The sequence below is a fragment of the Mesorhizobium sp. M0870 genome (genome assembly GCF_040319775.1).
In the GTDB taxonomy this organism is placed as follows: Bacteria; Pseudomonadota; Alphaproteobacteria; order Rhizobiales; family Rhizobiaceae; genus Mesorhizobium.
This window is the reverse complement of sequence record NZ_JAMYOI010000023.1, coordinates 1-112,275: the sequence shown is the minus strand read 5'-3', so window position 1 is coordinate 112,275 and position 112,275 is coordinate 1. Positions and strand designations below refer to the sequence as shown.

The 112,275-nt window shown below is 62.6% G+C and carries 115 protein-coding genes, 1 pseudogene and 1 riboswitch (1 of these 117 only partly in view); of the genes and pseudogenes, 91 read left to right on the top strand and 25 right to left on the bottom strand.

The window, feature by feature from the left end; genetic code table 11:
* The 6 genes from NKH97_RS24530 to NKH97_RS24505 all read left to right on the top strand — a co-directional run.
* A protein-coding gene (locus tag NKH97_RS24530) for a portal protein (protein ID WP_352798943.1) crosses the window boundary here: on the top strand, positions 1-1,045 show its 3' portion. 725 nt of this gene lie to the left of the window's left edge; the window shows 1,045 of its 1,770 coding nt (coding positions 726-1,770); its start codon lies beyond the left edge, outside the window; the stop codon is at positions 1,043-1,045.
* On the top strand, positions 1,042-1,365 hold the full coding sequence (locus tag NKH97_RS24525; protein ID WP_352441229.1) for a Bbp19 family protein: 324 nt from the start codon (positions 1,042-1,044) through the stop codon (positions 1,363-1,365). The genes NKH97_RS24530 and NKH97_RS24525 overlap by 4 nt, the downstream gene beginning before the upstream one ends.
* A gap of 253 nt (positions 1,366-1,618) precedes the next feature.
* Positions 1,619-3,358 carry a hypothetical protein gene (locus tag NKH97_RS24520; RefSeq protein ID WP_352441228.1) on the top strand — a complete coding sequence of 580 codons (1,740 nt, stop codon included), beginning with the start codon at positions 1,619-1,621 and terminating at the stop codon, positions 3,356-3,358.
* A 12-nt stretch (positions 3,359-3,370) separates the two neighbouring features.
* Complete coding sequence (locus tag NKH97_RS24515; protein WP_352441227.1) at positions 3,371-3,643, top strand: hypothetical protein; 273 nt, start codon at positions 3,371-3,373, stop codon at positions 3,641-3,643.
* Positions 3,640-4,071, top strand: coding sequence for a hypothetical protein (locus NKH97_RS24510; protein ID WP_352441226.1), 432 nt, complete (start codon positions 3,640-3,642; stop codon positions 4,069-4,071). The genes NKH97_RS24515 and NKH97_RS24510 overlap by 4 nt, the downstream gene beginning before the upstream one ends.
* Positions 4,072-4,152: 81 nt before the next feature.
* Positions 4,153-4,614, top strand: a complete 462-nt coding sequence (locus NKH97_RS24505) for a hypothetical protein (RefSeq protein WP_352441225.1) — start codon at positions 4,153-4,155, stop codon at positions 4,612-4,614.
* A 201-nt stretch (positions 4,615-4,815) separates the two neighbouring features.
* On the opposite strand, the gene NKH97_RS24500 is transcribed toward NKH97_RS24505, so the two are convergent.
* Positions 4,816-5,130, bottom strand: coding sequence for a YMGG-like glycine zipper-containing protein (locus NKH97_RS24500; RefSeq protein WP_027040217.1), 315 nt, complete (start codon positions 5,128-5,130; stop codon positions 4,816-4,818).
* Positions 5,131-5,387: 257 nt separating this feature from the next.
* On the opposite strand from NKH97_RS24500, the gene NKH97_RS24495 reads away from it, so the two are divergent.
* From NKH97_RS24495 to NKH97_RS24400, 20 genes are all read left to right on the top strand, one after another.
* Positions 5,388-5,957 carry a hypothetical protein gene (locus tag NKH97_RS24495; RefSeq protein WP_352441224.1) on the top strand — a complete coding sequence of 190 codons (570 nt, stop codon included), beginning with the start codon at positions 5,388-5,390 and terminating at the stop codon, positions 5,955-5,957.
* 205 nt (positions 5,958-6,162) lie between these two features.
* Positions 6,163-7,074 carry a hypothetical protein gene (locus tag NKH97_RS24490; protein WP_352441223.1) on the top strand — a complete coding sequence of 304 codons (912 nt, stop codon included), beginning with the start codon at positions 6,163-6,165 and terminating at the stop codon, positions 7,072-7,074.
* Positions 7,075-7,255: 181 nt separating this feature from the next.
* A complete protein-coding gene (locus tag NKH97_RS24485) occupies positions 7,256-8,245 on the top strand; it encodes a Coat protein (protein ID WP_352554723.1) in 990 nt (329 codons plus the stop codon).
* 279 nt (positions 8,246-8,524) lie between these two features.
* Positions 8,525-9,640, top strand: a complete 1,116-nt coding sequence (locus NKH97_RS24480) for a hypothetical protein (protein WP_023814098.1) — start codon at positions 8,525-8,527, stop codon at positions 9,638-9,640.
* Positions 9,637-10,572, top strand: a complete 936-nt coding sequence (locus NKH97_RS24475) for a hypothetical protein (protein ID WP_023814097.1) — start codon at positions 9,637-9,639, stop codon at positions 10,570-10,572. Before NKH97_RS24480 ends, NKH97_RS24475 begins: the two co-directional genes overlap by 4 nt.
* Positions 10,533-11,024: a hypothetical protein gene (locus NKH97_RS24470; RefSeq protein WP_155930625.1), complete on the top strand. Its 492-nt coding sequence runs from the start codon at positions 10,533-10,535 to the stop codon at positions 11,022-11,024. The genes NKH97_RS24475 and NKH97_RS24470 overlap by 40 nt, the downstream gene beginning before the upstream one ends.
* A complete protein-coding gene (locus tag NKH97_RS24465) occupies positions 11,024-11,449 on the top strand; it encodes a hypothetical protein (protein WP_023814095.1) in 426 nt (141 codons plus the stop codon). Before NKH97_RS24470 ends, NKH97_RS24465 begins: the two co-directional genes overlap by 1 nt.
* Positions 11,450-11,552: 103 nt before the next feature.
* Entirely contained in the window at positions 11,553-11,879 is a 327-nt protein-coding gene (locus tag NKH97_RS24460) for a hypothetical protein (protein ID WP_023814094.1), read from the top strand.
* 472 nt (positions 11,880-12,351) lie between these two features.
* Positions 12,352-12,777 carry a hypothetical protein gene (locus tag NKH97_RS24455; RefSeq protein WP_023814092.1) on the top strand — a complete coding sequence of 142 codons (426 nt, stop codon included), beginning with the start codon at positions 12,352-12,354 and terminating at the stop codon, positions 12,775-12,777.
* Positions 12,778-12,874: 97 nt separating this feature from the next.
* Complete coding sequence (locus NKH97_RS24450; RefSeq protein ID WP_128304615.1) at positions 12,875-13,210, top strand: DUF6973 domain-containing protein; 336 nt, start codon at positions 12,875-12,877, stop codon at positions 13,208-13,210.
* Positions 13,207-13,602 (top strand): hypothetical protein, encoded by a 396-nt coding sequence (locus NKH97_RS24445; protein ID WP_352630436.1) that lies wholly within the window; start codon positions 13,207-13,209, stop codon positions 13,600-13,602. The genes NKH97_RS24450 and NKH97_RS24445 overlap by 4 nt, the downstream gene beginning before the upstream one ends.
* Before the next feature lie 274 nt (positions 13,603-13,876).
* Complete coding sequence (locus NKH97_RS24440) at positions 13,877-14,473, top strand: phage connector family protein (protein WP_023814089.1); 597 nt, start codon at positions 13,877-13,879, stop codon at positions 14,471-14,473.
* Positions 14,473-16,956 (top strand): phage tail protein, encoded by a 2,484-nt coding sequence (locus NKH97_RS24435; protein WP_352630439.1) that lies wholly within the window; start codon positions 14,473-14,475, stop codon positions 16,954-16,956. The genes NKH97_RS24440 and NKH97_RS24435 overlap by 1 nt, the downstream gene beginning before the upstream one ends.
* Before the next feature lie 243 nt (positions 16,957-17,199).
* Positions 17,200-17,868 carry a hypothetical protein gene (locus tag NKH97_RS24430; protein WP_031213875.1) on the top strand — a complete coding sequence of 223 codons (669 nt, stop codon included), beginning with the start codon at positions 17,200-17,202 and terminating at the stop codon, positions 17,866-17,868.
* 4 nt (positions 17,869-17,872) lie between these two features.
* Positions 17,873-18,376 (top strand): hypothetical protein, encoded by a 504-nt coding sequence (locus NKH97_RS24425; protein ID WP_031213873.1) that lies wholly within the window; start codon positions 17,873-17,875, stop codon positions 18,374-18,376.
* Positions 18,376-20,862: an HNH endonuclease gene (locus NKH97_RS24420; RefSeq protein ID WP_352612652.1), complete on the top strand. Its 2,487-nt coding sequence runs from the start codon at positions 18,376-18,378 to the stop codon at positions 20,860-20,862. The genes NKH97_RS24425 and NKH97_RS24420 overlap by 1 nt, the downstream gene beginning before the upstream one ends.
* Positions 20,850-21,143, top strand: coding sequence for a hypothetical protein (locus NKH97_RS24415; protein ID WP_023814084.1), 294 nt, complete (start codon positions 20,850-20,852; stop codon positions 21,141-21,143). Before NKH97_RS24420 ends, NKH97_RS24415 begins: the two co-directional genes overlap by 13 nt.
* Positions 21,144-21,151: 8 nt before the next feature.
* Positions 21,152-21,466: a hypothetical protein gene (locus NKH97_RS24410; protein ID WP_352612650.1), complete on the top strand. Its 315-nt coding sequence runs from the start codon at positions 21,152-21,154 to the stop codon at positions 21,464-21,466.
* A gap of 431 nt (positions 21,467-21,897) precedes the next feature.
* Positions 21,898-24,246: a glycoside hydrolase family protein gene (locus NKH97_RS24405; protein WP_352798938.1), complete on the top strand. Its 2,349-nt coding sequence runs from the start codon at positions 21,898-21,900 to the stop codon at positions 24,244-24,246.
* Between the two features lie 142 nt (positions 24,247-24,388).
* Complete coding sequence (locus tag NKH97_RS24400; protein ID WP_352441213.1) at positions 24,389-27,190, top strand: hypothetical protein; 2,802 nt, start codon at positions 24,389-24,391, stop codon at positions 27,188-27,190.
* 4 nt (positions 27,191-27,194) lie between these two features.
* Here the strand turns inward: NKH97_RS24400 and NKH97_RS24395 are convergent, their stop codons facing one another.
* Complete coding sequence (locus NKH97_RS24395; protein ID WP_352441212.1) at positions 27,195-27,359, bottom strand: hypothetical protein; 165 nt, start codon at positions 27,357-27,359, stop codon at positions 27,195-27,197.
* 157 nt (positions 27,360-27,516) lie between these two features.
* Here NKH97_RS24395 and NKH97_RS24390 point away from each other — a divergent pair, with 157 nt between their 5' ends.
* The 7 genes from NKH97_RS24390 (at position 27,517) to NKH97_RS24360 (ending at position 31,410) form a co-directional block, all read left to right on the top strand.
* Complete coding sequence (locus NKH97_RS24390) at positions 27,517-28,554, top strand: EpsG family protein (protein WP_352441211.1); 1,038 nt, start codon at positions 27,517-27,519, stop codon at positions 28,552-28,554.
* A 530-nt stretch (positions 28,555-29,084) separates the two neighbouring features.
* The gene (locus NKH97_RS24385) at positions 29,085-29,795 is read left to right on the top strand and encodes a glycoside hydrolase family 108 protein (RefSeq protein WP_023814077.1); all 711 of its coding nucleotides are present in this window, start codon (positions 29,085-29,087) and stop codon (positions 29,793-29,795) included.
* The gene (locus tag NKH97_RS24380) at positions 29,792-30,010 is read left to right on the top strand and encodes a hypothetical protein (protein WP_352441210.1); all 219 of its coding nucleotides are present in this window, start codon (positions 29,792-29,794) and stop codon (positions 30,008-30,010) included. The genes NKH97_RS24385 and NKH97_RS24380 overlap by 4 nt, the downstream gene beginning before the upstream one ends.
* 1 nt (position 30,011) lies before the next feature.
* Entirely contained in the window at positions 30,012-30,245 is a 234-nt protein-coding gene (locus NKH97_RS24375) for a hypothetical protein (RefSeq protein ID WP_023814075.1), read from the top strand.
* On the top strand, positions 30,230-30,415 hold the full coding sequence (locus tag NKH97_RS24370) for a hypothetical protein (RefSeq protein WP_032909564.1): 186 nt from the start codon (positions 30,230-30,232) through the stop codon (positions 30,413-30,415). Before NKH97_RS24375 ends, NKH97_RS24370 begins: the two co-directional genes overlap by 16 nt.
* Entirely contained in the window at positions 30,415-30,738 is a 324-nt protein-coding gene (locus tag NKH97_RS24365; protein ID WP_013530789.1) for a hypothetical protein, read from the top strand. The genes NKH97_RS24370 and NKH97_RS24365 overlap by 1 nt, the downstream gene beginning before the upstream one ends.
* A 432-nt stretch (positions 30,739-31,170) precedes the next feature.
* Positions 31,171-31,410: a hypothetical protein gene (locus tag NKH97_RS24360; protein WP_352441209.1), complete on the top strand. Its 240-nt coding sequence runs from the start codon at positions 31,171-31,173 to the stop codon at positions 31,408-31,410.
* A gap of 86 nt (positions 31,411-31,496) precedes the next feature.
* On the opposite strand, the gene NKH97_RS24355 is transcribed toward NKH97_RS24360, so the two are convergent.
* Positions 31,497-32,204: a hypothetical protein gene (locus tag NKH97_RS24355; RefSeq protein WP_023814072.1), complete on the bottom strand. Its 708-nt coding sequence runs from the start codon at positions 32,202-32,204 to the stop codon at positions 31,497-31,499.
* Positions 32,205-32,243: 39 nt separating this feature from the next.
* A complete protein-coding gene (locus NKH97_RS24350) occupies positions 32,244-32,414 on the bottom strand; it encodes a hypothetical protein (RefSeq protein ID WP_164762750.1) in 171 nt (56 codons plus the stop codon).
* 89 nt (positions 32,415-32,503) lie between these two features.
* Here NKH97_RS24350 and NKH97_RS24345 point away from each other — a divergent pair, with 89 nt between their 5' ends.
* From NKH97_RS24345 to NKH97_RS24330, 4 genes are all read left to right on the top strand, one after another.
* Positions 32,504-34,048, top strand: a complete 1,545-nt coding sequence (locus tag NKH97_RS24345) for a glycosyltransferase family 39 protein (RefSeq protein ID WP_352441207.1) — start codon at positions 32,504-32,506, stop codon at positions 34,046-34,048.
* Between the two features lie 132 nt (positions 34,049-34,180).
* Positions 34,181-34,699, top strand: coding sequence for a peptide-methionine (S)-S-oxide reductase MsrA (gene msrA, locus NKH97_RS24340; protein WP_023814070.1), 519 nt, complete (start codon positions 34,181-34,183; stop codon positions 34,697-34,699).
* A gap of 25 nt (positions 34,700-34,724) precedes the next feature.
* On the top strand, positions 34,725-34,958 hold the full coding sequence (locus NKH97_RS24335) for a hypothetical protein (RefSeq protein WP_155930624.1): 234 nt from the start codon (positions 34,725-34,727) through the stop codon (positions 34,956-34,958).
* 130 nt (positions 34,959-35,088) lie between these two features.
* Positions 35,089-36,120: a formyltransferase family protein gene (locus NKH97_RS24330; protein WP_352441206.1), complete on the top strand. Its 1,032-nt coding sequence runs from the start codon at positions 35,089-35,091 to the stop codon at positions 36,118-36,120.
* 44 nt (positions 36,121-36,164) lie between these two features.
* Here the strand turns inward: NKH97_RS24330 and NKH97_RS24325 are convergent, their stop codons facing one another.
* The gene (locus NKH97_RS24325; protein ID WP_023814068.1) at positions 36,165-36,485 is read right to left on the bottom strand and encodes a RodZ family helix-turn-helix domain-containing protein; all 321 of its coding nucleotides are present in this window, start codon (positions 36,483-36,485) and stop codon (positions 36,165-36,167) included.
* A 195-nt stretch (positions 36,486-36,680) separates the two neighbouring features.
* A riboswitch (TPP riboswitch) is annotated at positions 36,681-36,794 on the top strand.
* On the opposite strand from NKH97_RS24325, the gene NKH97_RS24320 reads away from it, so the two are divergent.
* The 7 genes from NKH97_RS24320 (at position 36,785) to NKH97_RS24290 (ending at position 42,287) form a co-directional block, all read left to right on the top strand.
* A complete protein-coding gene (locus tag NKH97_RS24320) occupies positions 36,785-37,393 on the top strand; it encodes a YkoF family thiamine/hydroxymethylpyrimidine-binding protein (RefSeq protein ID WP_352798935.1) in 609 nt (202 codons plus the stop codon). It overlaps the preceding riboswitch by 10 nt.
* Before the next feature lie 95 nt (positions 37,394-37,488).
* On the top strand, positions 37,489-38,250 hold the full coding sequence (locus NKH97_RS24315; protein ID WP_023814066.1) for an ABC transporter permease: 762 nt from the start codon (positions 37,489-37,491) through the stop codon (positions 38,248-38,250).
* The gene (locus NKH97_RS24310) at positions 38,247-39,014 is read left to right on the top strand and encodes an ABC transporter ATP-binding protein (RefSeq protein ID WP_023814065.1); all 768 of its coding nucleotides are present in this window, start codon (positions 38,247-38,249) and stop codon (positions 39,012-39,014) included. The genes NKH97_RS24315 and NKH97_RS24310 overlap by 4 nt, the downstream gene beginning before the upstream one ends.
* A complete protein-coding gene (locus tag NKH97_RS24305) occupies positions 39,007-40,026 on the top strand; it encodes an ABC transporter substrate-binding protein (protein WP_352441204.1) in 1,020 nt (339 codons plus the stop codon). Before NKH97_RS24310 ends, NKH97_RS24305 begins: the two co-directional genes overlap by 8 nt.
* Before the next feature lie 176 nt (positions 40,027-40,202).
* Entirely contained in the window at positions 40,203-40,898 is a 696-nt protein-coding gene (locus tag NKH97_RS24300; RefSeq protein WP_352441203.1) for a methyltransferase family protein, read from the top strand.
* 376 nt (positions 40,899-41,274) lie between these two features.
* Complete coding sequence (locus tag NKH97_RS24295) at positions 41,275-41,880, top strand: hypothetical protein (protein WP_031213861.1); 606 nt, start codon at positions 41,275-41,277, stop codon at positions 41,878-41,880.
* Positions 41,881-42,131: 251 nt separating this feature from the next.
* Positions 42,132-42,287, top strand: coding sequence for a DUF3309 family protein (locus NKH97_RS24290; protein WP_023814061.1), 156 nt, complete (start codon positions 42,132-42,134; stop codon positions 42,285-42,287).
* Between the two features lie 282 nt (positions 42,288-42,569).
* On the opposite strand, the gene NKH97_RS24285 is transcribed toward NKH97_RS24290, so the two are convergent.
* Positions 42,570-42,827 (bottom strand): hypothetical protein, encoded by a 258-nt coding sequence (locus NKH97_RS24285; RefSeq protein WP_023814060.1) that lies wholly within the window; start codon positions 42,825-42,827, stop codon positions 42,570-42,572.
* A gap of 60 nt (positions 42,828-42,887) precedes the next feature.
* On the opposite strand from NKH97_RS24285, the gene NKH97_RS24280 reads away from it, so the two are divergent.
* The 10 genes from NKH97_RS24280 (at position 42,888) to NKH97_RS24235 (ending at position 51,980) form a co-directional block, all read left to right on the top strand.
* Positions 42,888-43,181 carry a DUF982 domain-containing protein gene (locus NKH97_RS24280; RefSeq protein ID WP_245482812.1) on the top strand — a complete coding sequence of 98 codons (294 nt, stop codon included), beginning with the start codon at positions 42,888-42,890 and terminating at the stop codon, positions 43,179-43,181.
* A 217-nt stretch (positions 43,182-43,398) separates the two neighbouring features.
* On the top strand, positions 43,399-44,124 hold the full coding sequence (locus NKH97_RS24275; protein WP_023814058.1) for a GntR family transcriptional regulator: 726 nt from the start codon (positions 43,399-43,401) through the stop codon (positions 44,122-44,124).
* Between the two features lie 3 nt (positions 44,125-44,127).
* Positions 44,128-45,168 (top strand): ADP-ribosylglycohydrolase family protein, encoded by a 1,041-nt coding sequence (locus tag NKH97_RS24270; RefSeq protein ID WP_023814057.1) that lies wholly within the window; start codon positions 44,128-44,130, stop codon positions 45,166-45,168.
* Entirely contained in the window at positions 45,165-46,136 is a 972-nt protein-coding gene (locus tag NKH97_RS24265; protein ID WP_352798932.1) for a PfkB family carbohydrate kinase, read from the top strand. Before NKH97_RS24270 ends, NKH97_RS24265 begins: the two co-directional genes overlap by 4 nt.
* Before the next feature lie 57 nt (positions 46,137-46,193).
* Entirely contained in the window at positions 46,194-47,255 is a 1,062-nt protein-coding gene (locus tag NKH97_RS24260) for an ABC transporter substrate-binding protein (protein ID WP_128304631.1), read from the top strand.
* 65 nt (positions 47,256-47,320) lie between these two features.
* Positions 47,321-48,184, top strand: a complete 864-nt coding sequence (locus tag NKH97_RS24255) for an ABC transporter permease (protein ID WP_127317861.1) — start codon at positions 47,321-47,323, stop codon at positions 48,182-48,184.
* A complete protein-coding gene (locus NKH97_RS24250) occupies positions 48,184-48,972 on the top strand; it encodes an ABC transporter permease (protein ID WP_352630498.1) in 789 nt (262 codons plus the stop codon). Before NKH97_RS24255 ends, NKH97_RS24250 begins: the two co-directional genes overlap by 1 nt.
* Positions 48,972-50,036: an ABC transporter ATP-binding protein gene (locus NKH97_RS24245; protein ID WP_352798930.1), complete on the top strand. Its 1,065-nt coding sequence runs from the start codon at positions 48,972-48,974 to the stop codon at positions 50,034-50,036. Before NKH97_RS24250 ends, NKH97_RS24245 begins: the two co-directional genes overlap by 1 nt.
* Positions 50,037-50,274: 238 nt before the next feature.
* A complete protein-coding gene (locus tag NKH97_RS24240) occupies positions 50,275-51,525 on the top strand; it encodes an aconitase X (protein ID WP_352798928.1) in 1,251 nt (416 codons plus the stop codon).
* Positions 51,522-51,980: an aconitase X swivel domain-containing protein gene (locus tag NKH97_RS24235; RefSeq protein ID WP_352441197.1), complete on the top strand. Its 459-nt coding sequence runs from the start codon at positions 51,522-51,524 to the stop codon at positions 51,978-51,980. The genes NKH97_RS24240 and NKH97_RS24235 overlap by 4 nt, the downstream gene beginning before the upstream one ends.
* Here the strand turns inward: NKH97_RS24235 and NKH97_RS24230 are convergent.
* Entirely contained in the window at positions 51,941-53,026 is a 1,086-nt protein-coding gene (locus tag NKH97_RS24230; RefSeq protein WP_352798927.1) for an SIP domain-containing protein, read from the bottom strand. The two genes, NKH97_RS24235 and NKH97_RS24230, sit on opposite strands and share 40 nt — an antisense overlap.
* A 2-nt stretch (positions 53,027-53,028) precedes the next feature.
* On the bottom strand, positions 53,029-55,155 hold the full coding sequence (locus NKH97_RS24225; protein ID WP_352798925.1) for a TonB-dependent hemoglobin/transferrin/lactoferrin family receptor: 2,127 nt from the start codon (positions 55,153-55,155) through the stop codon (positions 53,029-53,031).
* A gap of 224 nt (positions 55,156-55,379) precedes the next feature.
* Between NKH97_RS24225 and NKH97_RS24220 the strand changes: the two genes are divergently transcribed.
* From NKH97_RS24220 to NKH97_RS24190, 7 genes are all read left to right on the top strand, one after another.
* Positions 55,380-56,285 carry a heme/hemin ABC transporter substrate-binding protein gene (locus NKH97_RS24220; RefSeq protein ID WP_352798924.1) on the top strand — a complete coding sequence of 302 codons (906 nt, stop codon included), beginning with the start codon at positions 55,380-55,382 and terminating at the stop codon, positions 56,283-56,285.
* A 278-nt stretch (positions 56,286-56,563) separates the two neighbouring features.
* A complete protein-coding gene (locus tag NKH97_RS24215; protein ID WP_352798923.1) occupies positions 56,564-57,160 on the top strand; it encodes a thioredoxin family protein in 597 nt (198 codons plus the stop codon).
* A gap of 30 nt (positions 57,161-57,190) precedes the next feature.
* The gene (locus NKH97_RS24210; protein ID WP_352798921.1) at positions 57,191-58,816 is read left to right on the top strand and encodes an FAD-binding protein; all 1,626 of its coding nucleotides are present in this window, start codon (positions 57,191-57,193) and stop codon (positions 58,814-58,816) included.
* Positions 58,813-59,139 (top strand): 4Fe-4S dicluster domain-containing protein, encoded by a 327-nt coding sequence (locus NKH97_RS24205; protein WP_023814043.1) that lies wholly within the window; start codon positions 58,813-58,815, stop codon positions 59,137-59,139. Before NKH97_RS24210 ends, NKH97_RS24205 begins: the two co-directional genes overlap by 4 nt.
* A gap of 32 nt (positions 59,140-59,171) precedes the next feature.
* On the top strand, positions 59,172-60,008 hold the full coding sequence (locus NKH97_RS24200; RefSeq protein WP_128303534.1) for an ABC transporter ATP-binding protein: 837 nt from the start codon (positions 59,172-59,174) through the stop codon (positions 60,006-60,008).
* 12 nt (positions 60,009-60,020) lie between these two features.
* Positions 60,021-60,917, top strand: a complete 897-nt coding sequence (locus NKH97_RS24195) for an ABC transporter permease (protein ID WP_352798919.1) — start codon at positions 60,021-60,023, stop codon at positions 60,915-60,917.
* 36 nt (positions 60,918-60,953) lie between these two features.
* Positions 60,954-61,973, top strand: coding sequence for an aliphatic sulfonate ABC transporter substrate-binding protein (locus NKH97_RS24190; protein WP_352798918.1), 1,020 nt, complete (start codon positions 60,954-60,956; stop codon positions 61,971-61,973).
* A gap of 49 nt (positions 61,974-62,022) precedes the next feature.
* Here the strand turns inward: NKH97_RS24190 and NKH97_RS24185 are convergent, their stop codons facing one another.
* Positions 62,023-63,051: a LacI family DNA-binding transcriptional regulator gene (locus tag NKH97_RS24185; RefSeq protein ID WP_352798917.1), complete on the bottom strand. Its 1,029-nt coding sequence runs from the start codon at positions 63,049-63,051 to the stop codon at positions 62,023-62,025.
* Positions 63,052-63,387: 336 nt separating this feature from the next.
* Here NKH97_RS24185 and NKH97_RS24180 point away from each other — a divergent pair, with 336 nt between their 5' ends.
* From NKH97_RS24180 to purU, 15 genes are all read left to right on the top strand, one after another.
* Positions 63,388-65,001: an extracellular solute-binding protein gene (locus tag NKH97_RS24180; RefSeq protein WP_352798916.1), complete on the top strand. Its 1,614-nt coding sequence runs from the start codon at positions 63,388-63,390 to the stop codon at positions 64,999-65,001.
* Between the two features lie 81 nt (positions 65,002-65,082).
* Positions 65,083-65,943: a carbohydrate ABC transporter permease gene (locus NKH97_RS24175; protein WP_013530821.1), complete on the top strand. Its 861-nt coding sequence runs from the start codon at positions 65,083-65,085 to the stop codon at positions 65,941-65,943.
* Positions 65,940-66,899, top strand: a complete 960-nt coding sequence (locus NKH97_RS24170) for a carbohydrate ABC transporter permease (RefSeq protein ID WP_352798915.1) — start codon at positions 65,940-65,942, stop codon at positions 66,897-66,899. Before NKH97_RS24175 ends, NKH97_RS24170 begins: the two co-directional genes overlap by 4 nt.
* Positions 66,896-67,987, top strand: a complete 1,092-nt coding sequence (locus NKH97_RS24165; protein ID WP_352798914.1) for an ABC transporter ATP-binding protein — start codon at positions 66,896-66,898, stop codon at positions 67,985-67,987. Before NKH97_RS24170 ends, NKH97_RS24165 begins: the two co-directional genes overlap by 4 nt.
* A gap of 1 nt (position 67,988) precedes the next feature.
* The gene (locus NKH97_RS24160) at positions 67,989-69,050 is read left to right on the top strand and encodes an ABC transporter ATP-binding protein (protein ID WP_352441187.1); all 1,062 of its coding nucleotides are present in this window, start codon (positions 67,989-67,991) and stop codon (positions 69,048-69,050) included.
* Positions 69,051-69,085: 35 nt separating this feature from the next.
* Complete coding sequence (locus tag NKH97_RS24155; protein ID WP_352798912.1) at positions 69,086-70,171, top strand: Gfo/Idh/MocA family protein; 1,086 nt, start codon at positions 69,086-69,088, stop codon at positions 70,169-70,171.
* A gap of 56 nt (positions 70,172-70,227) precedes the next feature.
* Positions 70,228-71,142, top strand: coding sequence for a sugar phosphate isomerase/epimerase family protein (locus NKH97_RS24150; protein ID WP_023814032.1), 915 nt, complete (start codon positions 70,228-70,230; stop codon positions 71,140-71,142).
* Positions 71,143-71,198: 56 nt separating this feature from the next.
* Entirely contained in the window at positions 71,199-72,143 is a 945-nt protein-coding gene (locus tag NKH97_RS24145; RefSeq protein ID WP_352798910.1) for a sugar ABC transporter substrate-binding protein, read from the top strand.
* Between the two features lie 61 nt (positions 72,144-72,204).
* Entirely contained in the window at positions 72,205-73,206 is a 1,002-nt protein-coding gene (locus NKH97_RS24140) for an ABC transporter permease (RefSeq protein ID WP_127382101.1), read from the top strand.
* Positions 73,203-73,985, top strand: coding sequence for an ATP-binding cassette domain-containing protein (locus NKH97_RS24135; protein WP_164892899.1), 783 nt, complete (start codon positions 73,203-73,205; stop codon positions 73,983-73,985). Before NKH97_RS24140 ends, NKH97_RS24135 begins: the two co-directional genes overlap by 4 nt.
* 16 nt (positions 73,986-74,001) lie before the next feature.
* Entirely contained in the window at positions 74,002-75,183 is a 1,182-nt protein-coding gene (locus NKH97_RS24130; RefSeq protein ID WP_128303414.1) for an aldose 1-epimerase family protein, read from the top strand.
* Between the two features lie 49 nt (positions 75,184-75,232).
* A complete protein-coding gene (locus tag NKH97_RS24125) occupies positions 75,233-76,315 on the top strand; it encodes a fatty acid desaturase family protein (RefSeq protein ID WP_164892896.1) in 1,083 nt (360 codons plus the stop codon).
* Between the two features lie 11 nt (positions 76,316-76,326).
* Entirely contained in the window at positions 76,327-76,641 is a 315-nt protein-coding gene (locus NKH97_RS24120; protein ID WP_013530832.1) for a MocE family 2Fe-2S type ferredoxin, read from the top strand.
* 34 nt (positions 76,642-76,675) lie between these two features.
* Positions 76,676-77,476, top strand: coding sequence for a 3-methyl-2-oxobutanoate hydroxymethyltransferase (locus NKH97_RS24115; RefSeq protein WP_352798908.1), 801 nt, complete (start codon positions 76,676-76,678; stop codon positions 77,474-77,476).
* Positions 77,473-78,354 (top strand): formyltetrahydrofolate deformylase, encoded by an 882-nt coding sequence (purU, locus tag NKH97_RS24110; protein WP_352798907.1) that lies wholly within the window; start codon positions 77,473-77,475, stop codon positions 78,352-78,354. The genes NKH97_RS24115 and purU overlap by 4 nt, the downstream gene beginning before the upstream one ends.
* 9 nt (positions 78,355-78,363) lie before the next feature.
* Here purU and NKH97_RS24105 read toward each other — a convergent pair whose 3' ends face one another.
* Both NKH97_RS24105 and NKH97_RS24100 read right to left on the bottom strand, forming a co-directional pair.
* Positions 78,364-79,845, bottom strand: coding sequence for an HAL/PAL/TAL family ammonia-lyase (locus NKH97_RS24105; protein ID WP_352798906.1), 1,482 nt, complete (start codon positions 79,843-79,845; stop codon positions 78,364-78,366).
* Positions 79,842-80,842 (bottom strand): annotated as a pseudogene (locus NKH97_RS24100) (ornithine cyclodeaminase family protein). Before NKH97_RS24100 ends, NKH97_RS24105 begins: the two are co-directional and overlap by 4 nt.
* A 121-nt stretch (positions 80,843-80,963) precedes the next feature.
* On the opposite strand from NKH97_RS24100, the gene NKH97_RS24095 reads away from it, so the two are divergent.
* From NKH97_RS24095 to NKH97_RS24060, 8 genes are all read left to right on the top strand, one after another.
* On the top strand, positions 80,964-82,397 hold the full coding sequence (locus NKH97_RS24095; protein WP_352798905.1) for a DHA2 family efflux MFS transporter permease subunit: 1,434 nt from the start codon (positions 80,964-80,966) through the stop codon (positions 82,395-82,397).
* Between the two features lie 268 nt (positions 82,398-82,665).
* Positions 82,666-83,652, top strand: coding sequence for an ABC transporter permease (locus NKH97_RS24090; RefSeq protein ID WP_128303419.1), 987 nt, complete (start codon positions 82,666-82,668; stop codon positions 83,650-83,652).
* A gap of 65 nt (positions 83,653-83,717) precedes the next feature.
* A complete protein-coding gene (locus tag NKH97_RS24085; protein WP_128303420.1) occupies positions 83,718-84,743 on the top strand; it encodes a sugar ABC transporter substrate-binding protein in 1,026 nt (341 codons plus the stop codon).
* 77 nt (positions 84,744-84,820) lie between these two features.
* On the top strand, positions 84,821-86,944 hold the full coding sequence (locus NKH97_RS24080; RefSeq protein WP_352798904.1) for an ABC transporter permease: 2,124 nt from the start codon (positions 84,821-84,823) through the stop codon (positions 86,942-86,944).
* On the top strand, positions 86,941-87,996 hold the full coding sequence (locus NKH97_RS24075) for an SMP-30/gluconolactonase/LRE family protein (RefSeq protein WP_352798903.1): 1,056 nt from the start codon (positions 86,941-86,943) through the stop codon (positions 87,994-87,996). The genes NKH97_RS24080 and NKH97_RS24075 overlap by 4 nt, the downstream gene beginning before the upstream one ends.
* On the top strand, positions 87,996-89,492 hold the full coding sequence (locus NKH97_RS24070; RefSeq protein WP_352441176.1) for a sugar ABC transporter ATP-binding protein: 1,497 nt from the start codon (positions 87,996-87,998) through the stop codon (positions 89,490-89,492). The genes NKH97_RS24075 and NKH97_RS24070 overlap by 1 nt, the downstream gene beginning before the upstream one ends.
* Positions 89,493-89,876: 384 nt before the next feature.
* The gene (locus tag NKH97_RS24065; RefSeq protein WP_352441175.1) at positions 89,877-90,287 is read left to right on the top strand and encodes a carboxymuconolactone decarboxylase family protein; all 411 of its coding nucleotides are present in this window, start codon (positions 89,877-89,879) and stop codon (positions 90,285-90,287) included.
* A gap of 181 nt (positions 90,288-90,468) precedes the next feature.
* Positions 90,469-91,398 (top strand): hypothetical protein, encoded by a 930-nt coding sequence (locus tag NKH97_RS24060; protein WP_352441174.1) that lies wholly within the window; start codon positions 90,469-90,471, stop codon positions 91,396-91,398.
* 45 nt (positions 91,399-91,443) lie between these two features.
* On the opposite strand, the gene NKH97_RS24055 is transcribed toward NKH97_RS24060, so the two are convergent.
* From NKH97_RS24055 to NKH97_RS24000, 12 genes are all read right to left on the bottom strand, one after another.
* Positions 91,444-92,331 (bottom strand): amidohydrolase family protein, encoded by an 888-nt coding sequence (locus tag NKH97_RS24055; RefSeq protein ID WP_352441173.1) that lies wholly within the window; start codon positions 92,329-92,331, stop codon positions 91,444-91,446.
* A complete protein-coding gene (locus NKH97_RS24050; RefSeq protein ID WP_352441172.1) occupies positions 92,331-93,467 on the bottom strand; it encodes a vWA domain-containing protein in 1,137 nt (378 codons plus the stop codon). Before NKH97_RS24050 ends, NKH97_RS24055 begins: the two co-directional genes overlap by 1 nt.
* A gap of 220 nt (positions 93,468-93,687) precedes the next feature.
* Entirely contained in the window at positions 93,688-94,569 is an 882-nt protein-coding gene (locus tag NKH97_RS24045; RefSeq protein WP_127295448.1) for an AAA family ATPase, read from the bottom strand.
* A gap of 8 nt (positions 94,570-94,577) precedes the next feature.
* Positions 94,578-95,582, bottom strand: a complete 1,005-nt coding sequence (locus tag NKH97_RS24040) for a xanthine dehydrogenase family protein molybdopterin-binding subunit (protein ID WP_127295450.1) — start codon at positions 95,580-95,582, stop codon at positions 94,578-94,580.
* Between the two features lies 1 nt (position 95,583).
* The gene (locus NKH97_RS24035; RefSeq protein ID WP_127295452.1) at positions 95,584-96,951 is read right to left on the bottom strand and encodes a xanthine dehydrogenase family protein molybdopterin-binding subunit; all 1,368 of its coding nucleotides are present in this window, start codon (positions 96,949-96,951) and stop codon (positions 95,584-95,586) included.
* Between the two features lie 13 nt (positions 96,952-96,964).
* Entirely contained in the window at positions 96,965-97,447 is a 483-nt protein-coding gene (locus NKH97_RS24030; RefSeq protein WP_127295454.1) for a (2Fe-2S)-binding protein, read from the bottom strand.
* 60 nt (positions 97,448-97,507) lie between these two features.
* On the bottom strand, positions 97,508-98,302 hold the full coding sequence (locus NKH97_RS24025) for an FAD binding domain-containing protein (protein ID WP_127295456.1): 795 nt from the start codon (positions 98,300-98,302) through the stop codon (positions 97,508-97,510).
* A gap of 13 nt (positions 98,303-98,315) precedes the next feature.
* The gene (locus NKH97_RS24020) at positions 98,316-98,759 is read right to left on the bottom strand and encodes an SRPBCC family protein (protein ID WP_127295458.1); all 444 of its coding nucleotides are present in this window, start codon (positions 98,757-98,759) and stop codon (positions 98,316-98,318) included.
* 130 nt (positions 98,760-98,889) lie between these two features.
* Positions 98,890-99,717: an AraC family transcriptional regulator gene (locus NKH97_RS24015; protein WP_127266791.1), complete on the bottom strand. Its 828-nt coding sequence runs from the start codon at positions 99,715-99,717 to the stop codon at positions 98,890-98,892.
* Positions 99,718-99,892: 175 nt separating this feature from the next.
* The gene (locus tag NKH97_RS24010; RefSeq protein ID WP_023813246.1) at positions 99,893-100,660 is read right to left on the bottom strand and encodes an SDR family oxidoreductase; all 768 of its coding nucleotides are present in this window, start codon (positions 100,658-100,660) and stop codon (positions 99,893-99,895) included.
* A gap of 66 nt (positions 100,661-100,726) precedes the next feature.
* Positions 100,727-101,725 (bottom strand): ABC transporter permease, encoded by a 999-nt coding sequence (locus NKH97_RS24005; RefSeq protein ID WP_023813245.1) that lies wholly within the window; start codon positions 101,723-101,725, stop codon positions 100,727-100,729.
* A gap of 41 nt (positions 101,726-101,766) precedes the next feature.
* Complete coding sequence (locus NKH97_RS24000; RefSeq protein WP_013530854.1) at positions 101,767-102,507, bottom strand: ATP-binding cassette domain-containing protein; 741 nt, start codon at positions 102,505-102,507, stop codon at positions 101,767-101,769.
* Between the two features lie 466 nt (positions 102,508-102,973).
* Between NKH97_RS24000 and NKH97_RS23995 the strand changes: the two genes are divergently transcribed.
* Positions 102,974-103,963 carry a sugar-binding protein gene (locus tag NKH97_RS23995; RefSeq protein WP_023813244.1) on the top strand — a complete coding sequence of 330 codons (990 nt, stop codon included), beginning with the start codon at positions 102,974-102,976 and terminating at the stop codon, positions 103,961-103,963.
* A 198-nt stretch (positions 103,964-104,161) separates the two neighbouring features.
* Positions 104,162-104,944, top strand: a complete 783-nt coding sequence (locus tag NKH97_RS23990) for a FadR/GntR family transcriptional regulator (protein ID WP_023813243.1) — start codon at positions 104,162-104,164, stop codon at positions 104,942-104,944.
* A 24-nt stretch (positions 104,945-104,968) separates the two neighbouring features.
* Here NKH97_RS23990 and NKH97_RS23985 read toward each other — a convergent pair whose 3' ends face one another.
* On the bottom strand, positions 104,969-105,907 hold the full coding sequence (locus NKH97_RS23985; RefSeq protein ID WP_023813242.1) for an NAD(P)-dependent oxidoreductase: 939 nt from the start codon (positions 105,905-105,907) through the stop codon (positions 104,969-104,971).
* Positions 105,908-106,026: 119 nt separating this feature from the next.
* Between NKH97_RS23985 and NKH97_RS23980 the strand changes: the two genes are divergently transcribed.
* Positions 106,027-106,923, top strand: a complete 897-nt coding sequence (locus NKH97_RS23980; protein WP_023813241.1) for an NAD-dependent epimerase/dehydratase family protein — start codon at positions 106,027-106,029, stop codon at positions 106,921-106,923.
* 101 nt (positions 106,924-107,024) lie between these two features.
* Positions 107,025-107,801, top strand: a complete 777-nt coding sequence (locus NKH97_RS23975) for a FadR/GntR family transcriptional regulator (RefSeq protein ID WP_023813240.1) — start codon at positions 107,025-107,027, stop codon at positions 107,799-107,801.
* A 12-nt stretch (positions 107,802-107,813) separates the two neighbouring features.
* Here the strand turns inward: NKH97_RS23975 and NKH97_RS23970 are convergent, their stop codons facing one another.
* Positions 107,814-108,104 (bottom strand): DUF3175 domain-containing protein, encoded by a 291-nt coding sequence (locus NKH97_RS23970; RefSeq protein WP_031213606.1) that lies wholly within the window; start codon positions 108,102-108,104, stop codon positions 107,814-107,816.
* A 170-nt stretch (positions 108,105-108,274) separates the two neighbouring features.
* Here NKH97_RS23970 and NKH97_RS23965 point away from each other — a divergent pair, with 170 nt between their 5' ends.
* From NKH97_RS23965 to NKH97_RS23955, 3 genes are all read left to right on the top strand, one after another.
* The gene (locus NKH97_RS23965) at positions 108,275-109,504 is read left to right on the top strand and encodes an MFS transporter (protein WP_023813238.1); all 1,230 of its coding nucleotides are present in this window, start codon (positions 108,275-108,277) and stop codon (positions 109,502-109,504) included.
* Between the two features lie 177 nt (positions 109,505-109,681).
* Positions 109,682-110,710: an HTH-type transcriptional regulator GntR gene (gene gntR / locus NKH97_RS23960; RefSeq protein WP_023813237.1), complete on the top strand. Its 1,029-nt coding sequence runs from the start codon at positions 109,682-109,684 to the stop codon at positions 110,708-110,710.
* Positions 110,711-111,011: 301 nt separating this feature from the next.
* A complete protein-coding gene (locus NKH97_RS23955) occupies positions 111,012-112,139 on the top strand; it encodes a sugar ABC transporter substrate-binding protein (protein ID WP_023813236.1) in 1,128 nt (375 codons plus the stop codon).
* Positions 112,140-112,275: the final 136 nt, after the last annotated feature.

Sequence of the window (112,275 nt, the reverse complement as noted above, 5' to 3'; positions counted from 1 at the left end):
ATATCTCGACACGGCCTTCGCCTCCTACCACGTCATCGAGGACGAGGAGGAGATCGTGCGGGAAAGCGGTTTTCGGACCTTTCCGGTGTCGACCTTCAACTGGCGCCGCTACGAGGGCGACCCCTATGGCATTTCGCCTGCTATCGAGGCGCTGACGACCGTGCGCGAGGAAAATGCCGTGCGCCGTTCGGGCTTGCGTGCCTTGCAGCAGATCACCGATCCGGCGACCGCCTCGAAGGCCCGGCTCGACTACGTGCCGGTGCTCAATCCGGGCGAGAATTATCCGGGGCTGATCGACGACAATGGCCGGCCGCTGATCGCGCCAATCTCGACCGGGCAGAACCCGACCTATGCCTTCAACTACGCGCAGAGCCGCGCCGACGAGATCCGCGACATGATGTTCGTCAACCTGTTCCAGACACTGGTGCAGAACCCGCAGATGACGGCTACCGAGGCGCTGATCCGCCAAGAGGAAAAGGGCGCGCTGCTGGGGCCGTCCGGCTCGATCATCCAGGCCGGCTTCGCCAGCAATCTCGATCGCGAGCTCGGCATTCTGGAGGACAAGGGGCTCTATGACGAAGACAGCCGCTTCGTGCCGCCGGAGAGCCTGGCCGGCAAGGCGGTGCGGCCGACCTTTACCGGCCCGCTCGACGTGCTCAGGCGCTCGGCCGAAGCGCGCGACACCATCCAGGTGGTGACGACGGCCATGCAGATGGCGCAGTTCGATCCAGGCGTGATGGACAACATCGACAGCGACGAGGCGATCAAGATCGTGCAGAGCGCCGGCCGCAGCCCGCAGCGCATCTTCCGCCGCAAGGAGGAGGTCGACGGCCTTCGCGACGCCCGCGCCAAGGCAAGCCAGGCGCAGGCCGGCATGGCGGCGATCGCCACCGCCGGCAAGGCCGCCAAGGATGCGGTGCCGGCAGCGGTGCAGGCGCGCGACAGCGGCCTGCTCGACGGGTTGCAAGACATGCTGGGCGGCGCCCAAGATGCGCAAAGTGGTCAAAGCGGGCAGCCCGTCGGCCCGACGGGTGGTGGCGCATGAGCCGGAAACGCTTTGCCCATGCCGGGCAGGCCGGCAGCCCTGCCAGGGCGCGCGACGCGCTGGCCAAGGCCTATCTCCGAGTGTTTTCCGGCGAGGACGGCGAGATGGTGCTCGCCGACCTCGCGGCGACGACCGGCTATTACCGGCGTCCGTCCTATGGCGAGTGGATGGCGCGGACACGGACGCCCAACGGGTTCGAACTGCACAGCGCCTTGAGCAATGCGCGGGCCGAGGTGGTGCAGCACATAATGGGGTTCCTAACGCTCGATGACGCGCAGCTGGTGGCGCTGGAGAAGGCGGCACGGGCGGAGGAGCGGTAGCTGTTCGCCGACGCTGTCCCGCCGACATTCCGATCAATCGGACGCGCCCGACATAGCGGTCGCCGCGGCTCCGCGACGTGGCCGCGCTGACGACGAGCAGAGCCGACCCGCCCGGGCAGCACCGCTGCTCCAGGATTCTTCCAAAAATCGATCCGACAAAACCCGCGAACGCGACAGCCAGCGTACGACCCGGCCGTGCCGTGCTCGCCGGCGCGCCCTTTTTGTTCAAAGCCAGTTGGGCAGGAAACAGCCGATGGTCAGCATCATCCCCCTCTCCATTGCCCAGCGCCGGCTCGATACCGGCAATGCGGTGCAATACCCGCAGGGATCGCCGATCGGCGGCGCCATGCAGGGTCTTCGCGACCAGTTTTCCGCTGTCGCCGAGCGCTATCAGCAGATGAAGGAGCAACAGGAGGCGTTCGACGCCGAGCTGGAACGGCGCCGGTTCAACGGCCGGATCGCGCAGGCGGAAGATGAGGTGGCGGCGAACGCGCCGGCCGACGGCGCCGGCCTACATGAGACCATGTACGGCCAGGTCGATCCGCGCACCGGCCGGGTGGTCAAGACAGGCCTGTTCGACACGCTATTTGACGTCGCCTTGCCTGATATGCCCGAGAGCCAGCGCGCCAACTTCGCCAGGCAGAAGCAGGTAATGCGCGCGGTTGGCGCGCGGCGCATGGCGCTGCGGCAGCTCCAGCGCCGGCAGGACTATGAGTTGGCCGAGGTCGACACGGCGCTGAAGACCAGCGCCATCGCCATCGGCAAAGCCAATCCCGACGATCACGTGACCTTCGAAGCAGCCCGCCAGGAAGGGCTCGACCTGATCGACAAGATGGGGCTCGACCCAGGGATCAGACAGCAGAAGGTGAAGGATTGGTTCGGCACTGCGGCCAAGACGCGCTTCGAGGCGTTGATCGCCAAGGATCCGAAACGGGCGTTGGAGATATTTGGTGTCGGGACGCCGGCCTCCGGCAGCGAGGCCTCCGGCGACCGCCTCGGCAAGAAAACACCTGATGAAGCAGTGGCGCAGGCGTTTAAGGACCGTGCTCCGGCGCCCGATCTGATCGCGACCAAGCCGGCAGCCGACCATCTCGCCGACCTATCTCCAGATGACTTTCAGCGGCTGATCGACCAGGCACACGCCGCGACCACGGCCCAACTGATCGAGGCGCGCACCAACATCGCCCTCGCTTCGCAGAACGCTCCGGACGCAATCGCCAATACGGGCAGCTATTCCGGCAAGATGCCCAGCCCCGCTGACTTCGCGGCCGTTTATGGCGCGGAGGAGGGCGGCAATCGGTACCAGGACTTCAGCGTAAAGATGGATGTCGGCCGCCAAGCCTTTGGCATGCGGACGATGCCCATCCAGGCGATCCACGCAGCACTGCGTGATGCCGAGCCTGCGGCGGGCAGTTCCGAGGACGAGCAGACACGGTATCAGGTTACGGCTGCCGCTGCGCTCAAGACTCTGGGCATGAGGCGGGCGGACCCTGCTGGCTACGTTCGCGATGTCTTCGCCAATGTCGACGCCGCGTGGAGGGCGGCAACGAGCCCGGACGGCAACGATCCGGCCGCCTATCAAGTCGCAATTGCCCGTTCTATTGCTGCTCAAGAACAGTTGGATTTTGAGAACATCCAACCCTTGCCAAATTCATTCTCGGCCGACCCGACCAGCGCACTAGATATCCGTGAACTGCTGCACCATGCGAGCGACACGGAAGCAGGTACACTAGATGCATCAACCGATGCGTCTGAACCGAATTCGGGGAGCGGGCAACGTTCTGAGGCGTTGGAGAACCAGCAGACCGCGTCCGCAATGTATGAACAAAATGAGAACATCTATCCTTCCGTCGAGGTAGCTGGTATATCAAAGTCAGTCGCGAGGAATTTGTGTATCGACTTTTGCACCAACGCCACACTGCCCACCGGCACGTACGACGGAGCACCATTCCACTATTGTATGGCCAGGTGTATGGAAAATTACGGGCATTGAAGGACGAATTAAATGGTAGACAATCTCCGCAGAGATGATGCAGAGGCTATTGTGCAATTAATTCTTGGCACCTCTAAGGCTCTGAATGAATTCTTGCTTGATAGAAGAGATTTAAGGAGCAAAGAAGAATTCGATTTCCTCAAAAAAATCGTTGGAAGGCTGATGGGATTTCAATATTTCGAAGTGGTTGAAGTTGTTGGTAGTAAGTATAAAGACATCGTAGAAAATTTGCATGGACCGGCCTCTAAGTCAGATTTCGATTTTCCTGAGATCAATAAATTATGAAAATATATTATTATCTTGAGCCAGAGGTATCTGGTGGTTTTGGCGATAACATCATTTTGGACGCGAGTGTCCATCCCCCTCTCGTAACCCGTTTACATTATGAGTTTGATGGGTGGTTGGGGGACAGGATGGTGGCGTCATTCCCGTGCTATCTAGTCACCGAAGATGTTGCAGAGAAAATTCTCAAGAGTGAATTTTCAGGCGTAACCTTCGACAAGGTCGAGGTGACCACTTCTGAATTGTTCGAGGAAATGCAACCGGACCAGAAGCTTCCGCCCTTCGTATGGCTGAAAGTGAACGGGGATGCCGGTCGCGATGATTTCGGAATGGCGAAAGATCTCCGCCTAGTCGTTTCCGAGCGCGTGCTCGATGCCCTCAAGCCATTGGGGATCTCCAATGCCTTGATTGAGCCTTTTGAAGCGTCTTGATGGCCTCGGCCCTGGCTCTTTGGGGGGCGGTGTTGAAGCGATGGATTGCTGGCCTGAGGGCGAAATTCGCGGGAGAGACACATGAGGCGGCACGGGGGGCATCCGACCAACGGGTCGACCGGATACTTCAAAATAAGGCCGAACGTCGCTGGCGGGATCGGCGAAAACACCGTTCTCGACTCGAGCGTCCATCCGCCAATCGTGACCAAGCTTCACTATGAGGTAGAAGGCTGGTTCGGCGATGTGATCGTTGCGACATTCCCCTGTTTCCTCGTTACTGAAGAAACCCAGCGCGCACTGCAGAAGATGGGCTTTTCAGGTGCGACGTTCGCCGAGGCCGAGGTGACTACCTCGGAAGAGTGTCAAGAGGATCAACCCGGGCTGGAGCTACCACCTTTCGTCTGGCTGAAGGTAAACGGGAAGGCTGGCCGCGACGATTTCGGGATCGCAACACCCTTCCGTCTCGTCATTTCTAAACGCATTCTTGATTTGCTGGAGTCGTTGGGAATACCGTTTGCAGTGGTCGAACCCTACGAACAGTAACGGGATCGCGCTTTTTAATTGCGATGACAGTTCATTTGTCGGCTGCACCGATGTGACTGCAGCGAACGTTTGGGCTGAGAACTGGAAAATAGTGCACTGTCACCGCAATTCGGAAAAGGGTGTCGCCAAGCTGGAACACCCCTCATCCGGCCGCTGCGCGGCCACCTTCTCCCACAGGGGGGAGAAGGGAAGATCAGCGCCTCAATAATCGCCGTTGTAGTACCGGTCGTCGCAGGGTGCCGTGTAGATGCGGCCGCGGCGGTCCTGGTAGCGGCACATCTGTTCGCCGCGGCGCTGCGGCGTGGTGGAGCTGCCGACAACCGCGCCGAGCAGGGCGCCGGCACCGGCGCCGATGAGCGTGCTTTCGGTGTTGCCGCCGATGGCCTGGCCGACGAGGGCGCCGCCGGCGCCGCCGATCAGCGCGCCGGTCCCGGCCCGCTGCTGCCCCTCGGTCTGCGCGCAGCCTGCCAGTGCTGCAGTCATCAGCACGGCGGCTATGGCTTTGTGAAAGTTCATGTGCGGTCTCCCTTGAAGGCCTGAAATCCCTATGGCTCGTCCCGTGCGTTCGCATTGCGGCGGAACGGGGGCACGCGGCCTCACGATATAAGACATGGTTTCTCGGGCGTTGATGGGCCGAGGGCCGAAAACACCTCTTTCGAACAAGGCGCTAGCGCCGCTCCTTGTCAAAATGATTCAGCCTTCGATGGTTCGGCCCGGTGCCGGGGTTCACTCGGTCGGGCTTCCAGAATTTCACTCACCAATGGAGAAATGCCATGACCCGAGGTCTTCCCCGGACGCTTGTCCGCGCCGCCGCCCGCGAGGCCGGCCTTGCCCCGCCCAGGCCCGGCCTGAAAGCCGTCACCACAGGGCAGGGCGGATCGTATCGCACCGTCTTCACCTTCGCCGGCATGCAGGTGCCGGTCACCGATGCGCTGGCCTATGCTGCCCAAAAGATCTTCGACTTCATCGAGGGCAAGGTGCGCATCAAGGGCGGCACGGCAAGATTGCAGTTCGCTGTGCTCGGTACCCGCGCGGCGACCATCAACGACAATGCAGCGCTGAACTGGTCGCTCGGTTCGGCGGCGGCATCGAGCGCGACGCTGGCTGGAACCATGGTCAATGTGCTGGCGTCGACGGCCCGCACGCTCGACGGCGCCGGCGCCGCACTGTCCACGGCTTCGGTTGCCGACATCGCCGCCGCAGTGACGCTGGATGGCACCACGACGCCGGTCGATCTCCATCTCAACCTCGCGTTTGCAACCGGTTCCGATATCGACGCTGACGGGACGATTGCCGTGACCGGAACAATCACGCTGCTTTGGGAGAACTGGGGCGACGTCTAAGCGCTAATCTCCCCCCTCGAGGGGGAGATGTCGCCGAAGGCGACAGAGGGGGTCGGTTCGACTGGGCGCGACTCCCGGCGACGAATGAAGTTGGCGCTCCACGCGCGGCGACCCCCTCTGGCCTGCCGGCCATCTCCCCCTCGAGGGGGGAGATACCAAGCTTTGCCGTCGGGTCTTTTCTAACCTCAACAAAGGAATCTCACACATGACAGATCTGGCAGACGCCGGGTCCGTGGCGGCGCGTGCGCAGCCGGCGGGCAACCCGGCACAGTCACCGGCAGGCGCGGACAACGGGTCCGCCGCGCCTGCCGCCAAAAGTTGGTTTGACGGTCTTTCCGAAGGCAACCGCAAGCTCGCTGAAACCAAGGGCTGGACCAAGCCTGAAAGCCTCGATCGGGTTTTCACATCCTATGCGGAGCTGGAGCGGCAGCAGGGTGAGAGCCTGCGCGTTCCCGCCCCGGACGCATCGCGGGAAGACTGGGACCGGTTTCATGCCCGGCTGCCCGAGGCCATGCGTCCGGTCACCTCGTCCGAGAAGGTCGAATACATCAGGCCGGAAGGACTGCCGGAAAACTTCGCCTATTCGGACGAACTCGCCAACGCATCCAAGGCCTGGGCGGTCGAGGCGGGTGCTTCGCCGAAGACCGCGCAGGCCTATCATGACAAGTTCGTCGGCTACATGGCCGAGCAGGCCGCGCGTCAGGAAACCGCGCTCGCCCGCTCGGTCGAAGCCACCCATGACGACCTTGTCAGGGACTGGGGACCGACCGACAGCGACGGCTTTCGCCAGAAGCTGGAGGTCGCCAACCGGGCGATGAAAAAGCTCGGCCTGGTCGACGCCTACAAGGCGAAGGGCATCCTTCTGCCCAACGGGGCGCTGACCGATCCGCAGATCGCCAGGGCGTTCCAGGCGATCGGCGAGGCGATGTTCCGCGAAGACACGATCGACGGCGGTGCTGGTCGGAGCGGAGCCAATCCGTTCAAGCGCAACGCCGCCGGCGAACGCAACCTGACTGATATCTCAGCCCTCGTCAAAAGCGACCCCGCCCGCGCCCGACGGCTGGCTCGCGAGGCCGGGGAGAACCCCGACCGCTGGATGCCCAACAACCCGCGCTGACGATCGATCAGCCGCACTGAAACGCCCCTCATCCGGCCGCTTCGCGTCCACCTTCTCCTCGTCAGGGAGAAGAGGCGCGCCGACGTCGCAAGTCTCCTCTCCCCCGGAGAGGTCAGCCGAGCGAAGCAGAGGCTGGGTGAGGGGGCACCCGCCGCCAACCCAAACCTGAAGGAAGAGAAAAATGGCAGATGCCTACACCCGTATCGCGGACGCGATCGTTCCGTCCGTCTATGCGCAATATGCTTTCGAGGAACATGTGCAGTCGCTCGAGATCTACCAGGCCGGAATCCTGTTTTCCGACCCGGCCATCTCGTCAAAGCTGTCGATGGGCGGCCGCTCCGTCGACATGCCCGGCTGGAAGGACCTCGGCAACGATCCGTCCGAACCGGTCAATGACGATCCGGCTGATTCCATCGAGATGAAGAAGATCGGCTCGCGCCGCGAGGTCGCCGCCCGCAATGTCCGCGCCCAGGCGTGGGGCGTTCCGGACCTGACCTCGATCCTAGCCGGCGACGATCCGCAGAAGCTGATCGTCAAGCGGCAGACCGAGTACTGGCAGCGCGCCAACAAGCTGACCCTGCTCGGCATCCTGAAAGGCGTCGTCGCTGACAACGTCGCCAATGACGGCGGCGACCTGGTGCGCACCACCGGCGCCTCCATCGTCGACACCGACATCATCGAGGCCGCCTATCTGATGGGCGACCGCGCGGACAAGTTCAAGACGATCTGGATGCACTCCAAGCAGATGAAGGCGCTGAAGCTCGCCGACCTCATCGACTATGTGCCGTCTTCCGAGCAGGGCGGACCGCTGATCCCCTATTATATGGGTCTGCGGGCCGTGGTCGACGACGATATCCCGGTCACGGCGGGCGTCTACACCGCCTTCATGTTCAAGGACAAGGCGATCCTGTGGAACGAGCTGCCGGTCAACACCGAGGGCGGCCCGCTGGAGTTCGACCGCAAGCCGCGCCAGGGCCATGGCGGCGGCATCACCGAAATGGTCGGCCGCCGGCATTTTGTGCCGCATGTGCCCGGCACCCGCTTCCTCGACGCCTCCTCGGCCGGCGAATTCGCCACCGATGCGGAACTGGCGCTGGCTGCGAACTGGGACCGCACCGCGTCGAGCGTCAAGAACATGACGTTCATCGCGCTGAAGACGACCGAGGCCTGATAGGACCGAGGCGGGGGGCGGGGGCGATGCGCTCCCGCTTCTTTTCTAAACTTGGCGCCGACCATGTTCCGATCCTGGCGTGACAAACAGAGCCGGAATCCGTCGCCGGCACAGGATTGGCCCGCCGAATCAATGCGTGGGCAACACGCTCGTTGGCGGCCTCTCCAAAATCCGGATCCGACGAAGGCATCGGCCTCGAGCGCCATTGCCGGCCGTGCCGCAGCGGCCGGGTGATTTTCGGCCGTTCAGCCCTCAGTGCTTCGTGAGCAGGGAACAGCCATGGTACACATCATCCCCCTTTCCATTGGCCAGCGCCGGCTCGACACCGGCAACGCGCCGCAATATCCGCAGGGGTCGCCAATCGGCGGCGCCATGCACGGGCTGGGCGATCACCTTTCCGCTGTCGCCGAGCGCTACCAGCAGATGAAGGACCAGCAGGAGGCGTTCGACGCCGAATTGGCCCGCCGCCGCTTCCACGGCCAGATCGCGCAGGCGGAAGATGAGGTGACGGCCAACGCCCCGGCTGACGGCGCCGGCCTGCATGAGACCATGTACGGCCAGGTCAATGCGTACGACGGCAGGGTCGTCAAGACCGGCCTGTTCGACAGGCTGTTCGACAAGGCTTTGCCGAACATGCCTGAGAGCCAGCGCGCCGCTTTCGCCGAGCACAAGGAGACGATGCGCAGGGTTGGCTCGCTGCGCATGGCGCAGCGGCAGCTTCAGCAGCGCGAAGACTATGAACAAGCGCAGGTCGACACGGTGCTCACGACCAGCGGCATCGCCATCGGCAACGCCGATCCCGACGATCCTGTCACCTTCGAAGTAGCCCGCCAGGAAGGGCTCGACTTGATCGCCAAGATGGGGCTCGACCCCGGGATCAGACAGCAGAAGGTGAAGGACTGGTTCGGCACCGCGGCCAAGACGCGTTTCGAGGCGCTGATCGCCAAGGATCCGAAACGCGCGCTGGAGACGTTTGGTGTCAGGACCCCGGAAGAGTCTTCGGGAGACGTTCAGCCGATCACTTGGGTTCTTGCCTCGGGCAGATCAGAGGCGGCTGCCGCGAAAGGCGATCGCGTTGGCAAGCTCACGCCAGACGAGCGCGTGGCGCAGGCGTTTGGGGACATTGCTCCGGCGCCTGATACGGCGATCAAGCCCGCAACCGACCATCTCGCCGACCTGTCTCCAGATGACATTCAGCGGCTGATCAACCAGGCACACGCCGCGAATACGGCCCAATTGATCGAGGCGCGCACCAACATCGCTCTCGCTGCGCAGAACGCCCCGAACGCGATCGCCAATACGGGAAGCTATTCCGGCAAGATGCCCAGCCCCGCCGACTTCGCCGCCGTTATGGCGCCGAGGAGGGCGGCGATCGGTACCAAGACTTCAGCTTGAAGATGGATGTCGGCCGCCAAGCCTTTGGCATGCGGACGATGCCCAACCAGGCGATCCACGCAGCGCTGCGCGATGCGGAGCCTGGGCCGGTCGGCTCCAACGAAGAGGAGACACGGTATCGGGTTACGGCTGCCGCTGCGCTCAAGACCCTGGACATGAGGCGGGCGGACCCTGCTGGCTACGTCCGCGAGGTCTTCCCCAATGTCGACGCCGCGTGGAAGGCGACAACGAGCCCGGATGGCAAGTCGGAGACCGGCAATCCGGAGGCGTACAAATGGGCCATCGCCGTCTCTGTCGCAGCCCAGAGGCAACTCGGCATCGAGACCCCTCAACCTCTGCCGAAGGCCGTTGTCCAAAGCATAGCTGACACCTTCGGCGACAAAAACATGCCGCAGGCTAAGAAGGACATCATCCTGCGTGATCTTCTAGCAGCAGCGCCCGATCCGGGTGTCCGCCAGGCCTTATCTCAGCAGTTGGATCAAGCTGGCCTTTCTCGATCGGCCCAAGTCGGCCCGATCGTCACTGCTGCGACAGTGCAAGGACGGCTTCCATCAGCGCCTCCTGGCGAAGCCCGGTCTGCACTCCAACGAGCTGCGGACGACTTCGGCGATTATCTGAGCGAGGGTTTCGAGGCCCTAGGCCGAATCCCGCATGACATTGGGATAGCTCTCCAGGATCTGCACGATTCTCCTTTGGGTTTCCTTGAGCAACTGCCCGCCACCCCTGGCTCGGGGGCGGTTGCTGAAGGGCGCTTGGCATTAGAGACAGTCGGCGAAGCTGTTGCAAAAGGCTTGGCCATATCCGCGGCGGGACCGGCAAGTTTGCCAAACCGCTGGAGGAGTTTGCAACAAGTGGTTCGCGCGCCACATCGGAGCTTGCCGCTGAGGGCGCGGTGGCTCGCCAAGCCGTCGGTGCGGAGGCTCGTGCAGTAAATGCAGCAAATGAGGCCGCTTACCGCTTGGGCACAGGTGCAAAGCCCGACAAGGCCGAGCTTCTTGAAATAATAAAGTCAATCGCGAGAGACCCCTCAAAGATAAAGTACGCGGGGGCATCGTTTGGCAAGGCTCTTTCAAAAAATTACCGCAAAACGTTTCTCGACGCGAACCCGAAACTGGAGGGTGAAGTTGTGGTCCACCACGCGGCTGAGCAGCAAATCTTGAACAGATATCTCGGGCTCGTGGCCGAAGAGGAGATGCACTCGCTTCAGAATCTGCGTGGGATTCCTAAAAGCTTGGACAACCTCTTGCACAACAAAATTTTCCGATACGAATGGGACGAATTTTATGCGTCGCATCCTCAGGCCACTCGTCAGCAGGTGCTGGACTACGTGGCTTATATCGACAAAAAATACGGACATCTGTTCAACCCTCCAATAGGTGGATAATGCAGTATTTCTATATCAGACCTGATGTGGCTGGTGGGCTTGGCAGAAACACCGTTTTGGACCCCAGCGTCCATCCTCCGATTGTGACCAAGCTCCACTACGTGGTAGAGGGCTGGACCGGTGATGTGCTCGTTACGACGTTCCCGTGTTACCTCGTCACCGAAGAAACCCAGCGTGCACTGCAGAACATAGGTTTTTCGGGTGCGACGTTCGCTGAAGCCGAAGTGACGACATCCGAAGAGTTTCATGAATATCAACCTGGGCAGGAACTTCCACCTTTCGTCTGGTTGAAAGTGAATGGGAAGGCTGGCCGCGACGACTTCGGGATCGCAGCAAACTATCGCCTTGTCATCTCGGAGCGCATTCTTGATTTGCTGGAATCATTGGGAATACCGTTTGCAGTGGTCGAACCCTACGAGCAGTAACGGATTACGCTTGTTGAATGCGATAACAGTCCGTCTTTTGTCGGCTGCACCATGTGACTGCAGCGTGCACTGTCACCGTAATTCCAGAAGACACTGCATCCGAATGGCCGAGGAGGATTTTCCCTATGGGGAAAAAATGAAGTTGCTGGATATCGTTGGACGGTTGTCGGAATTTGACGAGGAGGACCCGGTCTACGCAGCGGAGCCCACAATCTACGCGGCGGAGCCTTGGACCGAGGATTCAGACGCAATGGTTTTGCCTCAGCAGGATGGGGTGTTGGTACCAGCCGAGGCAGCTAAAGAGGGCCTGGCATACTTTCTCGAAATCAACCTTGCGATCGAGATTACCGAGGCTTTGGTTGCATCCGCAGAAAGAAAAGCCAAGCGTTTCCGCTATCTGCGAACGCGTTATTTATTATGCCACCTATGATGCGTGAAGGTTAAATGTCGACTAACCCACGTTATGACGGACAGCCGCTGCTTAGACTGCTGGATGTTTATGTGCTCTGGGCGATCGGAGAACTTTCTCAAGAGTCGGAAGAGGGCTTGAAAAGAATGGCCCCCAAACTGCAATCTCTGTTTGGTGGCGATGGACGGTGGCATCACGCAATTGCCCAAGCCATGCACATGCCCGGAGGAATCCCGGCAGCAATCGGGATATGTGGGCAAGGAATCTCAAAATCGCTCGCGTCAACGGCACGACCCTCCCGCCCGAGAGATTTGCCGAGATATTCGTGGACAACAACTTCGCGGATTGGGCGTTCTGTAGCGCCAGATTTTCAGACCTTCGCTGCCCCTCAACCTCCTGCCGGGACCTTCTCCCCGTCAACGGGGATGATCAATAATCGCCATTACCTCGATAAGAAATACTGAAATCTGTTCAATCCTCCGATAGGTGAGTGATGCAATATTTTTACATAGAACCGAACGTTGCTGGTGGGCTTGGCAACCACACCGTTCTTGACACGAGTGTCCATCCGCCGATTGTGACCAAGCTTCACTACGAGGTAGAGGGCTGGTTCGGCGATGTGCTCGTTACGACGTTCCCGTGTTACCTCGCCACCGAAGAAACCCAGCGCGCTCTGCACAAGATGGGCTTTTCAGGTGCGACGTTCGCCGAAGTCGAAGTGACAACCTCCGAAGAGTTCCATGAGGACCAGCCTGGGCAGGAACTTCCGCCATTTGTCTGGTTGAAAGTGAATGGCGAGGCTGGCCGCGACGACTTCGGTATCGCAGCAGATTATCGCCTCGTCATCTCGCAACGCATTCTCGATCTGCTGGAGTCGTTGGGAATACCGTTTGCCGTGGTCGAGCCTTACGAACAGTAACGGGATTACGCTTTTGAATTGCGACGACGGCTCATTTTTGTCGGCCGCACCCATGTGACTGCAGTGAATCTTCAGACTGAGAACTGGAAATAGTGCATTGTCACCGCAATTCCTCATGGGAACGGCATCGCTCCAATCTCATCCAGGCGTCAATAATGCAGCGGGTGCTTTGAGACATGCCGAATGGTCGGCCAAGATGGCGCAATCGCTTGGGGTCAACGAAGCGAAGAAGATATCGGATGCCTATGAGATATCCCATCCGAATGACCGATATGAGCGCGCGATGGATTTGATAAATAACAATGTCGGCCGTGTGTTGGGCGAAGCTTTACCCGGGGTCGCGCCCGACGAAATCGCGCGCCTTGCCCTGGAGGCCGGACTACTTCAGACTTCACTGCCTCCGGCAATGATCTTTCACGAGAAAAGAAAATGAAGAAAGTGATGGTTCTGACGACCGCAACTATCTTGGTGGCTGCTGCAATTTTTGTTTATTGCAGCCCTCTTCTCGTCAAGCTTGAGAAGGACGGATTTGTGGGCGGAACGCTGGAAATTGCAGGCACCAAACTGGATGAAGCGGCAGGATCTGGAACGACGTACCACCTCGTTTTCGTGAATGAGGAATCCAGCGCGAGCGTTTCTTGCAGCAAGGATGGGAAAGTTACAAGCCGGGATGGATATCTATCTCCATGGCTTGGGTGGTACGTAAGTTTCCATCTTTCGAATTGCTCGATTAGTGGATTTCGTCCGATATTAAGGGTTGGAATCACGAATAACAGTGAGATGCCGGAGATCTCGCGCGTTTTGTCGATAGCATGTCCGGACTGAGACTTGGAAAATAGTGCGCTGCCGCCGTAATTCCTCGTTCTGACAATATTTCTTAGCGCCCCCTCCGTCCTGCCGGCTTTCGTCATTCGGAAAGCCAAGCAGTTGGCTTTCCGTCCGCTACGCGGACCACTCTTCAACCCCACGAAGGGAGATCGGAGGGGGCGTAGAGCACGATCTCTGAATATCGCCATCCAAACCCCCAGCCGCTTCGCAGCGGCTTTTTTCATGCCCGGAGAAAATCATGACCCGACCCACATGGACGAGGCGCTGACCCATGGCCATCACCCCGCTCGATATCGCCAACATGGCGCTGGCCGTGCTCGACGAGGCGCCGATCGACAGTCTCGATCAGGACGTCAAGGCGGCACGGCTGCTCAACTTGCATTTCGACCTCGCAAGGGAAGCAGAACTTACCAAATGTGCCTGGGTGTTCGCCATCCTGCGCGCCACGGTTGCCGGGGCGGACACCGGCAGCGATTGCGGCTTGACCTTTGCCTATGAACTGCCGGCCGACTGCCTGCGGCCGCTGCCGCTGACCCGTGATGGCGAGCCGGACGGCGTGCCGATTTCGTGGCGCCAGGAGGCGGGGCTGATCTATTCCGACCAGTCCGGCCCGCTGACCATCCGTTACGTCGCCAACCTCACCGATCCCAACGACTGGGATGCGCTGTTCACCGAGGTTCTGGTGGCGGCCCTTGCCGTCAAGGTGGCGCATCCGCTGACGCACAAGTCAGGCATGATCGATATTGCCCGCTCGGCCTATGACCGGGCGCTGGACGCGGCGCTCAACGCCAACGCCATCCAGCGCGGCAGCCGGCTCTACACCGCCTCGTGGTCCAATCAGCGCGGCGACAACAGGATTGCGCGCTGATGACGACGCTCTATCCCGTCCAGGACGTCTTCACCCGCGGCGAGATCTCGCCGCGCCTGCATGCACGCGCCTCGCTCGACTTCTATCGGGCGGCGCTGGCCAAATGCGAGAACTTCATCACCCTGCCGCATGGCGGCATCCGCAAGCGCGGCGGCACCTATTTTGCCGGCGAGGTGAAGATTTCCGCGAAGACGACGCGGCTGATCCCGTTCATCTTCTCGGCCGATCAAGCCTATGCGCTCGAATTCGGCGACCGGTACATCCGCGTCCATGCCTATGGCGCGCGCGTCGACACGGTGGAGGTCGCTTCGCCCTATCTCGAGGCGGACCTGTTCGAGCTCGCCTATGTCCAGTCGGCCGACCAGATGTGGGTCACTCACCGGGACTATCCGCCCAAGGTGCTGACGCGCAGCGCACACACGGCGTGGGCTCTGACGGATTTTGAATTCCTCGACGGTCCCTACGACCCGGTCAACGACACGGCGACGACGCTGACACCGTCCGACACCGGGCATCTGACGCCGCAGATGACCAGCAACACGACGCCTTCCGGCACCGCTTCCACCGGCAGCGGCAGCGCCTCTGCCTGGCAGATGTTCGACCGCGACAAGACGCAGGATATCCAGATCTCTGGCGGCGGTGACGGCTATATCCGGTTCCGCAATGCCGGCGGTTCACAGCGCGTGGCCGATGCCTACTGGATCACCACGTCACGGGTGGCAACGGGCAATTATGATTTCTTCACCGCCTGGGAATTGCAGGGTTCCAATGATGGCACCAACTGGGTCACCCTGGATACTCGTACGGGCGAGCTCGGCTGGGGCAATGGCGAGACGCGCTTCTACGAATTCACGAACAAATCGGCCTTTGAATATCATCAACTGGTGTTCAGCGGCGGTGGCGGCGATGATGCCGAAAGCAGCGTTTCGGCCGAGCTTGCGATCCATGTCGCCGCATTCGACCAGACGCCGTTCGACATCACCGCGTCTTCAAGCATCGGCATCAACAATGACACCGGCTTCCAGGCGACCGATGTCGGCCGCGCCATCCGCTTGTTGGGCGCCGACGGCATCTGGCGGTGGGCGAGGATCACCAGCCGCACCAGCACCACGGTGGTCAAAGTGATCCTCTACGGCCATGCGCTGCCGAACATGAACCCGATCACGCGCTGGCGGCTCGGTACGTTTGTTCCCGGAAAACATGTGGAGAGCGGCTCGCTCTATGAGGAGCGGCTGGCCTTCAGCCGCAAATTCTCGGTCTATGCCTCGGCCACCGGCGACTTCGACAATTTCGCTCTCGGCGAGAAGGACGACGATGCGCTGGAGTTCGTCCAGGCGGGCGGCGGCCAGGCCAACGACATTGTCTGGATCGCCGACAGCGACGGCGCGCTTCTGATCGGCACCTCAGGCGGCATCCGCGCCCTGTCGGGCTCGGGCATCGACGAGGCGCTGACGCCCTCCTCGTTCAAGAACCGGCGCTCGCGCACCTTTGGCTGCGCCCGCATCCGCCCGGTGGATGCCGGCCAGTCGTTCCTCTATGTCACACGCTCGCGCAAATCGATCGCCGAGCTGACGCAGACGGCGCAGAGCCGTTTTGCTTCGGACGATGTCGGCCAGGTCTCCGAGCATATTCCCAAAAAGGGTGTGGTCGAGCTCGCCTTCCAGACCGATCCCGACCCGTTGCTGTGGTTCCCGCTCGAGAATGGCGAGCTTGGCGGCTACACCCATCAGCCGAGCCAGGAGGTGCGCGGCATGCACCGGCATCGCCTGGGCGGCAACGTCAGCGGGGCGGGCTCCGATGGTTCAAATTGGGCTGATGTCGAAAGCGCTGCGGTCACCCCCGGCCAGGACGGCAATGACGATCTCTGGCTGATCGTGAAGCGCAGCATTGGCGGCGTGACCAGGCGCTACATCGAGATCAAGACCGCGCCGTTCGAATACGGCGCCATCGCGGACGCCTTCGAGGTCGATTGCGGCCTGTCCTACGCGGGTCTTGCGGTCACCACGGTGGGCGGCGCCATGCACCTTGCCGGCCAGTCCGTCGATGTGCTCGCCGACGGCAAGGTCTATCGCGGGCTGACCGTCAGCGGCGGCGGCACCGTCACGCTGCCGGGCGGTTCTACCGCCGCCAAATGGCAACTCGGCCTGCCCTACGCGGCGGGCGCCGACACGCTGGAGCTCGATGTCGGCGGCCGCGACGGCTCCATCATCGGCCGCCGCAAGAAGGTGGCGAAGGTGATCCTGTCGCTGCTGGAGACCGACACCACGGGGCTTCAAGTCCAGTCCTTGATGCGCGGCCGCTGGGAGCCGGTGCGCATGCCCTCGATCATCGCGCCGGACGGGCGGGCAACGCTGTTCACCGGCAATGTCGAGGTGCCGATCGACGACAGCTGGGAAGGGCCGGGCCGAGTGCGGATCCGCCATGTCAACCCGACGCCCTGCACGATCCGTGCGTTCACGCCGGTGTTCGACGCCGAGCCGTAGAGCGCCGGCGTTGAAGATGGTGATTTCCCCCCTTGAGGGGGAGATGTCGCCGGAGGCGACAGAGGGGGTCGGTTCGACCGGACGCCAACCTCCTCCACGTTGAAAGAGGATGCCGACGCTCCACGCGAAGCGCCAATCTCATCTGCCGCGGTAGGTCGCACCCGGTCGTGCCGACCCCCCTCTGGCCTGCCGGCCATCTCCCCCTCGAGTGGGGAGATAACAATTCACCAAAGGATCCCCGAAATGACATCTCCCCATGCCGAAATCCTCGGGATGGCGCGGACGGCTGCCGAATTCGCCGCCGTCATCGCCTTGCTCGACACCGACCTCAACGACGCGCTTCACTGCAGAACCGAACTGGCGCAAGCCGAGGACCGCGCGGTCTTCGGCGATGGCGACCTGGCCGCCGCGCGTGCCGCGCTGGACGACTGCAACGACCAGATCGGGCTGCTGGAAAAGACCATCGACGCCGCCGGCAAGCGCCGTGCGGAGGCCGCGCAAGGCGAAGCGCGGGCCGACATCGCCGCGCTTGGCGACGAGATCAAGGCCAAAGCTGCAACGCTTGGCGAGCGCTGGGGCAGCGCCCGCCGGCTGGTCGAGCTGCTGCGCCAGGAATTGTTCGAGGCCGATGCGCTCGCCCGCACCATTGCCACCGCCAACGGCCTGTTCGATGCCGCCGGCGTCGCCGAGCTGAAGATCAATCTGACCACGACCCGCCGCGCCGCCATGGCCGGCCCGCGGGCCGCTGCACCCGCCCGTCTCAGCCGGCCGGCGTTGCAGGCCGACAGGCTGCTTGTGTCGTTCCTCACCCCCGGCGGTGCGCTCGACCCGCGCCCGGCGCTCGGCGCGCCGGTGGACGGCGTCAAAAGCAAATTCATTCCCGCAAACACCTCCTTTGGCGAACGAGGCTGAACGCATGTGCACACTTGCCCTTATCGGCACCGCCCTTTCTGTTGGCGGCGCGCTGGTCGAAGGCCAGCAGTCGAAGCAGATGGCCGACTATCAGGCCAAGGCCTACGGGCAGCAAGCGCAGGCCGAGGCGCAGAGTTCCGCCTTCGAGCAGAGCCAGGAGCGCCATAAGCAGGATCTCCTGCTGGGCCAGGCGCGTGCGCAGGCCGGCGCCTCGGGCGTCGGCATATCAGGCTCGCCGGCCGAGGTGCTGGCCGCCAATGCCAGGCAGGGCCAGCTTGATCTCGACGCGATCCAGTACGGCTCGAAACTGCGCCAGAACAGTCTCAATACGCAAGCCGCGCTCTCGCGCTTCTCCGGCAAGCAGGCGGTCACGGCCTCGATCTTCAAGGCCGGCAGCAATCTCGTATCGGGTCTCTCCGGCCTCTACGACCCGACCAAGGCCGTGACCTTCGGCAAGGGCGCCTTCCCACCGCCGCCGGGCGGCTCGTCCACCGGAGGCCTCTACTGATGGCCACCATTCCGCTCCACATAGCGCAGCGCCGGCTCGATGCCGGCAATGCGGTGCCGTACCCCGGGGGATCGCCGATTGGCGGCGCCATGCAGGGTCTTGGCGACCAGTTCTCGGCTATCGCCGAGCGCTACCAGCAGATGAGGGACCAGCAAGAGGCGTTCGACGCCGAGCTGGCGCGCCGCCGGTTCAACGGCCGGATCGCGCAGGCGGAAGACGAGGTGGCCGCGAACGCGCCGGCCGACGGCAGCGGCCTGCATGAAACCATGTACGGCCAGGTCGACCCGCGCACCGGCGAGGTGGTCAAAACAGGCCTGTTCGACACGCTGTTCGATGATGCCTTGCCCAACATGCCCGAGAGTCAGCGCGCTGGTTTCGCCAGGCAGAAGGAGACGATGCGCGCGATTGGCGCGCGGCGCATGGCGCAGCGGCAGCTCCAGCAGCGCGACGACTATGAGTTGGCCGAGTGGACCAAGATCGACAACATGTCCACGGGTTCCATCGCACAGGGCGACCCGAACGACGCCGAGACATTCGAGGCGATCCGGCAGAGCGGCTTCGACCTGATCGCCAAGATCGGCAACTCGATCATTCGGCAAACAGCCGAGGCCACCTGGCGCACCAACACGGCCAAGGCGCTGGTCCAGGCAATGATTGCCCAGGATCCGAAGCGGGCGGCTGAGATGCTGGGTGCGGGGCGGGCTGGCAGCCGGATCAAAGATGATACGGCCGAGGCGGTTGGTGGCCCGCAGGCAAATACCACAAGTTCTGTGGCGCCAAGGGACGATCGCCTTGGCGAGCCGACGCCATATGAGCGAGCGGTGCAGGTTGTCCGGGACGACATCCCGCCTGAAGACAGGCCAGCGTTGGCCCAGAAAGCGCGGACCGCTGAGATCGCACGGCAGGTCGAAACACGAACCAGCATCGGCCTCGCCGAACAGAATGCGCCAAGCTCCATCAGGGAAACTGGAACCTATTCCGGCCCCGTGCAGACTCCGGAGCAGTTCATCGCTCTCTACGGCGCCACCGAAGGCGTCAGGCGCTTCCAAGCCTTCAGCCAAGCAATGGATGTCAGTCGGCAATTCTACAGCATGCGTGGCATGTCGAATGAGGCCGTTTTGGCCAGAGTCAAAGAGTCCTCGCCCAAGGCCGATAGTGCTACGCCGGAAGAGGACAGCGCGCGTCATGAAGTAATAGCCACGGCCGCCGACCTCACGCTCAAAGAGAGGCAGGGCGATCCGGGTGGCTATGTACGTAAGACGTTCGCGAATCTCGATGCGGCTTGGAACAATCTTTCGACGCCGGAAGACTATCAGGCAGCCATCATCGGCTCGATCGCCGCTCAGCAGCAACTGGGCTTCGAGAAGATTCAACCGCTGCCCAATTCCGTGGCGGGAGGCGTCGTCGACGGACTCAAAAACGGAACAAACCCGCAAGATCCCGCCCTAAACAACCTCTTTGCTGCACTGCCTACCGAAGCTGCCCAAAAGGCAATGCTAGACCACCTAATTCGGACAAGTGCAGCGCAGACAGAGAGAAGCCTAGCTGATCGAACACGTCGCGATTGGATAGTCGACCCCGAAATGCTGCTCGATCTGCGCCAAGCAGCCGAGTTGGGTCTGCGGGACTCGCATGTAGAAGTCACGAATTACATTCCTACGCCCCAAGATAAGCTTGGCTACCTTATCGCCGGCGATAGTAAGCCAAGCAGCGTGCGGCGTAATCTGGCGCGGATGCTGGTTGGCTCCGAGGGAGCCGGCGAGCAGGGCATCTCGCTGCTCGGCATTGCGCCCATGGTCGCGGCCGATAAGGCTGTTGCGTCCGCGATGTCTGGCAACGTCGGCGACACCATTCTCAATGTCTTAGGAACGCTCCCCACCGAGAAATTGGTATCCGTCGGCCTGCAACAAGCCGGCAAGATTGCGGGGCCTTTGGTTAAGGAACTCTCGCAGGTCTTGAGGCGGTCCGACGACCTAGCGGAGGGGGCCGAGGCGCTTGTTCGCAGAAGCAGCGGCAAGCTCGCTGACTCGACGGAGGACGCTCTTTCTGAAGGAGCGGATCTTTACAAAGGCGTAGACGACTTACCTATACCCGGGTCCGAACCGCTGACAGAAGAAGCAGGCGACGGCGCTAGTCGAGGGCCGACCGGTCAATTCTATAGTGTGGTGTTCGAGACAGAGATAGATTCTGCATTATATCCGAACGTTTCGCGCCCACGCCATTTCCAGGCGGCCAACGAAGCCCTGCTGGTGCTAATGGAAAGAGAGCCGGATTTCGCGAAAGCTCTGCAAGATGCGGGAATTAACCTCCAGCGGACAAAGAGGGGGCTCGTTCCCCGAAGAGCGCCCCCCGGCTACACTTGGCACCACGACACAAAAGCCGGTGTGATGCAACTTGTCCCTAGATCGCAGCATGATCCTGGGACTATCTTTCAGAAAGCATTGCACCCGAATCGTCGAGGAGGATTTTCTTTATGGGGAAAATAATCAAGTTGTTGGATATTGTTGGACGGTTGTCGGACTTTGACGAGGATGACACGATTTATGTGGCGGAGCCTTGGACTGAAGATTCCAATGCAATGGTTGCGACCGCACCCGACGATAGCACGGTGCCTCCGAAGGCGGCAGCCAAAGCGGGGCTTACATATTTCATCGAGATATTCATTGCGATTGAATTTACCGAGGCCTGGGTAGCTTCACTGAAGGAAAAGCCCAGCCTGTCGGCTATCTGCCAAAGACTCATCGAATACGCCACCAATGATGCGTGAGGGGAAACATGGCGACTAACCCACGTTACGATGGACAGCCGCTGCTTAGGCTGCTGGAGCTTTATGTGCTCTGGGCCATTGGAGAACTTTCTCAAGAGTCGGAGGATGGCTTGAAAAAGATGGCCCCCAAACTGCAATCTATCTATGGCGGCGACGGACAATGGCATGATGCAATTGCCCAAGCCATGCACATGCCCGAGGGAATGCCGGCAGCAATCCGGGATATGTGGGCAAAGAATCTCAAAATCGCCCGCGACAACAATGTAACGCTTAACCCTCAGCAATTTGCCGAGATGTTCGTGGACAATAACTTCGCAGGTTGAACGCTGTTTTCTGATTGGAATTGCGGTGCGGCTGGCGTTCTACGGCGCCCCCTCGTCCTGCCCGACATCTCCCCGGAGGGGGATTACGGTGACGATGCACTTTTATGAATTCTATCGATACGGATCGGAGTGAAATCTAGACAAAGAAAATAGTGCAAGAGCACGACTCGCCAAATGTAGGCAGCCCCGAAGCAAGAGCCTGGGCGCGAAATTATCTAAAAGATCGATAGTGCGTGCGAAAAGCGCGGCAACTGGGTTGCTGACCGAGGCGAAAAGGCTGATGCCGACCTTGTACTGCAGTTACGGTGACAGCGCACTTTTATCGGTCCCACCCATGTGACGGGGGTTAACCTCCCGACGCGCCCACGCCCCAAAATCAGACCCTTTTCACAGCCTCGCTTGCGCGGGGCTTTTTTCATGGAGCAAGCCTTATGGCCCGACCTGCAACCGCCGCCGTTCGCCTGTTGACCGGCGAGCGCGAACCCGTGCGCCTGGCAACGACGGCGAACCTGGAGACGATCGTCATCGACGGCGTCGCCTGGATCCAGGGCCTCAAAATGATTGACGGCGTCCAGACCGCGACCGGCGACCGGGTGCTGGTCAAGGGCCAGGCGGACGCCAGGCTGAACGGCATCTATACGGCGTCGGAAGGCTACTGGTACCGCGCCGCCGATGCGCGCACAGGGCGCACCATGCAGAAGGGGACGACGGTGCATGTCCAGGAGGCCATGGCTTCGGCCGCTTTCGTCTATGCCTTCCAGACAGTGAGCCCCGTGATCGGTGCCGACGACATTGTGCTGTCGTTTTACCAGTCCGACGACACCGTCGGCGATATCCAGGCAGCCGCGCAAGGCATCATCGACCAGGCCCAGGCCGCGGCGGACGTGGCGACGGGCGCCATGACGACGGTGCTCGATCCGCAATTCGCAACCAAGGCGACGGCAGAGGCATACTCACCGGCGATCGCGCCGGATTATATCAGGACTGCCGGCTATTCGCAGGTCGGCGACGGCCAAGCCCTCTACAGGAAGAATGGCACCATTTCGGCTGGCGGGGGCGGCCTGGCGATCACGCTGCAAGATGGGGCGAAAGCCGGCTTCGACATCATCAACGCACCGAGGGCAAAGGAGATCAACATTCGCGCTGCGGGCGCCGACACGGCAGCCGGCAACAACAGGACCGCGATCGTCAACGCCATTGCTGCCGCCGAGCAGGGCAGGGTGATCATCCCGGCTGGCACATTTTCGCTGGCCGGCAATATCGACATTCCGCAGGGGCTGATGGTCGAGTTTGACGACAAGGCGCTTTTACAGCGCACCGAGGAGGCCACGCACCTATTCAACCTGAAGGGCGACAACCGCATCATCGCTCCAAAGGTCAACGGCGCCTGGAATCATGTCGCGGCTCCGAACGGCTTTGGCGTTTTCAACATCAGCGGCATTTCAGGCGTCACGATCGAGCATGGCACGCTCACCGGTACGCAAGGCGATCACTACCGCATTGCCGATTCCAACTGGGTCTACATTGACGACGCCAGAGGCGACACGGCGCGCAACATCGTCACCATCAACGACGATGTTTCCGGCACAAGTCACGTGTTTGTCCGCCGCGCTCGCGTGAGTGCCTATTTGAACGGTTTCGATGCAGAGAGCGACGACGACTGGCCGGTGAGCGATATCGAGGTGGATATCGACTGGACGCAGCTTGGCGGCGTTCAGCTTGGCGCGGCCGTCGCCTTCACCCGCAGCGCTGTGCCCGTCGGATCGGTGTTGAAGTACAAACGCCTTCGCATCAGTGCCAAATCCAGGGATGGCCTTTATGGTCTGGTGCTGCGAGGGGCCAAGGATATCGAGGTGCGCAGCCTGGTGACGGAAGGCGTGCAGCAAGGCATTCGCGCCGGCACCGGCCATCATATCGAAGATCTTCGCCTGCTGTCCTTCGACATCCAGGCGACACATCAGGGCATCTATATCGAAACCCCGGCCGGGCAACAGATCTCGCGCGGCGTCAGGATTGGCGCCGGCCGCATCTTTGGGTTCACCCAGGCCAATGCCTATGGCGTCTTCAGCGCGGCGGATGAGACCATTGTGTCGGCTGACACGCTTGTCGACATGGGCGGCGCAGCCGCTTCCATCGGCGTTCGATTGAACGGCGACATGTCGCAAACCCATGCAGGCATCGCGGATGCGCGATCGTCCTATGTCGCCCTGTCGACACTATCGAGCGAACGGCAGAGGGCGACGGGTGGCCTTTTCAAGGCGACGACCGGCAGTGTCGTCAACGACGTGAAAGTCAGCGGATCCTCGCCGAACATCGAGGTGCGGGGCAACATCTACTCCGGCACGGCGACGGGCAAGCCAACCGATGACGGATCGCACATAGCGCTGATTGAAGGAAACCGGGGCGGCGATCTTTTCAAGGGCTATAAATCGACGCCGGACGCAACGCCCGTTCTTATGGTCTTCGAAGCCGGAAACAGCTTTGTTCCGATCAGGCCAGGGCAAGGCGCAAAGTTCACCGTCGATGTCGCTGCCCGCCGCACGGATGGTTCATCGTCGACCAGCGCCGGCTATGTGTTCGCCGGGGTGATCCGCAACACGGGCGGAACCCTGGCGATCGAAGGTGCGATCACCAAAACGGTGATCGGCGAATATGCAACCGACGCCGCATCGCTCGACGCGTCGGTCACCGCTGGGGCTTCCGGAATTGAGGTGACCGTTACCGGCGTCGCGGCAAAGACCTATGGCTGGAACGCCGTTGTGCGGCTTCAGGAGGTTTGATTCTGCTGAGAAGTTCGACGCCGCTGCGCCATCACAATCGCCACTGATGTCATCAGCCGGCTGATCGGCAGGCCCGAGGGATGGGCTCGCTGCATTGCAAGACCAAAATCTTTTTTCAGCCTCGCTTTTGCGGGCTTTTTTCATGGAGCAAGCCAGCATGGCCCGATCTTCAGCCGCCGCCGTTCGCCTTCTGACCGGCGAGCGCGAACCCGTTCGTCTGGCAACGACCGCCAGCATTGCGTTTTTCGGCCTTCAGACCATCGACGGGGTGGCGACGGAGGTGGGCGACCGCGTGCTGGTCAAGGACCAGGCCGACCAGACGCAAAACGGTATCTATACGGTAAGCGAAGGCCGATGGTTCCGCGCCGCCGATGCCCGCACCGGGCGCACCATGCAGAAGGGAACGACGGTGCATGTCCAGCAGGGCAACGCGAACTCCAGCAAGGTCTACGCTTTCCAGACCGATAACCCGGTGATCGGGACTGACAACATCGTGATCAGCTTCTACCTCTCCGACGACGCCGTCGGCGATCTTCAGGAGGCGGCACAGGAAATTCTCGATCTCGTAACGGGCGCTATGACGACCGTCATGGATCCTCAGTTCGCTACCAAAGCGACGGCTGAAGCATTCTCGCCGGATGTCGCGCCCGACTACATCCGCACGGCATTCTACGACGGCAACCATGTGGCAGGCAGCGGCGGCGTCTATCGCAAAAATGGCACGACGACCGGCGACCTCGTGATCACCTTGCACGATGGCGTGACGGTCGTCGGATACACGCTCTCTGACACGCCGACGGCTTCGCAGAAGGGTGCCCGGAAAAACAACTCGACTGATGATGCCGCAGCCGTGCAGACCGCGCACAATCTGGGTTCGGGCGGCGTAGAGTTTCCGTCCGGCATCTACAAGATGGTGCCCGGCTCGGTCTCGCCATTCACGCTCGGCAACACCACTGCCAATGTCTATCGCGCGGTGGCACTGACCGCCGACAATGTTACCTTCAGCGGACATGAAGCAGTGCTGCATGGCGTGAGCCGGGCAAGTGTTGTCGCTACCGACATTCAACCGGTCTTCTCGACCGACAAAAATATGACAGTCGGCGCTCGCAAGAATATCGCGTTCGACGGCGTCACCTTCGATTCCAACAATGACGGCGACGCGACGAACAGCAACCAGCGTTTCCTTTACGCCGTGGGCGTTGATGGTCTGCGGTTTATCAACACCAAGGCCGAGTCGAGTGGCGGCCGTCGCGGCTATTATACCCACATTCAGAACAGCAAGAACGTGCAGGTGAACGGCCATCGTCACCAGAAAATGACAGGCGGATTCAATGTCCGCTATGTCGACAGCTTCGTGATGACCAACTTCATTTTCGAGGACTTCTCGGAGGCGATCGATCTCGACGGCACAAGCCAGCTTGTCGTGATCCGAGGCGGGGTCTTCAAATCGGTCGCGCGCGTTAACCAGTGCATAGACATCAACGACCAGATCGATGCGTCGATCGGCGATTTCTCGGTCCACAACACCGGCAACATCGCGACCATCAACTACAAGACGACGACGCCAGATACTTTTGCAGAGTACGTGGCCGGTACTGCTGTCAGAAATTTTCAGGTCAGCAAGCGCATTATTTTGTCCAACATCAGCGGCTCGGCCATCGGCTCGACCACGGCCCCTGCCTTCTACATCGGGTGGGATTGGGCGGCTGGCGGCCATGCAGGCACGGGTCCAGTGCAGGACATCACGCTACAGAACATCACGCTTGATGATCATGGGTATTTCTGGATCCGCGAAGCCGTCAACCTGAAGCTCAAGGACATAACGTCTTATCGTGCGATCTGCGGTTTCAACCACGCCTTTACTTGCTTTTCAGGCGTAGCCAACGCCGATCAGATAGGATGGTCAGACCTTGATATCGACATCGATGGGATGCGCATCGAGGCTTCCGATAAAGGTGGCATCAGTATTCAATCCCCATCGAGCGTAAAAGTGCGTCGCCTTATCACTCGGGGCAACAACACTTCAGGATCAACCCAGGCTGACCTTGTCATCACCGCGCTACACCAGCGAGCAGGTTGCGCTACGGTCGATGAGTGCGACATTGAGGGCAGCGTGAACCTCAATGGGGACAGCACCGCAATTGCCTCGTGGGCTGCCGACACGATCTACAAGCGCAACGCCATGGTGACGAACGGGGGAAATTTCTACCGTGCGACCACCGAGGGCCGTTCGGCAAGCAGCGGGGGACCAACCGGGACGGCACTGTCCGTGACCGACGATGGCAGCGCATCCATTGCCGCGTGGGCTGCCTTTACACCTTATGCGGTTGATGCTGTGCGGAGGAATGGGAGTGCCTACTTTATCTGCATGACAGCCGGCACCTCTGCGGCGTCGGGTGGCCCGAGCGGAACCGACCAGCGGATTGCCGACGGCACGGCTGTCTGGCGTACCATTGAGGGGCTGGTAAGGTGGGAATATCTCCTCCACCCCTACTCCATCCGGTGGGGCAAAAACAACCGCGTCAGGGGCACCGTCACTTTTCAAGGGGATGCGCAGAAGCACACGTTCGGCGAGAGCATCACGGCGATCGCGGGCGACTACTCGGCGACCGGCACCGTGAACAAGTGCGTGTTCGTCGCGCGGCGTCGTTGCCTTGTCGCCCGGGCCAGCTATCAGGTGCTCGCCGACGTTGCCGCAAGCGGCTCCAACTACCGGAACCTCATCCTGCGGCGGTATCGGGCAGGCTCATCTGCGAACGCTGCGACAATCGACACGACCGCAACCGGGTTCACTGCCTTTGTGTCGCGAGATGCCGGGGTCACTGCGAGCCCGGCCGGCGCATATCTGGAGCCTGGGGACGTGTTGATCCTCAACTCCAACTCTGCCGGGTCCGGCGTCGCTCTGTCCGGGCTTGGCGTGACGGTCGACTATATCGAGTATTGATCGGCTACCGAAGCGCACTGAACAGCGGGACGATCCACAAGTAGACGAAATAGGTTGCGGTCGGGCCAAGCACGATGATCGCCAACCATACCATCTCGTTGGTCATGATCTGAAGCTCAGCTTCTTCATCGAATGGGGCGTCTTTGTCCTTGGTGCCTCTTTCGATCATGGTCCATCCTCGCCAGCAGCACGAGCGCAGACCCATACCAAGGAGCGGCCAGCCAAGCAAAGAACGTCAATAACGCTTATCGACGCGGCGCCGGGGCTGTTGCCGGGTTTTGGCAGCCGGCCGCCATGGGCATTGATTAAATTGCAAGAGTTGAGCAATGGTTGCAGCCATCGTTATACGAGAGAGTCGAATGCGGCCCGTTCGCCAGAATTGGTTCCCGGCACTGGCCTGCTTAGTGCCAGTGATGCTATTTGCGGTTTCGAGGACTGACTATGCCAACTACGTGGCATACACAGCCGATGGCGACATCGTCAGCTATTCGCGTGGTTTCTCCTATGCGACGCGAACTGGCTTTGTCCTCTATATGACATCTGTAGCGCACGAGCGCGTGTTCCTAGCAATGCACTGGCTGTATGCAAACCTGGGATTTTCGCTCTCCGACAGCATGCTGGCAAACAGCATGATGATGATCGCAGCCTATTTCTTCTACGCCTCCCGGCAGTGCAACAATGTGCTTCTTGGCGCACTAGCTACCGTGGCCTTCATCATGCTGCCATGGTTTGAACAGCTCGGGCAAAACACGCTAAGGCAAGGGTTTTCGCTGATATTCATTCTCGCCTTTTTTCGGGCGGTGAATTATCGGCAAAAACGTTGGGCCGTCCTCTTCGCGGCGCTCGCTATAGGTAGCCATTACAGCGCCGCATTGTTCGTGAGCGTGTACATCCTCACCGACTTCTTGCCGAGGTCCGGCAAGCTGTTTGTCGCGGTCGTTGTCCTGACGTTCGTCGGCTATGTCACCGATTACATCACTGTTCTATCTGGGATGATCGTCACCCCGATCCTTTTATGGACTGGGCTTTACACCCAGTACTCAACCAACGCGTTCTTGACTTATCAGGTGGGCTACAAGGCGCTGTTCTTCTACTACTCACTGTTCCAGTGTGTCGTGAGCGTCCTGCTGCTTCACAAGGCCGAAAAGCAATCGGATGCGCGCTTGGCTAAATACTGCATTGTCATGACCGTGATCTACATGGCAGCGAGCGGCCTGCCTTATTACAATCGAGTGGCGATGATGCCGATGCTGCTGCTGCCGGTGGTGGTCGTGACCCTGTGTTCCCGGATAACTTTGCCTCGCTGGGGTCTGAGATCAATGCTTGATCCCGGGAACTATCCGTTCTTGCGGCGCGTCGGGTAAAGACGATCTCGCCAACCCTTCTTCGCAGGCCGGTTCGTCGGCCATCGGCTATAGCTGTGCCGTAAGAATTGCCGGAGTTTTCGCAGCCAACCGAAGAACCGTCGCGGCTCGCTACCAAGGGACAAATAGTGCGAGCGCCATCGTCAACCTTATGTAGGCTGCGCCGCTCGGCATGGGTATGCGCCCTCAGAGGGTCGTACCTGTTCCAGACAAACCAGACAGCCTGAGAGCAATGGGACGTTCCCCGTCCCGTAAGCCGGCAGGGACGGCGGGCGCTCGGGTTGTGTCAGCCAGTTTCCGCGTTGCTGTCGCCGGGTCGAATGACTTCCCACCCGCTGTCGTAGAGAAGCAAGAGCCCGCCGTCGTGGGTTCTGATTTAGCCAGCCTTCGTCGCTGCGTTCGCACGAAACTTAGCGCTGTGCTTAGCCCACGGCGCGGCGAGTATCACTAGGTCCTTGCGTCGCTCATCATCCATCAGCCCGCTCCCCGGCGCCGACCATAGCCAAATCATTCGAAGAAGGAAAACCACCATGGACCGCAACTTCGCTCGGGCGCTTGCGCTTGTTCTCAAATCGGAAGGCGGGTGGTCGGACAATCCGGCTGACCCCGGCGGCGCCACCATGAAGGGCGTGACGCTTGCCAGCTTCCGCCGCTATGTGAAGGCCGACGCGAGGAAGGCGGATCTGCGTGCGATCAGCGACGCGCAGGTCGCCACCGTTTATCGCCGCTTCTACTGGGACGCTGTGCTCGGCGCCGAATTGCCCGATGGCGTCGACCATGCGGTGTTCGATTTCGCCGTCAACAGCGGGCCTGGCCGGGCGGCCAAATATTTGCAGGCGGCCGTCGGCGTTGCGCAGGACGGGCGGATCGGACCGGTCACCGTCGCGGCGGCCAAGGCAAAGCCGGCCGGCGTCACCATCGATGCGCTTTGCGATGCGCGGCTGGCGTTCCTCAAGCGGTTGCCGACATGGGCAACATTCGGGCGCGGCTGGTCCGATCGTGTCAGGTCGGTGCGGGTTCAGGCCCTGCTGATGTCGGCGCAGGGCCCCGCGGCACCGGTGGCCGCGCCGGCGTCGCCCAGGTTTGAGACATCGGCTGATGTGATGCCGGCGACCCAGCCCGTGCAGCCGGCATCCGGCGGCAAGACGGCTGCCGCGGCCGGCATCCTCGTTCTCATGGCCGGAGCGCTCGCGGCCTTCCGGCATCGGGTCGCCGATTTTTTCGGGAGCCTGTTTCAATGACATGGTTCAACACCAATGCGCTGCACAATCTCCTCAACACGCTGATCACCATCATCTGCGGCGGCGCGCTCGCCGGCTTCGACTGGACGCTGCTCGGGGTGGGCGACCGCACCGCGCTTCAGATCAGCGGCGCCATTGCCCTTGCCAAGATCATCATCAACGCGGTGCGTGACGGGCCGCGCGGCATGGTCGCGCCGCCGGCCAAGGAGACATGAGATGGGAACACTCGCCCTCGCGCTGCTTGGCCAGGCCTGGCCGTATCTTCTGGCAATGGGCGCCGCGCTTGCCGGTGTCTGGACGGCCTATGCCAAGGGCAAGGCCAGCCAGAAGGCCAGGCAGGATGCGGCCGACGCAGCGGCGCGCACCGAAGCCCAGAAGATCGACGATGCCGTCGCCGGCCGGGCGCCGGACGACAACAGGGGGAGACTGGCCAGATGGTCAAAATCATAGCGCTCTCGCTCCTGCTGGCCGGCTGCACCAAATCAGGCGGGTCGTTCTGCGCGGCCGGGCATCCCCTCCGCCCGACAAGGGCAGAGGCGGCGACCCTTTCCGATGCGTCGGTGGCGGCGATCCTGGCTCACAACGAAAAGGGCCAGAAACTTTGCGGCTGGAGGCCATGATGAACGATCTTTTCGACCTGCTCGGCATCAAGGGACCGGTCGTGGCGGCCGGTCTCGCCGGCGGCGTTCTGCGCGCGCTGTCGCGGCATCGCTACAAGCTGCGCGAAATGGTGGCCTCGCCGATCTGCGGCGCACTTGCGGCGGCCTACCTGACGCTGCCGGCGGTTTCCTACGCCAGGATCGCCGGCCTGCCGATGCCCGATCCCGCCGACGACACCACCACGCTGGCGGCTGCCTTCCTGATCGGCGTCTGCGCCATGTGGATTTCGGACGTGCTGTTCGAGTTTGTGGTGCGGAGATTCAAGCCGGGGGTGGAGGAGTAGCTATTGGCACCGCGTCGTCTGTTGGCTACTGCCTCGGAATTACCGAGGCAGGCAACCTGGCGCGGCGCTGCTCTCATTTCCAGAAACGACCGCTGCCCGCTTCGGCTCACGCCGGGGCGGCTTTTTTGTATTTCGATCGGCTATTGCTGAGCGGCATTCGATCTGACCGGTCTCGTCATCGCCCGTTGTCACAAGCAAGTTAATCATGTCGGTTATGCATAATGATTATTGTTAATTTTTGATTGATGCACCGAAACCAGATAAAGACTTGAGCGGATGAAGTGTTCATATATTGTTAAACAAGAGGTAGACCACAGAAGACGGAAGCCATCTCCATCATCAAACGGGAGTAGCTTTCATGAACAAGTTCACTGTTATTTTAGCCGCTGTTGCAGTTGCATCGTCCGTTGGAGCCGCCGAGGCAGGTTGTGGGTGCGGAGGTTCGGGCGGCTGGGGAGGCAATTCGGGCAGCCTGATCAATGTTTCGCCATCCATCGACCTGGCAAGATCACCGCGCTGAACGACGTGCTCAGCGGCAACAACATCCTGAGCGGCAATGTCGTCTCAGGCATTCTGAACGGCAACAAGACCAACATCGTCGGTGGCGTTCTGAGCGGGCTCGGCGTCAACCTGCTGGGCGGCAACAGCTACAGGCTGGGCAAGCGCCACTAGTTCGGCGCTGCATTCCAATCATCGAAGACAACCCAAAATAGCCCGTTCCGGTTCGCCGGGCGGGCTATTTTCGCGTGTCGGGCCGATCAAGCGAGGATGTTGACCGCGCGTGCCGCGACCAGCGCGATTGTCAGCAGCGAGATCATGGCCTCGGCCATCATCAGCAGCTTGGCGCGCTGGGAGAGTGGCAAGGTATCGGTGGGCGAAAATGCGGTCGCATTGGTGAAGGCGAGGAAGAAATAATCGACGAAGCCGGGCAGCCAGTCTCGAAGCTCACGGTCGTTCAACGTCATCTGCGCGAACAGGAAATCGGCCTGTGCGAGCTTGACGAGGCCGCAGGTCGGCGGACCGCCGCGGTCGGTGCTCCAGAACCACAAGGCAAACACGATGACGTTGGTAACCCAGATGTTGAGTGCGTCGATCAGCAGCGTCGTACCGCTGTTGCCGGCATGGCCCTCCAGCAAGGCACGCACCAGCAGGACCAGCGAACCGCAATTCATGATGCTGATGATGGCGGTCATGGTCAGGGCTGTTCTGCGGATCATGACCCGAAACTGGCCGATCGCATGCCACTCGTGGTCCTCGACCGCCTTTCGGGTAGCGGCCTGTGTCCAGGCGGTGGCCACCGACAAGGGCAGCAGCAGGGCCGCCTCCAGCGCGGGCGCCACCCAGCGCGGCCCGAATGAGAGATTGTTGATGACCAGAAGCTGCAGGCAGATGATGACGAGAACGGCCGCACGGGCCATCCAGAAATCGAGCGCACGGTAATGAATGACGGCATGGTGGTGGCGCATTTTTCAAATCCTGGATGCTTTTTTGGGGACGGGAGCCGGTCAGGCGTAGGCGACACCTGCCGCGATCACGCCCAAGGCGCCATGCCCGGCATGTTCAGGGTGCTGCGGGATGGCGTGTTCCATTGTTGTCTTGCTGGCATGTGATGACGGGAGAGGCGGCATGGTGGCGCGAAACTCTGCCTCAATCTTGGTTTTGCCATGGTCGGCCAAGTATACATTTTCGTAAGCTTCAAGTTCTGGGCTGTTCGTAAAACCGTCCGGTGTGATTTATCCACCGCATGACGCGAATCGACGAACCCATGAACGGTTGGCTGCCGGTCGGCAGTTCTGTTCCAGGCGACTGGCGGCAGTCGTCGATCTGGCCGGGTCTGATGCGCTATCCAGAAGCCGGCCTGGCGCTTTTATGCCTGACGCAGATCCTGTGCTGGACCGTGGTTCCGGCGCTTGTCGATGCCGCCCCGCCCGGCGATGTCGTCGAGAGCTTCATGTGGGGCCGCGAATGGGTGCTTTTGACCTACAAGCATCCGCAGCTCCCCGGCTGGCTGCTCGAGATCAGCCATCTTCTGACCGGATCGTTCCGCTGGCCGCAATATCTGCTCGCCCAGCTTGTCGTCTCGGCGACCTTCGTCTTCGTCTACCTGCTGGCCCGCGACATGCTCGGGAGAACCCGCGCGCTGGCCGCCGTGCTTTTGATGCCGTCATTGTATTTCTTCGGCTGGCCGACACCGCAGTTCAATCATGATTACGCGCAGATGCCCTTCTGGGCCGCAATCTGCTGGCTGCTGTGGCGTGCGGGCCGTGGCGGTGGGCCGGGCTGGTGGCTGCCGCTCGGACTGGTGTCGGGCGTCGGGCTCTATGCCAAGTTTTCCACCGGGTTGCTGTTGCTCTTCGGGGCGATCTGGCTGTTGTCGGACACACGGGCACGCAACCGGCTCGCCACGCCCTGGCCCTGGCTTGGGCTCGCGGTTTTCCTCGCCGTCGCCGCGCCGCTGGCCGTCCAGCTCTACCGCATCGATTTCCTGCCGCTGACCTATGTCGCCGGCCGCGATGAATGGGTGTTGGTCCACCGCGCCCGCCTTTACTATATCGGTGTCCAAATGGCGGGGCTCTGCGGCTTATTGCTGGTGCTGTCGATATCGGGGCTGTTGCGGCGTTCGCCCGCGCCGGAACAGCCCATCGAGAGCGGCGCGCTGGCCTATCTCGTGTGGATGGGGCTTGGTCCGGCGGTGCTTGTCATGGTGGCTTCGCTGTTCACCGGCGCCGGCGAGGCGTGGGGCGCGCCGATGTACAATCTGGTCGGCGTTGTGGCGCTCGCCTTGCTGGGTCATCGGCTCGGCGCCGTCGAACTGCGACGGCTGGCGATCTGCGCGTTCGCCTGCATCCTCGGCATGTCCGGTGCCTATGCGGGCATCCGCTGGACGAGTTGCAATTTGCGCGGGCGCATGGATGCCGTCTGCTGGCCAGCGCGGCAGATTTCGGACGAAGCCGAGGCGGTCTGGCACGCGGCGGTGCCCGGTCGGCTCGACATCGTCGGCGGCGATACCCGCATCGCGTTGCTGGCGGGCCTCAACGCCTATGACAAGCCGTCGATCTTCACCGACCTCGACATGCGGCTCGCCCCCTGGATCACCAGCCAGCGGCTGCGCGATCACGGCATGCTCCTGGTCTGGCCCGGGAGCGGCGTGCCACCTCGGCTGCTGGCGTGGCTGGGCAACATCCCCGTCAAGACCGTTCTTTTCGACTGGTCGCTCAGGGCACCACCGGTGGCGATCAGCTTTGCCGCCATTCCGCCTGGCATGAAGCTACCGGGTTTGATCGACAGGCTCGCCCAAACGAGCAACTGAAGTAGATCCACCGCGTCCGCTGGACGAAGCAGGTGACAATGCCCATTTATGGCGAGACCACTTGCTTTTACGCAATTCCAGACGGAAAACCGCTACACACTTTTCCTGGAATTGCTTTTGAGGAGACGTGACATGGCGACTTCGACCGAACGTGCAGTCCTTGCCGGCGGCTGTTTCTGGGGCATGCAGGATTTGATACGGCGCTATCCCGGCGTCATCTCCACCCGTGTCGGCTACAGCGGCGGCGACGTGCTCAACGCCACCTACCGCAACCACGGCACCCACGCAGAAGCCATCGAGATCAATTTCGATCCGGCCATCATAAGCTTTCGCACGCTGCTGGAACGCTTTTTCCAGATCCACGATCCGACGACCCGCAACCGCCAGGGCAACGATGTCGGGACGAGTTATCGCTCGGCGATCTATTACACCAGCGACGAACAGAAGCGCGTCGCCGAGGACACCATCGCCGATGTCGATGCCTCGGGCCTGTGGCCGGGCAAGGTCGTCACCGAAGTCGCACCCGTTGGTCCATTCTGGGAAGCCGAGCCCGAGCATCAGGACTATCTGGAGAAATATCCCGACGGATACACCTGCCACTTCGTCAGGCCAGGCTGGAAGCTGCCGGTTCGCGAGACGGCGGTTTCGTAGATTTGCAACTGCGATTTGCCCTGCATTGCTGCTCGACGGTGTCGTCGAGCAGATCATCGCATCCAAACCCCTTTCGGTCAGCGCGGCTTGTCGCGTCGGTGAAGCCATCGAGCTTTCACCAATGTGCGAAAGCGCCCTTCGAACACCTTCGTCAACGGCGAATGCGGATGCGGTAGGCAAACACGGTCAGGCGGTTGACAGCCTGCCGTATCGCGGTCCAACTGCGCAGGAAGAGTTGATTTCGGGAGACGGGCCGTGAAAAAAGTTTACGAAAAGCCAGTGTTTGTAAAACGCGAGCGTCTTTCGGTTGTCACTGCCTTGGCATCGCCTTCCACTCAGCCGACCTGACAAGCTCGCCCTGACCTGTCGGCCCGTTTGAGCCGCCGAAGATGAGGCCGATCGAATCGACCGATCACTCGGAGCCGATCACAGCCGTTTTTGTCCTCGATATCTCTAACTATACGGGGCCTCTGCTCGCCGGCTGGCTAGAGGCTGGAAATGCAATTGGCGCGATCATCGTGCCCGGGTTCCGGCGTCGTCCCACCGGTTTCAGCATTGGCAATTTCCGGCGAAGGCTTCAACGCAAGCTGCTGCTCAGGCGGTTTATCGGTAACACGCCTGTCAAGTTGATCGAATTTGGCCGCCCTTACGATTGGAATGCGCTTGGTCGGCAATTGTCTGACGTCCGCGCCGATGTGCTGGTCTGCTACACTTTGCCTGTCTTGATCCCTCAAGAGGTTCTTGGCCATTTTTCCAAAGGCGGGGTCAACCTCCACCCGGCGCTGCTCCCCGACTATCGAGGGCCCCACCCGATCCAGCGCTTGGCCGTGGACGGCCGGCATGCGGCTCATGGCGGCGTCACGCTCCACAAGATGTCCGCCGGTTTTGACGAGGGTGACATTCTCGGGCAGGTGCCGTTTTCCGAAGCTGACTGGACATCGAGAGAAGCCCTGGTCGACAGCACGGCAACCGCTATGCGGATTCTGGTGAGCGAGGCGGTGCCGACCTACTGCCGGGGGCTGTTGTCAGGAATGCCGCAACCGAAAGGCGATTTCGTCTGGGCGCGGCTTCAGCCCAGCCACCTGATAATCTCGCCGGCCATGTCGGTCGAGCATGTTGTACGGCTATGGCATGTGCTTGGCCTTCTGCCAGGCATCTATCTTGAAATCGGAACGCGCAAAGTCAGGCTGGGATTCCAGATCAGAAGGCTGGGGCCCTGCACAGGAAAGGCCCCGGTCAGGCGGTGGGGAACAGTGGAATTTGATCTCGCCAACGGTCGGGTCCTGTATTTTACCTACGGTAGAGTGCTCAAACGGCTGCTCAATTCGAAACACCTATTTTCGCGCCCGCCCGCCGGGAGACCCGCTCCAGAAATCCGGCTGTTCGGCAAAGCGCGTGCTGCGGACCAGAAAAACGGATGAAGTCGCTGGGCGATGCCCAGCGGCTTCATCCGTTTGCGACGTGGTTACTTGCCACAATGATTATCGTTTACCGTTGGCGCCGTCGCGTTACCATCGGCGTCCGGCTGCGCGCCTTGCGGGTTGGTCGGGCAATTCTGATCCGCGTTCGAATTCATGTCCCCTACCGTGCCAGTCGTGCTGTTGGTCGTGCCCGGGTCGACAGTGTCCGGCTCGATCGTATTCGGGGAAGCCGGCGTGTTCGGCTCAACCGTCACCGACTTGCCGCTGCCGCTTCCATTTGCGTTGTTGCTGCCGGCGCTTTGCGCCATGGCTGACGTGGCCAGACCAATGGTGAGAACCGAAGCTGCGAGGATTTTCATGAACATGGTTTGTCTCCATTTCTGTGAAGTCGTCGCTTATTTTCTACGAAAGTGATCGCGTTGCGACTGTGGGGACAACCGGTCGCGGCGGCGAAGGTTCCCGACAAAATTCCGCTCAGGCGCACCGTGACTGGCGCAATGCTTTTGGCGCAGTGCTCTGAAAAAACGGCTTTCCCTTGAACTCGAATGATGCTTTAAGGCGCACATCCACAGGGGTGCTCCGTACGGTCGGGGCTGAGACGGGGGCGGCAAGCCCACAGACCCTAGAAGCTGATCTGGGTAATACCAGCGGAGCGAGGCGGGCGATGTTTTCAGGCGCACAGATTTCCCTATACCCCATGACCGACGATTTCGTCGGTGTCATTCTTGGCGCGCTCGGTGCGCTCGATCCCTGGCGCGACAAGCTCAGGATCGAGATCGACGACATCTCGACCTTGCTGGTCGGGTCGCCCGAAGTGCTGTTTCCCGCCATGCGCGACCTCTTCGTGGCGGCGGCACGTAGCGGCAAACATTGCGTGTTGTCGGCCACCATCTCGCGCGGGTGCCCTGGCGAGCCGGATGATCCGATCTGCCGCTCCGATGCACTTGGCGGGCCTGTCGGGCCACTCGGCCCGCGCAAGGATGCGGCCATCGCGGCGGTGCGCAATGCTGCTGCCACCGGCCAGCCGGCGGCGGCGCAGTTCTCGCTCTATGTGATGGGCACCGACGACCACATGGACGAGATCTACGGCTGCATCGATTTTCTCAAGCAGTCCGGCGTCTATGAGCGTTCCAAGCATTTCTGCACGAAACTGCGCGGTGATGCCGGTGCGATCTTTTCGGCGCTGGACGAGGCCTTCTGCCGCTTCGGACCAGGCGCCGGCCACGTAACCCTCGACGTCACGGTCTCGGCCAACAGCCCGTCGGCTGTCTGAAGCTGCCGCCGCCTCCGCGCGGCCGTCAAAGGTTATCTCCCGTGGTCTCATCATCATTCGCTTCGCGCCCGATCGCGGGCCTTCTTGTCAAGGCAATGCCGGCCATGATCTCGGTCGGTTTGCTCCTAGTGGCGTGGGAGCTTTATGCCACCTATTCCGGCATCAGGCCGACGATACTGCCGGCGCCGTCGCGCGTTTTCGAGCAAGCGCTGCTCAATCGCCAGGCGCTGGCCGACAACGCCATTCCGACCATCGGCGCCACGCTGCTCGGCTTTGCCTGTTCGCTCAGCGCCGCCTTCGTGCTGTCGATGCTGGTCGACTTCTTCCAGCCGCTGCGGCGTGCGCTGTTTCCCGTCTTAATCGTCAGCCAGACCTTGCCGCTGGTGGCCATCGCGCCGCTGGTGGTGCTGTGGTTCGGCTTCGGGCTGGCGCCCAAGATCATGCTGGTGGCGCTGGTTACCTTCTTTCCGATGCTGGTTGCATTGGTCGAGGGTTATGAGTCGACCGAGGCCGAGATCGGGCAAATGCTGCGCGCCATGGGGGCAGGGCGCTGGCGCATCTTCGTGCTGGCACGGCTGCCTTCGGCGCTGCCCTATTTCTTCGCTGGCTTGAGGATCTCCATCACCTACGCCGTGGTCGGCGCGATCTTCGCCGAATATGCGGGGGCCGCGAAGGGGCTGGGCATCTACATGCTCAACGTCAAGAACAATTTCCGTCCTGACCTGGTTCTTGCCGCCGTCGGAGTGAGCGCTGCCCTGACCCTTGTCCTGTTCGGGTTGACTGTACTGCTGCAGCGCCTTGCGATGCCCTGGGAGCGGGCCGGCAAGGAAACCGCCGGGAAGGGAGCCTGGCGATGAGCCGGCTGGAACTGCGGTATGTGCGCAAGGCGTTCGGTGGGCTCGACGTGCTGGCCGATATTTCGCTTAGCGTCGGCGCTGGTGAATTCGTCTCGATCCTTGGACCCTCGGGCGCCGGCAAATCGACGCTCTTCCAGCTTCTGACCGGCGCCGAGCATGGCGAGGGCGAGATGTTGTTCGACGGCGCGCCGCTCGACGACCACGGCAGGCATTTCGCCTTCATGCCGCAGCGTGACGCGCTGATGCCGTGGCGGCGCATCCTCGACAACGCGACGCTCGGGCTCGAAGTCCAAGGCATGAGGAGACAGGCGGCGCGGGTGCGCGTTGCGCCGTTGTTTGCCGAATTCGGGCTTGCCGGCTTCGAGCGGCATTTTCCAGCGCAACTGTCCGGCGGTATGCGCCAGCGCGCGGCCTTGCTGCGCACGGTGGTGCAGCAACGCGACATGCTTTTGCTCGACGAGCCGTTCGGCGCGCTCGACGCGCTGACCCGCACGGCCATGCAGCGCTGGCTGGAACAGATGTGGCGGCATCATCGCTGGACGGCGCTCCTGATCACCCATGACGTGCGCGAAGCCGTGTTCCTGTCCGACCGCATCTATGTGCTGTCGGCGCGCCCGGCCCGCATCGTGCGTGAAATCAAGGTGCCGCTGCCGCGCCCGCGCAGCCTTGGCGGCGATGCCGCGCGCCAGGCAAGTGCGCTCGAGGCCGAGATTCTCGACATCATCCTCAACGCCACCCCATCCAAAGGACACGATCATGATTGACTTGACGCGCCGGCAGGCCTTGTTGCTGACCCTTGCCACAGGCCTTCCGCTCATTGCCGGATCGGGGCGAGCCCAAGCACAATCGGCACAAAAGGTCACCGTTGCCCTCGACTGGACGGTCAACACCAACCACATCGGACTGTTCGTCGCCCGCGACAAGGGCTTCTATCGCGAGGCCGGGCTCGAGGTCGACATCCTGCCTTACAGCGATACCGGTGCGGGCACGCTGGTTGCAAATCGCGTCGCCGATTTCGGCATCAACGGCACCATCAGCCTGTTCACCCAGAGAACCGCCGGAGCGGACCTGAAGGGCGTCTATGCGGTGGTGCAATCGGAAACCGGCCGCGTGGTCTTCAATGCGGCCCGCAGCGAGATAGTAAGCCCGAGAAACCTCGACGGCCTGACCTATGGCGGCTTCGGCAGCGCCTGGGAAAACGCCCTGATATCGACCATCATCCGCCATGATGGCGGCAAGGGCAATTTCGAGACGGTGACGCTCGGCACCTCAGCCTATGAGGCGCTGGCCAATGGTTCGGTCGATTTCACGCTCGAAGTCTCGACCTGGGAGGGTGTCGACGCCGAGCTCAAGGGCGTCAAACAACGCAGCTTCGTCTATGCCGATTACGGCGTGCCTGACGAGCACACGACACTGATCTCTTCGAGCGAAGCCTATCTCCAGGCAAACTCCAAGCCTGCGGCCGCCTTTGTCCAGGCGACGCGGCGCGGCTACCAGTTCGCGGTCGATCACCCCGAAGATGCGGCAGCCCTGCTGATCGCGGCCAACAAGGATGCGTTGACCAATCCGGCGCTGATCCACGCCTCGCTGAAGGCGCTGATCGACGGCCATTATCTGCGCAGCCAAAGCGGCGCCATCGGGACGATGGATCCAGCCAAGATGGAAGCGATCGGCGGCTATCTCTTCGCGTCCGGCATTTTGCGTGATGCCGACGGCAAGCTGGTTGCTCAACGCCCGGATTTCGGGAGCTATTTCCGCAACGACTATCTGAGCTAGTCTGGCAAAACCAAATGAAATGGGTCGCCAGTCTATTTCTGGACGACCGCGTGGAGCAGGGTCGTCTGGATGTGGCACCCTGGCTCCCCGACAGCCAGTTTAAACACCGATCTGATCTTGTTGATTAACTGCCCGGCAATGGTTGCGTGCAAAGGTCGCCTCGAGGGATCATCGGGGTGTTTGCATTGCTCATATCAAAAAGCGAGGCGCTTTCGCACGTCAGTGACGGCAGGATTTTGTCCGCAGCCCGAAAGCGCGAAATCCTGGTGGATTTGCGCGAAGGTTTCTTTCGGATCTGCGCGCTGGCCTTCGCGGGCATGTTCGTCTACCGCGGCGTATATCACCTGATGCTCGACCCGACCCGCATCAATGTGGCGCTGGTGGCAATTTCCGAGATCCTGACCTTTACCTGGCTGCTTCTGTCGCGGCGACCGCAGGTACGCGACTGGAACCCGCTGACGGTGGTTGTTTCGGTGGTCGCCAGCTTCGGTGTCGGCTTCATCGACCTGCAACCGGGCGTGGCCATCATCCCGGTCTATGCCGCTGCGCCGCTGCAAGTCCTGGCGTTGGGGTTCGTGATCTGGGGGAAGATATCGCTAGGGCGTTCTTTCGCCATTCTGCCAGGCAATCGCGGCGTGATGACCGACGGTGCCTACCGCCTGGTGCGGCACCCGATCTATGCCGGATACCTTGCCGGTCATGTCCTGTTCCTGCTGTCGGCCTTTTCCTTCTACAATCTTGCTGTCTACGCCGCGATCACCTTCTTCCAGGTTCATCGCATCCTGCGCGAAGAGGCGCTGTTAGCCGCCACGCCGGAATACCGGGACTATATGAAGCGCGCCCACTACAGGCTGTTCTACGGGATCGTCTGACAAGCGGGCCGGCGCAGAATCGTTCGGCCTGCAATCACGCTTGCACTCTCTCACTCCCGCATCCGGCCGCCGATAGACTCTGGCCACTTGCAATCATCGCGGCGGTCTTGCTGATCTTGCGAGAGGCCTATCCATGTCCAGCGCGGTGTGCGGCATGGAGCAGAGTAACGTCCGATCGCCAATGCCTTACGAATTGTTCGTGTAAAGAACAATTATTCAAACTTTAATATCATTTTGTTTCAGAAATTTTGTTGATGTACACCACGCCTCAGGTTCAGTATTCTCTCTCTGAAACTGAAATTCACCACCTCGCGTAGTTGATCTTGCAATCGGCCTCTCGCCAATTGCTTTAGCGCAACGACAACAGGAGAGTGTTATGGCTCACACCATCAAGACAGTCGCCAATATGTTGGCGGGTAGTGCGGTAATTTTAGCTCTTTCCCTGCCCGCCAATGCTGCGGGAATCGGCCTTGGCGTTGGTGCCTCGGTGGGTGGTAGCGGCGGCGTCAATGCCGGTGTCGGGGCTTCCGTTGGCGGCAGTGGCGGCATCAGTGCCGGAGTGGGCGCCTCGGTCGGCGGCAGCGGTGGTGTAAATGCCGGTGCCGGTGCCAATGTTGGCGGCTCGAGCGGTGTCAATGCTGGTCTCGGCGCTTCGGTCGGCGGCAGCAACGGCATCAATGCCGGCGCGGGCGCCAACATCGGAGGGTCTGGCGGCATTACGGCCGGCCTTGGCGCCAATGTAGGCGGGACGAGCGGCGTCGGCGTGGGTATTGGTGGCGGCATCAATCCAGGCAATCCGTCGAACCCGAGCAATCCGTCCAATCCGTCAAACCCCAGCAGGCCGAGCCTGCCGGGTGTCGTGGCCCAGATGTCGGATAGCAACGTGGCGCGAATGAAGAAGCGCTGCGTCGACGTGCTCAGCAGCGAAGGCGCCTACGACCGCGATCTACGGCAACTCTGCCTCCTGATCGCTCGTCGCTGATACTGGAGGGGCCGGGGATTGGAAGTGCCGAATCAGCCGTGAGGCTCGACCGCACTCTCCTGGCCTCCGGCCGGTAGGAAAGCCCGCCACGCTGGCGGGCTTTCTGCGTCCACAGGCGTGCCGGAATCAAATTCTGGTTGCCATCATCTGGATGGCCGCTTCTGTTGCCGGCAGACCTCTTCCGCACGCGATGCCCGCCACAATCGCGCGGAACGGTAGAGCCTTTGGAGCGCTCGTCTTTGAACATCGCTATGAGTCTTGGAACCATACCGATCATCATTGCGCTGCTTGGCGGCCTCAGCGGCCTCGGTGGCGGTCCGTTCTACGGCACCGGCTACTATGGCGGCGGCGGCCTTGGGCTCGTGCTGCTCATCGCCATCGTGCTTGTCGTGCTCGGGCGTATCTAGCCGGGTTATCGCAACTGATCGCAATCTCGTGAGCGCCCCCAATATCGGCGTGCACCGGATTGTGATGCAGGCAAGCCGGCTTGTGATCCTGCACTCTGCAAAACTTTCGTATGGTCATTGCGGTCCACACCCCCCCGTGGAAACAAGAGGAGAGGGTCCCACCCCTTGTCCTCCTCCAAGGCCCGCTCCGGTTCACCGTAGCGGGCTTTTGCTTGCTGGCGAGGGGAAACCGGCTCGCATCAAACCCTATGGGCAAGGCATCCAGAAGCTGACGCCAGTCGACTATTCCATGTCAGGTACGTCGCCGCTGACGAAGAGCGTGTTCGGCGGGCCGTATTCGCCCAGCGTCGGATCGGCCTCGCGGCTCCAGGCGATGACGCCGGCATGCTTTGCCGCTAGAGCCCTGGCGGTGCGTATGGCGCGGTCTTCGCTCTGCTGGTCGGCGGGTCCAAAGGCTGGGAACAACTCGCCATCCTCACCGCGATCGAACGCGACCACGACGATCAGCCTGGGATTTTTCTGGCCACTGGAATCGGACATCTTGCACCTTTGTCGCGGAACCTATCACATTGCGCGGGGTTGAAGGCCGCGAATCGATGAATGCCGACTTTGGGGAGTGGCATCGTGCAAGATCAGCGTTTCGATGAGCCGGTCAGGATTGCGCTCGGCCGATCGCGAAACTCGATCTTCAACGTGGAGCGGGTCGCTCAGGCTGCCGACATCCTGCTGAACCGCTGGCCGGTTGCAACCGGGCAAAAGCATATGGTTGCCCGTAAGGTCTGTCTGGCCGTGCTAGAGGGAAAGAAAGAAGTCTCGGCGGCAAGGGCGGCGTTCATCAACGCCGCTATCGAGGCGGACATTCTCGTTGAGCCGCGTGAGGTGTCGATCCCGTAGCCTGCCCGGTGAAATTGAATCAAGGATCGGCTCTATCCTCTTGGTTGATCTCGGTCTTTCACCGGCTTTTCCGGGCCATGGCAACCGGCCAGTTCGGCGCGCTCTGCGGACAATCCGAAATTCGGGGTTCATTGGGCCTGTTTCCGGCATCTGTTGACACGGCATTTCTATCCAGATATTGAACAGGACTATACAGGTTCACTGAACAGGTACCTATATGAAGCGGCGCGCGGTTCAACTGTCTCCCGGTACGGGCAAACCCGAGCAGATCGCCACCGTTCTCGAACATGAAATCCGCTCCGGTGTTCTCGGCTTCGGCGACCGCCTGCAAAGCGAGAATGAACTTGTCCAGCGCTTCTCCGTCAGTCGCAATACGGTCCGCAAGGGCCTCGAAGAACTGTCCAGCCGCGGGCTGATCACGACCAGGGTTGGTATTGGCTCGTTCGTCACCTTCGACGGCAAGCCGGTCGATGACTCCATCGGTTGGTCGCGCGCGCTGGCCGATGCCGGCGCCAATGCCGAGACGCGGACGCTGCGGCTGGAGGTCATCGAAGACCCCGATCTGGCTGCGCTGCTTGGTATCGAAAGCCCGTTCTTCATTGCCGTTGACCGGGTGCGCACCAACGCCAGCGACGGCCATGCGATCTCCATCGAGCGCAGCCGGCTGCCATTGTCCTCCGAGCTTGAGGACGTACCGTTGCGCGGACTGCGCGAGGGCTCGCTGCACCAGACGCTGCGCGCCGCCGGCCTCATTCCCGACCATGGCGAGGAATGGGTCGAGATCGAGATGCTCAATGCCGAGGATGCGGCCATCCTCGGTTGCCCACAAGGCACGCCCTTCCTGCGCGGCCGCCGGCTGACGCGTGCGGCTGACGATCGGCCGATCGAGTATGTCACCAGCCTGCTCAACCCGGCACATTTTGCGCTGCATATGAGGTTCTGAGCGATGTCGGATGCAACCAGCAAGGCCATCGATCGCGCCATGGGCGCGCTTGTCGGCGGAGCGCTGGGAGATGCGCTCGGCATGCCGACGCAGCTTTTGTCGCCGGTTCGCATTGCCGAACTCCACGGCCATGTCGAGGATTTCATCGAGCCTTTCGCCGATCATCCGGTGTCGAAGGGACTGGCTGCCGGCACCATCACCGACGACACCGAACAGGCGCTGCTGCTCGGCCGCATCCTGGTCGAATCCGGCGACCGTTTCGACCACGCGCGCTGGGTCAATGCGCTGCTCGACTGGGAGCGCGAGGTCAAGGCGCGCGGCAGCTATGATCTCTTGGGGCCGTCGACCAAACGGGCCATCGACGCCATCAACAATGGCGTACCGGCCGAGGAAGCGGGACGCAGCGGCGACACCAATGGCGCGGCCATGCGCATCGGGCCTGTCGGCATCATGATGCCGCTCGAACCATTGGAGGCGTTCGTCGCCAAGGTGGCGGAGACCTGCCGGGCGACGCACAACACCTCGATCGCAATCGCTTCCGCTGCTGCCGTTGCCGCTGCCGTCAGCCGCGGCATCGCCGGCGGTGGCTGGCGCGATGCTTCCGCCAGCGCCGTCGCGGCGGCGAGGCGAGGGGCGACGCTTGGTCATTGGGTCACCGGCGGCGACATCGCCGCGCGTATCGTCTGGGCGCAGGACATCGTGCGCGGCAAGGCGATCAGGGATGCCATTCGGCTGATCACCGATCTGGTGGGTACCGGCGTCGCCAGCCAGGAATCCGTCCCGGCGGCCTTCGCCGTGCTGGAAGTCGCCCGTGGCGACCCATGGCAAGCAGCTATCATCAGCGCCAATATCGGCGGCGACACCGATACGATCGGCGCCATCGCCGCCGGCATGGCCGGCGCCTGCAGCGGTTTTTCCCGATTGCCGCAACAGCATATCGCCCGGCTTGTCGGCCTCGACATGTCAGAGGTTCGCGCGCTTGCCGCCGACCTCGTGGCAGCAAGGGTGGCGAAAATCGGTTCCGGCAAGGACGCGGCGGAATGAGCGGCCGTCTCGTCCATGTCGGCAGTGCCGTGGTCGACTATGTCTACCGCATCGACGCCCTGCCGGCGCCCGGCATGGAAAAGACGGCGTCGAGCTTCGCCCAGGTCGCCGGCGGCGGCTTCAACATGATGGTCGCGGCCAGCCGCACCGGCATGCAGGTGGTGTTCGGCGGCCAACTCGGCAGCGGACCCAATGGCGATTTCCTGCGTGCCGCTTTCGCCGCCGAGGGCATCGCGACGCTGACGCCGCCATCGCCATTGACGGACAGCGGCAACTGCGTCGCCATGATTTCGAGCGACGCCGAACGCACCTTCGTGTCGTGGCCAGGGGCGGAGAGCGTGCTCAGCCGCGACCTGATGGCGCCGGTCGCGGTGGCGCCGGGAGACTGGGTGTTCACCTCCGGCTACACGCTAAGCTATCCCAAGAGCCGCGATGCGCTCACCGATTGGATCGAGGCACTTCCGGCAGATATTCCCTTCGTCTTCGATCCGACGCCGGTCATCTCGGACATTCCGCGTCCCATCCTGTCGCGGGTGCTTGCCCGCACCACATGGCTGAGCTGTAACACGACGGAAGCCGCCGAGATTGCCGGCCCAGGCGATGTCGAGGGACTCGCGGCACGACTTCTCGCCGACCACTGCCCCAAGGCTGCTGGCGTGATCATTCGCGCTGGCGCGAAGGGTTGCCATATCAGGCTGGCCGACGGCACAGCGCAGACCATTGCCGGCTTCAACGTCAGCGCCATCGACACCAATGGCGCCGGCGACACCCATATCGGCGGTTTCTTCAGCGCGCTGGCGCACGGCATCCCGCCCTTCGAGGCAGCGCGCTATGCCAATGCTGCAGCGGCCATTTCGGTCACCCGCCATGGCGGCTCGTCGGCGCCGACGAACCGCGAAATCCAGACATTCCTGAGCCATGCCGCCGACCCATCGGGAGCAGGCCGGACACAGAAGGCCAATGCATAACAGCTGGAAAGCCTGACAAGCCCGGGAAGCGGGCAAACCCACAGAGAGGAACCAACCATGCGCATGCCTGACTTGACTGCTCTGCTGACGGCGACCGCCGTCTTTACCTCCGCACTCACGTTCGCCGCCAAGGCCGACGAAGTGCATGTGCTCAACTGGAAGGGCTACGGCGCCGACGAGCCGTGGGCCGTCGAGGCTTTCGAAAAGGCGACCGGCAACAAGGTCGTCAACGATTTCTTCAATTCCGAACAGGAAATGCTGACCAAGATCCGGACCAATCCCGGCCTCTACGACGTCGTCATGATCAACGCCGCCTTCAACGACCAGGCGATGGACGGCAAGCTGATCCAGCCGATCGACGTTTCCAAGCTGCCGAACTACGCCGACATCAGCAAGGACAAGGCGGGATCGCCGATGCTCGTCCACGACGGCAAGGTCTATGGCGTGCCGTGGGTATGGGGCCTGACGGCGCTCGCCATCAACGAAAAATCCTTCGACAAGCCGCCGACGAGCATCGCCGAGATGTGGGATGCCGCGCACAAGGGCCGTGTCGTCATTCGCGACGACGCCGTTGAAGCGGTGCAGTTCGGCGCCATCGCCACTGGCCAGAACATCAACGACATCAAGGATATGGATGCGGTCAAGACGAAGCTGACCTCGCTGATGCCGCAGATCAAGACCTTCTGGAGCTCGGAGAACGACTGGAACCAGATGGTCGCCTCCAACCAGATCGACATCGGCACCTACTGGAGCGGCTCGGCCGATCGCGCCAAGACGCATTTCAAGCTGCCGGTCTCGCTGGTCGTGCCGCAGGAAGGCGCCGTCGCCTGGCTCGACGCGTTTTCCATTCCGGTCGGCGCCAAGAACGTCGCCGGCGCCGAGGCCTTCATCAACTACATGATCGACCCGAAATTCTACGTCGAATGGGTCACCAAGGTCGGTGCTCCCGTCTCCGCCAACACCAAGGCGGTGGAAGCGCTGCCCGAGGATGCCTTCAACCGCAAGGTCATGGGTGATCCCGAAGTGGCCAAGCGCATCCAGTTCCAGGCGCCGATCACCGACGCCCAGCGCGAAGCCTATCTCGCGCTCTGGCAGCAGCTTAAGGTCGACGTGAAGTAAGATCACAGCCAGGCCAGCCGGCGGTTCGCGTCGGCTGGTTCTTCCAATACTGGGAGGAGGGTACCATGGCAGCTGCGACAGCGTCGCGAAGCGGGCTGAGATCGGCATTGCCGCTGCTGGCGCCAGCCTATCTCTGGCTGACGGTGGCGATCTTCCTGCCGCTATCCGCTATGGTCTTCTTCTCGTTCATGACCGAGCTGCCGCTGTCGGGAAAGCCGTGGGCGTTCACGCTTGGCAACTATGCCGCCTTCTTCTCGCAAAGCCTCTATCTGACGCTGCTGCTGGCCTCGCTGCGGCTTGGCCTCGAAGTGACGCTGTGGTGCGTCGTCATCGGCTATCCCGCGGCTTACGTGCTCGCCAAGGTGCTGAAGGGGCGCAGCCGCGAGGCGATCTTCCTGCTCGTCATCCTGCCGTTCTGGTCGAACGGGCTGGTGCGCATCTTTTCCTGGGCGATGGTTTTGCGCGAGGGCGGCATTCTCGACACCGCGCTCAACGCGGTGCTGCCGTTCAAGATCAACATCGACCTGATGTATTCCTATCCAGCCGTCATCATCGGGCTGGTGCACTCCTATGTGCCCTACATGGTGCTGACCTGTTATCTGACGCTGCAGGCGATCGACGACTCGCTGATCGAGGCCGGGCGCTCGCTTGGCGCATCGCGGTTGCAGGTGCTGAAGCGGGTGATCATCCCGCTGTCGATGCCCGGATTGGTCGCGGGTGCGGCGCTGATCTTCGTGCCGGTCGTCGGCTCGTTCATGGAACCGCGCATCCTCGGCGGCCGCACCGGCACCTTCTACGGCACGGTCATCGAGGACCAGTTCGTCGCCGTGTTCAACTGGCCGCTCGGTGCAGCGCTCTCCTTCATCCTGCTGGCGGTGGTGCTGGTCATCCTGGCGGTGGCGTCGCCGGTGCTGCGGAGGGCCGCGTGATGGTGACGACCCGCATCCTCGAATGGCTCGGCCGTCTCTACATCTTTATGCTGCTCGCCTTTCTTTATCTGCCGATCATCATCATGGCGCTGATGTCGTTCAATGTCTCGCCCTTCTACCAACTGCCGTTCGAATGGACGACCGAATGGTACGCCTCGCTGTGGCAGAACGACCAGCTGATCGCGGCCACCTGGAACAGCGTCGAGATCGCGGTCATCACCACGATCATCTGCGTGGTGCTCGGCTCGGCTGCATCATTGGCGCTCTATCGCTACGAATTTCGCGGCAAGAAGTTCCTGCAGGCGATGCTGTTTCCGCCGATCGCCATACCGTGGCTGATCACCGGCACGGCGATGCTGATTTTCTTCTTCGGTGTCGGCATCGGCCGCGGCCTGCATGCGATCCTGCTCGGCCATGTCGCGCTGGCGCTGCCCTATGTCATCGTCGTCGTCTCGGCCCGGCTGCAGACCTTCGCGCCGGAGCTGGAAGAGGCGGCGCGCTCGCTCGGCGCCAACCAGTGGCAGGTGACGAGGCGCGTTACGCTGCCCTGGATCATGCCCGGCGTCATCGCCGGCGGGCTGTTTGCGTTTGCCGTTTCGTTCGATCAGTTCGTCGTGTCCTATTTCCTGGCGACGCCGGGCCAGACGACGCTGCCGGTCGAAATCTACGCCGCGATCCGCAAGGGTTTTACGCCCGAGATCAACGCGGTCTCGACCATCATCATTGTCGTGTCGATGGCGCTGATGCTGCTGACAGCGCGGTTCTTCAAATTCGGCGGAGAGAAATAATGGCCGGCGTGCAGGTATCTGATGTCTCGCGCAGTTTCGGCGCGCACAAGGCACTGGACGATGTCTCTATCGATTTCGCCGATGGCGGCTTCTATGCGCTGCTCGGGCCATCGGGCAGCGGCAAGACCACGCTGCTCAGGCAGATCGCGGGGTTCGATTTTCCCGATTCCGGCCGCATCACCATCGGCGGCGAAAGCGTTGAGCGGGTGCCGGTCGAAAAGCGGCGCATCGGCATGGTGTTTCAGAACTATGCGCTGTTTCCCAATATGAGCGTCGCCGACAATGTCGCCTTCGGCCTGTCGGTGCGCGGCGAGGCCAGGGCGATCATCGCTACCGAGGTGCAGCGCGCGCTCGATCTGGTGCAACTCGGCAAGCTCGGTGGGCGGCGGCCGCATCAGCTGTCGGGCGGCCAGCGCCAGCGCGTGGCGCTCGCCCGCGCCATCGTCACCAAGCCGCGCGTGCTGCTGCTCGACGAGCCGCTCGGCGCGCTCGACAAGGCGCTGCGCGTCGATATGCAGATCGAGCTCAAGCGCATCCAGCGCGAGATCGGCATCACCACCATTTTCGTTACCCATGACCAGGAAGAAGCGCTGACGATGAGCGACCGCATCGGCATATTGCGCGACGGCAGGCTGGTGCAGGAAGGACCACCGGAGGAGATCTACGACCGGCCGAAGAGCGAATTCGCCGCCACCTTCCTCGGCGACGCCAACATTTTTCGCGGCGATACGACGGGCGATGGCATCCGGCTGCCGGACGGCACGGCGATTGCCGCCGGCGCGGGTGCTCGCCTTGCTGCTGGTGCCAAGGCGAGTTGTGCGGTGCGGCCCGAACGCATCCGTATTGCTATTGATGGCGGGGCTTCGGATGGCAACGCCAACATGCTCAAGGGGGAGGTCTCCAAGCGCATTTTCGCCGGCAACAACAGCACATACTTCGTCGACCGTGCCGGCCAGACGCTGAAGGTGATCGTGCAGAACACCGGTGCCGACAGACTGGCGGAGGGCCAGGAGGTGGTGCTGCGCTGGTCGCCTGAGAGTACGGTGCTGATTGCGCCGGGGTAGTCGACGCGGTTCGATAGATGGGGCTGTTGGCGTTCCTTCGCACCCCCCTCTGCCCTGCCGGACATCTCCCCCGCAAGGGGGGAGATCGGCTGCTTCAGCGCCGATGCTCTTCCCGAAGCGTTGGGAATTTGCGAAGGCGGATATGAGGGCCAATCTCCCCCCTTGCGGGGGAGATGCCCGGCAGGGCAGAGGGGGGTGCTGTCCCGCCACAAGATCAAGTAAGGTCCGGAGCACACCCATGACGCTTGAACTGACCGCGCGCGACCGATCCATGCTCGACGGCGAGCAGGGCCCGTCCGCCGCCGCTGCCATGAAAATCCTCGTCGCATTTTCCAATGCGGTTGGGGCGCGCCGTCTGCTCGACATCACTGGCGCCCATATCGATGGCTGTCTCTACCACGGCAAGGCAGGGCTCGATTTCGTCGAGCGGCTGGTCGAAGGCGGTGGCCGGGTCCAGGTGCCGACGACATTGAATGTCGGCTCATTCGACCTCATCCATCCCGGCATGGTGAAGATGCCGGCAGCGGAAGAGGTGCCGGCGCGGCGACTGATGAAGGCGCATCTGGAGCTCGGCTGCCAGGCGACCTTCACTTGCGCACCTTACCAGACGCGGTTCAGGCCGGAGTTCGGCGAGCAGATCGCCTGGGGCGAATCCAACGCCATCGTCTTTGCCAATTCGGTGATCGGCGCGCGCACCAACCGCTATGGCGATTTCATCGATCTGTGCTGCGCCATGACCGGCCGCGCGCCGGCCTGGGGCCTGCATCTGAGCGAGAGCCGGCGCGGTCGGATTTTGTTTGAGCTGGATGTTCCGGACGGCGAGCCGAGCGACAGCCTGTTCGTCGGCGTCGGGCTATTCATCGGGCAGGCGAGTGGCGATCGGATTCCGGTAATTGCTGGCCTGCCGCAACCGCGTGACGAGGACCAGCTAAAGGCGCTGGGCGCGGCGGCTGCAACGACGGGTGCTGTGGCGCTGTTCCATGCGGTCGGCATGACGCCGGAAGCGATGACGCTCGATGAGGCGTTCCAGGGTCATGCGCCTGACGAGACGATCCGCATCACCCGCGCCGATATCAACCATGCGCTGGCCAGCTTATCGAGCGTACGGGATGGCGCGCCGGTGGCGGCCGTGTCGCTCGGCACGCCGCATTTTTCGTATGAGGAGTGGATGCGACTGTTGCCGTTGCTGCGCGAGGCAGCACCCGGAAGGCGCATCCCGATCTACGTCAACACGGGCCGTGCGACCTTGGCGCGACTGCAGGAGGAGGGCGCGCTGGCGGGGATGGAGGCGTTTGGTCTGGTCCCGGTCGCCGACACCTGCACCTATGTCACATCGATCCTGGAACGCCTCGACGGCGTCGTGATGACCAATTCCGGCAAATGGGCGCATTATGCACCGGGCAATATCGGCGTGTCCGTCGCCTTTGCCGAGATGGAGGATTGCATCCGCTCCGCTGCCGTCGGGCATGTCGTGCGGAGCGCCTCATGACGCGACCGGTGGCACGAACCGGCACCTTCCAGTTGGCCGGCGAAGCCAAGGGCCAGGCGCTGGTGTTCTCGCAACCCCTCAGCTTCTGGGGCGGTATCGATGCCGAGACCGGCGACATCACAGACCATTCGCATCCCGGCCTCGGCCAAAATGTCGCCGGCAGGATTTTGGTCATGCCGAGCGGGCGCGGCTCATCGTCTTCATCCTCGGTGCTGGCCGAGGCGATCCGCAGAGGCACGGCGCCGGCCGGTCTTCTTCTGGAGCGGCCGGACCCGATCCTGGCGGTGGGCGCCATCGTTGCCGAGTTTCTTTATGACATCCGCATGCCGCTGGTGGTGTGCGATATTTCGAACCTTGTCTCCGGTGATCAAATTGATATCGGCATCGGCAAAGACGGCGGGCCGATCATCAGAGTTCACCCCGCCATCAATCCGGCAGAGCCACGCCGCCAATAGGCAGCCGCCAGCGTTTGATCGCGACCAAGTCCCATAGTGTCGCGCCAATATTCGCGCACGATCTTGGCGGCAGCGGCTTCCGCCGCGAACCAGCCGAAGGCCGAACCGTCCTGCGGCCACGCCACCGAGCGGACAGCCTCGGCCAGCAATCTGTCCTCGCCCGCCGCCACGCCATCCCGTGTCAGCCAATGCACTTCGATGCGGGTGGGGTAGGCGATCTTCTGCCGTTCACCGTCATTGGCGATCTCGACGAAGGCAACGCCTTTTGTCTCGGCCGGCAGCGTCTCCAGCAGCCGCGCCAGCGCCGGCAGGCCGGTTTCATCGGCGCCCAAGACATACCATTCTGCCTGCCGCACCGGACGGCCGACCGGTCCCATGATGCCGACCTTCATGCCGGGCGCTGCCTGCATGGCCCAGGTGGAGCCGACGCTCTCGCCGGTATGAATCAGGAAGTCGACATCGATGATGCCCTTTTCCACGTCGAGCGCGCGGATGGTGTAGACGCGCGCCACCGGGCGCCGGTCGTCGGCGGGCCAGGCCGGGAGGCCATTGCCGCCCAGCACCGGCCAGAGCGGATCGGGGACATCCCTCGTCGGAAACAGCATGCGGATATGCATGCCGCCGAACTTGGCGAAGCGCGAGAGGTTCTCGCCGGCCAGGCGGATGCGGCGCATATGCGGGGTGAGGTCGCGAACATCCGTCACCACCATCTCGCGGAACTGAGCGAGGCTGGTTTCGCCTGAGAGATCGCCGGTCCAGACGATCTCGGGATTTTCCTCCTTGGCGTAGACCTGTACGGCCGTGGCCAGCAGGTCCTTGATACGGGCCAGCCCGTCGCGGTCGGCGGCATTGGCCCGCATCACCAGCCGTTCCATGTCGAAAGAGGCGCCACCGAAGGCAAAGCGGAAATCGATGCGCTGTCCCTGATGCGAAGCATCGGCCTCGAAGCTCTGCAGTCTGTCGCTGATGCTGTCCATGTAATCGGGCAGATGTCGCAGGTTGAGCTGTGCCTCACAGGCCAGTTCACGCACCGATGCTTGGCTCATTGTCAGCCTCCGATCCTGCCGGTGAGCGCCACCTTGAAGGTGCGGCCCTTGCCCTGTTCGGTTGCCGCCGAGGTCGACCATGCGCTTTGCGGGTCGGTGTAGGCGGTGTTGAAGATGTTATCGACGCCGAAATCGAGCTTGAGGTTGTCATTGACGCGCCAGTTGGCGAAGACATTGACCAGATCGAAACCGTCATCGACGACCGGCACGGCGTTGGGATTGGTGCGGCTGGTGCGGGTGATCTTGCCGACGCTGAGATATTGCGCGCCGACGGTGAGCTGGTCCTCCAGCATGCGGAAGCCGATCGTGGCCGAGAAGCGGTCGAGCGGCGTGTTGTTCAGCGCCTGGCCGGAATAGACGCCGCTGACGACCTTGGCGTCGATCAACGCGCCGGCAAGGTTCACAAAACCCCAGTTGTAGTCATAAACCATCTCGGCCTCGATGCCCTTCAGCCGGGCGTCGCCGATGTTGATCGCGGTGCGCGGCAGGACGGTCAGGTCGACGTCGATGTAATCCTCGACGGCAGTGTGGAAGACGTTGAGCTTGGCGCGCAACCGGTCGCCCGCCGTCAGAACATCGTCATATTTCACGTTGATGCCGGCCTCCCAGTTCTTCGCCGTCTCGGGCTGCAGCAGAAGATTGGGCCGGTATGTATCGCCGCCGCCATGCGCGCCGCCGCCGCGGAAGACATCCTGCAGGCCCGGCGCCCGATAGCCTTCGGAATAGGTGCCATGGAGCTGGAAGCCATCGAATGGCGTGACGCCGACGGTGAGGCGCGGCGACCAACGATCGCCGGAGATCGAGGCTTCCTGCGGCGACGGGATGCGCGTTTCGCCATCGAGCTGGTAGCCGTCATACCGCATCGCAGTGATGACCTGCAGCCAGTCCTCGTAATCGCCCTGCCACTGCAGGAAGCCGCCATAGCCCTGCTGTTCGCCAGCGCCGAAATGCGCCGCTTCCGAGGAGGCCTCGAGATAGTAGTAATCGAGTCCGTAGGTCAGCGTATGTGCTAGTCCCCAGGCGTCGAAACGTGAGGAGTTCTTCACGTTGAAGCCGGATGTGGCGACATCGTAAAAACGGAAATTGCCGATCCCTGAGGCAGGCGCGACCTGCGTCTGCTCGGCGCGGGTGCGGTTGTGGTAGGCATTGGCGCTGAAGTCGATCAGCTCGTCGTCGTCTGGCTTCCAGGTGTAGGCGGCGGTGTAGGTCTGGTTGGTGGTGTTGGTGTCGTAGCGGCTCAGCGTCGGCGAGGTCGAGCCGCTGGATCCGGTGATCTGGTCGTTGTAGCGCTGCAGGATGGCGCCGAGCTTCAGCTCGTGGCCATCGGCCGGCCGCAGCGTCGTCTTCAGATAGCCGCTGGTCACCCGCTCGCCGGTCCACGGCACGGTGTCGCCATTGCCGTCGGTGTAGCTGTCGCGGTCGCGATAGATGAGGTTGCCGATGATGTCGGCATCGTCGCTGAAGCGGTAGGCACCGGTGGTGCTGGTGGTGAAGCCGTCGCCATTGTCCTCGTAGCCGAGCTTCTCGCTCAGCGCCCAGCGCTCGTCCTTCTTGAGGAAATCGCCGGCATCCTTGGTCTCGAAGGAGACGACGCCGCCGATGCCGCCCGAACCATAGGCATTCGACACCGGGCCGCGAATGACCGTGGCTTCCTTGATCAGGTCGGGTTCGACGTAGAACGAGCCAGAGCCGTGGCCGACGCGCCAATAGTCCTGACGGGCGCCGTCGAGGGTGACGACGACGCGGCCATATTGCTCCAGGCCGCGGATGTTGATGGCGGTTGCAGGATCGTCGCCATTCATCGAGGCAGCGACGCCGGGTGTGGTGCGGAAGATGTCGGCGGCTGTGTCAGGCTGAATGCGGTCGAGTTCGTCCTGATCGACGGCGCTGATGGCGGCCATCGATTCGATCACCGCCGTTTTGATCATCGTCGCCGAGATGGTGATCACGTCGAGCATCGTCGCCGGCTGGTTCTGCGCGACACTGGCCGACGCCAGGCGGCCGGTCTTGGCGGCGGCCTTTTTCTCCTGGTCCTGTTCCTGCGCGCTGGCAAGAGGCACGGCGCAGAGGCCGAGCACGAAGGCGAGCGCGGTGCTCGCCATCAAGGTCGTGTTTGTTGTCGTTGTCATGGTCACGCAGCCCCAAGCAAAAGCAAAACTGCTGGCGGTGGCTGAAGGGCCTTGGCTGGCATGATCGAGAATCCCTCGACCAGGCGGGCCGGGGCAGAGGTCACATATTAAAACATGATGACATAAGTCAACTTTAAATTTATAGCCGACCATCATCGAGAAGCATTTGGCACGGAGCAGCGGGCATGGTTGGCAGTGTGGGCGGGGGCAAGGGAATGTGCTGGATGCAATCAGGCAGGATCGCGGCGGTGCTGCTTCTGGCGCTGTCGGTGCTGGCGCCTTCCTGTGGTTTCCAGGCGCTGGCCGCCGAGGGCGTTGTCGACGCGCTGGGGCGAACCGTCGTGCCGGGCGCGGCGACCCGAATCGTGACGCTCGGTTCCGACGTCACCGAGATCGTCCACGCGCTGGGCGCCGGCGGGCGAATCGTCGCTATCGATCGCGGCAGCAAATATCCGCCGGAAGTCACGCAAAAACCCAATGTCGGCTACCGCCGCCAGCTTTCGGTCGAGGGGCTGGCCAGCCTGCGCCCCGACCTGATCCTGGCCGCCGAAGACAGCGGGCCTCCTGAAGCGGTCGAGGTGCTGAAGTCGCTGGCAATCCCGATCGTCTTCGTCCGGCAGGACAACAGCCCGCAAGGCATCGACCGCAAGATCACCCTGATCGCCGCCAGCCTTGGGCTCGAGGACAAGGGCAAGGCGGTTTCCGCCGAGGTGCTCACGGCCTTTCAGGCTGCCGCGGATCTGGCGTCGCAAATCCCGCCGGAGCGGCGCAAGAAGGTGGTGTTCTTCCATGGCCTGGTACGTCTGAGCGCTGCCGGCGCGGGTACTTCTGCCGACGCCATCATCCGCTATGCCGGCGGCCTCAACCCGATGGAAATCGTGCAGGGCTACAAGGCGGCGTCGGATGAAAAACTGATCGAGATGGCGCCCGATGTCATCCTGATGATGAGCGACGGCAAGGGCGGGCCGACGCCCGAGCAGGTGTTCGGCAACCGCGCGCTGGCGGCAACGCCGGCGGCGGCCAACAAGGCGCTGGTCGTGCTTGACGGCGCCTACATGATCGGCTTCGGCCCGCGCACATCAGATGCGATCCGCGACCTGGCGAAGGCGCTCTATCCCGAAGGGGAATGACGCCGTAAAATCGGAAGGCGGTTCGGCTGGGCAGTACCAATTTCGTCGCCGAACCCGTTGCGCTTGATAAATCCTGTCCGTCTGGATTTCTCCGGATCGGCTTCCGCCCGAACAAACTTGGCGGCTCAGCCTGAAACATTGGCACGATATTCTAAGCCGCGCGGTTGACCGCGAATGCGCTCTCCAGCCTATAATTTACTAAATTCATAGACTAACTGCGAACGTTCGGAGCGCTCGCATCTTGGGCTGTGAAAAATGGTTGCACATGGAGCGCATCGATGCCGAAGACAGAGTCCAATCCGATTGACCTCGGCACCAGGGCCACCGACTTCCTGCTGCCCGACGCGCAAGGCGTGCTGCACCGCCTCGCCGATTTCGACGCCAAGCCGGCCCTGCTCGTCGCCTTCATTTCCAACCGTTGCCCGTTCGTCGTGCTGATCCGCGAGCAGCTTGCCGCTTTCGCCAGGGATTATGCGGGCAAGGGGCTGCAAGTGGTGGCGATCAACGCCAACGACCACGAAGCGCATCCGGAAGAAACGCTTGCCCGTATCGGCGACGAGGCCGAAAAATTCGGCTATTCCTTCCCCTATCTCAAGGATGCGTCGCAGCAGACGGCGAAAGCCTATGGCGCGGCCTGCACGCCCGACTTCTTCCTGTTCGGCACTGACCGGCGGCTCGCCTATCACGGCCAGTTCGACGAGGCGCGGCCGGGCAACGGCAAGCCGGTGACGGGTGCCGATCTGCGAGCGGCGGTCGACACGGTGTTGGAGGGCGGCAGGCCCATTGCCAGCCAAGTGCCGTCGATCGGCTGCAACATCAAATGGAGTGCCGGCAACGAGCCGGTCTGGTCTTCCAGCGCGGCGCGCGCGGCCTAGCGCCGGCCTCGACGCATTCGCCAGGTGTCCATGCCCAAGCCGCAAAAATCCGCTTCCGACAGCTTGCTGCTCCAGGCAGAAGTGCTGGTGCTGGGCGGTGGTCCGTCGGCAGCCTGGGCAGCAGTCGCTGCGGCCGAGGGCGGCGCCAAGGTGGTGCTGGCCGACAAGGGCTATCTCGGCACCAGCGGCGCCACTGCGCCGTCCAACACCGGCACCTGGTGCGTACCTCCGGGCGACAACAGGCACGCCGTGGTCGAACGACGCTGGCAGCGCACCGGCGAACTCGCCGACCCGCGCTGGATGCTGCGCTGCGTCGACACCGCCTACCGCAACCTGCTCAGGCTGTCCGAATGGGGCTATCCCTTTCCGAGCGAGGATAACGGACGGCTCTACATCGCCAATCTGCGCGGCCCGGACTACATGCGCTTCATGCGCCGCCGGGTGCTTTTGGCCGGCGTCACCGTGCTCGACCATCATCCGGCGCTCGAACTTCTGTCCGACGGCGATGCCATTGTCGGCGCCGCTGGTGTTGCGAGACAGATCGGCCAGGACTGGCGCGTCGACGCCAACGCCGTGGTGCTGGCGACCGGCGGCTGCGCCTTTCGCGAACGCATCCTCGGCGCCACCGGGCTGACTGGCGACGGCTATCTGATGGCGGCCGAAGCCGGCGCCAGCCTGTCGGGCATGGAGTTCACCGGCAAATACACGCTGGCGCCCTATGGCTCATCGCTGAACAAGGGCCTGCCGTTCCGCTGGGCCTCGTTCCATCGCGAAGATGGCTCGCCGATCGTCGGACCGACCGGCGAGCCATTGCGTAACGGCATCGGCGACCGCGAGGAGGAAGTGGCGCGCGCGCTGATCGACGGCCCGGTCTATGCGCGGCTCGATCAGGCCGAGCCGGCGCTGCAAGGCTGGCTGCGCCAGGGCCAGCCGAATTGCTTCGTGCCCTACGACCGCGCCGGCATCGATCCGTTCAGCGAGCTGTTCCGCATCACCTTGCGCGCCGAAGGCACGGTGCGCGGCACCGGCGGCATCGACATCGTCTCCGACGATTGCGCCACCGGCGTGCCCGGCCTCTACGTCGCCGGCGATGCCGCCAGCCGCGAGATCATGACCGGGGCCGTGTCGGGCGGCGGCGCCGTCAATTCATCCTGGGCGCTGGCCAGCGGCTGGTGGGCCGGCAAGGGCGCCTCGACCCATGCCAAGCGCCGCACCGGCAAGGCCTTCCGCAGCGCGGTGCAATCGCTCGGCCAGGCTGGATTGCGTCCTGCATCTTCGCCGCGTGCCGACACCTCGGCAGGCGAAGTCATCGAGGCGGTGCGCAACGAGGTGACGCCGCTCGACAAGAATTTCTTCCGCACCGGCGAGGGCCTGGAGAAAAGCGGCGAGCGGCTGGAGAGTGTCTGGCGCGACGTGCGCGACCATCTGCAAGGCGAGGGGCTGGATCGGGTCCGTACCCGCGAGGCGGCATCGATCGCCGCTGCCGGGCGCTGGTCCGTGGCCGCAGCGCTGCACCGCACCGAGAGCCGCGGCATGCACCGCCGCACCGATCTGCCGGGCAAGAGCCCGGCCTTCGCGCACCGGCTGGTCATCACCGGTGTGGATGAGTTCCGCATCGCAGGTGCGCCTGAGCGGCTGGCGGAGCTGGCGTCATGATCGAGATCGTCTCGGCCACGCGCTGCGTCGAATGCGACATCTGCGTCAAGGTGTGCCCGGCCAACGTCTTCGACGCGACCGACAATGGCGTGCCGGTGATCGCTCGCCAGGAGGACTGCCAGACCTGCTTTCTCTGCGAGATCTATTGCCCGACCGACGCGCTTTATGTGGCCGAGTTCGCCGAAGGGCCGACCGGCATCACGGAAGCTCAGGCCGACGCCCGACGGCTGTTCGGCTCCTATGCCCGCGCGCTTGGCTGGAAGCGCGGCAAGGCGGGCGGCTCGGAATTCGACCCGACGCACCGCATCCGCGTGGCGCAGTGAACCGATCGGAGACAGATATGGACCGCCCGAACATGGACCGGATCGTCGTCAGCGACATCAGCAAGACGTTCCAGCTCAAGCCGGGGCAGTTCGTCACCGTGGATGGCGAGGCGACCGACCGCGTCACCGTGCTCGACGGCGTTGATCTCTCGATCCGCAAAGGCGAGTTCATCACGCTGGTTGGCCCGAGCGGCTCGGGCAAGTCGGTGCTGCTCGACATTATCGGCGGGCTGACGCAGGCGACCGGTGGCGACGTCCAGCTCGACGGCAGGCGCATCACCAGGCCAGATCCCAAGACCGGCTATGTCTTCCAGCAATATGCGCTGTTTCCCTGGCGTACGGCGCTCGCCAACATCGAATATGCGCTGGAGGTGCGCGGCGTGGCCAAGGGCGAGCGCACGGCGACGGCCCGCCATCTGTTGGCACTGTTCGGCCTTGCTGGTTTCGAGGACCGTTTTCCCAACCAGCTGTCCGGCGGCATGCAGCAGCGTGTGGCAATCGCGCGTGCGCTGGCCAGCAACCCGGAAGTGCTGCTGATGGATGAGCCGTTCGCGGCGCTCGACCAGCAGACGCGTGAACTGCTGCAAGGCGAGCTGCTGCGGATCTGGGGCAAGATCAACACGACTGTCATTTTCGTCACCCACTCGATCGACGAGGCGATCTTCCTCGCCGATCGCGTGGTGGTGATGACGGCGCGGCCGGGCGCGGTGAAGGAGATCATCGATATCGACCTGCCACGGCCGCGCGACGGCGACATCCGCGCCAGCGCCGAATTCAACGCCTATCGCGCCCGCGTCTGGGACGTGCTGCGCGACGAGGTCAACAAGGCGCAGAAGGACTGGACCCTGTCGCCAGCCTTCAGTCACTGAGGAACTGGACCCATGGCCTATCTGACCGAGAAGTTTGGCTCCGCTGGAGCGCTCCACCTGTTTGCCGGCGCTGGCGAAACGGTCGCTGCCGCCAGGGTCCCCGCCATCAAGGCCAGCGCCAAGAACCGGAGCAAGAAAGCGAGCCACGGCATGTTCCTCTATGGCTTGCCGCTGCTCGGCCTGTTCTTCCTGCTGTGGGAGATCGCGCCCCGGCTCGGCTGGCTGAACCGGATCTTCTTTCCGCCGCTGAGCGAGGTGCTGGTCGCCTGGTGGGCGCTGCTCGCCTCGGGCGTGCTGATCGAGCATATCGGCATAAGCCTGCAGCGCGCTGCCATTGGCTTCGGACTCGGCGTGGTGGTGGCCATCCCGCTCGGTCTGTTGATGGGGCGCTATTCGCTGTTTGAGAAGGTTTCCGACCTTTTGGTGCAGACGCTGCGCAACACTTCGCAATTCGCGCTGCTGCCGGTGTTCATCCTATTGCTCGGCATCGGTGAGGAATCGAAGGTGGCGATCACCTTCTACTCCTCGGTTTTCTTTCTCCTCGTCAACACGATCAGCGGCGTCAAGTCGGTGGATCCGCTGCTGATCAAGGCGGCGCGCTCGATGGGCACGTCCGACTTCGATCTGTTCCGGAAAGTCATCCTGCCGGCCAGCATTCCCTCGATCGTCGCCGGCGCGCGCCTGGCGGTGAAATCCTCGCTGTTCGCGGTCATCGGCGCCGAGATGCTGGCGGCCAAATCCGGCCTCGGTTTTCTCATCCAGAACTCGCAGCTGATGATGGAAACGGCCGACATGTATGCCGGCATCCTGACCCTCACCGTCATCGGCCTGACCGTCAACTATCTGCTCGTCTGGTTCGAACGCTGGGCAACGGCCTGGAAAGGCCAGTCCGAGACCTCGCTCATCTGAGCCGCCCGTTCATTCCAATCAGGAAGGATTTTTCTCATGCCCAACATTCCATTCGACGCACTTCGCCGGCTGTTGCTGAAGAGCGCCATTGCCGTTGTCATCGGCCTTGGCGGCATGCCTGCCTTCGCGCAGGACAAGCCTGAAATTATCCGCATCGGCAGCACGGCGCCGGGGCATCTCAAATTCATCCTCGCCCACAAGGACGGCTGGTGGGAGAAGGAGTTCGCCAAGGACGGCATCAAGGTCGAACTGGTGACTTTCAATGGCGGTTCGGAGGCGACGACGGCGTTGGCCACCGGCGCGATCGAATTCACCTATACCGGCAACAATCCAGCGCTGCGCGTTGCGGCGTCCGGCGCCGACGTCAAGCTGATCGGCCTGTCGAGCTATGTGAAGGCTGGCGGTTCCTACATCGTCGTCAAGACCGACTCGCCGCTGAAGACGCTGCAGGATCTCAAGGGTAAGAAGGTCGCCTATTTGACCGGCACGGTGCGGCATTCGAATTTCAGCAAGGCGCTGAACAGCGTCGGCCTGACCACCAATGATGTCGAAGGTCTGAACCTGCCTTTCGAGGCATCCGGCCCGGCGCTGCTGCGCGGCGATATCGACGCCATTGTCGAGACTGATTCGACGGCGGCCAAGCTGGTCGACACCGGCGAGGTGCGCGTCCTGTTCGACACCAGCACCCATCCGGAATGGAACGTGCCCAACGTCATCTCGGTCAACGGCGCCTTCGCGGCGAAATATCCCGATCTGGTCAAGCGGCTGCTGAAGGTCGATATCGAGATTTCGCGCTGGGCCGACGCCCATCCGGACCAGACGATTAAGACCTTTGTCGAGGCGACCAAGTCGTCGGAAAAATCCGTCCGCAAGACCTATGCCGACGGGGTGTTCCATCAGGATCCGAAACTCACGGACGACGCGATCGCCGCCTTGCAGGGCGAGGAGAAATTCATGGCCAGCGCCGGGCTCCTGAAGGGCTCGATCGACTATGGCAAATGGGTCGACAAGAGCTTTGTCGATGGCGCCGCGGCTGAAGTCGCTGCCGTCCAATAGGCCCGGAAAGATCGAGCTGGCGGCGCTTTGCGGCGCCGCCTCGTACAGGTCAAATCTCCGGAATGTTTTCCTTGAAAATCACCTGCAGCCTTGGCTGGTGCAGTTCATAGGGCAGTCCCCGGACCGCATGGATCAGGGTGTTGAGCGTTTCGCGGGCCTCGACGCGCGGGTTCTGGTCGATGACCGCGTCGAGCGTGCCGTCGAGCAGAAGGTCCTTGGTGCCGTCCGTCACTTCGTGGCCGAGGAAGACCATGGATTGCGCGCGGCCGCGCTCCTTGAGCGCGCGGGCGATGCCGGTGTTGCCGGCGCCGACATTGTAGATCGCGGCAAGGTCGGGGTGCCGCTCCAGCAGGGCCGATGCCTCCGAATAGGCCTTCTCGCGGTCGTCGAGCATTTCGCGCATCTCGACGATCTGCAGACTGGGCGATTCCTCCGTCAGGATATGGCGGAACCCCATCTCGCGTTCTTCGTGGCCGCGATAAGACAGCGAGCCGGCGAACAGCGCCACCTTGCCCGGACGCCCCGATCCCATGAAGCGGTTGAGCAGATAGCCGGCCAGCCGCCCGGCGGCGCGGTTGTCGATGCCGATATAGGCGACCCTGGGCACATGCAGGATGTCGGAGGCGATGGTCACCACCTTGATGTCGCTGGCCGACAGGGAGCGGATCGCTTCGCGCACCGTCGGATGGTCGAGGGCGATGACGCCGACGCCTTGCGTCTGTCCGCGCAAGTCCTGCAGCAGGCGGGCGAGCCGGTCAGGATTGAAGCCCTCGATGGTGGCGATATGGACATCGAGGTCGGGCCGCGCCAGAGCCTGTGCCTCGATCTGGCGGTGCAGCATCTTGATGAAGGAATTGGTGCCGGCCGGCAGGGCGAAGTCGAGCCGGATGACCTCGCCGGGCGAGGGTCGTGGCGGCGCGCCGTTCGGGCCTTCGGCGATGTAGCCGAGGCGCTGCGCCATTTCGAGCACGATTTCCCGTGTGCGCGCCCGTACGCCTGGTCGGTTGTTGAGCACGCGGTCGACGGTGGCGGCCGAGACGCCGGCCTCCCGGGCTATGTCAGTCAGGGTGGAACGCACCGTCTTTCATCTCCTGCATGCGTCAGATCGGCTGGTGACGGCTTCCCCGCCATCGGCGATTCTGATGGGAAATGATGTATCCGCCCTTGGCCGATGTGCAAGCCGCCGGGCTAAATCAAATCGTCCGGCAGGGCTGCGCAGGGCCGGGAAGGGTCGGGTACCCTCAAATTGAGGCATCCGGCTTGACGGATGGATCCCGTTTTTGTGCATTTCCTTGCCCCATTGCAACGTTATGATGTGTTTTGATTATTTATGATGTTGACAGCCTTGCCGGGCTGCAGTCAATATCCCTCATAAGGGTCGTGGAGGAAACGTGGCCCTGAGGGAGGAGTTTCAATGTCTGACTTGATCCGCATCTCGCGGCGCCGGCTGCTGGCATCCGGAGGAAAGGCGGCCGTGATCATGGCTGCCGCTGGTATCGCACCCCAGTTCATTCGTCCCGGACGTGCCTATGCGGCCGACGCGCTGGCGCCCGGCATGATCGGCGGCCCGACGGGCTTCGAAGGGGCCGAGCGCTACCAGTATGGCGCCGATACGCCGGAAGGCCGCGCCATCGAAGCGGCCAAGGCGCTGAAGGGCGCCGGCAAGGCGCCGGCCAAGATCGTGCTCGGCCTGTCCGACGGCTCGATCGGCCAGCTCACGCAGCCGTTCCCGGCCGGTGCGCCGTCTATCAAGGAGCTGTGGGAAAAGGAAACCGGCATCGCGATCGAAATCGTCGGTCTGCCGAACGGCCAGGAATTCACCAAGACGATGCAGGACATCTCCACCAAGGGTGGGGCCTACGACATCTACTCGACCGAATGGAACCGTCTTGGCGACCTCGCCGAAACCGGCGGCATCGCCAAGCTCGACGACTTTGTCGCGCAGCATAAGCCTGAGTGGGACGATCCCGTCAGCGGCTATGTCAACGGCGCCAAGGGCGTGTCGCTGCTCAACAAATACCGCGGCTCGAACTATGGCGTGTCGCTGGACGGCGACTTCCAGACCTGGGTCTACCGCACCGACCTGTTCGGCGACGAAGCCGAGAAGAAGGCCTTCAAGGACAAATACGGCTACGATCTGGCGCCGCCGAAGACCTGGAAGCAGCATGGCGACATAGCCGCCTTCTTCCAGCGACCGGACAAGGGCCTGTTCGGCTCGACCGACCTGCGCAACCAGGGCTGGGGCTACACGAACTGGTACCAGCGCTATGTCTCGATGGCTTCGCCCAACCAGTTCCTGTTTGGCGATGACGGCAAGCCGATGATCAATTCCGAGCAAGGCATTGCCGCCACCAACGAATATGTCGCTTCGCTCGCGCATCATTCGCCGGATGCGATCTCCTGGGGTTGGCCGGAGCAATACGGCAACTTCGCCAAGGGTGGTGCGGCGATGACCTGCGCCTTCTCCAACTTGCCGAAATTCCTCGACAATGCCGGCAACAAGGATTCAGCCGTCACCGGCAAGATCGGCTCGATGCTGCCGCCCGGCCGCGAGATCGGCGGCAAGCTGATCAGCCGTTCCGTGTTGTGGTTCTCGCTGACCGGCATGGTCTCGTCGCAGTCGAAAAACCAGGAGGTCGCCTATCTCATGCTGCAATGGCTGGGCTCGGCCCGTATCTACGCATGGATGAGCGCCAACCCCGGCGGTTATCTGGACCCGTTCCGGCTTTCGGACTTCTCCGATCCGCTGGTGCGCCAGACCTATCATGCCTACCACATGGACGTCGTGCGCGAGACGGTCGCCCGCACCGTGCCGACCATCAACTATCCCGGCGCGACAGCCTTCCACAATGCGCTCGACGAGAACCTGATGGCGGCGCTGACCAAGGCCAAGACATCGGAGCAGGCGATGGCCGATACCGAGGCAGAGTGGAAAAAGATCGCACGGCGCACCGGCGAGGACAAACTGCTCGAAGCCATCAAGACCAACAAGGAGGCCTGGCCGACAGTTCTCGATCCAATCGTCTGATCCTTCTCCCTGGATCATATCGAAGGAGGGGAGGAGCTTGCTTCTCCCCTCCGCCCACAACGCCACCAGCAAAGCCGCCAGATGAAGCGTTCCGTTCCTTTCCTGATATTCCGCTATGCCGCGATCTTCGCGGCCATGGCGGTGACGCTGGTGCCGATCCTGTGGATGGTATCGATGGCCTTCAAGCCGATCGCCGAATGGTCGGCGACCGGCGCCGACCTGACCTGGTGGCCGAAGAACCCGACGCTCAGCAATTTCCGTTTCGTCTTCGGCGAGTCGACCAACAATTTGATCGTCGCGCTCGACCGTAACGCGCTGAAGCCGATCCTCGCATCGCTGCTGTCGGCGGTTTTCGGCACGGTGATCGCCATGTCGGCGGGCACTGCCGCGGCTTATGGGCTGTCGCGTTTCGGCTCCGGCCAGAACCTGCCGCTGGCGCTGATTCAGCTCCGGATCTTTCCGCCGATGGCGGTCATGATCCCGGTGATGATCATGTGGGCTTTCCTCAACTTCACCGATAGCTGGTGGGGCCTGGCGCTGATCTACGGCATCGTCACCTTGCCGTTCGCCTTCTGGCTGATGAAGACCTTCTTCGACGACATGCCGCGCGAGATCGAGGAGGCGGCGCTTGTCGAAGGCTGTTCGCGGCTGCGCGTCTTCACGCGCATCACGCTGCCGATGATGCGCGCGCCGCTCGCCAGTGCGGCGCTCTTCGTCTTCATCCTCAACTGGTCGGACTATTTGATCGCGCTGCTTCTGACGACGCGCGAATGGGTGACCATCCCGGTCTACATGGCCTCTCTGTCCTCCTCGATGACCGGGCAGCTCTATGGCGCCAAGGCGGCGCTTGGCCTGATCGCGGCCGTGCCGCCGGTCATCATGGGCATCGCCATCCAACGCCATCTGGTGCGCGGGTTGACGTTCGGGGCGCTCAAGCAATGAGCGCGGTGACTGTCATGACTTCCAAGGATGAGATGAAAGCCGTCGGAGCAAAGCCGGTTTCGCGCGATGAGGGCGCAAGGCTGGGTTTCCGGCTGACATTGCCTGCGCAGATCCTCGTGCTGTTCATCTCGGCCTTCCCGCTGTTGATGCAGCTCTACATCAGCGTCACCGACTGGTCGCCCCTGTCGGGCACCGGCTGGTGGAACGCCTGGTCGATGTGGAACAGCTTTGCCAACTACACCGATCTCGCCGTCGACGCGCGCTTCTGGAGCGCGCTGAAGCGTACGGCCATCGTCATGATCGTCTGCGTGCCGGCGGAGTTCCTGCTCGGGCTGGCGCTGGCGACGCTGTTTGCCGACGATTTCCCGGGCAAGCGCGTCTTCTATTCGATCCTGCTGATGCCGATGATGGTGGTGCCTGCGGTGGCCGGCTACATGTTCTTCATGCTGTTCCAGTCGGGCGGCCCGGTGAACGACATCTTGTCGTCGCTGACCGGTTCGCCTGTCACCATCGCCTGGCTGTCGGACCCGACGCTGGCGCTGATCGCGGTGATGGTCGCCGACATCTGGCAATGGACGCCGCTGATGTTCCTCATCCTGCTCGCCGGCCTGGTCGGCGTGCCGGAGGACCAGATCAAGGCGGCGACGCTGCTCGGCGCCAATCCCTGGCAGCGCTTCGTCACCATCGTGCTGCCGAAGATGAAGACTATCATCATCATCGCGCTGGCGATCCGGGTGATCGAGAACTTCAAGATCTTCGACACGCTCTACATCATGACCGGCGGCGGTCCAGGCGTCGCCACCGAAACCATCTCGGTCTACATCTACAAGCTCACCACGCAGGACCTGATCTGGGGCTATGTGGCGGCGATCGCGCTGGCCATTTTGGTCGTGCTGTCGATCGTCGCGGTGTTCGCCATGAAGCGCATGGCGCGGGCACGCGAGGTGGCGGCATGAGCGCCATTCACCTGCAAAACCTGATCAAGAAATTCGGCGACTTCACCGCGCTGAAAACGATGGATTTGGCAATTGCCGATGGCGAGTTCATGGCGCTGCTCGGCCCGTCGGGCTGCGGCAAGTCGACGACGATGAACATGATCGCCGGCATGGAAGAGCCGACCGGCGGCAAGATCCTGTTCGGCGAGCGCGACATGGCCGGCGTACCGATGGGCCGGCGCGGCGTCGGCTTCGTGTTCCAGAACTACGCCATCTTCACGCATATGACGGTGCGCCAGAACCTTGCCTATGGACCAAAAATGCGAGGGGCTGCCAAAGCCGAGATCGATCGCCGTGTCGGCGCCATCGCCGAGATGCTGCAACTGACGCCGCTGCTCGACCGCAAGGCCGACAGGCTGTCGGTCAACATATTGCAGCGGGTGGCGATCGGCCGCTCGGCGATCATGGAGCCGGCGATCTTCCTGCTCGACGAGCCGCTGTCCAATGTCGACGCGGCTTTCCGGGCCGTCATGCGCACCGAACTGAAGCAGCTGCAGCGGCAGTTCCGCCAGACCATGGTCTACGTCACCCACGACCAACTCGAGGCGATGACCATGGCCGACCGCATCGCGGTCATGGATCATGGCGTGCTGCAGCAGGTCGGCACGCCGCTTGAGGTCTACAACGATCCAGCCAATGTCTTCGTCGCCCGCTTTATCGGTGCACCGGGCATGAACCTGCTCAAGGGCAGGCTGGCGGAGAGCGATCGCGGACTGGTCGTCGATCTCGGGCCGTTGGGCGTCACGCCGCCGCTGCCGGGCGAACTCGCGGCGGCCATGCGCGGTGCCCGCGGCGAGGTGCTTTACGGATTCCGGCCGGAACAGGCGACGTTGGTGCAGAATGGGCAGGGCCTCGCAATGCCGGTGACCTTTGTCGAACGGATCGGTGCGCGCACCATCGTTCATCTCGGCCAGGGCGAGGCGGCTGTGAAAACGGTGTTCGACAATGATGTCGGACTGGCTATCGGCGACACCGCTGTCATCGCCCCCACTACGTCGTCGGTGCGCGTCTTTGACGCCGCTGCCGGCCTTGCGATGAAGGCAGGTTGAGATGGCCGATATCGTCTTCCGCAACGTGACCAAACGCTACGGCAACACACTTGCCGTCGACGACGCCTCGTTCACCGTCAACGACAATGAGTTCTTCTGCTTCTTCGGACCGCCGCTGTCGGGCAAGTCGACCATCCTGCGCCTGGTGCTTGGGCTGGAGACACCTGACTTCGGAGAAATCCTGATCGGAGGCAGGCCGGTCAACGCGATGTCACCGGCCGAGCGCAACGTGGCGATGGTGTTCCAGAACCTGGCGCTGTTTCCGCATATGAGCGCGCTCGGAAATGTCCGCTTCCCCCTGGTCGAACGCCGGGTGGCCGAGGTCGAGATCAAGCGGCGGGTCACGGACGTCGCGGCGAAGCTGCATATCGGCCATATCCTGCACAAGCCGCCGGGACAGCTTTCGGGCGGGGAGCGGCAGCGCGTGGCGATCGCGCGGGCTCTGGTGCGCGATCCCAATGCCTATCTGATGGACGATCCGATCTCGGCGCTAGACGCCAGGCTGCGCGAGGAAACGCGCGTCGAGCTGAAGCGCATCCAGCGCGAACTCGGCAAGACGCTGATCTATGTCACGCATGACCAGGAAGAGGCGATGTCGGTCGCCGACCGCATCGCTATCCTGGAGGACGGCAAGGTCAGGCAGATCGGCACGCCGGCAGAGATCTACGACCGCCCGGCCAGCACCTATGTGGCAAGGCTGCTTGGCTCGCCGATGATGAACATTCTCAGATCGGCGCGCGGCGAGGGCGGTGTCGAAGCGGCTGAAGGCACGATCCGCATCGAAGACAAGACAGCGCCCGCCGACGCCGTGGAGATCGGCCTGAGGCCGGAAGACATCAAGGTCAGACCGTGGGCGGATGGGGGCCCGGGCCGCCCGGCGCGAGTGTTCGAGGTCGAGCCGCTTGGCGGCTACACCGTGGTGACGCTCGCTGCCGGGCAGGCGCGGCTGAAGGCATTGCTGCGCGGCCAGCCCGACATTCGGCCGGATGCCATGGTGGCGATATCCTGCGAGCCGGCCAGAGTGCATTATTTCGAACAGAGCGGCGGGGCGTTGGCACGATGACGGCCGCCGCAAGGAAAGACTTTCGGGAGGAAGAGATGGCAAACAAGGGCTTCGAGCCGGACGTGAAGGTCCGCACGAAGGAATACAGGATCGGCTGCGTCGGCGCCGGCATGATCATGGCCGAGTGCCATCTCGCCGCCTACAAGGAAGCTGGATTCCCGGTGGTGGCGATCGCCTCGCGCACCAGGGCCAGCGCCGAGAAGGTGGCGACGCGCTGGAGCATCCCCACGGTCCACGACACGCCTGAAAAACTGATCGAGGACGAGAATGTCGAGATCATCGATCTTGCTTTCCCGCCCGACCTGCAGCCGGCGCTGATCCGTCACGCGCTGAAGCAGAAGCACATCAAGGCAATCCTGGCGCAGAAGCCGTTGGCCTTGTCGGTCGATGAAGCGGTCAAGCTGCGTGACGAGGCGGCCAAGGCCGGCAAGATCCTCTCGGTCAATCAGAACATGCGCTACGACCAGTCGATGCGCGTCTTGAAGCAGATCATCGACAGCGGCGCGCTGGGCGACATCGTCTTCGCCCAGATCGACATGCACGCCATCCCCCACTGGCAGAGCTTCCTCGAGGATTACGACCGGCTGACGCTGGCCAATATGAGCGTGCATCATCTCGACGTTCTGCGCTTCCTGTTCGGCGATCCAGATGAAATCACCACGCTGACGCGGAAGGATCCGCGCACGACATTCGACCATTCCGACGGCATCACCGTGTCGACGCTGCGCTTCCCGTCCGGCGTGCTCGCCGTGTCGCTGGAGGATGTCTGGTCCGGTCCGCGCCAGGATGGCTACAAGGACGACCAGCACATCAACTGGCGCGTCGACGGCACCAAGGGCGTCGCGAAGGGCACCATCGGCTGGCCGACGGGCGCGGCCTCGACGCTGACCTATGCCTCGACCGAGACGACCGGCGGCGAATGGGTCAGCCCGAGTTGGGACACGATGTGGTTCCCGCATGCCTTTATCGGCGTGATGGAGCAGCTCCAGCATGCGGTGAAGACCGGCACGCCGCCGGCGCTGTCGGTGGCCGACAACGTCAAGACCATGGCGCTGGTCGAGGCGGGCTATCGCTCGATCGACGAGGGCCGCACTGTCAAGCTTTCCGAAATCGCTATCTGATCACCGCAACTGAAACACCAGACAACTGAATCGCTTACAGGGAGGAATTTCACACCATGATGCAGGCAGGTATTTTCACGGGCTATTTCCCGTACGGCCTCGAAGAGACGGCGAAGAAGATCCGCGGGCTCGATTTCAACACGGTGCAGCTCGACCTGCATTTCAAGGACGTCGACCTGTCGGCGGGGCAGATCACCAAGGACAAGGCCAAGAAGGTGCGCGACGTCTTCCGCGATCATCACCTGCCGGTGTGCTGCATTTCCGGCTACACAAACATCATCCATCCCGACAAGGCCGAGCGCGACAAGCGTGTCGGCTACCTCAAGGAGATCATCCGCAACGCCCGCCATTTCGGCAGCCCGTATGTGATCTCGGAAACCGGTACCTACAACACCGAATCCGACTGGGTGCATCACCCCAAGAACAAGACCGAGGAAGGGTTCGAGGAGTGCCGCAAGGTGGTCGCCGAGCTCGCCCAGACGGCCTATGACCACGGCGCGGTCTTCCTGCTCGAAACCTACGTCAACAACGTCGTCGGCTCGGTCGAGGAGACGGTGAAGATGTTCGCGCAGGTCGACCATCCGGGCCTTGGTCTGCTGATGGACCCGACCAATTATTTCGAGACGCATAACATCGACAGGATGGACCAGATCCTGAACCAGGTGTTCGACACGCTGACCGACAAGATCAGAATAGCTCACGCCAAGGACGTCAAGCGTTCGGGCGGCGACAAGTCCGAGAAGCACGCCGATATCGGCGACGAGGACGCGCTGGAGAGCCACACCTTCCGTGGCGTCGGCGAGATCGAGCTGCCGGCACCGGGCCTCGGTTCGCTGAACTACGATCTCTACCTCCAGCGGCTGGCGGAAAAGCATCCGAACATTCCTGTGATCATCGAGCATCTCTCGGAAGACGACGTGCCGCGCGCCAAGAAATTCCTCGACGGGAAGTTCCGCGCCAACGGCCTGTGACGGTCACTGCGCGCCGTCGGTTCGCGGCGGCGCGGCCCAAAGCAAGGGAGGAAAGAATGTTGAAATTCGCATTGAAACTGGCGGCTGCCGCAACGCTGCTCGCCGGTGTTTCTATGGGCGCGCCGGCAATGGCGCAGGATGGCCAGAAGACGTTCTACCTGCTGTCGCATGGCGGTCCCTCGGATGCGTTCTGGCTCGACTGGAATGCCGGCGCGACCAAAGCCTGCGACCAGCTCAAGGTGACCTGCAAGATCTCCTTCAGCGGCGGCGACATGGCGGCGCAGAAGGAGGCCTTCAATTCCGCGCTTGCGGCCAAGCCCGACGGCATCGCCACCACCTCGGCCCAGCCGGGCCTGTGGACCGAGGAAGTGAAGGCTGCCAAGGCGGCCGGGATCCCGATCGTGTTCTTCAACACAGACGATCCGGCGACCGGACGGCAGGCCTATGTCGGCGCCGATCTCAAGGAGGCGGGCGTCATCTGGGCCAAGTATCTCGTCGACCACAAGATGGTGAAGCAGGGCGACAAGGTGTTCCTGCCGGTGGAAGTGCCTGGCGCCAGCTATCAGCAGCTGGAGACCGAAGGCATCGCCAGCGTCTTCGATCCGTTGGGGATCAAATATGATGTGGTCGATTGCGGCACCGACCCGGCCGGCATCATTGCCAAGATGACCGACTATATGGTGGCCAACAATCCGCCGGCGATCATCGCGCTTGGCGATTCCGTCGCGGCCAGCGTCAAGCGGGTGTTCGACGGCGCAGGTGTGCCGGCCGGCAAGATCCCGGTCGTCGGCTGGGGCAATTCGAAGGAAACCGCGGAAGCCGTGAAGTCCGGCTTCGTCAACGCGGCCGCCTGGCAGTTCCCGTCTGCGCAAGGCTTCATGCCGGTGGCATTGCTCGGGCTCGCCGCGTCGGGCGAACCGATCGGCTACGACATCCATACTTTCAGCCTTTACGACGCCTCAAGCGTCGAACCGATCCTGAAACTCTACGACACGAAGTGAAAACCGGTCCCCGCGGCGCAGGCCGCGGGCACCACTTCAAAGCATGGTTCAAGCAGTCATGATGATCGCCGCAGAAGACGAAATGCCTGTCGGGAAACGCAGATCGAGCCTTATGCGCTCGCCGCAATTCTCCTCGCTCGTCATCCTCATTGTCCTCCTTGCGGTGTTCGCCATCGCCGATGCCAATTTCCTGTCGCCGCTCAACATCTCCAACATGATGGCGTTCCTGCCTGAGCTCGGCATCATCGCGCTCGGCATGACGCTGCTTCTGACGGCGGGCGAATTCGACCTGTCGGTTGGTGCCGTGTTCGGGCTGGCGCCGGTCGTCGTCATGCTTCTGGTGCAGAACGGAGGCGTCGATATCGGCATCGCGCTTCTGGCCGGGCTTCTGCTGTGCGTCGCCATCGGCGCGATCAACGGGTTGATCGTCACCAAGATCGGCATCTCCTCCTTCCTGGTCACGCTGTCGATGCTGCTCGTGGTGCGCGGGGCGGCGCTCTACATCACGCAGGGCTTTCCGCTGAAATCCTGGGACCAGCCAGGCTTTTTCGTCACGCTGCTGGCCGGCAGCTTCAATGTCGGGTCGTTCCGGTTCTACACCTCGCTGTGGTGGTTCATCGGTCTCTCGCTGCTGGCGATCTACGTGCTGCGCTATGCCAAGCTCGGCAACTGGATCAGCGCCATCGGCTCCAACCGGAACGCGGCGGTGGCGCGCGGCGTGCCGGCGGACGCCGTCAAGGTGTGGCTGTTCATCCTGACTTCGGTCCTTGCGGGACTGGCCGGCATGATCAGCGCCTTCCGCATCTCGGCCGCCTCACCGGTGGCCGGCACCGGCTACGAGCTCGAAGTGATCGCCATGGTGGTGGTCGGCGGCACGGCGCTGACCGGCGGACGCGGCACGATCCTCGGCACCATCGTCGGTGCGCTGATGCTGCGCGCGATCCGCAACGGCATCGTGCTGATCGGCGTGCCGGGCCTCGCCTACAACATCTTCGTGGGCCTCATCATCCTCGCCATGCTCATCCTGCACGCTTTGCTGCAGAAGAACGCCGCAAGGGGCTGACGATGGAAGTGCTTCGGCTGCAGAATCTGCAAAAATCCTTCGGCAGCGTTCGGGCGCTGAAGAATGCGTCCTTTGCCCTCAACGAAGGCGAGGTGGTGGCCTTGCTCGGAGACAATGGCGCCGGCAAATCGACGCTGATCAAGGCGATCTCGGGCGTGTTTCCAGCCGATCGGGGCGACATCTATGTGCGCGGCGAAAAGGTCTCGATCCGCTCGACGCGCGATGCGATGGACCTCGGCATCGAGACCATCCACCAGGATACGTCTCTGGCGCCGGATCTCAGCATTGCGCGCAATCTTTTCCTTGGGCGCGAACCGGTCAAGCTGAAATGGCTGGGCGTGTTCGCGCCGCTCGATTTCGCCAAATTGCGCGACGCGGCGTCGGCGCTGTTGAGGCGCGTCGGCATCTCGAAGAAACTCGACGCCGATGCGCTGGTCTTAACGCTGTCGGGCGGCGAGCGGCAGTCGATTGCGATTTCTCGCGCTATGCAGTTCGCCGCCAAGGTCATCATCCTCGACGAACCGACCAACAATCTCGGCGTCGAGGAAACCCACGGCGTGCTGCGCTTCGTCAAGGAGGTGCGTGACGCCGGCCATTCGGTGCTCTTGATCACCCACAACATCCATCACGTGTTCCAGGTAGCCGACCGCATCATCGTCATGCGCCGCGGCGAGATCGTTGCCGAGCAGACGGTTGCCGATACCGATCTCCTGACCGTGGAAAGCATTATCACCGGCGCCGACATGTCGGCCCTGCTGAAAGAGACGAGAGCGAAGTGAAGAAGTTGGCCGTCACATGGTAGAACTCTATGGCAAGACGCTTTCGCGCCGGCAGGTGTCGGAACGTTCGGGCATGCTGTCGCAATTTGCCGGCGTGCGGCTGATGACGCTTGGCGACGGTGTGGAACGCGGCATTCGCATGCTGGAGTTCCGCACCGGCTCAGGCCTGCGCTTCACCGCGCTGGTCGACCGGGCGCTCGACATCGCCGACTGCGACTATAGGGGACAGGCGATCGGCTGGCATTCGCCAAGCGGCTTTCGTCATCCCGGCCTGCACGATTACGAGGGGGAGGGCGGGCTCGCCTGGGCGCGCTCGTTTTCAGGCCTGCTTGTCACCTGCGGCCTCGACCACATATTGGGCCGCGAAGAGGTGCCTGCCGATAGCTACAACTACCCGGGCAAGAAGACCGTGATCCATTCGCTGCATGGCCGCGTGGGCACCATTCCAGCGCGGCTGACCGGTTATGGCGAGGCCTGGGATGGCGACCGCTGCGTGCTTTGGGCCGAAGGCATCGTTCAGCAATCGGCGGTGTTCGGCGAGGATTTGCATCTGATCCGGCGTATCGAGGCCGATGTCGGCGGCAACGAGATCCGGCTGTCGGACCGCGTCGTCAACCATGGCTTCAATCGCACGCCGCATATGTATTTTTACCACGTCAATGTCAGCCACCCCTTGCTCGACGAGGGTTCGCGCTATCTGGCGCCGATCCGCGACGTCGTCTGGGCTGGCCATGCAGGCGAACGCTACGAGGCGCAGAAGGTCGGTTACCGCACCGTGCCGGCGCCGCGACTGGGCTTCAGCGAGCAGGTCTGGCAGCACGAGATGGCGGCGGACGCCAATGGCGAGGTGCCGGTGGCGGTGGTCAATGACGGCATAGGGCTTGGCCTGGAAGTGATCACGCGCAAGGACCAGCTGCCTTGCGCCTATCAATGGCAGAATTTCCAGGCGGGGCAGTATGCGTTGGGCATCGAGCCCTCGACGCACCATGTGCTCGGCAATCTCGCCGCACGTGAGCGCGGCGAAATGATCTGGCTGGAGCATGGCGAAAGCCGTTCCTACGACGCGATGTTCCGAGTGCTCGACGGTGCCGGCGAGATCGCCGCGACGGAAGAGAGGATCGCTTCGATCGCCAGGCAACCGCAACAGGATTATCCTGCGCCGTCGGGCAATTTTCCGGGATTGGCGGACAGGGCATGATGCGAAACGAATGCTCCGGCTGGCGGGCCGGAAATCGGAGGTCGATGTGATGGCGAAAAAGCGCGACTACAGCCTGGTCGGGGAAAGCACGCGCACCGCGATCGAGACCGGGCTGGCCTCGGCCGAGTGGTATCACACCGATGTGCCGCGCAAGGCGATGAAAGAGCTGATGCAACGCTCGGACGGGCCGGCGATCCGCGACACGATCATCTGGATCGTTGCCATATTGGGCTCTGCCGCCGGGATCGCCTGGTTCTGGGGCACGTGGTGGGTGGTGCCGTTCCTGCTCGTCTATGGCGTGCTCTACGGCTCGTCCAGCGACTCGCGCTGGCACGAGTGCGGCCACGGCACCGCTTTCCGCACGCGCTGGATGAACGATGCCGTCTACCAGATCGCCAGCTTCATGCTGATGCGCAACCCGGTGACCTGGCGCTGGAGCCATGCGCGCCATCACACCGACACGATCATCGTCGGCCGCGACGCCGAGATCGCGGTGATGCGTCCGCCGGACCTGCTGCGCGCCGCACTCGCCTTCACCGGCATTCTCGATTTCCGCTATTCGCTGCCGACGCTGGTGCGCAATGCGTTCGGCAGCATCTCGCCCGACGAGAAAAGCTTTATCCCCGAGATGGAGCTTCACAAGGTGGTCACCGCCGCGCGCTGGCATGTCGCCATCTATGTCGCGGCGATCGTGCTGGCGCTCTATCTGTGGTCGTTCCTGCCGCTGGTGCTGATCGGCCTGCCGCGCCTCTACGGCAGCTGGCACATGGTGCTGACCGGCCTGCTGCAGCATATCGGCCTGGCCGATAATGTCACCGACCACCGGCTGAACACGCGCACCGTCTACATGAACCCGATCAGCCGCTTCATCTACTGGAACATGAACTACCATGTCGAACATCACATGTTCCCGATGGTGCCGTATCACGCGCTGCCGAGGCTGCATGAATTGATCAAGCATGATCTGCCCGCGCCGAACCCTTCGATGTGGCATGCCTACCGCGAGGTCTGGCCGGTGCTGCTGAAGCAGCTTCAGTACGAGGACTATTTCCTCAAGCGTGAATTGCCGCCGACGGCCAGGCCGTACCGGGACGAGTTCCATGCGCTGACCGTTCCGGCGGCGGCGGAATAGGGGAGAAGCAGATGGCCGACTGGGTTGAAGCGTGTGGCGTCGACGATGTCGAGGAAGAGGATGTCATCCGCTTCGATCATGGCGGCCGTACCTTCGCCATCTATCGCAGTCCCGATGACGAGTACTTCGCAACCGACGGGTACTGCACGCATGAGAAGGCGCATCTGGCCGATGGGCTGGTGATGGACGACATCATCGAATGCCCCAAGCACAATGGCCGCTTCAACTACAAGACGGGTGTGGCCCGAGGCGCACCGGTATGCGTCAATCTCGCCACCTATCCGGTGAAGGTCGAGGCTGGCAAAGTGATGATCCAGATCGGCTGACCTGCCGCCGAATGCAACTGAGGGAACCCATTTGATGAGCCGAAAAAGACCGACGGTGGCGGATTTGCGCGCCATGAAGGGCAAGCGACAGCTGACCATGCTGCGCGTGCTGACGATGGACGAGGCCGAGGCCGCCGAGCGCGCGGGGGTCGACATCGTCTCGGTGCCGCCCGAACTGGTGCTCAACCCGCAATACCGGGACGCCGCACCCAGCCTGTTCACCATGCCGGGCGACAATTTCTACGAGATCGGCACGGCGGACGATTTCGTGCGCTGGGCTTTCCTGCTCTACAAGGCCGGCGCCGACGCGGTCTATTGCAGCGCCGGCTACGCCACGATCAAGCGGATGGCCGATGACAATATCCCGGTGATCGGCCATGTCGGGCTGATCCCCTCGCGGGCCACCTGGACCGGCGGCTTCAAGGCGGTCGGCAAGACCGCCGATACCGCCATGGAGGTCTTCGCGGCAGTGAAGCAACTGGAGGCCGCCGGCGCCGTCGGCGCCGAAATCGAGGTCGTACCGGTCGAGGTGGCCAAGGCGATCTCGGAACGCACATCGTTGATCATGCTGTCGATGGGGGCGGGCACCGGTTGCGATGCGCAATATCTATTCGCCGACGACATCCTCGGCCAGAACCGGGGCCACATGCCTCGCCATTCCAAGGTCTATCGCAATTTCGCCGCCGAATATGATCGTTTGCAAGCCGAGCGCATCGCCGCGTTCTCGGAGTATGTCGCCGATGTCAACAGTCTGGCCTATCCCGAAGACAAGCATGTGGTGCATATGGATCCGGCTGAACTCAGCCTGTTCATGAAGAGGGTCGACAGGGCGTGAAATCTCAAGGCAATGATGCGACGGACGACGCCGCGCCGGTTCATATTCTTACGCTTTCTTGCGAGGACCAGCCGGGGATCGTCGCCGCGGTCACGGCGGAGCTTGCCGCGAACGGCGCCAACATCGCCGAAAGCAGCCAGTTCTGGGACCGGCAGACCAATCGCTTTTTCATGCGGATCGCCTTCATCAGCCCGCCAGGCTCGACCAGGGACAGTCTGGAACGGGCCTTGAAATCAAGTGTCGACCGGTTCGGCATGAAGACCGCGCTCGTCGATCAGGGGCGCCGCCCGAACATCATCGTCATGGTCTCCAGGTTCGACCACGCGCTTCTGCATCTGCTGTACCAGATCAGGGTCGGCTGGCTGAACGCGGAGGTTGCCGCCGTCGTCTCCAACCACGAGGATGCCCGCCGCTTCGCCGAGCTGGAGGGCATTCCCTACCACCATTGGCCGACCACCAGGGAGAACAAGGCCGAGCAGGAACAGAAGCTGCTGGACCTGGTGCAGCAAACAGGGGCCGAACTGGTCATCCTGGCGCGCTACATGCAGGTGTTCTCGAAAAGCCTGTCGGACCGGCTGTTCGGACGGGCGATCAACATCCACCATTCCTTCCTGCCGAGCTTCAAGGGCGCCAAGCCTTATCACCAGGCCTTCGACCGCGGCGTCAAGCTGATCGGTGCGACGGCGCATTACGTCACGTCCGACCTCGACGAGGGCCCGATCATCGATCAGGAGACCGAACGCGTCACCCATGCGATGAGCGCCGAGGATTTCGTCGCCGTCGGGCGCGACATCGAAAGCCGGGTGCTGGCGCGCGCGGTCAAGCTGCATCTCGAAGCCCGCGTCATGCTCAACGGCCACAAGACCGTCGTCTTCTGAGAAGCCGCGTCAGGCCGGCCAATTTCCACCGGCGAGCGCGGCGTAGAGCGCCTCGGCGTCGATGCCGAGCGGCCGGTCCTCCTTCAGAGCAGGGACCAGCGCGCGGATCGCCGTGTGAATTGCGGCGGTGCGTGGCGTTGGCGTGAAACCGTCGCGCAGGTCGACCGCTTGTGCGGCCGCCATCAGCTCGAAAGCGATCAGGCGGCGCCATAGCGCGATCATCCCGGCGCATTTCGCAACCGCCAGAGGTGTCTGCGTGGCGTGATCCTCGACGCCCTCCGAAACCGGAAGAAAGTCGAGCATCACCGGATTGGCCTTGTGGCGGATGGCGGCCAGGATCGAGGTCACTGTCTTCTGTAGCGGCACGAAGCCGGCCGAGGCGCCGCCGACCGGCGACAGATATTTCGGCAGGCCATTGCGGCCCGAACCGGTGAGCTGGATGAAGCGCGCGGCACTGGCCGCGGCACATTGGGCGATCGCCAGGCCGAGCGTCTCAAAGGCGAGCGCCAGTGCGGCGGTGTGGAAATTGCCGGTCGACAGCACCAGCTCATCATCGCCCAGCACCAGCGGGTTGTCGGCGGCGGCGTTGAGTTCGATCTCGACAGCCTGTCTGGCCTGACCGATTGCCTCGATCAGCGCGCCATGGATCGACGGCATGCAGCGGATCGACAGCGGGTCCTGCAAGGTGGCCGGCGCCGGCGCCTCGTCGCGGACGAGCAGTTCGTGCAGCACCTTGGCTGCTTCCTGCTGGCCGGCCGCCGGGCGTGCCATATGCAGGCGCGGATCGAGGATGGTGCGGTTGGCACCAAAACCTTCCATGGTCAGCGCCCCGGCCTGCTGTTGCTGGGCAAGAGCCGACAGCGCATCCGTCACCGCAAGCGCGCCGCTGCCGGCGGACACCGCCGAGGCATTGATCAGCGACAGCCCATCCTTGGGCGCCAGGCTGACAGGGGCGAGGCGCGCCATCATCAACGCCTTGGCTGCCGGCATGCGACGGCCCTGATAGTCGGCTTCGCCTTCGCCGGTGAGCATGCGGGCGAGTGCCGTCATCAGCACCAGGTCGCCGGCGCCGATCGAGCCGAGCGACGGCATGACGGGATGGACGCCGGCATTGAGCGCGTCGACCAAAGCGACGAAGACGGAGGGCGAAAGGCCGGAGCCGCCAACCGACAGCATCGCGGCGCGGGCAAGCATAGTAGCGCGCACGGCTTCAACCGGCAGCACCTCGCCGACGGCGCCGCTGCGTCCTTCAAGCAACTGGCGCTGGAAGGCGCCGGCGTCGCCGTCGACAGCAGTGCCGAGATTGGCGCCGAGCCCGGTGTTCAGGCCATAGATCTGCTGGCCGGATGCGGCGGCCTGGTCGAGCACTTTTCGTGCCTTCTGCAGCCTGCCGATGACATCGGGTCCGATCTCCACCTTGCGCCCATCGCGGGCGACCGCAGCGACATCGCCAACGCTGACGCCGGTTCCGGTGAGGACGACCGCGGTCATGCGAAGCGCAGCCTCTGGCCGATGCCTTGCACTTGGGCCTTGGCCAGCATCGCCTTGCCCAATGCAATGTCGGACAGCGACAGGCCGCGATGCCAGAACAGGATCGTTTCGTCGTCGCTTTCTCGCCCGGCTTTCAGACCGGCGGCGATCTGGCCGAGCTCGGCATGCAGCGTCTTCTCGCTCAGCCGCCCGGTCTCGACATGGGCGCGCAGCGAGCCGAACTTGCCGCCCTTGCACTGGCCCCAATCGTCGACGACCATTTTCTGCATGATGTCGGTCAGCGACAGTTCGACCGCGCTCATCGTGCCATAGGGTACGACCAGCGCGCCGGGCTTGATCCATTCGGTCTTCAGCAATGGCTGCGGCTCCGGCAGCCGCGAGGCTTCGACGACGATGTCGGCGCCCTCGATGCAGCTCTTCCAGTCGGCCACCGCCGTAACCGTCTTGCCGAGATCGGCGGAGAGTTTGGCGGCAAAACCGTCGCGGCTTTCCGGCCGACGCGAATGGACGCGGATTTCGTCGAAGTCGAAGAGATGGTCGAGCAGGCGCACATTCCAGTAGGCGGTGCCGCGCGCGCCGATATGGGCCAGCACCTTCGAATTCCTGCGCGCCAGATGTTTGGCGCCGATGGCGGTGACGGCGCCGGTGCGCATGTCGGTGATGACGGTGGCGTCGAGGATGGCGCGGGGCGCGCCGGTGCGCGGGTCGAACAGGTTGAGGATGCCGAATTCGGAAGGCAGCCCGTGCAGGTAATTGTCGACATAGTCGCCGACGATTTTCACGCCCGCCGTGTCGAGCGGCGCGACGTAGCCACGCAAGACATTGAAATGACCGTGGAAGGACGGGTCCGGTTCGAGATGGACGCGCGGCTCGATCACCGTCTGGCCGTTGCCTTGCGCCACCAGGCCAGCCTCGACGGCGGCAATGATTTCACCATCGGTCATGGCAAGGGCATCGATTCGAGGGCATTGAGGTAGTCGATATAGATGGGCTTCATTTTACGCAGACACTTTCCTCGGCCACCCCGTCCATCCCATAGCAGGCCATAGCGGGACACGAAAGTTTGTTGCGCCGTCTCTGGACGCGGCCGGTGAGATGCTGTTCAAACCGGTTCCGTCATGACTGCCATTCCCGAGACCGCAACCTTATCCGAAACGGCCACCAATGCGCGGCGCGTGGCGCTGATCGTCGCCATCGCCTTCTTCATGCAGTTGCTGGATTCGACGATCATCTCGACCTCGCTGCCGCAGATGGGCGCATCCTTCGGCGTGTCGCCGGTGGCAATGAGCATCGGCATCACCGTATACATGCTGACCATGGCGGTGTTCGTGCCGCTGTCGGGCTGGCTCGCCGACCGGTTCGGGGCGCGAAACATCTTCCTGCTGGCGATCGTCCTGTTCACCCTGGCTTCGCTCGCCTGCGGCCTCTCGCAAACCCTGACCCAGTTTGTCGCCGCCCGTGTCGTGCAAGGGCTCGGCAGCGCGCTGATGACGCCGGTCGGGCGGATTCTCGTCCTGCGCAATGCGTCGAAATCCGAATTGCTCAACGCCACGGCGCTGATCACCTGGCCAGCACTGTTTGCGCCGGTGGTCGGGCCGGTGCTCGGCGGCTTCATCACCACCTATCTGTCCTGGCACTGGAATTTCTTCATCAACATCCCGCTCGGCGTGATCGGGCTGTCGCTGGTCGCCCGCTTCATTCCGGGCGACCGTGAGGCTGACCCCAAGCCGCTCGACTGGCCGGGTTTTTTCCTGACATCGGCCGGACTTGCCCTGCTGCTCTATGGCCTTGAACGCATTGCCCATCCGGAGGACGGCGTGCTGCCGACAGCGCTGCTGATCGTTGCCGGCATCGTCATAGGCTGGCTGGCGGTACGGCATCTCCGGCGGGCGCCGCATCCGCTGCTCGATCTCTCCTCGTTCAAGGTGCTGACCTTTGCCATCTCGACATTGGCCGCCGGTACCATTTTCAGGGTGGCGATCAACGCCACGCCGTTCCTGCTGCCACTGCTGTTCCAGGTCGGCTTTGGCCTCTCGCCCGTCGATGCCGGCTTGATGATCCTGGCCTATTTCCTCGGCAATCTCGGCATGAAGACGGTGACGACGCCAACGCTGCGGCGTTTCGGTTTCCGCTCGGTGATGGTCGTCAACGGCATCATCGCCTCGGCCTCGATCATGGCTTGCGGGGCGATCTCGCCGCAGACGCCACAGGCGCTGGTGGTGGCGCTGATGCTGATTGCCGGCCTGACGCGCTCGATGCAGTTCACCGCGCTCAACACACTGGCCTTCGCCGACATCGATGCGGCGCAACGAAGCTCGGCGGCGACCCTGTCCTCGATGCTGCAGCAGGTGGCGATGCTGTTCGGCGTCGCGGTGGCGGCGGCGATCCTCAATTTGTCGCAGATCGTCAGGGATCGCCCCGCTCTCGACCTTCTGGATTTTCGAATCGCCTTCCTGGCGATCGGCGCCATCGGGCTGGTGGCGGCGTTGCGTTTTCTCGTGCTGCCGCCAAGTGCGGGCGCGGAGGTTTCCGGCCACTCGCCGGGGAACTGAAATCCAATTCTCCACCTGATGTGGAGATAAATTCCGTCTTGTCCTTTCGCCTTGGTGCCGCGCTTTCGCGAGTGGCCGCAATGGCGCAACCAATTGCCAAAAAACCAGAGTTTTCCACGCATTGCGCCAGCTTGGGCAATTGATGCATCCACTCGCTGAATATCCGCTGCCATCCGGGTTCGAGCGCGGATTCATTTGACGAACCGGCGCTGAGCCGATTAGCTTTCTTCCTAGGGATGGCAGCGCTGCCATCGGGGCAAACGCAGACATGAACACGATCGGCTGGCCGAATTTCAGGAGCCTGAATCAGGAAGGCATTGTCTTTGCCATCGCGGTGGTGCTGTTCGTTGCAGCGGCCATCGGCCTGCCGGGCTTCATCGACCCCAACAACCTTGTCGCCATTGTCCGCTCGGTGTCGGTGCTCGGCATTCTGGCCCTTGGCATGGCTGTCGTCATCATCGGCCGCGGCATCGACCTCTCCGCCGTCGCGATCATGGCGATGTCTGTCGCCTGGTATCTGCAACTTCTGAATTCGGGGACGCCGGACGGGCTGGCCTTCGCCTATGTGCTGGCCGGTGTGCTGGCCATCGGCCTGCTCAATGGCTTTCTCGTCGCCTATGCCGACGTGCCGGCGATCTTCGTGACGCTGGCGACAGGCTCCTTCGTCTTCGGCTATGTGCGCTCGCAACTGATCACGCAGGATGCCGTGCCGGTGCCGCAGGGCCATTGGGTCGAGCTGCTCGGCGGCCTGCGCTTCCTCGATGTTCCCATCGAGGTGTTCGTCTTCGCCGGCCTGGCATTCCTGTTCTTCCTGTTCCTGCGCTACACCAAATGGGGACGCTACATCTATTTCGCCGGCGACAATCCGGTCGCCGCCCGCAACATCGGCATTCCGGTGCGGCCGATGCTGGTGCTGCGCTATGTGCTCTCCGCCCTGGTCGCACTGGTCGCCGGCCTGCTGACGGCGGCGAGCCTGCATTCGATCAACACCCGGGTCGTCAACTCAACGCTGCTCTACGATATCGTGCTGGTGGCGGTGATCGGCGGCATCGGCCTGTCCGGCGGGCGCGGCGGGGTGCGCAACGTGCTGGTCGGTGCGGCACTGATCGGCATCCTGCTCAACGCCATGACCATCATCGACATTCCGCTGCTCTACCAGAACCTGATCAAGGCAGCGATCCTGCTCGGCGCCATCATCGTCGACGGCATCATCAATCCACGTGACGAGCAGACCGCCCAGCAGGGTGACATTTAGTACCTGAACTGCAGCGGACGGTTGGGGCCGGCCGCTGATAACAAAACCAAACCAGAGGATGTGACATGAAACTGATCAGAACACTCATGGCAGCTGCCACGGCGCTTGCCGTCACCGCATTCGTGGCGCCCACCTTCGCCGCCGACGATCCCGGCCCGGCGGCTTACGCACAGGCGCTCAAAGGCAAGCGCGTCATGCTGGTGCCGCTGGCGATGGGCTTCGACCTGGCGCAGGGCTGGGCGCATTATCTGAAGACCGAAGTCGAGGCGTGGGGCGGCGTGTTCGAGACGCGCGATCCGAACTGGGTCGTCGACGCCGGCGCGCAGGCGATCACCGACGCCATCTCGTCGGACACCAGGCCGGATGTGCTGATCATCCATGCGCCGGACCTCAACTCCTATTCCAAGCTGATGAAGAAGGCGCAGGCCGCCGGCACCTACGTCATCCTGGTCGACAATCCCGCCAACTTCCCGGCCGACGCCTTTATCGGCAGTGACTGGGACCGGCTTGGCCAGCTCGAGGCCGAAGCGGCGATCAAGGGCTGCGGCCCGAACTCCTCGAAGAAGATCGGCCTTGTGCAGGGTGACCAGGCCAACTCCTCCAGCCTTTACCAGTATGCCGGCATCATGAAGGTGCTGGAAAAGAACCCCGACTTCAAGGTGGTGGCCAAGCCCGACTCCAACTGGGACGCGACGACCTCGCGCAACGTGACGACGACGATGCTGCAGCAGAACCCGGACATCTGCGCCATCATCGATTTCTGGGATGGTGACGCCACCGGCGCGGCCGCCGCGATCCGCGACGCCAAGCTCGACGGCAAGGTGTTCCTGGTCACCACGGGCGGTGGCGAGAAGGCGGCCGATTGCGACAAGCTGCAGGACGGCACCTATGGCGCCGTGGTGATGACCGATCTTGCTCGCCAGTCGGGCGACATGAACGCGATCATCAAGTTCCTGCTGCAGAGCGGCCAGCCGGCCGGCACCTCGCACACCTACATCTACACGCTGGAAAAGGCGACGACCAAGGCCGACCTGAAGCCCGACAGCTGCTGGGACCTGAAGGCGCTGCAGGCGCAAGCGGCTGCGAAATAAGCCGATCCTTGCCAACACCGATCAACGAGGTGGCCGGATTGCCCGGCCACCTCTTTCTCATGGAATAGCAGCTGCCGATGTCCTTTCGCGAACGCCTCCAGTCCTGGCGGTACAATCTCGTGCCCGACCATGTCGTCGGCGAGATACTGACCAAACGCTGGACCGACAACGCCATTCCGTTCCTGGCGCTGGTGGCGACGCTGGCAACCTTCGGCTCGATCATTCCGGGCTTCTTCAAGCTGACAGCGCTGCAGGAATCGACCCGCCAGCTCGGCGAGTTCTCGATGGTCGTCACCGGCATGACGGTGGTGATGCTGGGTGGCGGCATCGACCTGTCGGTCGGCTCGATCTTCGCGCTGTCCTGCTTTTCCGCCGTCTATGTCTTCTTCATCCTCGAACAGTCGATCTGGCTGGCGCTGGCTGCGTCGCTGGCCACCGGTCTCATCTTTGGCGCCATCAACGGCTATCTCGTCGGTTATCTCAGGTTGCGCGCCTTTCTGACCACGCTGGTCACCTTCATCTTCGGGCGGGCGCTGTTTGATATCCTGGTCACCACCTATGCCGCCGACGTGCAGCTTTCGACCGCGACATCGGATGTGCTCGATTTCATCGGCGACAGCACGTTCTGGGGGCTGTCCGTCTCGGTGTGGCTGGCGATCATCCTGGCCATCGTCACCCATATCGCGCTGACCCGTTCACGGCCGGGCTGGCATGTGCTGGCGGTCGGCGGTTCCAGGCGCTCGGCGCACAATGCCGGCATCCGCGTGCGCCGCACGGTGTTCATGACCTACGTTTTTTCAGGCTTCTGCGCCTCGATCGGCGGTTTTTTGATCGCCTGCCGGTTGAGCGGGGCAGGGCCGGGCACCGGCCTCAACCTCGAGATCATGGCGCTGACGGCGGCGGTGGTCGGCGGCGTCAGCCTCGGCGGCGGGCGCGGCTCGGTGATCAAGGGCCTGATGGGCGCCATCATCGTGCTGACCATGACCAACGGCCTGATCCGGCTGGGCTACGGCACCGGCACCAACCAGATGGTGCTGGGCATCATGCTGGCGGTGGCGGTGACCATTGACATTCGCTGGCTGAAGAACCGCCACAAGGTGCTCAACGAGGTCTATGTCGCGCCTGTCTATCTCAGAATGGGCGAAACGCAGTCGGCCGCACCCGGCTCGGGCACGCCCTACCAGCTTGATAACAGGCTGTCGGCAGCCGACCATATCGGGCTTGGCGAACTGGAAGGGCCGGAAGACGTCATCCTCGACCGCGACGACAATCTCTATTGCGGCACGCGTCATGGCGAGATCGTCCGCTTTTTCGCGCCGGATTATGTCAAATCGGAGGTGTTTGCCCATATCGGCGGCTTTCCGCTCGGCCTCGCCTTCGACAAATCGGGCAATCTGATCAGCTGCGTCGGCGCCATGGGGCTCTACTCAGTCTCGCCGGATCGGGAGGTCAAACGCCTGTCGGCCGAAACGTCGCGCTCGTGGACCTCGATCGTCGACGATGCGCGGCTGCGTGACCCCAACGACTGCGACATCGCACCCGATGGCCGCATCTATTTCACCGACTCGACCAAGCGCTACGACGCCCATGACTGGGCGCTGGATTCGATCGAGAACCGCGCCACTGGCAGGCTGCTGGTCTACGATCCGAAGGATGGTTCGACGAAGACGTTGCTCGACGGCTACCGCTACACCAATGGTGTGTGCATGGCGCATGACGGCAAGTCGCTGTTCTTCGCCGAAAGCTGGGCCTGCCGCGTGCATCGCTACTGGCTGGAAGGGCCGAAGGCCGGCACCGCCGAATGCGTCATCCGTGACATGCCGGGCTATCCCGACAACATCAACCGCGCCTCCGACGGCAATTACTGGATGGCGTGGCTCGGCATGCGCACGCCGAGTTTCGACCTGTCGCTGCGCCATCCCGACATGCGCAAGCGCATGACGCGCCGGCTGCCGCAGGACGAATGGCTGTTCCCCAACATCAACACCGGCGGCGTGGTGAAATTCAACGAAAAGGGCGGCATCGTCGAGGCGATGGGCGATCTCACCGGCGGCGCGCACCCGATGGTCACCTCGATGCGCGAGCACAAGGGATATCTGTTCGTCGGCGGCATCCTCAACAACCGCATCGGCCGCTACAAGATTTCAGGCGCAGACCCGAACTGGACCAGCCCCGCTTCCTATTGGGGAACAAAGCCATGATCCTCGATCCTGTGCTGGACCTGTTTCGCGGCAAGGCGGTGACCATCCCGCCGCTCGATGGCGCTTTCCGACCCAACACATTGCTGGATGACGCGCCGGCTTTTACTGAGCTGACCGAGCCGGACAATCTGCTGGTTGCCGATGGCAGGCTGCTGGCCTCCAGCGGCAACGCAATCTATTCGATTGCTGCCGGAACCGAGCCCAGGGTTGTCGAAACCTTTCCGTCTCCGGTCACGGCGCTGGCGCTGGCGCTGTCGCCATCGGGCGAACTGACGGTGGGGCTGGAAAGCGGCAAGCTGCTGATATCAGGCAAGGAGGTTTCGCTGCCGGCCGAGATCCGCTGCATAACCGCGCTTGCCTACGCGGATGACGGCACGCTGTGGCTGGCCAACGGCTCGGTCGAGCATGCTCCATCGCAATGGGCCGCCGATCTGATGAACAAGGGGGCTTCCGGTTCGCTCTGGAAGCGAGACGCAGCAGGCGGTGATTTCCGCAAGGTCGCCGGTGACATTGCCTTTCCCTATGGGCTGCATCCTGCAGGCAGGGATGTGCTGGTCAGCGAAAGCTGGCGTCACCAGCTCATCCGTTTCGACGGCGCGACTGGTAACCGCTCGACGGTGCTGACGCATCTGCCGGGCTATCCGGCACGGCTGTCGTCCTCCGCCGGTGGCGGCGCCTGGCTGACGCTGTTTGCGCCGCGCAACCGACTGATCGAATTTGTTCTGCAGGAGACGCACTACCGGCAGGACATGCTCGACCAGGTGCCGCCGGCCTACTGGATCGCGCCGGCGCTGGCGTCCAGCCGCAGTTTCCTCGAGCCGCTGCAATGCGGCGGCATCCGCACCATGGGCATCCACAAGCCATGGTCGCCGAGCCGCTCCTACGGGCTGGTGGTCAGGCTCGACCAGAAGATGCAGCCGCAATTCAGCCTGCACAGCCGCGCCAACGGCACGCGCCACGGCATCTGCAGTGTTGCGGAAAAAGACGGCCTTCTGTTCGTCGCCTCCAAAGGGGGCGACTGCATCCTTTCCGTCGCCACGGGAGGTTTCTGATGGAACCGATCGTCCGTCTGGAGAATGTCACCAAGAACTATCGCGGCGTGCCCGCGGTGAAGAATGTCAGCTTCGACCTGCGCAAGGGTGAGATCCATGCGCTGCTCGGCGAAAATGGCGCGGGAAAATCGACGCTGACCAAGATCATCGCTGGGGTGGTCGACGCCACTTCAGGCAAGATGTTCCACAAGGGACAAGAGATCGCCTACGCCTCGCCGCACGCAGCGCTTGAAGCCGGCATCGCGATGGTGTTCCAGGAGACGAGCCTGGTGCCGTCGATGACGGTGGCGCAGAACCTTTATCTCGGCACCGAAAAGTTCCTCAACCGGCTGCGCGGCACCTACATTTCGGCGCAGCAATTCCTGCAATCGCTGAACTTTCCCGTCGACCCGAACGCGATGGTGGCGACGCTGGGTGCTGCCAAGCGGCAGATGGTGGAGATCGCGCGCGCGGTGCACCACAATGCCGAGATCATCATCTTCGACGAGCCGACGGCGACGCTGACGCCGGAAGAAAAGCGGCACTTCTTCGCGTTGATCCGCCGGCTGAAGGCGAGCGGCGTGTCGATCGTCTTCATCAGCCATGCATTGGAAGAAGCGCTTGATATTGCCGACCGCATCACCATTCTGCGCGACGGCGAGCTTGTCATCACCGACGACACGTCAGCCTTCGACCGCGACCGGATCGTCGCCGCTATGGTCGGGCGCACTTTGTCGGGGCAGATCTACCGCCAGCGTGACGAGGCAAAGCTGCGCAAGGCGGGCCGGAAGGTGCTGTCGGTGCAGGACATCTCGATGAGCAATGTCGTGCGCAACACATCCTTTTCGATCTTCGAGGGCCAGATCACTGGCGTGTTCGGGCTGATCGGCTCCGGCCGCACCGAGACATTCAAGATCGTTTCCGGCATTTACAAGCGCGATTTCCTGCGCGGCGGCGCCATCGAGCTGGACGACAAGCCCGTGCGCTATCTCGTACCAAGCGAAGCGGTGGCGGACGGCATCGTCTACGTCACCGAGGACCGCAAGAGCGAAGGCATCTTCGAGACGATGGGCATTGCCGAAAACCTGTTCGGCGGACTGCTGGCGGCGGGCCGGGAAAAGGCCTGGGTGATCAATGCGCAGGAAATGCGCGCGCTCTCAGCCGAATGGACGAAGATGCTGAACATCAAGGCGATCAACGACAATGCGCGGGTGGTCGAACTGTCCGGCGGCAACCAGCAGAAGGTGGTGATCGGCAAGGGTCTGGTGCAGCAGCCGCGCATCGTCATCTTCGACGAGCCGACACGCGGCGTCGATGTCGGCGCGATCGCCGAGATCCACCAGATCATCAACCGGCTGGCGGACGAGGGCCTGGCCGTCGTCGTCATATCGTCCTACCTGCCGGAGATCATGAACCTGTCCGACCGCATCCTGGTCTGCCGTCAGGGCCGTATCGTCGAGGAGTTTTCGCCGGCCGAGGCCACGGAGGAGAAGATCATGTACGCTGCGGTGCATTAGGGTTCTGGCCGGTGCGTACGTCGATAATTGGCGCGCACGTCCATCCCTTCGTCATCCACGGGCGAAGCAAGGAGCGTAGCGACGCGGCGCAGACCCCTGGAGCTGCTCCGCAGCCCAAGGGATCCATGCCGGGACTCCATGGCGCTGCTGCGGTGCAGAATTCTGCTCCGCTGCACTCTTCGGCTAAGGTCACGGAATGGATCCCAGGGTCTCCGCGACGGCGCTTCGCGCCTGCTTCGCCCGTGGATGACGAAGTTTAGGTGCCTCGGCTAATCTTCAACGCTATTGCGGGCAAAAACTGAGTCAAAGAAGCTGGTTAGCCGCCTTTGCTCGAAACTTGATTCAACGAACCAGTTCATCGATCGAAGCGAAAGGACCACCACCATGGCCACCACAAGACTCCTGACCGATGCCGAGGTCGAAAAGATCCCCGCCGTAAAAGCCGTGTTCGACGACATCCGTGCGACGCGCAAATCCGATTTCGTCAACAATTTCTGGCGCGGTCTGGCCAATGATCCTCCTTCGCTGAAGCGGATCTGGGAACAGTTGAAGGTGGTGATGGTGGCCGACAGCGCCATCGATCCGCTGACAAAGGAGATGATCTACATCGCTGTCTCGACCGCCAATGGCTGCTCTTACTGCGTCCACTCGCACACGGCGGCGGCCCGCGCCAAAGGCATGACCGATGCGCAGCATGGCGAGCTGGTGTCGATCATCGGATTGGCTGGGCAGACCAACCATCTGGTGACGGCGATGCAGATCCCGGTCGATCCACAGTTTGAGGTGAAGGGTTGAGCGATTGTACTGCCAGTTCAATGCAATTCGTGTTGACGAAAGGGGAGCAGCGTGTGCAATAAGCTTTCTGGGGTGAATTTAGGGCGGTGTTTTCTATTGAATGTCTAGCGGCTTTCGGAGCACATCCCATTCAATTGTAACGGCAATATTCGCCCTTACACTGGCATTCTTGATTGTCGCCATGATCTGGAGCATCGCGCTAAATACCGCCCGCGATCAGGTCCAAGCCGAGGACAATGCCAGCTATTCCGACGAATTGACTCGACAGCGGATAGAACACGACTGCGCGAACAGTCAGGGAACTACCCCGACCGAGTGTGTAGGTCAGATGGTAGCGGCTTTCCGCGCGGAGCAGCGCAGCGAGCAGGACTTGGCAGCCCAACGCGGTATGGAACGATGGGCGTTTTGGATGCTTGTCGTTTCGCTTGTCGGCATCGCTCTTACTTCTATGGGTATTTTCTTCGTGAAGTTTACTTTAGATGAGGCGCGGAAGACTACCCGGGCAGCCTTCGATAGCGCCGATCATGCGCGTGCTTCAGTCGATCAAGCTAAAGAAACTAACCGTATTGCCGTCGAGAGCGCCAATATCGAACAACGTCCTTGGTTATCTCTCGCTGTCGAGCTCACCGATGGAGTTCAATTTGGTAACGGCGGCGCGATGTTTATGGTTGCAGTAGCTGCAACGAACTACGGGAAAACACCGGCCATAGAAGTCTGGATGCAGCCGACAATAGTTCGCTTTGTTGATATTACTGACAAAAATAGACTGAGCGAGTACCGCGACTCCCTCGTCACTCAGCGACAAACCGGCAACGTTAGTCCTGCCGTTGTTTTCCCAGGTAGGCCCTTCGGACAGCGCTGGGGTTGTCTACTCGAACAGGAGGAAATTAGTTCATTTACATCTATTAACAACGACACGCTTATACCTGTATTGCTAGCAGGTGTGGTATATAAGTCTATTTATTCAGATGAATGGTATTCTACAACTGTGTTATTCGATGTATTTGAGAAGCAAGAAGGTTCCGGCCCTCGAGCGATTTCTCCAAGCAGGGGGAGCTTGACCAACAGCCAAGTCATTCTCTCGCCGAGAGGTAGTGGCATAGTTGCGTAGTATCATCATTTTCTACCCCCCTGTCAGGAGAGATGGAGCCCCCCTTCACACCGGCCGGTAAACCTTCTCCGCCGTGTTCCAGAAGATGTCCGCCTCCGCCGCCGCGCCATGGTTGGCCACCGCATTGCGGTGCGCCTTGATCAGCTCCGCGTGGCTGGTCCATAGCTTCTCGATCGGGAAGTTCGAGCCGAACATCAAATGGTCGGCACCCAGGATCTCGATCGTGTTGTCGACGATGTAGGCGATCAGCGCCGGGTCGTTGCGGTGGACGAAGGTGCCGAGGCCGGAGAGCTTGGCATAGAGATTGGGTGCGGCCGACAGCGTGCGCAGGCCGGTCTTCCAGGCTTCGGTGGTTTCCGGCTCCATGCCGGTTAGCATGCCGGCGTGGGTGAGGATGAAATTCGTTTCGGGGTTTTCGCCGACCAGCGTCAGGCCGTCCTTCATCTGAGCAGGGAAAAGCTGCAGATCGAAGGACAGGTCATAGTCCTTCAGGCGCGCTACATTCGCTCGCACCTTGCGGTCGATGACCTGATCGGCCGAGGCGGCGAAACGGAAGGCCGGCGTTTCGTGCCAGTGCAGTTGCATGCGCACGCCGCGCAGCAGCTTGTATTTCATCAGCCGATCGATCTGGGGCCTGATATCGTCGACGGTCATGTCGGTGTAGCCGACGATGGCATGCGGCCAGCCGGTTTCGTCGGATGTCTTCTGCAGGAAGGCGACTTCCTTCTCGAAATCCTCCTTGGCCCAGTTGGTCTGGACATAGACGGCCTTCTCGACGCCCGACCCCTTGTGGTCTTCGAGAAACTCCTCGATCGGATAGTCGCGGCGGATCGACTCGTAGGGACCAAAAATACGCGGCACCATCGGCCCGACCAGCCAGGGCTGGTCCTTTTGGCGCCAGATGTGGAAATGCGCGTCGATGGCTTTCTGCATCACGAAACCCTCTTCCAGATTGTCGCCGCCGCTGAAGCAGGGCGGGCGAGCGACAGGATGAAATCGGTGAGGCTTTTCACCGACGAGCCGTCGACGAGGTCGTCCAGTACCGGCAGGATGGCACGAAGTGCAGCCGTTGCCGGCCGGAAGCGCGGGTCGCCGGCTAGCGGTGTGGCCAGCGACAGCCGGAAAGCGCGGGCGCTCAGCCGTCGCATAGCTGTCTCCAACTCGCCATGATCGCCGCGCTCCAGCGCGTCGGACAGGATCACGACCGTGGCACCGCGTGCAAACGACGAGAAGCGCGGCACCGATAGGAAGGCGAGCAGCGTCGGTCCCATGCGGGTGCCGCCGTCCCAATCGTCGACCTGGGCCGCGGCGCGCGCCAGCGCCTGGCCGCGGTCGCGGATGCGCAATGCCCCGGTGACGCGGGTCAGCCGCGTGCCGAAGGTGAAGATTTCGGCGCGGTCGGCACCTTGCACGGCCGCATGTGCCAGCTTGAGATAGTCCGCGGTGTGCAGCTTCATCGAGCCGGAAACGTCGATCAAGAGCAGCAGCTTGCGCGGCACGGTCTGGCGGCGGCGCAGCAGCGGCGAGGGGACGTCGCCATCGGCACTGACGATTTCCCTGAGCGACCGGCGCAGATCGAGCTTTCCGCGCGAGTGGGTGCGTACGGTGCGGAAGGAACGGCGGGCGGGCAGGGCGGATGCGAGCTTGCGGCGGAAAGCGGCAAGGCCGTCATCGTCACGCTGGAAGGCGCGGCTGCTCAACTGCTCCAGTGCCGAGGACAGCTCGCCGCCCTCTTGGGTTTGTTCGGCTTCGATCCGTTCGTCGTCGGCGCCGCCATCATCCTTGATGCGGGTTTCCTCGTCGGCGTCGCCTTCCACCACGGCGGATGTGTTGCCATAAAAGTGGCTCTGGAAATGCGCTTCGAATTCGTCGTGGCGGTCGGGCGGCGGCGCCAGCGTCGCGAGCGCCGCCTCGCGGATGTCTGCCATCGAGCGCGGCCCGAGCAATGTCACGGCCTGCATGAAGCTGGAGACCTGCTCGGGCGCTATGGCGAAGCCGTAGCGGCGCAGCAGCCGACCGAAGCTGAGCAAGGGCGCTGCCGCGCGGGGTAAGCTTGTTTCCCGCATCATTGCGTGGCGCCCCCCTCTGTCCTGCCGGACATCTCCCCCGCAAGGGGGGAGATCAGCAGCTTCGATGCTTCGCTCCGTTCTGCGACGCTGGAGATTGTCGAAAGCCGGAATGACAGCCAATCTCCCCCCTTGAGGGGGAGATGTCCGGCAGGACAGAAGGGGGTGCTGTCCCGCCAGCGTTGCGGAATGAACGGGGAGAACGTGCCGTTGAGGTCTCGGCTCACGCCAGCGCCTCCTCGACAATCCGGCCAAGCTCGGGCTCGATGTAGGAGAGATCCTCCTCGTCCTTGATCAGCACGCCGATGGCGCGGCGGAAGGCTTCCGGCCACGGGCTGCCGCCTTTTTCCAGGATGGTCGCGGCGTTGGCCCATTCGACCGCCTCGGCAATGCCGGGCGGCTTGGCGAGCGGGCGGGCGCGAATGGTCTGCACGGCCGCCGCCACCGCGCGTGCGGTGGCTTGCGCTACATCGCCGGCGCGCAGCATGATGATGGCGGCCTCGCGCTCGGCGTCGGGATAGCCGATCCAGTGGTATACGCAGCGGCGGCGCAGTGCTTCGGCCAGTTCCCGGGTGCGGTTCGAGGTCAGGATGACGATCGGCTGTGCCGTGGCGCGGATGGTGCCGCGCTCGGGAATGCTGATCTGGAAGTCGGAGAGGAATTCCAAAAGCAGCGCTTCGAATTCGTGGTCCGAGCGGTCGATCTCGTCGACCAGCAGCACGCGCTGCTCGGGCGCCTTCAGCACCTGCAGCAGCGGCCGGGCGATCAGGAAACGGTCGTCGTAGATGTCGATCTCATGCTCGCCGGCATGGCGGATGGCGAGCAGTTGGCGCTGGTAGTTCCATTCGTAGAGCGCATGCGCGGCATCGATGCCTTCATAGCATTGCAGCCGCACCAGATCACGGCCGAGCAGCGCGGCGATCGCCTTCGCCGCCTCCGTCTTGCCTACGCCCGGCGCGCCTTCGAGCAGCAGCGGCTTGCCCAGCCGGATTGCCAGGAAGATCGCGGTCGAAAGGCTCTCGTCGGCAAGGTAGCGCGAGGCGGCCAGGTGCTGCGCCACCGCCTCCGGCGAGGTCGCGACAGTCTCGGCGCTTGTCCCTGTCATTCCAGCCCTCAATTCGCCGTTTGCGCCTTCAGCGCGCGCAGGATGCGCTCCGGCGTGATCGGCAGAGTGTCGATGCGCACGCCGACGGCGTCGAAGACGGCATTGGCGACGGCCGGGATCTGCGGGTTGGCGCACATTTCGCCCGGCCCCTTGGCGCCGTATGGTCCGTCCGCCGAAGGCCGCTCCAGAACGATGATCTCGGTCTCGGCGAGATCGCCGGGGCCGGGCATCAGATACTGGTTGAAGTCGGTGCCGCCATGGTCGCGGTTGGGATAATAGGGCTCGGTTGTCTCATAGAGCGCATGGCTGATGCCCATCCAGGAGCCGCCAACCAGCTGCTGTTCGACCATCTTTGGGTTCAGCGCGCGGCCGATCTCGAAGACGTTCTTCACCGTCAGCACGGTAACCTCGCCGGTCTCGTCGTCGACCTCGACCTCGGCCACCGTGCAGGCATGGGCATAACAGGTCGACGGCTTCATCGCGCCGGTTTCCTTCTCGGGATAGGAGCGCGGGATCAGGAACATGCCGCGGCCGGAGATCGAGCGGCCACGCTTGAAATGCGCCGACAGCGCGACATCGAAGATCGAGATCGACTTTTGCGGTGCGCCTTTGACCAGGATGTTGCCCTGTCCATCGGTCTCGAGGTCGGAGGCGTTGACCTCCAACTCCTCGGCGGCCACTTCCAGCATCACCTGGCGCGCTTCCCTTGCCGCCTGGATGACGGCGTTGCCGGCGCGGTGGGTGCCGCGCGAGGCGAATGTGCCCATGCAGTGCGGGCCGGTGTCGGTGTCGGCGGTGTCGACGACGACACGGTCGGTCGGCACGCCGATCGTCTCGGCGCAGATCTGCGCCATGATCTGCTTCATGCCCTGACCGAGATCGACGCTGGAAAGCGTCACCATGAAATTGCCGGTCGGCGTCGAATGCACCAGCGCCTGCGTCGGGTCGCCGCCGAGGTTCATGCCGGTGGGATAGTTGATCGCGGCAACGCCGCGTCCACGCCTGATCGCCATCTCAAGCTCCCTTCACGTAAGACGACATGGCCATGTATTTCTCCGCCACCGGCCAGTTGGCTGCGCGCGAGGCTTCCTGCATGCATTCGATCAGCGCCGCGCCCTCGGTCGGCTGGCGATGCGCCTTCATGTCGCCGTCGCGATAGGCGTTGATGAAGCGGAATTCGAGCGGATCCATGCCGATCAGCCGCGCCAGTTTGTCCATCTGCACCTCCAGCGCGAAGTCGCCGATGGTGACGCCGAAGCCGCGCATGGCGGAGGAGGGCGTGCGGTTGGTGTAGACGCAGTAGGTGTCGATCCAGACGTTTGGGATGGTGTAGGGGCCGGGATAGTGCCCCGCGCCCTTCTGCGCGCCATAGGGCGAGTGGCGCGAATAGGCGCCGGCGTCGGTATAGCCGGTGACCTTGCGCGCGACGATGCGGCCGTCCTTCATGACGCCGTCCTTGATGACGACCTTTTCGGCCGCTCGCGGCGACGAGATCTGCATCTCCTCCTCGCGGCTGTAGATAAAACAGACTGGTCGTCCTGTTAATTTTGCGCCGAGGATGGCGATGGGCTCGACGATGACGTCGACCTTGCCGCCAAAACCGCCGCCGACGGTGCCGCCGACGAAATGCAGTTTGCTGCCCGGCATCTGCAGGATGATCGAGGTGTTGTCGAGCGTGAAGAACATCGCCTGCGTGTTGGTGTAGCAGGTGAAGCGGTCATTGCCCTCGGGTGCCACCACGCAGCCGGTGGTCTCGGTCGGCGCGTGCTCGATCGGCGAGGACTGGTAGCTCTCCTCCAGGATGTGGTCGGCGCCGGCGAAGCCCGCCTCGACATCGCCGAAGCGCACCTTGCGGCACTCGCCGCTGTCATAGAGGTAATAATTCTGGCCGTGATATTCGTTGACCAGGGGCGCGCCGGGCTTCAGCGCCTCTTCCATGTCGAAGACGGCCGGCAGCACCTCATAGTCGACCTTGACCTTGGCTGCGGCCTCCTGCGCGGCACGCTCGGTTTCGGCCAGCACGGCCACCACGGCCTCGCCCTTCCAGCGCACCTTGCCGTCGGCAAGCACCGTCTCGTCCTCCGGCCCGACCTGGATCAGGATCAGGATGGTGTAGACATTGTGCGGCACGTCCTTGGCGGTCAGAATCTTCACCACGCCCGGATGCTTTTCCGCTTCCGAGGTGTCGATCGAGCGGATGCGGGCATGGTGATGCGGGCTGCGCACCATCTTCAGGTGCAGCATGCCAGGGAAATTGCGGTCGGCGAAAAAGGCGGTCTTGCCGGTGACATGGCCTGGCGAATCCGAGCGCGGCCGGGGCTGGCCGATCTCGTTCAGATCGTCCTTGCGGATATCAGTGAAGTAGTTCTTGCGCAGTTCCATTGCTTTGGACCCCTCAGGCCGCGTTCTGCGAATTGGCGCGGGCGGCGGTCAGCACCGCCTGGATGATCGGCTCGTAACCGGTGCAGCGGCAGATGTTTCCCGACAGCGCCTCGACCACCTCGTCGCGGCTGGGGTTGGGTGTGTGGTCGAGCAGCACCTTTGCCGCCATGATCATGCCCGGCGTGCAGAAGCCGCATTGCGTGGCGAACGTGTCGAGGAAGGCGCGCTGCAGCGGGTGCAGCACGCCAGCTTCCGAAAGTCCCGATGTCGTGCTGATGACGGCGCCATCGCAGGTCTCGGCCAAGGTCAGGCAGGAGAGCCTGAGTTCGCCGTCTATGATGACCGAACAGGCGCCGCAGGTCCCTTGATGGCAGCCGCCTTTCGGTGAGGTGTCGCCGATCTTGTCGCGCAGGGCCTGAAGCAGCGTCGTGCCGCTGTCGATGAATTCGGCCTTTTCCGAGCCGTTGAGCGTGAATTGAACCGGAACCTTTGCCATGTTTTCCTCCCAGCGCGCCTGCCCGAACCGGCGGACAGACGCGCGCCCCCGAACGAAATATTATGCGAGCAGCAACCGGCCGAGATGAACCGGCAAGACTTCGGCGCGATACCAGGCGCTGGCGATCGGGTCGGTGATGGGCGAGGTGCCATCACCGGCCGCGGCCAAGGCCGGCGCGATGCCGTCAGCGGTCAGCTTTCGGCCGATCAGCGCTTTTTCCGCCGCCCTGGCGCGCATTGGCCGATCCGCCATGCAGCCGAGCGCGATCCGCGCCGAGGTCACGGTGCCATCCGACGACAGTTCCAGAGCACCGGCTATGCTGAGCACCGAGACGCCCTTGGGCTTGACCCTCGACACTTTCAGGAAGCGGAAACTGTCGGCCTTCGGAAGCGTGAAGCTCACGGAAGTGACGACGGCACGGCTGCCGTCCCGATTGGCCAGAAAAGTCTCGATAGGCGTTTCGCCGCCATCGGTGCCGACCATGGCATCGAGCGCCAGCAGGGCAACAGCGAAATCGCCATAGGGGGCCGGGGCAAAAAGATTGCCGCCGACGGTCGCCATGTTGCGGATGGCCGGGCCACCGACGGCGCGGGCGGCCTTGGCGAGCGTGCCGAGCTCCGGATGGCCGGCGATCGCCGCCATCGTCACCGAAGCGCCGACACGGGCTTTTCCACCGGCAACGGCGATGGTGGACAAAGACGGCTCGGTCGACCTGACAAGGCCGGAAACCGAGACATCGCCCTCATTGGCCGCGCGGACGACCAGCGTGCCGCCGCCGAGATAGCGTGTGCCCTGGGCTTTCAGTGCCGCGTTCGCGTCTTTCACCGTTGCAAAGGTCTGCAGTGCCAGCGCCATGGTTTGGCTCCTGTCAGCTCTGGCCGGCGAAATGGCTTTTCAGAGCGTTGAAGCCGCCCTGAAAGACATTGGCGCCCATGCCCTCGGCCAGCTTGTCTGCCTCCTCGGGCGCGGCGTCGAAGCTGGCGGTCCATTCGGCGTAGGTGCGGTCGCCATCGGTCACGCGCCGCAACTGCAGCGTCGCCTTGTGATTGGTCAGCGGCTGCGGCGTCTCCAGGATGGAGTAGCTGACGAGGAAATTCTGATCGGAAAAATCGAGCAGCTTTTCGCGCAGGCGGGGGCCGCTGGCGAGCTGGAAATTGCGCACGCAGCCGATCGTGGTGGCATCCTTGCCGTCTTCAATGTGGCTTTCCACCATGCGCGGATGCCAGCCCGGCAGCCCGTTGAAGTCGCGTATGCGCGCCCAGACCTTTTCGACCGGCGCGTCGATGACGCTGGATATGGTGACTTTGGCCATTCAAATGTTCCCTTGCAAAAGCGATCCGGTGCAAGGGTAGGGCGGCCATTTCAGCGACGCTTATCAATGCGTCTTGAGCGTGTATCAAGGAGTCTGAAAAACAGTCGACCTTGACTAAACGAGGACAGGTTCAGGCAATCGCCCGCGCGGCCTCGCGGTAGAGCGTCGGCGGCACGCCGACATGGTCGCGGAAAAAGCGCGAGAAATTGCCCTGCGTGGTGAAGCCGAGATTGCAGGCGACCGAGATCAGCGGCTCCCGCGACCATTGCAGCTGCCGCACCGCTTCCTCCATGCGCAGCGTATTCCAGTAGACATTGGGCGTCAGATTGGTCTGTTCCTTGAACAAAGCGAAGAAATGCGGTCGCGACAGGCCGACGCTGCGCGCCACGTCGTCGAAGCAGATGCGCTCGCAGACATTGGCCTTCATCAGCTGGATTGCCTTGCGGACACGGAAATCCTGCATGGTGTTGATGCGGACACGGGCCTCCTGCGGCGCCGAGGCGTCGGCGGCGTCGAGCACGCTATCGATGAAACGCTCGATCTCGTAGTTGGCGATATCGTCGACGCTCTCATTGTCGCTGAGGTGGTCGAGCAGATTGGCGGCGGCCTGATGCAGCCACGGTTCCAGCGTGATCGCGGCTTGTGAGAACAGCGGCGCAGACGAAGGCAGGTCGCGGCGGCGCCGCGCCCAGTCGGGATCGATGTAGAAGGCGAGAAACAGACCGGGCGTCCCGTTTTGCGACAGAACATGGCTGTGCGGCTGGAAGGAGTTGATGCCGGCGGCCGTTCCAGGTCCAAGCCGGACGGTCTCGCGGCCGATGGTCATTTCGCCGGCCGTACCTTCCAGCCAGATGATCAGATGGGCCTCGACATGGGCATGAGTGACGAAGTCGCTTGCGACATTCAGGATAGAAACATGTCCGAACCGGCCCCAGTAGAGCCTGATCGCTTCCGTCATGGGTATATCCTCCCGCAGACGACTGGCCTCCCTTCGCCTGCAACAGGGATTGTGCGGCGGAGTTCGGGGCCGCGTCAAGACGCGCGGGGGCGGCGAGGGCCAATGACGGCCGATGCGGCCGGATTTTCAGACTGAGCGATAGGTTTCCTCTTCTCCCACAAGGGAAGAACGCCCTTCAAACCGAAGCCGTCATGCCGCCATCGACATACAGCGTATGGCCGTTGACGAAAGACGATGCGTCGGAGGCAAGGAACACGGCGGCGCCGATCAACTCGTCGACATTGCCCCAGCGCCCGGCGGGCGTGCGCTTTTCCAGCCAGGCGGAAAATTCCGGATTGTCGACCAGCGCCTGGTTCATCTCGGTGCGGAAATAGCCGGGTGCGATCGCATTGATCTGCAGGCCGTATCTCGCCCAGTCGGCGCACATACCCCTTGTCAGGTTGCGGATCGCGCCTTTGGTCGCGGTGTATGGTGCGATGTTCGGCCTTGCCAGCTCGCTCTGCACCGAGCCGATGTTGATGATCTTGCCCTTGCCGCGCGGGATCATGTGGCGGGCGACCGCCTTGCCGACATGGAAGGCGCCCGACACATTGGTCTTGAACAGGCGCTCCCACTGCTCCTCGGGAAAGTCCTCGAGCGGAGCGCGGAACTGCACGCCGGCATTGTTGATGAGGATGTCGATGGCGCCGATCTCGGCCTCGATGCGGGCAATGTCCGCGTTGACCGCCTGAAAATCGGTGACGTCGAATACCGAGGCGTGCGCCTTGAAGCCGACATCGCGCAGCTTTTCGACGGCGCTGTCGATCCTGGCGGTGTCGCGACCGTTCAGCACTATGCTTGCACCGTGTCCGGCGAGGCCCCGAGCCAGCGCAAAGCCGATGCCTTGACCGGAGCCAGTCACCAGCGCCACCCGCCCCTCGAGGCTGAACAGGGAGTTGGCCATCAAACAGTCTTTTGTTTGACCATGATCTTGCCTGAAAACCGGTTTCCACTTTTCGGGATCATGGTTCTAGTCGCTGCGGCGGAAATTGCGGATGCGGTCGAACAGCACCGCCAGCAGGATGGCGCCGCCGATGAACACACCTTGCCAGAAGGCATTGATGCCGAGCAGACCGAGACTGTTGCGGATCACCTCGATCAGGGCCGCACCGACGATGGCGCCAAAGGCGGTGCCGACGCCGCCAGCCAGATTGGCGCCGCCAATGACGGTTGCGGCGATCACCTGCAGCTCCATGCCGGTGCCGAGATTGGTGGTGACGGCACCCAGCCAGCCGGTCTGGATGATGCCGGCAATGCCGGCCGACAGCGCCGAGATCATGTAGACGGCAACCTTGATCTGGCGCACCGGAACGCCGGTCAGCGTTGCCGCGTGCTCGTTGCCGCCAATGGCGAAGATGTGGCGGCCGAACTTCGTCCAACGCAGGATAAAGCCGGTGATCAGCGCCAGAAGGATCATGTAAAGCACCGGATTGGCGATGCCGAACACCCAGGCGCCGCCGCCCAATGACAGAAGCTTGGCGTGGTCCGGCCCGAACTGGAAGACGACCGTGTTGTTGGAGGCGACCATGGCTAGGCTGCGGGCGATCGACAGCATGCCGAGCGTCACCACAAAGGGTGGAAAGCCGAGATAGGCGATCAGCACGCCGTTGAAGGCGCCAATGGCGAGCGCGGTGGCGATCGAGGCCAGGATGCCGACCTCGATCGAGTAGCCGGCATGCATCGTGACGGCCAAAATCATCGACGACAGGCACAGCACCGAGCCGACCGAGAGGTCGATGCCGCCGGTGATGATGACGAAGGTCATGCCGAGCGCGATAATGGCGACGAAGGTGATGTTGCGGGTGATGTTGTAGAGGTTCTTCGACGTGGCAAACGCGTCGGTGGCAAACGACAGGAACACGCAGGCGAGGATAACGGCGATCACCACCCAGAAGGTCTGGCTGGCAAACACTCTTGCCGGCAGGGATTGCTGCTTGTGTTCGATCGGCTGGTCAATTGTCAGTGCCATCGTCGACCTTCATCTGCTGTGCGTGGTGAAATTCGCTGAAATCAAACCTGTTCGATGGCGCCGGTGATCAGCCCGGTGACTTCCTCGGGCGAGCTCGACGCAATCGTCTTGTCGGCGACCTTGCGGCCGCGCCGCATGACTATGACGCGGTCGGCGACGGTGAAGACGTCAGGCATTCGGTGACTGATCAGCACGACGGCAATGCCTTGATCGCGCAAATGGCGGATCAGGTTCAGCACTTCGGCGACCTGGCGCACCGAGATAGCGGCCGTCGGTTCGTCCATCAGCACGATCTTGGCCTGCGACAGCATGGTGCGGGCGATCGCCACCGCTTGGCGCTGGCCACCCGACATCTGCTTGACGAGATCGCGCGGACGGGTCTCGGACTTCAATTCGGCGAAGAGCTGGCCGGCACGCTTGTACATCGAGGCATAGTCGAGGATGCGGAACGGCCCGACGCCGCGCCGCAACTCGCGGCCGAGATAGACGTTGGCGGCGGCGGTCAGATTGTTGCAGAGCGCAAGGTCCTGGTGGACGATCTCGATGCCGTGCTGGCGGGCTTCCGCCGGCTTGTGCAGGATCAATTCCTTGCCGTCCATGTGCATGGTGCCATGGCTCGGGCGGAAATTGCCGGCGATCATCTTGACCAGCGTCGACTTGCCGGCGCCGTTGTCGCCCATGAGGCCGACCACCTGTCCGGGCTCGATCGACAGCGACACGTCGTTGACGGCCTGGATGGCGCCGAAATGCCTTGAGATGTTGGTGAGTTCGAGAACCGCCACCAGCCTTTGCCTCCCCGTGATTTGCGACCTGCTGCTGTTCCCGGCGTGGATGCCGACGCTGCTTTGGCCTCGCTCTCCCCGGCTCCTCCCGAAGACGGCGTTAGCGTTCTTTTACGCAAAAGCCGGCGCACGTCAATCAATTGTCGGACGAATTGGGCCAGGACTATTTTAAAAATCCGTTTTGTAGGACAAATAGCATTGACGTTGGCGCCAAGCCGATATTAGCTAAGCGTCGGAGGAGATTATGCCGATCTCCGCTGGCGGTTCGCCGGCCGGAATCGGCGGAGGTTTGACGGCCCAAGATCAAGCGGCACCTGTGTGTGAGTTGATCTGAAGCCGAATCTGGAAATGCTTATCGATCTGTCCTGGCGACACGAGCGCTCGCGAAACGACCCTCGGTCATCACGCATCCGGTCGATCTGTATGGCGGGCACGCCGTGTCCGTTTGTTTCAAGGGAGGACTGACATGAGGAAAACACTTTTGCTCGCCGCCGTCGCCGCAATGGCGTTGGGTGCCGGGCCGGCTTTGGCCAAGAAACAGCTCGTCATTGTCGTGAAAGGTCTCGACAATCCGTTCTTCGAGGCCATCCACCAGGGCTGCGAGAAATGGAACAAGGAAAACGCCAGCTCGGAGTATGAATGCTTCTACACCGGTCCGGCGTCGACTTCGGACGAGGCCGGCGAGGCGCAGATCGTCCAGGACATGCTGAGCAAGGCCGACACGGTCGCGATGGCGATCTCGCCGTCCAACGCGCCGCTGATCGCGCAGACGATCAAGAGCGCCAATCCGACGATCCCGATCATGACGGTCGATGCCGATCTCAGCAAGGAAGACGCAGGTCTTCGCAAGACCTATCTCGGTACCGACAATTACCTGATGGGCAAGAAGATCGGCGAGTACATCAAGAAGGGCAAGCCGAATGGTGGCACGATCTGCACCATCGAAGGCAACCCGGCAGCCGACAACATCCTGCGCCGTGCGCAAGGCATGCGTGACGCACTGTCGGGCAAGGAAGGCCTTGCCGCACTTGCGGGTGAAGGTGGTTGGACCGAAGTTCCCGGCTGCCCGGTGTTCACCAATGACGATGGCGCCAAGGGCGTGCAGGCGATGACCGACATCCTCGCCGCCAACCCCAAGCTGGACGCCTTCGGCATCATGGGCGGCTGGCCGCTGTTCGGCGCGCCGCAGCCCTACCGCGATCTGTTCGGGCCGCTCAAGGACCGGATCGCCAGCAACGACTTCGTCATCGGCGCCGCCGACACGATCGGCGACGAAGTGGCGATCGCTCGTGACGGCCTTGTAACGGCTCTGGTCGGCCAGCGGCCGTTCGAAATGGGCTACAAGGCACCGTCGGTGATGATCGACCTGATCGAAGGCAAGGCGGTCGCCGATCCGGTGTTCACCGGCCTCGACGAGTGCACCAAGGATACGGTCGACACCTGCATCCAGAAGTAGGTTCTCGATTTCGGGGCGCCCGGTTGCGGGCGCCCCGTCATTCCTGAACGGAAGCGGTAATTCCCGAACGGACGCAATAGTTGGGGCAATCGGCTCCGGCTTTGCCGCGCCCGTGATCTGGATTTTTCGGCAACGAGATCGGCGCCCGTACGGTTCGGACCAGTCCGGACGACAGACGGTCGACGCATTGGAACGTGGATGCCGGACGAGAAGTCAAGCAAGCGAACCGACCTAACCAAGGCACAAGCGAGCCACGGTCCGGCTGTCATGCGGAAGGCTGGTGCCGCGCATTTTGCGGGGGCGAGCGTCCATGTCTCGTTGGCCGGCGAGATTGGCCTGCGGATCGTGCGTGGCGACTATCCGCCCGGCACCATCCTGCCCAACGAGTCCAAATGGGCCGAGATCTTCAATGTCAGCCGTTCGGCGGTGCGCGAAGCCATCAAGATGCTGATGGCGAAAAGCCTGTTGGCCTCACGCCCCAAGATCGGCAGTTGGGTCGAGCCGAAGGAGCGCTGGAACCTGCTCGACCGCGACGTTCTGGCCTGGTACGCGACGGCGCCCGACCGCGAGGCGTTCCTGCGAACCGTGCAGGAGTTTCGTCATATCATCGAGCCGGAAGCGTCGGCCTTTGCCGCCATGCGGCGCAGCGACGAGCAAATGGCGGAAATCAGCCAGGCCTGCCGCGACATGGGCGAGGCCTTGAGCCTGCAGGAGCGTATCCGCGCCGATACGCGCTTTCATCTGGCCATCCTGCGCGCTTCCGGCAACGACCTTCTGGTGCCGCTCGGCGTGCTGATCGAATCGGCGCTCGACCATCTCTTCGCATTCACGACACAGCAGGTCGCCGATCAGCGCCAGGCGCAGAAGCTGCATGAGGCGATCGAAAAGAACATCCGCCTGCAGCGCCCAGCCGCTGCGCGCAACGCCGTGCACAAGCTGCTTGCAGATACCGACGATGGGATAGGGCGGTGGCGGCGGTGATCGGCGCCGGCGTTGGGCAATCGGTTAAATGGTCTGTTTCTTGCCATCCTTCATCGGCATCAGGTCGACACCGTTCACCCCAGCGATATGCGTCGCCAGCATCGGTACGAATTGCTCGGCCGGGCCGGTTGCATGGGCACCGGCGAAGGAGTTCTTGGTGGCGTTGCCGAGCGGGTTGGCAATGCCGGCCGCACCCGCCATCGATTCCAGATAGGTCAGGTCCTTGAAGGCATTGGCGATGGTGAATTTGTGCGCGTCGCGGTCACCTTCCAGCGTCCAGCGCATGAAGGTCTGGTAGAAGCCGCAATCCATGCGGCCATTGCGAATGACGCTGTCGAAGCGCGGCGGCGAGATGCCGACCTTCTCAGCCAGTGCCAGTGCCTCGGAATATATCGCTGCGTAGCCAAGCGAGATGAAATTGTTGAGCAGCTTCATGCGATGGCCATCGCCGGTGTCGCCGATATGGACGATGCGGCCGGCCCAGGTTTCGATCACCGGTTTCACCCTGGCAAAAAGGGCGTCCGGCGCGCCGACCATGGCGTCGAGCGTGCCTTCCCAGGCTTCCTTCGGCGTGCGGCTGAGCGGCGCGTCGACAAAATCGATGCCGAGCGCCTTAAGTTCCGCTGCCAGCGCCACCGTCGAGACCGGATCGGAGGTCGAGCAGTCGACGACGACCGAGCCCTTTTTCAAGCCCTCCTTGAGGCCGCCGGGGCCGCGAATGATGGCTTCGACCTCGCGCGAACCGGTGACGCAGATGAAGACGATATCAGATGCCGCCGCCACATCGCGCGAGGTCGATGCTTCCGTGGCGCCGCGGCCAAGCAGGTCTTCCGCCGGTTTGCGGTTCTTGCGGCCGAGGAAGGTCAGACTGTAGCCCTTGTCGACGATGTTCTTGGCGATCCCGTGGCCCATCAGGCCAAGCCCGATGAAGCCGATCTTTTCGCGCGCGGCAGTCGTGTTCATGTCTTCAAGTCCTGTTGCAATGATTGATGTCAGGCGCTGCCGTTTTGCAGGCGAGGGTGGTTGCAGATGGCGATATTGTCTGACAATACACATAAATCCCTGAGGATGTGGAGAGCAAAATGACAAAACGGATCATGTTCACCGGCGGCAGCGGCAAGGCCGGACGCCATGTCGTCCAGTATCTGGTCGAGCAAGGCTGTCAGGTGCTCAACATCGACACCAGGCCGCTCGACAATCCCAAGGTGCGCACGCTGATCACCGACATCACCGACAGCGGGCAGGTGTTCAACGCGCTGTCGAGCTATATGGGCCTGCATGAATTCGACCCCTCGCTGCGCCCGCAGCCGGTCGATGCGGTGGTGCATTTCGCCGCCATCCCGCGCATCATGATCACCACCGACAACGAGGTGTTCCGCATCAATGCGCTCGGCACCTACAATGTCATCGAGGCGGCGGTGAAGCTCGGTATCCGCAAAATTATCATCGCCTCCAGCGAGACGACTTATGGGCTTGTGTTCGCCAACGAGCCGCGCGATCCCAAATATTTCCCGCTCGACGAGGAGTATGACGTCGACCCGATGGACAGCTATGCTTTGTCCAAGGTCGTCAACGAGAAGACGGCGCGGGCCTTCGCCCAGCGCAACGGCACCGACATTTATGCCCTGCGCATCGGCAACGTCATCGAGCCGCACGAATATTCACTGTTTCCGAAATGGTTCGCCGATCCGGGTTTCCGCAAGCGCATCGCCTGGAGCTATGTCGACGCGCGCGACCTTGGCCAGATCACGCTGCGCGCCATCGAGAAGGACGGCCTCGGCTATCAGGTGATCAACGCCGCCAATGACGACACCTCATCCGACCTGCCGACTGCCGAACTCCTGAAGCGGTTCTACCCCGGCGTGCCGGTGAAGGCCGAGCTCGGCGAATACGAGACGCTGCTGTCGAACCGCAAGGCGCGCGACGTGCTGGGCTTCCGCCCGGAGCATAGCTGGCGCAAATACGTCAAGCAGGACTGATCCGCGAAGCAATCGAGCTGATCTGTGCACAGCGGGCGGCTTTGCGGTGCAAGCCGCTTGCCGCGCTTGACAGCCTGCTTAATACGGACTTTCTGGAACCCATGCGGGACGCGAAGCCGAACAAGGAAAAATCGTTGGGGAAAGCGGCCTCCGGGGACCGTCCGGGCGGCGTTCGCCGGGCGGACGCCGCCCGTATTCCTGGCTCCAGCGTCCACGCCTCGCTGGCCAGCGAAATTGGCCTCAGGATCGTGCGCGGCGACTATCCGCCTGGTACCATCCTGCCCAATGAAGCGAAATGGTCGGAGACCTTCAGCGTCAGCCGCTCGGCGGTGCGCGAGGCGATCAAGATGCTGATGGCCAAGAGCCTTTTGGCCTCACGTCCCAAGATCGGCAGCTGGGTCGAGCCGAAGGAACGCTGGAACCTGCTCGATCGCGATGTGCTTGCCTGGTACGCGACGTCGCCAGATCGCGAAGTGTTCCTCAAGACGGTGCAGGAATTCCGCCACATCATCGAGCCGGAAGCGACCGCGTTTGCCGCCATGCGAAGAACTGACGAGCAGATGGCCGAGATCAGCCTGGCCTGCCGGGAGATGGGAGAGGCGACGAGCCTGCAGGAGCGGACCCGCGCCGACACGCGCTTCCATCTTGCCATCCTGCGGGCTTCGGGCAACGACCTGTTGGTGCCGCTCGGCGTACTGATCGAATCCGCCTTCGATCACCTCTTTGCCTATACGACGCGGGAGATCGACGATCTCAACCACGCGCAGAAGCTGCACGAGGCAATCGAGAAGAACATCCGCCTGCAGCGCCCCGACGCGGCGCGCAATGCAGTGCGCAAACTGCTCGCCAACACAGACGGCGTCATCCGCGCCCGGTAGGGCCGGCCGCCGCTAATCATCCTTGTCACGTCCGAAGGCGCTGCGCAGTTCATCCTTGGCGTCCTCAAGCACTTTTTTGCGCGCGGCAGGCAAGTTCTTGCCGGCGCGGTTGATGTAGAAGTTCAGCATCGACATGGCCGACTGGAACGGCTCGGCCTTGCGCCGGTGGCTGTGTTCGGCGGATCGCTTGAGCGAGGCGGCGATCTTCCTGGCGTCGTCGGATTCGAAGACGTGATCCTCAAGATCCATCGCGTCGCTGTGCTCGGTCACCTCGGCCGACCATTTTTTCCTGGTGGCGGTCATCGCAGGACTCCTCTGCAGGGTAGGCTGCCAGGAAACTCCGCACATCGGCATCGGTTCCGCCCTGGCTCTGGAGCCACGGATTTGCCAGCTGTGGCGCTGCTGCGACCCGAGAATGCGCCGATAGTGGCGCAAACGGCAGCCGATCTCCGAGACCGCCGACAGGAAACGCCTTGACCCGAACCGACAGCATCCAGCCCGGCCCCGGCATCGACAGCTCCTATGCCTGGATGCGGCTTGCCATCTCGATGCTGCTGGCGACGATCGGCGCCGTCGGAATGTGGGCAGTCGTCGTCGTGCTGCCCGCGGTGCAGGCCGAGTTCGGCGTCGACCGCGCAGCGGCGTCCATGCCTTATACTGCGACCATGGTCGGCTTTGCCGCCGGCAACGTGCTGGTCGGCCGCGCCATCGACCGGATGGGATACTGGATCCCGGCGCTGCTCTCTTCGATTGCGCTTTCCGCCGGCCTGCTTCTCGCGGCGCTGTCGACCTCGATCCTGCAATTCACGCTTGCCCAAGGAGTGCTGATCGGTATCGGCACGTCGGTGATCTTCGGGCCGCTGATCGCCGATATCTCGCACTGGTTCAACCGCCGGCGCGGTGTCGCGGTGACCGCGGCGGCCGCCGGAAACTACCTCGCCGGAGCGATCTGGCCGACCATCATGCCGACGCTGATAAAGGCGGAAGGCTGGCGCTTCACTTATGCCGCCATCGGCATCTTCTGTCTGGTGACTATGGTGCCGCTGGTGCTGATGCTGCGGCGCGGTGCCCCAGTTGCGGCTGCCGCCGGTTCGCCCGGAAGCCGGCCGGTGCAGTCGATGCCGCTGTCGCCGGCGGCGTTGCAGGTGCTGCTGGTCGTCGCCGGCCTCGGCTGCTGCGTGGCGATGTCGATGCCGCAAGTGCATATCGTCGCCTATTGCATGGACCTTGGCTACGGCGTCGCACATGGCGCCGACATGCTGTCGATCATGATGGCAGGCGGCGTCGTCAGTCGGCTGGCATCGGGCTTTCTCGCCGACCGCATCGGCGCGGTGTGGACACTGATGATCGGCTCGGTGCTGCAATGCCTGTCGCTGCTGTTCTACATCCCATTCGACGGGCTTGCCTCGCTCTATGTGGTGTCGCTGGTGTTCGGCCTGTCGCAGGGCGGTATCGTGCCTTGCTACGCGATCATCGTGCGCGACTACATGCCGGCCAAAGAGGCTGGCCAGCGTATCGGCATCGTCTTGATGGCGACGATCTTCGGCATGGCGATCGGCGGCTGGATGTCGGGCTGGATCTACGATTTGACCGGCTCCTATGCGGCTGCGTTCCTCAACGGCATCGCCTGGAATTTGCTGAACATACTGGCGATCGGGCTGCTGTTGTGGAAGGCACGGCGCAGCACAGCCGTGATGGCCTGAGCTCACCCTGCCCAATGGTCCGGGAGCTGCGCGGCTTGACAACCACCCAAGGCTGCGCGACGCCGGAAGGCGGATGGGTGCGGCAACAGGCCGATTTGGCATGACGACGGTGGCAAAGACCCTGAATATGGTTCTAAAGGCGCTTGGCTGCACAAGCCCGTCGCCAGGAGTGCGCCCTTGACCAAGCCGCGCTCGCGCCGGGGCGGCGGCCGCCCTACCATCGCGGATGTCGCGCGCAAGGCCGGCGTTGGTGCGATCACCGTGTCGCGCGCCCTGCGCGAGCCGGAGCGTGTGTCCGAAGAGCTGCGCCGCCAGATCCAGGCCGCCGTCGACGAACTGGGCTATGTGCCGGACCCGAATGCCCGGGCCCTGGCCTCGGCGCGCGCGGAGGTGTTCGGCGTGCTGGTGCCGTCGCTTACCAACAACGTCTTCGCCGAGGTGGTGCGCGGCATCTATGACAGCCTGTCGGCCAGCCCCTTCCGCATCCAGCTTGGCAACACCCACTATTCCGGCCTCGAGGAAGAGCGGCTGCTGCAGGTGTTCGGTTCGCAACGGCCGGCAGCGTTGATCGTCGCCGGCATCGATCAGACACCGGCTTCGCGAAAGCTGCTGGAAAGTGCCGGCTGCCCTGTGGTGCAGGTCATGGAAACGGGTCCCGATCCGGTCGACATGATGGTCGGCTTCTCGCATCTGGATGGCGGCAGGGCGGCGAGCGAGCATCTGATCGAGGCGGGCTATCGCCGCATCGGCTTCATCGGCGCGCGCATGGATCCGCGTTCGCAGCGGCGCCTTGCCGGCTATCGCGCGGCGATGGAGGCCGCGGGCCTGTTCGACCCGCGCCTCGTCACCACTACGCCGGTGCTGTCCAGCGTCTCGCTCGGCCGCGAGATGTTCCGCGATGCGCTGGCCAAGGTGCCGACACTCGACGGTGTCTTCTGCAACAATGACGATATCGCGCTCGGCGTCTTGTTCGAATGCCATCGCGCCTCGATCGCGGTACCGAAGACGATCGGCATCGTCGGGTTCAACGATCTCGACATGATGCAGGTGGCGTTTCCTTCGGTCACCAGCATCCGCACCCATCGTTATGAGATCGGCCGGCGTGCCGTTGCCATGGCGCTTGCGGCGATCGCCGGCAACAGACCGGAGCAACGGATCGTCGACCTCGGTTTCGAGCTCAAGCGCCGCGAGAGCACGGCGCGTTGAAACGCACAGGAGCAACTGTGCAAATGCCGGTTTACACGCCAATTTGGTAGCGCTACCATTTCCCGCAGGCAGGTGCATAAACGACAGGGCGTACCTGTTTATTATACATAAGCGACAACTAATACTTGTTTATTATGGATAATATGATAGTTTTCGTACCGCTGGGGGCGACAAGGGAGGAACCGGGTCGGCCACCACGGGCGGCCAAGGACGCGCATGGCGAGGCGGGAGGTGCCGGTCCATCGCGCGAAAATTCGCGTTGCGAAACGAACAATCTGAACTGCAATCGGGAGGATTATCGATGATCAAGTCACTTGTTGGTGGCGTCGTTGCCGCCACTGCATTCGTCATGCTCAATTCGGCCGCCATGGCCGCCGGACCCGAAATCGTGTCGGGTCCCGCCGCTCAGGCGGACTGTTTCGCGCCGTGGAGCGCGGAGACCAAATTCTTCAAATATCCCAAGAAGGAAGGGCCGTTCCGCATCGCCTTTGCCAATGGCTATATCGCCAATACCTGGCGCATCCAGATGGTGCAGACGGCCAAGGCCTACGCCGCACAACCTGAAGTCAAAGCCAAGATCAAGGAATTCAAGGTCGTCTCGACGGGCGAGGACGTGCCGGCACAGATCTCGGCGATCAACAATTTCATCGATTCCGGCTATGACGCCATCGTCACCGACGCCCAGAACCCGACGGCCTTCGGTCCGGTCATCAAGCGCGCCAAGGAAGCCGGCATCGTGCTGGTCGCCTTCGACAACATCCTCGACACCAAGGACGCCATCAACGTCAATGTCGATCAGAAGGGCCTTGGCGAATTGTGGGCCAAGTGGCTGGTCGCCAAGATTCCGAACGGCGGCAAGATCCTGGAAGTGCGCGGCGTCGCCGGCACCTCGGTCGACACCGATCGTCACAACGGCATCCACGAGGTCTTCGACGCGTCCGGCAAGAAGTGGGACGTGACCGAAGTCGCCGGCAAATGGGATGACGGCGTGGCACAGAAAGTGACCGCGGATGCGATCGCCACCAACGGTCCGTTCGACGGCATCACCGGGCAGGGCGGCGACACCGGCATCGTGCAGGCGATGATCGACGCCAAGCATCCGTTCGTGCCGTTTGGCGGCGAGACCGAGAACGGCTTCCGCAAGTTCTGCGCCGCGCATTCGGCCGACGGGCTGAAGTGCTCGTCCGCAGGCTCGGGTCCGGCTCAGGTCGCCGTCGCCATCAAGACCGCGATCGCCGCACTCGAAGGCGAGGTTGTGCCACAAGAGGTGAAGCTGCCGCTGGCGATCGCCGAAGACCCGAACTTGAAGGAAGGCACGGATTATTTCCCCAAGGAATCCGATAATTTCTTCGTCGGCAATTCCTTCCCGACCTGCGGCATCAATTTCAGCGCCCAGGAAATCATGGGTCAGACCAAGGAAAACCAGTAAATCATCGCTGGCTGTCACCTGGCGGGCGGGGGGGGGGGGGGGGGGCGGGGGGGTGGGGGCGGGGGCGGCCCCGGCCGCGGCCGGCGCCTCGGCGGCGGCAGGTGCGGCCGGCTTGGGCTGAACGGGCTTCGGCGCC

Excerpts from the sequence above, each read along its gene's own strand:
- NKH97_RS24120 (WP_013530832.1), top strand. The coding sequence starts at position 76,327 with ATGGCCGACTGGGTTGAAGCGTGTGGCGTCGACGATGTCGAGGAAGAG.
- NKH97_RS24525 (WP_352441229.1), top strand. The coding sequence starts at position 1,042 with ATGAGCCGGAAACGCTTTGCCCATGCCGGGCAGGCCGGCAGCCCTGCC.
- NKH97_RS24245 (WP_352798930.1), top strand. The coding sequence starts at position 48,972 with ATGGCCGGCGTGCAGGTATCTGATGTCTCGCGCAGTTTCGGCGCGCAC.
- NKH97_RS24365 (WP_013530789.1), top strand. The coding sequence starts at position 30,415 with ATGAACGATCTTTTCGACCTGCTCGGCATCAAGGGACCGGTCGTGGCG.
- NKH97_RS24375 (WP_023814075.1), top strand. The coding sequence starts at position 30,012 with ATGGGAACACTCGCCCTCGCGCTGCTTGGCCAGGCCTGGCCGTATCTT.
- NKH97_RS24055 (WP_352441173.1), bottom strand. The coding sequence starts at position 92,331 with ATGCAGAAAGCCATCGACGCGCATTTCCACATCTGGCGCCAAAAGGAC.
- NKH97_RS24190 (WP_352798918.1), top strand. The coding sequence starts at position 60,954 with ATGCCCAACATTCCATTCGACGCACTTCGCCGGCTGTTGCTGAAGAGC.
- NKH97_RS24170 (WP_352798915.1), top strand. The coding sequence starts at position 65,940 with ATGAGCGCGGTGACTGTCATGACTTCCAAGGATGAGATGAAAGCCGTC.
- NKH97_RS24090 (WP_128303419.1), top strand. The coding sequence starts at position 82,666 with ATGAACACGATCGGCTGGCCGAATTTCAGGAGCCTGAATCAGGAAGGC.
- NKH97_RS24285 (WP_023814060.1), bottom strand. The coding sequence starts at position 42,827 with ATGTCCGATTCCAGTGGCCAGAAAAATCCCAGGCTGATCGTCGTGGTC.
- NKH97_RS24405 (WP_352798938.1), top strand. The coding sequence starts at position 21,898 with ATGGCCCGACCTGCAACCGCCGCCGTTCGCCTGTTGACCGGCGAGCGC.
- NKH97_RS24210 (WP_352798921.1), top strand. The coding sequence starts at position 57,191 with ATGCCCAAGCCGCAAAAATCCGCTTCCGACAGCTTGCTGCTCCAGGCA.
- NKH97_RS24205 (WP_023814043.1), top strand. The coding sequence starts at position 58,813 with ATGATCGAGATCGTCTCGGCCACGCGCTGCGTCGAATGCGACATCTGC.
- NKH97_RS24510 (WP_352441226.1), top strand. The coding sequence starts at position 3,640 with ATGAAAATATATTATTATCTTGAGCCAGAGGTATCTGGTGGTTTTGGC.
- NKH97_RS24445 (WP_352630436.1), top strand. The coding sequence starts at position 13,207 with ATGAAGAAAGTGATGGTTCTGACGACCGCAACTATCTTGGTGGCTGCT.
- NKH97_RS24310 (WP_023814065.1), top strand. The coding sequence starts at position 38,247 with ATGAGCCGGCTGGAACTGCGGTATGTGCGCAAGGCGTTCGGTGGGCTC.
- NKH97_RS24125 (WP_164892896.1), top strand. The coding sequence starts at position 75,233 with ATGGCGAAAAAGCGCGACTACAGCCTGGTCGGGGAAAGCACGCGCACC.
- NKH97_RS24480 (WP_023814098.1), top strand. The coding sequence starts at position 8,525 with ATGGTACACATCATCCCCCTTTCCATTGGCCAGCGCCGGCTCGACACC.
- NKH97_RS24180 (WP_352798916.1), top strand. The coding sequence starts at position 63,388 with ATGTCTGACTTGATCCGCATCTCGCGGCGCCGGCTGCTGGCATCCGGA.
- NKH97_RS24390 (WP_352441211.1), top strand. The coding sequence starts at position 27,517 with ATGGTTGCAGCCATCGTTATACGAGAGAGTCGAATGCGGCCCGTTCGC.
- NKH97_RS24040 (WP_127295450.1), bottom strand. The coding sequence starts at position 95,582 with ATGGCGATCAGGCGTGGACGCGGCGTTGCCGCGATCAACTATCCCACC.
- NKH97_RS24165 (WP_352798914.1), top strand. The coding sequence starts at position 66,896 with ATGAGCGCCATTCACCTGCAAAACCTGATCAAGAAATTCGGCGACTTC.
- NKH97_RS24425 (WP_031213873.1), top strand. The coding sequence starts at position 17,873 with ATGTGCACACTTGCCCTTATCGGCACCGCCCTTTCTGTTGGCGGCGCG.
- NKH97_RS24010 (WP_023813246.1), bottom strand. The coding sequence starts at position 100,660 with ATGGCCAACTCCCTGTTCAGCCTCGAGGGGCGGGTGGCGCTGGTGACT.
- NKH97_RS24515 (WP_352441227.1), top strand. The coding sequence starts at position 3,371 with ATGGTAGACAATCTCCGCAGAGATGATGCAGAGGCTATTGTGCAATTA.
- NKH97_RS24095 (WP_352798905.1), top strand. The coding sequence starts at position 80,964 with ATGACTGCCATTCCCGAGACCGCAACCTTATCCGAAACGGCCACCAAT.
- NKH97_RS23980 (WP_023813241.1), top strand. The coding sequence starts at position 106,027 with ATGACAAAACGGATCATGTTCACCGGCGGCAGCGGCAAGGCCGGACGC.
- NKH97_RS24490 (WP_352441223.1), top strand. The coding sequence starts at position 6,163 with ATGACAGATCTGGCAGACGCCGGGTCCGTGGCGGCGCGTGCGCAGCCG.
- NKH97_RS24500 (WP_027040217.1), bottom strand. The coding sequence starts at position 5,130 with ATGAACTTTCACAAAGCCATAGCCGCCGTGCTGATGACTGCAGCACTG.
- NKH97_RS24355 (WP_023814072.1), bottom strand. The coding sequence starts at position 32,204 with ATGCGCCACCACCATGCCGTCATTCATTACCGTGCGCTCGATTTCTGG.
- NKH97_RS24200 (WP_128303534.1), top strand. The coding sequence starts at position 59,172 with ATGGACCGGATCGTCGTCAGCGACATCAGCAAGACGTTCCAGCTCAAG.
- NKH97_RS24280 (WP_245482812.1), top strand. The coding sequence starts at position 42,888 with ATGCCGACTTTGGGGAGTGGCATCGTGCAAGATCAGCGTTTCGATGAG.
- NKH97_RS23970 (WP_031213606.1), bottom strand. The coding sequence starts at position 108,104 with ATGACCGCCACCAGGAAAAAATGGTCGGCCGAGGTGACCGAGCACAGC.
- NKH97_RS24370 (WP_032909564.1), top strand. The coding sequence starts at position 30,230 with ATGGTCAAAATCATAGCGCTCTCGCTCCTGCTGGCCGGCTGCACCAAA.
- NKH97_RS24330 (WP_352441206.1), top strand. The coding sequence starts at position 35,089 with ATGAGGCCGATCGAATCGACCGATCACTCGGAGCCGATCACAGCCGTT.
- NKH97_RS24290 (WP_023814061.1), top strand. The coding sequence starts at position 42,132 with ATGAGTCTTGGAACCATACCGATCATCATTGCGCTGCTTGGCGGCCTC.
- NKH97_RS24250 (WP_352630498.1), top strand. The coding sequence starts at position 48,184 with ATGGTGACGACCCGCATCCTCGAATGGCTCGGCCGTCTCTACATCTTT.
- NKH97_RS24395 (WP_352441212.1), bottom strand. The coding sequence starts at position 27,359 with ATGATCGAAAGAGGCACCAAGGACAAAGACGCCCCATTCGATGAAGAA.
- NKH97_RS24400 (WP_352441213.1), top strand. The coding sequence starts at position 24,389 with ATGGAGCAAGCCAGCATGGCCCGATCTTCAGCCGCCGCCGTTCGCCTT.
- NKH97_RS24105 (WP_352798906.1), bottom strand. The coding sequence starts at position 79,845 with ATGACCGCGGTCGTCCTCACCGGAACCGGCGTCAGCGTTGGCGATGTC.
- NKH97_RS24455 (WP_023814092.1), top strand. The coding sequence starts at position 12,352 with ATGCAATATTTTTACATAGAACCGAACGTTGCTGGTGGGCTTGGCAAC.
- NKH97_RS24430 (WP_031213875.1), top strand. The coding sequence starts at position 17,200 with ATGACATCTCCCCATGCCGAAATCCTCGGGATGGCGCGGACGGCTGCC.
- NKH97_RS23995 (WP_023813244.1), top strand. The coding sequence starts at position 102,974 with ATGAGGAAAACACTTTTGCTCGCCGCCGTCGCCGCAATGGCGTTGGGT.
- NKH97_RS24235 (WP_352441197.1), top strand. The coding sequence starts at position 51,522 with ATGACGCGACCGGTGGCACGAACCGGCACCTTCCAGTTGGCCGGCGAA.
- NKH97_RS24045 (WP_127295448.1), bottom strand. The coding sequence starts at position 94,569 with ATGACAGGGACAAGCGCCGAGACTGTCGCGACCTCGCCGGAGGCGGTG.
- NKH97_RS24050 (WP_352441172.1), bottom strand. The coding sequence starts at position 93,467 with ATGATGCGGGAAACAAGCTTACCCCGCGCGGCAGCGCCCTTGCTCAGC.
- NKH97_RS24070 (WP_352441176.1), top strand. The coding sequence starts at position 87,996 with ATGGAACCGATCGTCCGTCTGGAGAATGTCACCAAGAACTATCGCGGC.
- NKH97_RS24415 (WP_023814084.1), top strand. The coding sequence starts at position 20,850 with ATGGGGAAAATAATCAAGTTGTTGGATATTGTTGGACGGTTGTCGGAC.
- NKH97_RS24495 (WP_352441224.1), top strand. The coding sequence starts at position 5,388 with ATGACCCGAGGTCTTCCCCGGACGCTTGTCCGCGCCGCCGCCCGCGAG.
- NKH97_RS24075 (WP_352798903.1), top strand. The coding sequence starts at position 86,941 with ATGATCCTCGATCCTGTGCTGGACCTGTTTCGCGGCAAGGCGGTGACC.
- NKH97_RS24025 (WP_127295456.1), bottom strand. The coding sequence starts at position 98,302 with ATGGCGCTGGCACTGCAGACCTTTGCAACGGTGAAAGACGCGAACGCG.
- NKH97_RS24315 (WP_023814066.1), top strand. The coding sequence starts at position 37,489 with ATGCCGGCCATGATCTCGGTCGGTTTGCTCCTAGTGGCGTGGGAGCTT.
- NKH97_RS24380 (WP_352441210.1), top strand. The coding sequence starts at position 29,792 with ATGACATGGTTCAACACCAATGCGCTGCACAATCTCCTCAACACGCTG.
- NKH97_RS24435 (WP_352630439.1), top strand. The coding sequence starts at position 14,473 with ATGACGACGCTCTATCCCGTCCAGGACGTCTTCACCCGCGGCGAGATC.
- NKH97_RS24005 (WP_023813245.1), bottom strand. The coding sequence starts at position 101,725 with ATGGCACTGACAATTGACCAGCCGATCGAACACAAGCAGCAATCCCTG.
- NKH97_RS24485 (WP_352554723.1), top strand. The coding sequence starts at position 7,256 with ATGGCAGATGCCTACACCCGTATCGCGGACGCGATCGTTCCGTCCGTC.
- NKH97_RS24160 (WP_352441187.1), top strand. The coding sequence starts at position 67,989 with ATGGCCGATATCGTCTTCCGCAACGTGACCAAACGCTACGGCAACACA.
- NKH97_RS24440 (WP_023814089.1), top strand. The coding sequence starts at position 13,877 with ATGGCCATCACCCCGCTCGATATCGCCAACATGGCGCTGGCCGTGCTC.
- NKH97_RS24305 (WP_352441204.1), top strand. The coding sequence starts at position 39,007 with ATGATTGACTTGACGCGCCGGCAGGCCTTGTTGCTGACCCTTGCCACA.
- NKH97_RS24320 (WP_352798935.1), top strand. The coding sequence starts at position 36,785 with ATGTTTTCAGGCGCACAGATTTCCCTATACCCCATGACCGACGATTTC.
- NKH97_RS24175 (WP_013530821.1), top strand. The coding sequence starts at position 65,083 with ATGAAGCGTTCCGTTCCTTTCCTGATATTCCGCTATGCCGCGATCTTC.
- NKH97_RS24130 (WP_128303414.1), top strand. The coding sequence starts at position 74,002 with ATGGTAGAACTCTATGGCAAGACGCTTTCGCGCCGGCAGGTGTCGGAA.
- NKH97_RS24145 (WP_352798910.1), top strand. The coding sequence starts at position 71,199 with ATGTTGAAATTCGCATTGAAACTGGCGGCTGCCGCAACGCTGCTCGCC.
- NKH97_RS24195 (WP_352798919.1), top strand. The coding sequence starts at position 60,021 with ATGGCCTATCTGACCGAGAAGTTTGGCTCCGCTGGAGCGCTCCACCTG.
- NKH97_RS24465 (WP_023814095.1), top strand. The coding sequence starts at position 11,024 with ATGCAGTATTTCTATATCAGACCTGATGTGGCTGGTGGGCTTGGCAGA.
- NKH97_RS24255 (WP_127317861.1), top strand. The coding sequence starts at position 47,321 with ATGGCAGCTGCGACAGCGTCGCGAAGCGGGCTGAGATCGGCATTGCCG.
- NKH97_RS24080 (WP_352798904.1), top strand. The coding sequence starts at position 84,821 with ATGTCCTTTCGCGAACGCCTCCAGTCCTGGCGGTACAATCTCGTGCCC.
- NKH97_RS24020 (WP_127295458.1), bottom strand. The coding sequence starts at position 98,759 with ATGGCCAAAGTCACCATATCCAGCGTCATCGACGCGCCGGTCGAAAAG.
- NKH97_RS24065 (WP_352441175.1), top strand. The coding sequence starts at position 89,877 with ATGGCCACCACAAGACTCCTGACCGATGCCGAGGTCGAAAAGATCCCC.
- NKH97_RS24140 (WP_127382101.1), top strand. The coding sequence starts at position 72,205 with ATGATCGCCGCAGAAGACGAAATGCCTGTCGGGAAACGCAGATCGAGC.
- NKH97_RS23990 (WP_023813243.1), top strand. The coding sequence starts at position 104,162 with ATGCCGGACGAGAAGTCAAGCAAGCGAACCGACCTAACCAAGGCACAA.
- NKH97_RS24240 (WP_352798928.1), top strand. The coding sequence starts at position 50,275 with ATGACGCTTGAACTGACCGCGCGCGACCGATCCATGCTCGACGGCGAG.
- NKH97_RS24225 (WP_352798925.1), bottom strand. The coding sequence starts at position 55,155 with ATGACAACGACAACAAACACGACCTTGATGGCGAGCACCGCGCTCGCC.
- NKH97_RS24035 (WP_127295452.1), bottom strand. The coding sequence starts at position 96,951 with ATGGAACTGCGCAAGAACTACTTCACTGATATCCGCAAGGACGATCTG.
- NKH97_RS23985 (WP_023813242.1), bottom strand. The coding sequence starts at position 105,907 with ATGAACACGACTGCCGCGCGCGAAAAGATCGGCTTCATCGGGCTTGGC.
- NKH97_RS24275 (WP_023814058.1), top strand. The coding sequence starts at position 43,399 with ATGAAGCGGCGCGCGGTTCAACTGTCTCCCGGTACGGGCAAACCCGAG.
- NKH97_RS24325 (WP_023814068.1), bottom strand. The coding sequence starts at position 36,485 with ATGTTCATGAAAATCCTCGCAGCTTCGGTTCTCACCATTGGTCTGGCC.
- NKH97_RS23955 (WP_023813236.1), top strand. The coding sequence starts at position 111,012 with ATGATCAAGTCACTTGTTGGTGGCGTCGTTGCCGCCACTGCATTCGTC.
- NKH97_RS24015 (WP_127266791.1), bottom strand. The coding sequence starts at position 99,717 with ATGACGGAAGCGATCAGGCTCTACTGGGGCCGGTTCGGACATGTTTCT.
- NKH97_RS24220 (WP_352798924.1), top strand. The coding sequence starts at position 55,380 with ATGCAATCAGGCAGGATCGCGGCGGTGCTGCTTCTGGCGCTGTCGGTG.
- NKH97_RS24385 (WP_023814077.1), top strand. The coding sequence starts at position 29,085 with ATGGACCGCAACTTCGCTCGGGCGCTTGCGCTTGTTCTCAAATCGGAA.
- NKH97_RS24215 (WP_352798923.1), top strand. The coding sequence starts at position 56,564 with ATGCCGAAGACAGAGTCCAATCCGATTGACCTCGGCACCAGGGCCACC.
- msrA (WP_023814070.1), top strand. The coding sequence starts at position 34,181 with ATGGCGACTTCGACCGAACGTGCAGTCCTTGCCGGCGGCTGTTTCTGG.
- NKH97_RS24155 (WP_352798912.1), top strand. The coding sequence starts at position 69,086 with ATGGCAAACAAGGGCTTCGAGCCGGACGTGAAGGTCCGCACGAAGGAA.
- NKH97_RS24030 (WP_127295454.1), bottom strand. The coding sequence starts at position 97,447 with ATGGCAAAGGTTCCGGTTCAATTCACGCTCAACGGCTCGGAAAAGGCC.
- NKH97_RS24150 (WP_023814032.1), top strand. The coding sequence starts at position 70,228 with ATGATGCAGGCAGGTATTTTCACGGGCTATTTCCCGTACGGCCTCGAA.
- NKH97_RS23975 (WP_023813240.1), top strand. The coding sequence starts at position 107,025 with ATGCGGGACGCGAAGCCGAACAAGGAAAAATCGTTGGGGAAAGCGGCC.
- NKH97_RS24345 (WP_352441207.1), top strand. The coding sequence starts at position 32,504 with ATGAACGGTTGGCTGCCGGTCGGCAGTTCTGTTCCAGGCGACTGGCGG.
- NKH97_RS24115 (WP_352798908.1), top strand. The coding sequence starts at position 76,676 with ATGAGCCGAAAAAGACCGACGGTGGCGGATTTGCGCGCCATGAAGGGC.
- NKH97_RS24060 (WP_352441174.1), top strand. The coding sequence starts at position 90,469 with ATGATCTGGAGCATCGCGCTAAATACCGCCCGCGATCAGGTCCAAGCC.
- NKH97_RS24085 (WP_128303420.1), top strand. The coding sequence starts at position 83,718 with ATGAAACTGATCAGAACACTCATGGCAGCTGCCACGGCGCTTGCCGTC.
- NKH97_RS24460 (WP_023814094.1), top strand. The coding sequence starts at position 11,553 with ATGGCCGAGGAGGATTTTCCCTATGGGGAAAAAATGAAGTTGCTGGAT.
- NKH97_RS24230 (WP_352798927.1), bottom strand. The coding sequence starts at position 53,026 with ATGAGCCAAGCATCGGTGCGTGAACTGGCCTGTGAGGCACAGCTCAAC.
- NKH97_RS24520 (WP_352441228.1), top strand. The coding sequence starts at position 1,619 with ATGGTCAGCATCATCCCCCTCTCCATTGCCCAGCGCCGGCTCGATACC.
- NKH97_RS24270 (WP_023814057.1), top strand. The coding sequence starts at position 44,128 with ATGTCGGATGCAACCAGCAAGGCCATCGATCGCGCCATGGGCGCGCTT.
- NKH97_RS24505 (WP_352441225.1), top strand. The coding sequence starts at position 4,153 with ATGAGGCGGCACGGGGGGCATCCGACCAACGGGTCGACCGGATACTTC.
- NKH97_RS24265 (WP_352798932.1), top strand. The coding sequence starts at position 45,165 with ATGAGCGGCCGTCTCGTCCATGTCGGCAGTGCCGTGGTCGACTATGTC.
- NKH97_RS24410 (WP_352612650.1), top strand. The coding sequence starts at position 21,152 with ATGGCGACTAACCCACGTTACGATGGACAGCCGCTGCTTAGGCTGCTG.
- NKH97_RS24420 (WP_352612652.1), top strand. The coding sequence starts at position 18,376 with ATGGCCACCATTCCGCTCCACATAGCGCAGCGCCGGCTCGATGCCGGC.
- NKH97_RS24295 (WP_031213861.1), top strand. The coding sequence starts at position 41,275 with ATGGCTCACACCATCAAGACAGTCGCCAATATGTTGGCGGGTAGTGCG.
- NKH97_RS24260 (WP_128304631.1), top strand. The coding sequence starts at position 46,194 with ATGCGCATGCCTGACTTGACTGCTCTGCTGACGGCGACCGCCGTCTTT.